The organism is Candidatus Nitrosopumilus sp. bin_32a (assembly GCF_054095935.1).
Window position 1 is genome coordinate 330,571 of record NZ_JBSWSN010000005.1, and the last position, 96,261, is coordinate 426,831.

121 protein-coding genes (1 of these 121 only partly in view) are annotated in these 96,261 nt (G+C 33.9%); 65 read left to right on the forward strand and 56 right to left on the reverse strand.

The genetic code is table 11. The features are described from left to right. The 6 genes from ACW9XH_RS06855 to aspS form a co-directional block, all read right to left on the reverse strand. Positions 1-280 carry the 5' end (the start) of a hypothetical protein gene (locus ACW9XH_RS06855; RefSeq protein ID WP_457759895.1) on the reverse strand. It extends 1,199 nt beyond the left edge of the window, so the window shows 280 of its 1,479 coding nt (coding positions 1-280); its start codon is at positions 278-280; its stop codon lies beyond the left edge, outside the window. Between the two features lie 320 nt (positions 281-600). After that, the gene (locus ACW9XH_RS06860; RefSeq protein WP_457759896.1) at positions 601-1,116 is read right to left on the reverse strand and encodes a hypothetical protein; all 516 of its coding nucleotides are present in this window, start codon (positions 1,114-1,116) and stop codon (positions 601-603) included. Positions 1,117-1,118: 2 nt separating this feature from the next. Next, positions 1,119-1,862, reverse strand: a complete 744-nt coding sequence (locus ACW9XH_RS06865; RefSeq protein WP_457759897.1) for a hypothetical protein — start codon at positions 1,860-1,862, stop codon at positions 1,119-1,121. A gap of 163 nt (positions 1,863-2,025) precedes the next feature. Then, a complete protein-coding gene (locus ACW9XH_RS06870; RefSeq protein WP_457759898.1) occupies positions 2,026-2,478 on the reverse strand; it encodes a hypothetical protein in 453 nt (150 codons plus the stop codon). A 616-nt stretch (positions 2,479-3,094) separates the two neighbouring features. Further along, positions 3,095-4,687: a hypothetical protein gene (locus ACW9XH_RS06875; protein ID WP_457759899.1), complete on the reverse strand. Its 1,593-nt coding sequence runs from the start codon at positions 4,685-4,687 to the stop codon at positions 3,095-3,097. Between the two features lie 43 nt (positions 4,688-4,730). After that, complete coding sequence (gene aspS, locus ACW9XH_RS06880; protein ID WP_457759900.1) at positions 4,731-6,041, reverse strand: aspartate--tRNA(Asn) ligase; 1,311 nt, start codon at positions 6,039-6,041, stop codon at positions 4,731-4,733. Between the two features lie 112 nt (positions 6,042-6,153). On the opposite strand from aspS, the gene ACW9XH_RS06885 reads away from it, so the two are divergent. Genes ACW9XH_RS06885 through ACW9XH_RS06895 form a run of 3 tightly spaced genes read left to right on the forward strand, consistent with a single transcriptional unit; the run spans position 6,154 to position 7,650 of the window. Then, a complete protein-coding gene (locus tag ACW9XH_RS06885; RefSeq protein WP_457759901.1) occupies positions 6,154-6,342 on the forward strand; it encodes a hypothetical protein in 189 nt (62 codons plus the stop codon). A 44-nt stretch (positions 6,343-6,386) separates the two neighbouring features. Next, the gene (locus ACW9XH_RS06890; RefSeq protein ID WP_457759902.1) at positions 6,387-6,596 is read left to right on the forward strand and encodes a hypothetical protein; all 210 of its coding nucleotides are present in this window, start codon (positions 6,387-6,389) and stop codon (positions 6,594-6,596) included. Between the two features lie 28 nt (positions 6,597-6,624). Beyond that, a complete protein-coding gene (locus tag ACW9XH_RS06895; RefSeq protein ID WP_457759903.1) occupies positions 6,625-7,650 on the forward strand; it encodes a DUF1297 domain-containing protein in 1,026 nt (341 codons plus the stop codon). A gap of 4 nt (positions 7,651-7,654) precedes the next feature. Here the strand turns inward: ACW9XH_RS06895 and phnE are convergent, their stop codons facing one another. From phnE to ACW9XH_RS06930, 7 genes are all read right to left on the reverse strand, one after another. Next, on the reverse strand, positions 7,655-8,440 hold the full coding sequence (phnE, locus tag ACW9XH_RS06900; protein ID WP_457759904.1) for a phosphonate ABC transporter, permease protein PhnE: 786 nt from the start codon (positions 8,438-8,440) through the stop codon (positions 7,655-7,657). Continuing rightward, the gene (locus ACW9XH_RS06905) at positions 8,430-9,251 is read right to left on the reverse strand and encodes a phosphonate ABC transporter ATP-binding protein (RefSeq protein ID WP_457759905.1); all 822 of its coding nucleotides are present in this window, start codon (positions 9,249-9,251) and stop codon (positions 8,430-8,432) included. Before ACW9XH_RS06905 ends, phnE begins: the two co-directional genes overlap by 11 nt. Positions 9,252-9,268: 17 nt before the next feature. Next, the gene (locus ACW9XH_RS06910) at positions 9,269-10,363 is read right to left on the reverse strand and encodes a phosphate/phosphite/phosphonate ABC transporter substrate-binding protein (protein WP_457759906.1); all 1,095 of its coding nucleotides are present in this window, start codon (positions 10,361-10,363) and stop codon (positions 9,269-9,271) included. A 117-nt stretch (positions 10,364-10,480) separates the two neighbouring features. Next, the gene (locus ACW9XH_RS06915; RefSeq protein WP_457759907.1) at positions 10,481-10,828 is read right to left on the reverse strand and encodes an ArsR family transcriptional regulator; all 348 of its coding nucleotides are present in this window, start codon (positions 10,826-10,828) and stop codon (positions 10,481-10,483) included. Positions 10,829-10,837: 9 nt separating this feature from the next. Further along, a complete protein-coding gene (locus ACW9XH_RS06920; protein ID WP_457759908.1) occupies positions 10,838-11,167 on the reverse strand; it encodes an ArsR/SmtB family transcription factor in 330 nt (109 codons plus the stop codon). Between the two features lie 71 nt (positions 11,168-11,238). Continuing rightward, positions 11,239-11,964 (reverse strand): CbtA family protein, encoded by a 726-nt coding sequence (locus ACW9XH_RS06925; RefSeq protein WP_457759909.1) that lies wholly within the window; start codon positions 11,962-11,964, stop codon positions 11,239-11,241. Between the two features lie 9 nt (positions 11,965-11,973). Next, positions 11,974-12,189 carry a CbtB domain-containing protein gene (locus tag ACW9XH_RS06930; RefSeq protein ID WP_457759910.1) on the reverse strand — a complete coding sequence of 72 codons (216 nt, stop codon included), beginning with the start codon at positions 12,187-12,189 and terminating at the stop codon, positions 11,974-11,976. Between the two features lie 79 nt (positions 12,190-12,268). Here ACW9XH_RS06930 and ACW9XH_RS06935 point away from each other — a divergent pair, with 79 nt between their 5' ends. Further along, a complete protein-coding gene (locus ACW9XH_RS06935) occupies positions 12,269-12,904 on the forward strand; it encodes a DUF4443 domain-containing protein (RefSeq protein WP_457759911.1) in 636 nt (211 codons plus the stop codon). Positions 12,905-12,909: 5 nt separating this feature from the next. Here the strand turns inward: ACW9XH_RS06935 and ACW9XH_RS06940 are convergent, their stop codons facing one another. Continuing rightward, positions 12,910-13,125 (reverse strand): CbtB domain-containing protein, encoded by a 216-nt coding sequence (locus tag ACW9XH_RS06940; protein ID WP_457759910.1) that lies wholly within the window; start codon positions 13,123-13,125, stop codon positions 12,910-12,912. 144 nt (positions 13,126-13,269) lie between these two features. On the opposite strand from ACW9XH_RS06940, the gene ACW9XH_RS06945 reads away from it, so the two are divergent. The 3 genes from ACW9XH_RS06945 to prf1 are packed head-to-tail and all read left to right on the forward strand — an operon-like array spanning position 13,270 to position 16,070. Further along, on the forward strand, positions 13,270-14,046 hold the full coding sequence (locus tag ACW9XH_RS06945; RefSeq protein ID WP_457759912.1) for a response regulator: 777 nt from the start codon (positions 13,270-13,272) through the stop codon (positions 14,044-14,046). Positions 14,047-14,092: 46 nt separating this feature from the next. Beyond that, the gene (locus ACW9XH_RS06950; protein ID WP_457759913.1) at positions 14,093-14,737 is read left to right on the forward strand and encodes a DsbA family protein; all 645 of its coding nucleotides are present in this window, start codon (positions 14,093-14,095) and stop codon (positions 14,735-14,737) included. A 52-nt stretch (positions 14,738-14,789) separates the two neighbouring features. Next, positions 14,790-16,070 carry a peptide chain release factor aRF-1 gene (gene prf1 / locus ACW9XH_RS06955; protein ID WP_457759914.1) on the forward strand — a complete coding sequence of 427 codons (1,281 nt, stop codon included), beginning with the start codon at positions 14,790-14,792 and terminating at the stop codon, positions 16,068-16,070. On the opposite strand, the gene ACW9XH_RS06960 is transcribed toward prf1, so the two are convergent. Next, positions 16,063-16,467 (reverse strand): HIT domain-containing protein, encoded by a 405-nt coding sequence (locus tag ACW9XH_RS06960; protein WP_457759915.1) that lies wholly within the window; start codon positions 16,465-16,467, stop codon positions 16,063-16,065. The two genes, prf1 and ACW9XH_RS06960, sit on opposite strands and share 8 nt — an antisense overlap. Positions 16,468-16,835: 368 nt before the next feature. Here ACW9XH_RS06960 and ACW9XH_RS06965 point away from each other — a divergent pair, with 368 nt between their 5' ends. Then, on the forward strand, positions 16,836-17,432 hold the full coding sequence (locus ACW9XH_RS06965; protein WP_457759916.1) for a protein-disulfide isomerase: 597 nt from the start codon (positions 16,836-16,838) through the stop codon (positions 17,430-17,432). Positions 17,433-17,437: 5 nt separating this feature from the next. Here the strand turns inward: ACW9XH_RS06965 and ACW9XH_RS06970 are convergent, their stop codons facing one another. Next, on the reverse strand, positions 17,438-17,638 hold the full coding sequence (locus ACW9XH_RS06970; protein WP_016940343.1) for a hypothetical protein: 201 nt from the start codon (positions 17,636-17,638) through the stop codon (positions 17,438-17,440). Positions 17,639-17,736: 98 nt separating this feature from the next. Here ACW9XH_RS06970 and ilvD point away from each other — a divergent pair, with 98 nt between their 5' ends. From ilvD to ACW9XH_RS06985, 3 genes are all read left to right on the forward strand, one after another. After that, positions 17,737-19,410 (forward strand): dihydroxy-acid dehydratase, encoded by a 1,674-nt coding sequence (gene ilvD, locus ACW9XH_RS06975; RefSeq protein ID WP_457759917.1) that lies wholly within the window; start codon positions 17,737-17,739, stop codon positions 19,408-19,410. A 641-nt stretch (positions 19,411-20,051) separates the two neighbouring features. Further along, entirely contained in the window at positions 20,052-20,264 is a 213-nt protein-coding gene (locus tag ACW9XH_RS06980; protein ID WP_457759918.1) for a hypothetical protein, read from the forward strand. An 11-nt stretch (positions 20,265-20,275) separates the two neighbouring features. Continuing rightward, positions 20,276-20,497: a hypothetical protein gene (locus ACW9XH_RS06985; protein WP_457759919.1), complete on the forward strand. Its 222-nt coding sequence runs from the start codon at positions 20,276-20,278 to the stop codon at positions 20,495-20,497. Positions 20,498-20,509: 12 nt separating this feature from the next. Here ACW9XH_RS06985 and ACW9XH_RS06990 read toward each other — a convergent pair whose 3' ends face one another. Beyond that, positions 20,510-22,192 carry a helicase C-terminal domain-containing protein gene (locus tag ACW9XH_RS06990; protein WP_457760030.1) on the reverse strand — a complete coding sequence of 561 codons (1,683 nt, stop codon included), beginning with the start codon at positions 22,190-22,192 and terminating at the stop codon, positions 20,510-20,512. A 96-nt stretch (positions 22,193-22,288) separates the two neighbouring features. Between ACW9XH_RS06990 and ACW9XH_RS06995 the strand changes: the two genes are divergently transcribed. The 3 genes from ACW9XH_RS06995 (at position 22,289) to ACW9XH_RS07005 (ending at position 23,524) form a co-directional block, all read left to right on the forward strand. Then, complete coding sequence (locus ACW9XH_RS06995; RefSeq protein ID WP_457759920.1) at positions 22,289-22,606, forward strand: GIY-YIG nuclease family protein; 318 nt, start codon at positions 22,289-22,291, stop codon at positions 22,604-22,606. A 63-nt stretch (positions 22,607-22,669) separates the two neighbouring features. Beyond that, the gene (locus tag ACW9XH_RS07000; protein ID WP_457759921.1) at positions 22,670-22,912 is read left to right on the forward strand and encodes a hypothetical protein; all 243 of its coding nucleotides are present in this window, start codon (positions 22,670-22,672) and stop codon (positions 22,910-22,912) included. Positions 22,913-23,257: 345 nt separating this feature from the next. After that, positions 23,258-23,524, forward strand: a complete 267-nt coding sequence (locus ACW9XH_RS07005; protein WP_457759922.1) for a hypothetical protein — start codon at positions 23,258-23,260, stop codon at positions 23,522-23,524. Here ACW9XH_RS07005 and ACW9XH_RS07010 read toward each other — a convergent pair. From ACW9XH_RS07010 to ACW9XH_RS07025, 4 genes are all read right to left on the reverse strand, one after another. Continuing rightward, on the reverse strand, positions 23,521-23,664 hold the full coding sequence (locus tag ACW9XH_RS07010; protein ID WP_457759923.1) for a hypothetical protein: 144 nt from the start codon (positions 23,662-23,664) through the stop codon (positions 23,521-23,523). The two genes, ACW9XH_RS07005 and ACW9XH_RS07010, sit on opposite strands and share 4 nt — an antisense overlap. Before the next feature lie 54 nt (positions 23,665-23,718). Further along, positions 23,719-24,255 (reverse strand): hypothetical protein, encoded by a 537-nt coding sequence (locus ACW9XH_RS07015; protein ID WP_457759924.1) that lies wholly within the window; start codon positions 24,253-24,255, stop codon positions 23,719-23,721. Positions 24,256-24,795: 540 nt separating this feature from the next. Next, positions 24,796-25,665: a matrixin family metalloprotease gene (locus ACW9XH_RS07020; protein ID WP_457759925.1), complete on the reverse strand. Its 870-nt coding sequence runs from the start codon at positions 25,663-25,665 to the stop codon at positions 24,796-24,798. A gap of 244 nt (positions 25,666-25,909) precedes the next feature. Then, positions 25,910-26,164, reverse strand: a complete 255-nt coding sequence (locus ACW9XH_RS07025; RefSeq protein WP_457759926.1) for a hypothetical protein — start codon at positions 26,162-26,164, stop codon at positions 25,910-25,912. A 48-nt stretch (positions 26,165-26,212) separates the two neighbouring features. On the opposite strand from ACW9XH_RS07025, the gene ACW9XH_RS07030 reads away from it, so the two are divergent. From ACW9XH_RS07030 to ACW9XH_RS07060, 7 genes are all read left to right on the forward strand, one after another. Continuing rightward, the gene (locus ACW9XH_RS07030) at positions 26,213-26,431 is read left to right on the forward strand and encodes a hypothetical protein (protein ID WP_457759927.1); all 219 of its coding nucleotides are present in this window, start codon (positions 26,213-26,215) and stop codon (positions 26,429-26,431) included. Between the two features lie 41 nt (positions 26,432-26,472). Continuing rightward, the gene (locus ACW9XH_RS07035; protein ID WP_457759928.1) at positions 26,473-27,060 is read left to right on the forward strand and encodes a hypothetical protein; all 588 of its coding nucleotides are present in this window, start codon (positions 26,473-26,475) and stop codon (positions 27,058-27,060) included. Positions 27,061-27,092: 32 nt separating this feature from the next. Next, entirely contained in the window at positions 27,093-27,446 is a 354-nt protein-coding gene (locus ACW9XH_RS07040; RefSeq protein WP_457759929.1) for a hypothetical protein, read from the forward strand. Positions 27,447-27,546: 100 nt separating this feature from the next. Next, positions 27,547-27,693: a hypothetical protein gene (locus ACW9XH_RS07045; RefSeq protein ID WP_457759930.1), complete on the forward strand. Its 147-nt coding sequence runs from the start codon at positions 27,547-27,549 to the stop codon at positions 27,691-27,693. A 183-nt stretch (positions 27,694-27,876) separates the two neighbouring features. Then, positions 27,877-28,344, forward strand: a complete 468-nt coding sequence (locus ACW9XH_RS07050; protein ID WP_457759931.1) for a hypothetical protein — start codon at positions 27,877-27,879, stop codon at positions 28,342-28,344. Positions 28,345-28,954: 610 nt separating this feature from the next. Further along, positions 28,955-30,001 (forward strand): hypothetical protein, encoded by a 1,047-nt coding sequence (locus ACW9XH_RS07055; protein ID WP_457759932.1) that lies wholly within the window; start codon positions 28,955-28,957, stop codon positions 29,999-30,001. Positions 30,002-30,043: 42 nt separating this feature from the next. Further along, positions 30,044-30,199: a hypothetical protein gene (locus ACW9XH_RS07060; RefSeq protein ID WP_457759933.1), complete on the forward strand. Its 156-nt coding sequence runs from the start codon at positions 30,044-30,046 to the stop codon at positions 30,197-30,199. A 130-nt stretch (positions 30,200-30,329) separates the two neighbouring features. Here the strand turns inward: ACW9XH_RS07060 and ACW9XH_RS07065 are convergent, their stop codons facing one another. After that, positions 30,330-30,557, reverse strand: a complete 228-nt coding sequence (locus tag ACW9XH_RS07065) for a hypothetical protein (protein WP_457759934.1) — start codon at positions 30,555-30,557, stop codon at positions 30,330-30,332. A 71-nt stretch (positions 30,558-30,628) separates the two neighbouring features. Here ACW9XH_RS07065 and ACW9XH_RS07070 point away from each other — a divergent pair, with 71 nt between their 5' ends. Beyond that, the gene (locus tag ACW9XH_RS07070) at positions 30,629-30,979 is read left to right on the forward strand and encodes a hypothetical protein (RefSeq protein WP_457759935.1); all 351 of its coding nucleotides are present in this window, start codon (positions 30,629-30,631) and stop codon (positions 30,977-30,979) included. A 4-nt stretch (positions 30,980-30,983) separates the two neighbouring features. Here the strand turns inward: ACW9XH_RS07070 and ACW9XH_RS07075 are convergent, their stop codons facing one another. The 3 genes from ACW9XH_RS07075 to ACW9XH_RS07085 all read right to left on the reverse strand — a co-directional run bounded on the left by ACW9XH_RS07075 (position 30,984) and on the right by ACW9XH_RS07085 (position 31,767). Then, entirely contained in the window at positions 30,984-31,280 is a 297-nt protein-coding gene (locus tag ACW9XH_RS07075) for a rhodanese-like domain-containing protein (protein WP_457759936.1), read from the reverse strand. Between the two features lie 39 nt (positions 31,281-31,319). Continuing rightward, positions 31,320-31,493, reverse strand: coding sequence for a hypothetical protein (locus ACW9XH_RS07080; RefSeq protein ID WP_457759937.1), 174 nt, complete (start codon positions 31,491-31,493; stop codon positions 31,320-31,322). Positions 31,494-31,578: 85 nt separating this feature from the next. Further along, positions 31,579-31,767: a hypothetical protein gene (locus ACW9XH_RS07085; RefSeq protein ID WP_457759938.1), complete on the reverse strand. Its 189-nt coding sequence runs from the start codon at positions 31,765-31,767 to the stop codon at positions 31,579-31,581. Positions 31,768-31,833: 66 nt separating this feature from the next. Here ACW9XH_RS07085 and ACW9XH_RS07090 point away from each other — a divergent pair, with 66 nt between their 5' ends. The 3 genes from ACW9XH_RS07090 to ACW9XH_RS07100 all read left to right on the forward strand — a co-directional run bounded on the left by ACW9XH_RS07090 (position 31,834) and on the right by ACW9XH_RS07100 (position 33,014). After that, on the forward strand, positions 31,834-32,091 hold the full coding sequence (locus ACW9XH_RS07090; RefSeq protein ID WP_457759939.1) for a hypothetical protein: 258 nt from the start codon (positions 31,834-31,836) through the stop codon (positions 32,089-32,091). Between the two features lie 69 nt (positions 32,092-32,160). Next, positions 32,161-32,286, forward strand: a complete 126-nt coding sequence (locus ACW9XH_RS07095; RefSeq protein ID WP_457759940.1) for a hypothetical protein — start codon at positions 32,161-32,163, stop codon at positions 32,284-32,286. A 47-nt stretch (positions 32,287-32,333) separates the two neighbouring features. Next, positions 32,334-33,014, forward strand: a complete 681-nt coding sequence (locus tag ACW9XH_RS07100; RefSeq protein ID WP_457759941.1) for a hypothetical protein — start codon at positions 32,334-32,336, stop codon at positions 33,012-33,014. 6 nt (positions 33,015-33,020) lie between these two features. Here ACW9XH_RS07100 and ACW9XH_RS07105 read toward each other — a convergent pair whose 3' ends face one another. From ACW9XH_RS07105 to ACW9XH_RS07115, 3 genes are read right to left on the reverse strand one after another with little or no spacing between them, the layout of a single operon-like run. After that, positions 33,021-33,686: a PD-(D/E)XK nuclease family protein gene (locus ACW9XH_RS07105; protein WP_457759942.1), complete on the reverse strand. Its 666-nt coding sequence runs from the start codon at positions 33,684-33,686 to the stop codon at positions 33,021-33,023. Positions 33,687-33,727: 41 nt separating this feature from the next. Beyond that, positions 33,728-34,135, reverse strand: a complete 408-nt coding sequence (locus tag ACW9XH_RS07110; RefSeq protein ID WP_457759943.1) for a hypothetical protein — start codon at positions 34,133-34,135, stop codon at positions 33,728-33,730. Between the two features lie 55 nt (positions 34,136-34,190). Further along, the gene (locus ACW9XH_RS07115) at positions 34,191-34,385 is read right to left on the reverse strand and encodes a hypothetical protein (protein ID WP_457759944.1); all 195 of its coding nucleotides are present in this window, start codon (positions 34,383-34,385) and stop codon (positions 34,191-34,193) included. A gap of 107 nt (positions 34,386-34,492) precedes the next feature. On the opposite strand from ACW9XH_RS07115, the gene ACW9XH_RS07120 reads away from it, so the two are divergent. Together ACW9XH_RS07120 and ACW9XH_RS07125 are read left to right on the forward strand one after the other, a co-directional pair. Continuing rightward, complete coding sequence (locus tag ACW9XH_RS07120) at positions 34,493-37,132, forward strand: DEAD/DEAH box helicase (protein ID WP_457759945.1); 2,640 nt, start codon at positions 34,493-34,495, stop codon at positions 37,130-37,132. Positions 37,133-37,469: 337 nt separating this feature from the next. Then, on the forward strand, positions 37,470-39,041 hold the full coding sequence (locus ACW9XH_RS07125; RefSeq protein WP_457759946.1) for a vWA domain-containing protein: 1,572 nt from the start codon (positions 37,470-37,472) through the stop codon (positions 39,039-39,041). A gap of 73 nt (positions 39,042-39,114) precedes the next feature. On the opposite strand, the gene ACW9XH_RS07130 is transcribed toward ACW9XH_RS07125, so the two are convergent. After that, a complete protein-coding gene (locus tag ACW9XH_RS07130) occupies positions 39,115-39,279 on the reverse strand; it encodes a hypothetical protein (RefSeq protein ID WP_457759947.1) in 165 nt (54 codons plus the stop codon). A 175-nt stretch (positions 39,280-39,454) separates the two neighbouring features. Between ACW9XH_RS07130 and ACW9XH_RS07135 the strand changes: the two genes are divergently transcribed. Genes ACW9XH_RS07135 through ACW9XH_RS07165 form a run of 7 tightly spaced genes read left to right on the forward strand, consistent with a single transcriptional unit; the run spans position 39,455 to position 45,337 of the window. Beyond that, positions 39,455-40,804 carry an anthranilate synthase component I family protein gene (locus ACW9XH_RS07135; RefSeq protein WP_457759948.1) on the forward strand — a complete coding sequence of 450 codons (1,350 nt, stop codon included), beginning with the start codon at positions 39,455-39,457 and terminating at the stop codon, positions 40,802-40,804. Further along, positions 40,801-41,397: an anthranilate synthase component II gene (locus ACW9XH_RS07140; protein ID WP_457759949.1), complete on the forward strand. Its 597-nt coding sequence runs from the start codon at positions 40,801-40,803 to the stop codon at positions 41,395-41,397. The genes ACW9XH_RS07135 and ACW9XH_RS07140 overlap by 4 nt, the downstream gene beginning before the upstream one ends. Then, positions 41,394-42,440 carry an anthranilate phosphoribosyltransferase gene (trpD, locus tag ACW9XH_RS07145; RefSeq protein WP_457759950.1) on the forward strand — a complete coding sequence of 349 codons (1,047 nt, stop codon included), beginning with the start codon at positions 41,394-41,396 and terminating at the stop codon, positions 42,438-42,440. Before ACW9XH_RS07140 ends, trpD begins: the two co-directional genes overlap by 4 nt. Further along, positions 42,433-43,209: an indole-3-glycerol phosphate synthase TrpC gene (locus tag ACW9XH_RS07150; protein ID WP_457759951.1), complete on the forward strand. Its 777-nt coding sequence runs from the start codon at positions 42,433-42,435 to the stop codon at positions 43,207-43,209. Before trpD ends, ACW9XH_RS07150 begins: the two co-directional genes overlap by 8 nt. Next, entirely contained in the window at positions 43,206-44,396 is a 1,191-nt protein-coding gene (gene trpB / locus ACW9XH_RS07155) for a tryptophan synthase subunit beta (protein WP_457759952.1), read from the forward strand. The genes ACW9XH_RS07150 and trpB overlap by 4 nt, the downstream gene beginning before the upstream one ends. Further along, on the forward strand, positions 44,383-45,183 hold the full coding sequence (gene trpA, locus ACW9XH_RS07160; RefSeq protein WP_457759953.1) for a tryptophan synthase subunit alpha: 801 nt from the start codon (positions 44,383-44,385) through the stop codon (positions 45,181-45,183). Before trpB ends, trpA begins: the two co-directional genes overlap by 14 nt. A gap of 28 nt (positions 45,184-45,211) precedes the next feature. Then, the gene (locus tag ACW9XH_RS07165; RefSeq protein ID WP_457759954.1) at positions 45,212-45,337 is read left to right on the forward strand and encodes a hypothetical protein; all 126 of its coding nucleotides are present in this window, start codon (positions 45,212-45,214) and stop codon (positions 45,335-45,337) included. 32 nt (positions 45,338-45,369) lie between these two features. On the opposite strand, the gene ACW9XH_RS07170 is transcribed toward ACW9XH_RS07165, so the two are convergent. Continuing rightward, positions 45,370-46,179 (reverse strand): cupredoxin domain-containing protein, encoded by an 810-nt coding sequence (locus ACW9XH_RS07170; protein ID WP_457759955.1) that lies wholly within the window; start codon positions 46,177-46,179, stop codon positions 45,370-45,372. Between the two features lie 79 nt (positions 46,180-46,258). On the opposite strand from ACW9XH_RS07170, the gene pyrG reads away from it, so the two are divergent. Continuing rightward, on the forward strand, positions 46,259-47,860 hold the full coding sequence (gene pyrG / locus ACW9XH_RS07175) for a glutamine hydrolyzing CTP synthase (protein ID WP_457759956.1): 1,602 nt from the start codon (positions 46,259-46,261) through the stop codon (positions 47,858-47,860). Between the two features lie 79 nt (positions 47,861-47,939). Continuing rightward, complete coding sequence (locus ACW9XH_RS07180) at positions 47,940-48,092, forward strand: hypothetical protein (RefSeq protein WP_457759957.1); 153 nt, start codon at positions 47,940-47,942, stop codon at positions 48,090-48,092. A gap of 4 nt (positions 48,093-48,096) precedes the next feature. Here ACW9XH_RS07180 and ACW9XH_RS07185 read toward each other — a convergent pair whose 3' ends face one another. Further along, on the reverse strand, positions 48,097-49,095 hold the full coding sequence (locus ACW9XH_RS07185) for an NAD(+)/NADH kinase (protein WP_457759958.1): 999 nt from the start codon (positions 49,093-49,095) through the stop codon (positions 48,097-48,099). Between the two features lie 40 nt (positions 49,096-49,135). Continuing rightward, positions 49,136-50,005, reverse strand: coding sequence for a PfkB family carbohydrate kinase (locus tag ACW9XH_RS07190; protein WP_457759959.1), 870 nt, complete (start codon positions 50,003-50,005; stop codon positions 49,136-49,138). Positions 50,006-50,268: 263 nt separating this feature from the next. Here ACW9XH_RS07190 and ACW9XH_RS07195 point away from each other — a divergent pair, with 263 nt between their 5' ends. Beyond that, a complete protein-coding gene (locus tag ACW9XH_RS07195) occupies positions 50,269-50,556 on the forward strand; it encodes a 30S ribosomal protein S26e (RefSeq protein ID WP_457759960.1) in 288 nt (95 codons plus the stop codon). 470 nt (positions 50,557-51,026) lie between these two features. Here the strand turns inward: ACW9XH_RS07195 and ACW9XH_RS07200 are convergent, their stop codons facing one another. From ACW9XH_RS07200 to ACW9XH_RS07215, 4 genes are all read right to left on the reverse strand, one after another. Further along, positions 51,027-51,200: a hypothetical protein gene (locus tag ACW9XH_RS07200; RefSeq protein WP_457759961.1), complete on the reverse strand. Its 174-nt coding sequence runs from the start codon at positions 51,198-51,200 to the stop codon at positions 51,027-51,029. Between the two features lie 58 nt (positions 51,201-51,258). Further along, positions 51,259-51,831 (reverse strand): CDP-alcohol phosphatidyltransferase family protein, encoded by a 573-nt coding sequence (locus ACW9XH_RS07205; RefSeq protein WP_457759962.1) that lies wholly within the window; start codon positions 51,829-51,831, stop codon positions 51,259-51,261. A gap of 241 nt (positions 51,832-52,072) precedes the next feature. Further along, positions 52,073-52,948 (reverse strand): agmatinase, encoded by an 876-nt coding sequence (gene speB, locus ACW9XH_RS07210; protein WP_457759963.1) that lies wholly within the window; start codon positions 52,946-52,948, stop codon positions 52,073-52,075. 3 nt (positions 52,949-52,951) lie between these two features. Next, positions 52,952-54,820: a threonine--tRNA ligase gene (locus ACW9XH_RS07215; protein WP_457759964.1), complete on the reverse strand. Its 1,869-nt coding sequence runs from the start codon at positions 54,818-54,820 to the stop codon at positions 52,952-52,954. Positions 54,821-54,914: 94 nt separating this feature from the next. On the opposite strand from ACW9XH_RS07215, the gene ACW9XH_RS07220 reads away from it, so the two are divergent. Further along, positions 54,915-55,100: a hypothetical protein gene (locus tag ACW9XH_RS07220; RefSeq protein ID WP_457759965.1), complete on the forward strand. Its 186-nt coding sequence runs from the start codon at positions 54,915-54,917 to the stop codon at positions 55,098-55,100. 62 nt (positions 55,101-55,162) lie between these two features. Further along, positions 55,163-55,660: a pentapeptide repeat-containing protein gene (locus tag ACW9XH_RS07225; RefSeq protein ID WP_457759966.1), complete on the forward strand. Its 498-nt coding sequence runs from the start codon at positions 55,163-55,165 to the stop codon at positions 55,658-55,660. 37 nt (positions 55,661-55,697) lie between these two features. Here the strand turns inward: ACW9XH_RS07225 and ACW9XH_RS07230 are convergent, their stop codons facing one another. Together ACW9XH_RS07230 and ACW9XH_RS07235 are read right to left on the reverse strand one after the other, a co-directional pair. After that, positions 55,698-56,321, reverse strand: a complete 624-nt coding sequence (locus tag ACW9XH_RS07230) for a hypothetical protein (RefSeq protein WP_457759967.1) — start codon at positions 56,319-56,321, stop codon at positions 55,698-55,700. A 119-nt stretch (positions 56,322-56,440) separates the two neighbouring features. Further along, positions 56,441-56,776 carry a hypothetical protein gene (locus ACW9XH_RS07235; protein WP_457759968.1) on the reverse strand — a complete coding sequence of 112 codons (336 nt, stop codon included), beginning with the start codon at positions 56,774-56,776 and terminating at the stop codon, positions 56,441-56,443. 104 nt (positions 56,777-56,880) lie between these two features. On the opposite strand from ACW9XH_RS07235, the gene ACW9XH_RS07240 reads away from it, so the two are divergent. Further along, complete coding sequence (locus ACW9XH_RS07240) at positions 56,881-57,972, forward strand: homospermidine biosynthesis protein (RefSeq protein ID WP_457759969.1); 1,092 nt, start codon at positions 56,881-56,883, stop codon at positions 57,970-57,972. Here the strand turns inward: ACW9XH_RS07240 and ACW9XH_RS07245 are convergent. Next, the gene (locus tag ACW9XH_RS07245; protein WP_457759970.1) at positions 57,969-58,181 is read right to left on the reverse strand and encodes a hypothetical protein; all 213 of its coding nucleotides are present in this window, start codon (positions 58,179-58,181) and stop codon (positions 57,969-57,971) included. The two genes, ACW9XH_RS07240 and ACW9XH_RS07245, sit on opposite strands and share 4 nt — an antisense overlap. A 122-nt stretch (positions 58,182-58,303) precedes the next feature. On the opposite strand from ACW9XH_RS07245, the gene ACW9XH_RS07250 reads away from it, so the two are divergent. Continuing rightward, entirely contained in the window at positions 58,304-58,627 is a 324-nt protein-coding gene (locus ACW9XH_RS07250; RefSeq protein WP_457759971.1) for a MarR family transcriptional regulator, read from the forward strand. Here ACW9XH_RS07250 and ACW9XH_RS07255 read toward each other — a convergent pair. Beyond that, complete coding sequence (locus ACW9XH_RS07255; RefSeq protein WP_457759972.1) at positions 58,609-58,995, reverse strand: cyclophilin-like fold protein; 387 nt, start codon at positions 58,993-58,995, stop codon at positions 58,609-58,611. The two genes, ACW9XH_RS07250 and ACW9XH_RS07255, sit on opposite strands and share 19 nt — an antisense overlap. Before the next feature lie 13 nt (positions 58,996-59,008). Here ACW9XH_RS07255 and ACW9XH_RS07260 point away from each other — a divergent pair, with 13 nt between their 5' ends. Both ACW9XH_RS07260 and ACW9XH_RS07265 read left to right on the forward strand, forming a co-directional pair. Continuing rightward, positions 59,009-59,587 (forward strand): DNA-directed RNA polymerase subunit K, encoded by a 579-nt coding sequence (locus ACW9XH_RS07260; protein ID WP_457759973.1) that lies wholly within the window; start codon positions 59,009-59,011, stop codon positions 59,585-59,587. A 51-nt stretch (positions 59,588-59,638) separates the two neighbouring features. Then, positions 59,639-59,953 carry a DNA-binding protein gene (locus ACW9XH_RS07265; protein ID WP_457759974.1) on the forward strand — a complete coding sequence of 105 codons (315 nt, stop codon included), beginning with the start codon at positions 59,639-59,641 and terminating at the stop codon, positions 59,951-59,953. On the opposite strand, the gene ACW9XH_RS07270 is transcribed toward ACW9XH_RS07265, so the two are convergent. Next, positions 59,950-60,366, reverse strand: a complete 417-nt coding sequence (locus ACW9XH_RS07270) for a transcriptional regulator (protein ID WP_457759975.1) — start codon at positions 60,364-60,366, stop codon at positions 59,950-59,952. The genes ACW9XH_RS07265 and ACW9XH_RS07270 overlap by 4 nt on opposite strands. Before the next feature lie 106 nt (positions 60,367-60,472). Here ACW9XH_RS07270 and ACW9XH_RS07275 point away from each other — a divergent pair, with 106 nt between their 5' ends. Beyond that, on the forward strand, positions 60,473-61,420 hold the full coding sequence (locus tag ACW9XH_RS07275; RefSeq protein WP_457759976.1) for an asparagine synthase C-terminal domain-containing protein: 948 nt from the start codon (positions 60,473-60,475) through the stop codon (positions 61,418-61,420). Here ACW9XH_RS07275 and ACW9XH_RS07280 read toward each other — a convergent pair. From ACW9XH_RS07280 to ACW9XH_RS07300, 5 genes are all read right to left on the reverse strand, one after another. After that, positions 61,417-61,563, reverse strand: a complete 147-nt coding sequence (locus tag ACW9XH_RS07280) for a YHS domain-containing protein (protein ID WP_457759977.1) — start codon at positions 61,561-61,563, stop codon at positions 61,417-61,419. The two genes, ACW9XH_RS07275 and ACW9XH_RS07280, sit on opposite strands and share 4 nt — an antisense overlap. A gap of 303 nt (positions 61,564-61,866) precedes the next feature. Then, positions 61,867-62,061 carry a hypothetical protein gene (locus ACW9XH_RS07285; protein WP_457759978.1) on the reverse strand — a complete coding sequence of 65 codons (195 nt, stop codon included), beginning with the start codon at positions 62,059-62,061 and terminating at the stop codon, positions 61,867-61,869. A gap of 68 nt (positions 62,062-62,129) precedes the next feature. Next, a complete protein-coding gene (locus ACW9XH_RS07290; RefSeq protein WP_457759979.1) occupies positions 62,130-62,495 on the reverse strand; it encodes a DUF6659 family protein in 366 nt (121 codons plus the stop codon). Between the two features lie 63 nt (positions 62,496-62,558). After that, complete coding sequence (locus ACW9XH_RS07295) at positions 62,559-63,659, reverse strand: aldo/keto reductase (protein ID WP_457759980.1); 1,101 nt, start codon at positions 63,657-63,659, stop codon at positions 62,559-62,561. Between the two features lie 25 nt (positions 63,660-63,684). Beyond that, positions 63,685-64,593, reverse strand: a complete 909-nt coding sequence (locus ACW9XH_RS07300; protein WP_457759981.1) for a UbiA family prenyltransferase — start codon at positions 64,591-64,593, stop codon at positions 63,685-63,687. 87 nt (positions 64,594-64,680) lie between these two features. Here ACW9XH_RS07300 and ACW9XH_RS07305 point away from each other — a divergent pair, with 87 nt between their 5' ends. After that, on the forward strand, positions 64,681-64,890 hold the full coding sequence (locus tag ACW9XH_RS07305; RefSeq protein ID WP_457759982.1) for a hypothetical protein: 210 nt from the start codon (positions 64,681-64,683) through the stop codon (positions 64,888-64,890). Here the strand turns inward: ACW9XH_RS07305 and ACW9XH_RS07310 are convergent. Together ACW9XH_RS07310 and ACW9XH_RS07315 are read right to left on the reverse strand one after the other, a co-directional pair. Then, positions 64,887-67,589 carry a hypothetical protein gene (locus ACW9XH_RS07310; RefSeq protein WP_457759983.1) on the reverse strand — a complete coding sequence of 901 codons (2,703 nt, stop codon included), beginning with the start codon at positions 67,587-67,589 and terminating at the stop codon, positions 64,887-64,889. The two genes, ACW9XH_RS07305 and ACW9XH_RS07310, sit on opposite strands and share 4 nt — an antisense overlap. A 61-nt stretch (positions 67,590-67,650) precedes the next feature. Then, entirely contained in the window at positions 67,651-68,232 is a 582-nt protein-coding gene (locus ACW9XH_RS07315) for an archaellin/type IV pilin N-terminal domain-containing protein (protein ID WP_457759984.1), read from the reverse strand. A 78-nt stretch (positions 68,233-68,310) separates the two neighbouring features. Between ACW9XH_RS07315 and ACW9XH_RS07320 the strand changes: the two genes are divergently transcribed. Then, entirely contained in the window at positions 68,311-69,708 is a 1,398-nt protein-coding gene (locus tag ACW9XH_RS07320; RefSeq protein WP_457759985.1) for a DUF7467 domain-containing protein, read from the forward strand. Positions 69,709-69,799: 91 nt separating this feature from the next. Here the strand turns inward: ACW9XH_RS07320 and ACW9XH_RS07325 are convergent, their stop codons facing one another. From ACW9XH_RS07325 to ACW9XH_RS07340, 4 genes are read right to left on the reverse strand one after another with little or no spacing between them, the layout of a single operon-like run. Beyond that, entirely contained in the window at positions 69,800-71,548 is a 1,749-nt protein-coding gene (locus tag ACW9XH_RS07325) for a hypothetical protein (RefSeq protein WP_457760031.1), read from the reverse strand. A gap of 50 nt (positions 71,549-71,598) precedes the next feature. Next, positions 71,599-72,306 (reverse strand): hypothetical protein, encoded by a 708-nt coding sequence (locus ACW9XH_RS07330; RefSeq protein WP_457759986.1) that lies wholly within the window; start codon positions 72,304-72,306, stop codon positions 71,599-71,601. A gap of 19 nt (positions 72,307-72,325) precedes the next feature. Next, complete coding sequence (locus ACW9XH_RS07335; protein ID WP_457760032.1) at positions 72,326-72,799, reverse strand: hypothetical protein; 474 nt, start codon at positions 72,797-72,799, stop codon at positions 72,326-72,328. Positions 72,800-72,852: 53 nt separating this feature from the next. After that, positions 72,853-74,007: a TackOD1 domain-containing metal-binding protein gene (locus ACW9XH_RS07340; protein WP_457759987.1), complete on the reverse strand. Its 1,155-nt coding sequence runs from the start codon at positions 74,005-74,007 to the stop codon at positions 72,853-72,855. A gap of 172 nt (positions 74,008-74,179) precedes the next feature. On the opposite strand from ACW9XH_RS07340, the gene ACW9XH_RS07345 reads away from it, so the two are divergent. The 6 genes from ACW9XH_RS07345 (at position 74,180) to ACW9XH_RS07370 (ending at position 80,240) form a co-directional block, all read left to right on the forward strand. Then, positions 74,180-75,763 (forward strand): type II/IV secretion system ATPase subunit, encoded by a 1,584-nt coding sequence (locus ACW9XH_RS07345; RefSeq protein WP_457759988.1) that lies wholly within the window; start codon positions 74,180-74,182, stop codon positions 75,761-75,763. Further along, complete coding sequence (locus ACW9XH_RS07350) at positions 75,760-76,683, forward strand: type II secretion system F family protein (RefSeq protein WP_457759989.1); 924 nt, start codon at positions 75,760-75,762, stop codon at positions 76,681-76,683. Before ACW9XH_RS07345 ends, ACW9XH_RS07350 begins: the two co-directional genes overlap by 4 nt. A gap of 5 nt (positions 76,684-76,688) precedes the next feature. Continuing rightward, positions 76,689-77,618, forward strand: a complete 930-nt coding sequence (locus ACW9XH_RS07355; protein ID WP_457759990.1) for a type II secretion system F family protein — start codon at positions 76,689-76,691, stop codon at positions 77,616-77,618. Between the two features lie 276 nt (positions 77,619-77,894). Then, entirely contained in the window at positions 77,895-78,743 is an 849-nt protein-coding gene (locus ACW9XH_RS07360; RefSeq protein WP_457759991.1) for a TrmB family transcriptional regulator, read from the forward strand. A 93-nt stretch (positions 78,744-78,836) separates the two neighbouring features. After that, the gene (locus ACW9XH_RS07365; protein ID WP_457759992.1) at positions 78,837-79,334 is read left to right on the forward strand and encodes a HEAT repeat domain-containing protein; all 498 of its coding nucleotides are present in this window, start codon (positions 78,837-78,839) and stop codon (positions 79,332-79,334) included. Between the two features lie 96 nt (positions 79,335-79,430). After that, a complete protein-coding gene (locus ACW9XH_RS07370) occupies positions 79,431-80,240 on the forward strand; it encodes a histidine kinase (RefSeq protein WP_457759993.1) in 810 nt (269 codons plus the stop codon). 34 nt (positions 80,241-80,274) lie between these two features. Here ACW9XH_RS07370 and ACW9XH_RS07375 read toward each other — a convergent pair whose 3' ends face one another. Continuing rightward, positions 80,275-80,898, reverse strand: coding sequence for a transcriptional regulator (locus tag ACW9XH_RS07375; protein WP_457759994.1), 624 nt, complete (start codon positions 80,896-80,898; stop codon positions 80,275-80,277). A 253-nt stretch (positions 80,899-81,151) separates the two neighbouring features. Here ACW9XH_RS07375 and ACW9XH_RS07380 point away from each other — a divergent pair, with 253 nt between their 5' ends. The 3 genes from ACW9XH_RS07380 to ACW9XH_RS07390 all read left to right on the forward strand — a co-directional run bounded on the left by ACW9XH_RS07380 (position 81,152) and on the right by ACW9XH_RS07390 (position 83,894). Beyond that, entirely contained in the window at positions 81,152-81,706 is a 555-nt protein-coding gene (locus tag ACW9XH_RS07380; protein ID WP_457759995.1) for a hypothetical protein, read from the forward strand. 84 nt (positions 81,707-81,790) lie between these two features. Next, positions 81,791-82,861 carry a DMT family transporter gene (locus ACW9XH_RS07385; RefSeq protein ID WP_457759996.1) on the forward strand — a complete coding sequence of 357 codons (1,071 nt, stop codon included), beginning with the start codon at positions 81,791-81,793 and terminating at the stop codon, positions 82,859-82,861. Positions 82,862-83,054: 193 nt separating this feature from the next. Further along, complete coding sequence (locus ACW9XH_RS07390) at positions 83,055-83,894, forward strand: TrmB family transcriptional regulator (RefSeq protein WP_457759997.1); 840 nt, start codon at positions 83,055-83,057, stop codon at positions 83,892-83,894. 101 nt (positions 83,895-83,995) lie between these two features. On the opposite strand, the gene ACW9XH_RS07395 is transcribed toward ACW9XH_RS07390, so the two are convergent. After that, positions 83,996-84,397: a DUF2203 family protein gene (locus tag ACW9XH_RS07395; RefSeq protein ID WP_457759998.1), complete on the reverse strand. Its 402-nt coding sequence runs from the start codon at positions 84,395-84,397 to the stop codon at positions 83,996-83,998. A 110-nt stretch (positions 84,398-84,507) separates the two neighbouring features. Here ACW9XH_RS07395 and ACW9XH_RS07400 point away from each other — a divergent pair, with 110 nt between their 5' ends. The 3 genes from ACW9XH_RS07400 to ACW9XH_RS07410 all read left to right on the forward strand — a co-directional run bounded on the left by ACW9XH_RS07400 (position 84,508) and on the right by ACW9XH_RS07410 (position 85,850). Next, entirely contained in the window at positions 84,508-84,666 is a 159-nt protein-coding gene (locus ACW9XH_RS07400; RefSeq protein ID WP_457759999.1) for a hypothetical protein, read from the forward strand. Between the two features lie 510 nt (positions 84,667-85,176). Continuing rightward, a complete protein-coding gene (locus tag ACW9XH_RS07405) occupies positions 85,177-85,455 on the forward strand; it encodes a hypothetical protein (protein WP_457760000.1) in 279 nt (92 codons plus the stop codon). Then, positions 85,452-85,850: a pyridoxamine 5'-phosphate oxidase family protein gene (locus ACW9XH_RS07410; protein ID WP_457760001.1), complete on the forward strand. Its 399-nt coding sequence runs from the start codon at positions 85,452-85,454 to the stop codon at positions 85,848-85,850. Before ACW9XH_RS07405 ends, ACW9XH_RS07410 begins: the two co-directional genes overlap by 4 nt. On the opposite strand, the gene ACW9XH_RS07415 is transcribed toward ACW9XH_RS07410, so the two are convergent. Next, entirely contained in the window at positions 85,847-86,212 is a 366-nt protein-coding gene (locus ACW9XH_RS07415) for a response regulator (RefSeq protein WP_457760002.1), read from the reverse strand. The two genes, ACW9XH_RS07410 and ACW9XH_RS07415, sit on opposite strands and share 4 nt — an antisense overlap. Before the next feature lie 437 nt (positions 86,213-86,649). Here ACW9XH_RS07415 and ACW9XH_RS07420 point away from each other — a divergent pair, with 437 nt between their 5' ends. Together ACW9XH_RS07420 and ACW9XH_RS07425 are read left to right on the forward strand one after the other, a co-directional pair. Continuing rightward, entirely contained in the window at positions 86,650-86,928 is a 279-nt protein-coding gene (locus tag ACW9XH_RS07420; RefSeq protein ID WP_457760003.1) for a peptidylprolyl isomerase, read from the forward strand. 259 nt (positions 86,929-87,187) lie between these two features. Then, positions 87,188-87,460: a hypothetical protein gene (locus tag ACW9XH_RS07425; RefSeq protein ID WP_457760004.1), complete on the forward strand. Its 273-nt coding sequence runs from the start codon at positions 87,188-87,190 to the stop codon at positions 87,458-87,460. On the opposite strand, the gene ACW9XH_RS07430 is transcribed toward ACW9XH_RS07425, so the two are convergent. After that, complete coding sequence (locus ACW9XH_RS07430; RefSeq protein ID WP_457760005.1) at positions 87,457-88,965, reverse strand: DEAD/DEAH box helicase; 1,509 nt, start codon at positions 88,963-88,965, stop codon at positions 87,457-87,459. The two genes, ACW9XH_RS07425 and ACW9XH_RS07430, sit on opposite strands and share 4 nt — an antisense overlap. 431 nt (positions 88,966-89,396) lie before the next feature. Between ACW9XH_RS07430 and ACW9XH_RS07435 the strand changes: the two genes are divergently transcribed. The 5 genes from ACW9XH_RS07435 to ppdK form a co-directional block, all read left to right on the forward strand. Beyond that, complete coding sequence (locus ACW9XH_RS07435) at positions 89,397-89,882, forward strand: deoxycytidylate deaminase (protein ID WP_457760033.1); 486 nt, start codon at positions 89,397-89,399, stop codon at positions 89,880-89,882. A 4-nt stretch (positions 89,883-89,886) separates the two neighbouring features. Then, on the forward strand, positions 89,887-92,442 hold the full coding sequence (locus tag ACW9XH_RS07440; RefSeq protein ID WP_457760006.1) for a DNA-directed DNA polymerase I: 2,556 nt from the start codon (positions 89,887-89,889) through the stop codon (positions 92,440-92,442). 8 nt (positions 92,443-92,450) lie between these two features. Next, complete coding sequence (locus tag ACW9XH_RS07445; RefSeq protein WP_457760007.1) at positions 92,451-92,741, forward strand: SemiSWEET family sugar transporter; 291 nt, start codon at positions 92,451-92,453, stop codon at positions 92,739-92,741. Positions 92,742-92,778: 37 nt separating this feature from the next. Continuing rightward, positions 92,779-93,435 (forward strand): triose-phosphate isomerase, encoded by a 657-nt coding sequence (gene tpiA, locus ACW9XH_RS07450; protein WP_457760008.1) that lies wholly within the window; start codon positions 92,779-92,781, stop codon positions 93,433-93,435. Between the two features lie 27 nt (positions 93,436-93,462). Continuing rightward, the coding region (gene ppdK, locus ACW9XH_RS07455) for a pyruvate, phosphate dikinase (protein ID WP_457760009.1) at positions 93,463-96,261 on the forward strand (2,799 nt) is incomplete at its 3' end.

Genomic DNA, 96,261 nt, shown 5'->3' on the forward strand with positions numbered 1-96,261 from the left:
TATCAGTTTTAGGATCATAAATTATACCATCAGGTTTCCCAAAATCTAACAATGTAGAAATTTTTGAAGGAATATTTTTCCATGAAGAATAATATCCGTATACGATGAAATTGATTGTTTGTTTGTTGCTTACAATTGAAAGTGTGGGAACAAACCCATGAATATATGAAATTTTTGAACCCTTGAAAATATGCTGAATTCGTTCTAGAATAAATTCTCCCTCCTTGAAACTATCAGCCCAAATTTCTAATTCCATATTATTTGAATTTGAATCTACCATCCAATTTCTAAACAGATAAGGATTTAATAGTTAATTGCTATCACAGGTATCAATTTTTTTTATTGAAACACTATCTTTTTTATCGATAAAAAAACCAAAATGGTATGAATGAAGGACATAAAAAAGCAAGATTGGTTAAAATTAAAAAAATTATGGCTGACCCGAATTGGGAAACATCCTATGAGAAACAAGCAAAACAAAGAAAAGAAGATTGCACAGACTCAAGAAATAGGATTTAACAGGCCATTTTTGATTAATGAGAACATCAATTCATACATTTTCTTCCACTAAAAGATCTTTTTCTGCTGCACGTCCACAAATTATCGCCAAAATAATCTTATCCATGATCTAAATTTGTCAGTTTTAAAAAACCAATCAGAACCTAGAAAATCATGTATGGTTTGTTCAATATTCTCATTAGAATCTAATTTTTCATATACATCTCTGTAAATCACCATATTTCCTAGTTCTTCAGCAATTTCTTCTACATCTTGAGATTTATTTTCTGGTGTATCTTTAGATAAATCAAAAAAGACTCTTATGACATGATTTGGAAGAGCAGGATGTTTTTTCTTTAGTCGTTCTAAATTTTTTCGTCTACTCCATCTATACAAAAAAGTAATAATTTTAAAATTGCGTCCTTCTCTTACAGTACTAACTTCAATTATAAATGAACATTTCTTAAAAGTAAACAAAAGATCAATTTCTCGAGCCACTTCTGCTTCTGATTTATTGAATTGTGATCGTGAAGATACAAAATCAAATCCAATTTTATCAAGGAAAACTGCAACTTTACGTTCATACTCATCTTCAATTAGTGATATTTTGGAATTCATTTTTATAAATTAGGAACTCCATTTACTTGAGAATTTAATGAAATACTTGGAAGATTCAGATTCCATTTTTTGGTTATGATTTTTTGTATATATCCATATGATTTTTCTTCATCAGGTCTTAATTCTTCTTTATCAGTTTTTGACAATATGCTTTCTAATACATATAATTCAAAATCATGATATTCTTTAATTGCTTTAGTGTCTTTGTTAACAAGATTAAGAATTGCTTCTTTTCCTTTTATAAAATGAGTAACTTGTGTTTCCTCTTTAGAACTAACACTGATATTTCCTGTACGATTGTTTATTCTCACATCATGTTTCTCTCGATTTAAAATTGTACGTGAGAATGAAAGAGGTGAAAAAACATAGGTTTCAGATAGATAATTTGGGGATTCAGACTCTAATTCATCAACAGTATGAATCAATGGAAAAAAATAGAATACTTTTGGCAATTGTGGAAAAAATACAGTGTACATAGCATAATAAAATAATTTTAAATGTTGATCATTTTCCGTATTATTGTTAATTTCAAATCTGTAAATTCCACTCCTATGAGATTTTGCTGCTTTAAATTGAATTCCTGTCATATGATTACTATTAACATTCCCAAAAGAGACATCTAATCCATGTTTTTTTTCATTTCTTATAGTAAATCCATTAGCATATGCATTAGGATTTGTTCGTCTAATTCCTTGTAAAATCTCAGCAGTGAGATTCAATTCCATAGTTTTCTCATTTGTATTCATACTTTCATAAAACTAAATTACCTATTGAACATTACTTTTAAAAATTTCAGATATAGAATATACCAAATCTATAATATTGTCAAATCATATACTAGAGATTGAAATCCTGAATGTCTTTTGTGATAGAATAACATTTGAGGAATTTACGTTATAGTGATTCTTTTTACCCTTGACTTCCATCTTCTTTTTTGTATAATTGCCCTACTTGCCATTTTAAATTCACAGGGTGGAATTGCCCCTTTTCAACAATATTTTCTTCTCTATCGACAAAAGTTTCTCCATCCCAAGTAAATTGAATTGAAAAATGAGTGAAAGATAGTCCTTTTCTAAAACTATGACCTAAATCAAGTGTAGGAGTAAATCCGCCACCTCCAAGTTGGAACTTGTCAAGATTTTTCTTTTTTTCAATAATTGTTTCCAATGCTTGAATATACCGTAAACAATCAGGTAAAACAGGGATCACATTTCTCATAAAATGTTTGAATTCGTTTACTTCATTTTCTTTAATTCCGTAGGAATGATCAGACCATTCAAATTCATATCCCTCAAAATCTAATTGTGGTTGAACATAATAATATGGATAGAACGGCAATGATGTTTTTTCTGAATTTTCCACAAATCCACACAAACAATCTAGAAAATAAAGAATACCCTACAAATCATACAGTCGTTTTTCTTTAGTTGACCGCGGGTTTTTACACATAAAGAGGGAGGATTATCAATGAACTCGTCAACATTTTAATTTCTATTTTCAAAGTCTTTTTCTTGAACCGTTAGGAGCAGTCAAATGGTTGAATTAGACCCTGGACTTGAACCGATAAGACAGTTCCGTAAATAAAATAATAAATTTCATTCATACATGAATAACAAAAATTCATAGAAACAACTTTAGATTAAAACTCAAAAATGAACTTTTTTGAAAATTTTATTCCGTGCCTATAATCGTGGGCGTAACGTGTCCGTTTCGTGTCCGTTCTGTCCGCGATTTTTCCAGATCAAAAGGAGTTAGGACAAACGGACACGGACACCATTTTCCTATATAGGTCTGGCATGTGTCCGTTTGTCCGTTTGAAAAAACTGTTTTTTGGTGACAATAATTTTTTCTATTAAATGAACCAGTTTAAACCGAACACGCATAACATGAAGACCCTGTACGGTTTTAATGAAATTTCATTATGCCTAGTCTTCACTAAAACATGTCAAAAGTATTGTTTTCTGATCCAGCATTGGAACTATGCTTTTTTGTTTTCTTGTCTTGCAATATATGCCATAATTTTTGCATTGTCTTCTTTTATTGATTTTATCTCTATTGTGTTGACTGCCTTTTCCTGGTCTAGTTTGTTTTTGAGTTCTTCCACCTCCTTTGTTAGAACATCTCGCTCTGTATCACCATTGAGATATTTTGTAAATCCACTGAAAATATTCAGAGTGCTTGATGCCTTCATGTATTCTGCTCTGATTTTATTCGGATACAGAATTGCTTCTTTTTCATACGAGTCTCGGGGCATGTGCCCTATCAAATGGTTTGATGCGTATGATGCAACACCGCAAGAGTTCAATGTTGATTTTAACAAATCACGCAGTTCATGAGATACCTTTTCATTTTTGAATCCTGACTTTATCTCAAATGTCTTTTGAATGCCGCTTCTTTCTGCCAGTTTTGTGACTATTTCTGAGACCCATCTGTTTGTGATTGGTTTTAGTTTAGAGTTGAGGAAAATTGCCTGACCTATCTTCATTGGAGAATCAGTCTTTTTGAGCCTCCAATCAAGGGCATTTTGTATTCCAATAATTGCATCCCTGTCTAGGCAGCAAATATGAGGAAATCCTACCTTGATTCTAGTGATGTTTATTGGCACTGGGCATTTCTCCACATCCCATGATTCATGATTATCAGAACCGAACCATTTTACCAATTGGGGAAATGCTTCAAAGTTGAATCTGTCTGCAAATGTAGAGTTGTCCATCCCACCTTGGAATTTACAAATGATTGTACCTTTCTCAACTATGGATGGCTTGCCAGTGGTTAGAATTTGCATCAAGTCATGCAATGTCAAAGTTGAGACACTGTCAGGGAATGTTTCTGATACATCCTCATGATCAATTGCGGTGTTGAAGGATATTTGAATTGGGGACTCGTTTCTATCAAAATATGCCTTTATTGAATAGACGATATTTTGCATGTAATGCTTTGATTTGTGTGAATGCTGTTGTGAATCCATCAAGTATTCTTTTATCATTCGTATAACTTCAACCCCCTTGTTGCTTGACTCCTGAAACGCTTTTAGTAGATCCTCTACAGTGTCCAGTTTGATTTTTACAGTTTCAATTTTTTGCAGATTCTCACCTATTGGGATTATCTTAGAAATTGTAATTGTCTTTCCATGCAGCCAGTTGTTAAAATGCCATAGTGTGGTAGAATATGATTTTCTTGTTCCACCTGCAGAATGTTTTGTTTTTGCCTCTTTGTTTTTGAATTTGGTTTCCTTTAGCTGTCGTCTCATGTAGGATACCGTATCAAGTTCACAGAAATTATCAAAGGATATTGCATGATTTACAACTTCTTTAATCATGCCAATCTCTTTGCCAATCTTCATCATGTGTTTGAAGACCTGTCTTGTAGAGACCAGATTTTTCTTCTTTGTGATTATACCATCATATTTTTCAATTAATTCTGACAGTCGGTATTGCTTGCCCTGTTCTAGTTCTGAAAGAACGGTAAAGACCTGGGGCCTGATTGATACCTTGTAATCTTTTTTTGGATCAAATTTTTTGATAATCTCAATGGTCTTGCCATGCCTGTGCAGTACCTGTAATCTATCCAACCTGTTACTAGGAATGTCCCATGGTTAAAATAACTACCTAAAACTAGGGTGTCAACCTATCCACATCTCTCGGATAAAATGTTGTATCTCTAATATTCTCAGTACCAGTCAAGACCATAACTAATCGCTCTAGACCAATCCCACACCCAGCGTGAGGTGGAACCCCATAATCAAATGCTTCAAGATGGTATTCAAAAGCATCAGTTTTCATTCCCTTGTTTTTCATCCTCTCAGCTAGTTCATCACGTTTTTCGATTCTTGTGCTGCCAGAGGATAATTCCAGATCACCGTACATCAAATCAAAAGATTCAGAAACTTTTGGGTTGGATTTGCTATCTTTTACGTAAAATGGCTTTGGTGCAAGTGGCCAATCAGTAATAAAATAAAATCCATCCAGACCAATTTTTTTAAGATTTGATGGATACAGATCATCGCCCCATTCAGTTTTTGCACCGGCCTTTTGCATTCTATCAACTAATTCATCATAAGAATATCTCGGAATCGTGTCAGGAATTGCAATTTTAGGGAATTCTGAATTGGGATTTTCTTTTGCATAATCATTAACAGTTTGGATACAAACTTTGATGATTTCTTCAATTCTATTCATTACATCATTGTAATCGACAAATGCCTCTTCCAAATCAATAGAAATCGCTTCAGCTAAATGGCGATTTGTTCGAGATGGCTCTGCTCTAAAAATTGGAGCAATCTCAAATACTTTTTCAAAACTCATCGTCAATTGTTCTTTGTACAATTGGGGACTCTGCGCTAAGAATGCTTCTTTGTTGTAATAAAATATAGGAAATAATGCAGCACCACCTTCTGTAGCTGTTGCAATCATTTTAGGAGTGTTGATTTCAACAAAGTTTTGATTAGAAAAGTAATCCCTGATTGACTTTAAGACTAAACTTCTAGCTTTGAAAACATGCTGCAATACATCACGTCTAAGATCAATAGGCCTCACCTCCAATCTAGTATCAATGTTTTTTACAGTTTTTACAGTAGGCTCAAAGGGAGGAATTTTTTCAACATCTGAGAATACTCGTAATTCAGTTGGGATTATCTCATATCCACTAGGTGCCTTTTCAGAGACTTTGACATTGCCAGTAATCGCAATAGAAGAATGCGCTTTTAATGAAGAGATTTTTTCACGAATTTCATCAGGGCAGTCGCCTTTTTTTGCTACAATTGAAAGGTCCCCATTTTTATCACGAATTGTTGCAAAACTGATATTTCCATGTCCGCGAACTGTCAACACCCAACCCATTACAGTGACATGCACTCCATCCATTGATGAGTTTATTTCATTTGAATAGTGAGATCTACGTAAAGTTCCCAATTCTGTTTCTATCATAATTTACTTTATTCCTGATATCAAGAGGTAATTAATTTTTATATAAAATAGTGGACCATTTCATTAATTTTCATAATGCTTATAGCAAGTAAAAATTCCACAAAAAAACAAGTTGAACATACTGATGATCCTAGTTATTGCAATGTTTATCATTGTCGGAGTATACGTGGGATACCATGCATCTCAGCAATCAGGGCAAGTGGAAGAACATGGCATTACTGTAGAATTGGAAATCTTGAATGAAAAGTCAGGGTCAACATGGAGTCATCAGAATCAAGAACTAAAGACAAAAACACTCTAGAATTCACTAGCCGGATTTAAATTATAATAATCATTCATAAAGTCATGACACTTTCAAACAAAGAAAAAATCATAGCAATAATCTCCAACGGAATTGCAGTATTTTCGTTACTGCAAGAAAGAGATGAATTGCCAAAAAATACAACAATGTATGATTTTGTATTAAAAGTGATTCCTGAAGATATCAAGTCAGAACTAAGTGTAGAATTGATAGACGAAGTATTTCAGTACGTCACATCCGCACATAGTTCATAAAGTACAATAAAGTAACCCAAGCATCATAATGACTTCAATCGCAACACTAGGCTCCCACTGTTCACTTCAGGTTCTAAAAGGAGCAAAAGATGAAGGTCTAAAGACAATTCTAGTTTGTGAAAAAAAACGTGAAAAATTATACAAAAGATTTCCATTTATCGATGAAATGATAATTGTAGATTCATTCAAAGAAGTGTTAGAACAAAAATGTCAAAGAATTCTTGAAGAAAACAATGCTGTTTTAATTCCTCACGGAACATTAGTTGCACAAATGAGTTCTGAAGAGATCGAATCTATCAAAACTCCTGTGTTTGGGAACAAATGGATTCTAAGATGGGAATCAGATAGAGAAATGAAAGAGAAGCTCATGAGAGAAGCAAAACTTCCAATGCCAAAACCAATAGCACTACCCAAAGACATTGAAAAACTAGTCATTGTAAAAAGACAAGGTGCGGCAGGAGGTAAAGGATACTTTATGGCAGCAAATGAAGAGGATTACAATACAAAACGAAATCAATTGGTTTCAGATGGAATTATCTCCAAAGATGAAACTCTATACATTCAAGAATATGCGGCAGGAGTTTTAGCTTATTTGACATTTTTTTATTCACCGTTAAAAGAAGAGTTGGAATTCTTCGGAGTTGATCAAAGACATGAATCAGATATCGAAGGGTTGGGAAGAATTCCTGCAGAACAGCAACTAAAATCAAACAAAGTTCCATCATTCAATGTCATTGGCAATAGTCCTCTTGTTTTACGAGAATCATTATTAGATGAAGTGTATACTATGGGGGAGAATTTCGTAGAGGCCGCAAAAAGAACAGTCACACCAGGAATGAATGGTCCATTTTGTATAGAGGGGGTCTATGATGAGAATGCAGAATTCACATCTTTTGAATTCTCTGCAAGAATAGTTGCAGGTTCCAACATCTACATGGACGGCTCTCCCTACTATTCACTACTATTCAATGAAACAATGAGCATGGGTAAAAGAATTGCAAGAGAGGTAAAGACAGCCACAGAAACTAACCAGTTAGATAAAATTACAACTTAGAAATTTATTTTGTAGCAACTTCCATTCCGTGTTGAGACTTTACAATATACTTGTCTCTGATTTTAACACTGGCCCAATCAATGAACAGCACAGTGACCAATACGACCAACATGAATATTGCTGCCTTTCCATACTCAAAGAATTTTATGTAATTAATTATATAGAATCCAATCCCTCCTGCACCCACCAATCCCAGAATACTAGTCTGGCGAACGTTGTAATCAAACATGTAAAGTATCTGACCCAACAAATGAGATGCAGATTCTGGAATTACAACATATCTAATTAATTGCCATTTTGAAACACCGATAGAACTTACTGCATCCATTGGATCTGAATCAATTGTTTCAATAGCCTCATATTGCAATTTTGCAATAAATCCAACCGTATACATTACAATTGCCAAAACACCTGCAAATGTTCCCAAACCCACCATTATTACAAATAAAATTGCCCACAAAATGGATGGAAATGTTCGAATTGCTGCAAGTAATGCCCTAACTGGAGCATAAACATACTTGCTGTTTAGATTTCGTGCAGCAAGCATACTAAGAGGCAGTGCAATTACAGTCCCCACCACGGTTCCAATAAATGCCATTTGAATTGTTTCAAACATTGCCCAGAGTGCAGTTGGAACATACTTTGGTTCTACCTGAAACATCTCTTTGGCAACAATTGCAAGATTAGGCAATCCTTCAGCAAAGTCCAAAGGGTTCGCATCTACATTGTAGGATGCAACTACGACAAGGGCAATAATAATTCCAATTATGATATTATTTTTAGGAGTCATCATACATATCCATAATTTCTTCAGTAGTCATATCCCCTGTTTGAAAATCAACTATGGTGTCACCCTCAACGCCAATTTCTAAAATTTTCTGACCCTCCTTGATAACTGCAACTCTATTGGCATATTCTAATGCCAATTGCATGTCATGATGCACCATAATGGCAGTCAAGTTCATCCTTTTTTGTGCATCAGCAACTAAATTCATTATTTCTCTTGCAGTTACAGAGTCTAATTCTGAAACAATTTCATCAGCTAGTAAAATGGTAGGTTTTTGCATTAGTGCCCTAGCAATGGCAACCCTGCGTTTTTCACCCCCACTTAACATGTAGGCTTTTCTTTCTTCCTTTCCAGACAATCCAACCAAAGCCATTATTCTTTTTGCTTCATTGATTTCATGCTCAGGGAATTTCTTAAAGAATGATTGAATTTTATTTAGTCGAGGCAAGGCTCCGATTAAAATATTTTCAATTACTGAGATATTTTTTACCAACCCAAGACTTTGAGGAATGTAACCTATGGTATGCATCATTTTTTTAAATTTTTTATCATTCATGTTTGGGGTAACATAATCAATTTTGATTGTACCCTTGCTTGGAATCATCATTCCGTTTAATAATTTCAACAAGGTTGATTTTCCAGATCCGGATTGACCAACAATTGCATAGTTAGTTCCCCTGTCAATGGATAGGTTGATTCCCTCTAGTGCAAAACTTTTTGAATCATATGATGTCCAAACATCATTCATCTGGATGATTTTATTTGTAGAAATTGATGAAAAAGAAGAGTTTTGGGTCATCTGAATTTGTTTCATTTCCAGAACCCCGGGTTTTATTTGCTCTTGTCATAGTTTGATTTATCAAGAATTAATTGATCAAGACCAGTCAAAGCATCGATAAAGTCTCCAAATTCACCAATATGCATACTGGTAGTTGTTGGAACTAGTGCTTCAGCACCATACAAATCAGTCAAAATACTATTATTTTCATCATAATTGAGTTTGACCAATGCATCAACAAGTGCATTTTTGGTAGATTCTGACATGTCAGGACTCACCATGAATACATGTGATGGTACTGGTCCAATTGTTGTAACTGGACGTAATTTTACTTGATCTTCCAATTCAAGATATTTTTGTGGAGCAATATCCGAACCAAATGCAACATCTACATTACCATTAAGAAGTAATTGCAGTGCAGCTTTGTAACCTCCTGCAAAAGTATAACTTTCAAAGTTATTTGCCAATGCAGATTCCAAAGCAACTATATCATCACCTTCAATAGTCACATATCCATCAGTAACTAAAGTTCCCATAGGTCTAACAAAACCAGAAGAACCAGTGATGCTAGTAAAAGCTACTCTTTTGCCAACTGTATCTTCCAATGAATTTATAGAATCATTGTCAGCTAGAGCCCAAACTGTTGCCTGATAGTTAACTTTGCCTGCAACAAGTTCTGCCATTACAGCTTCTGCACCAGTTCTTTGATGAGTAATCCATGCAGGACCGGTGTCCATAAAGGCAGCATCAATGTGACCAAACCTCATTCCTTCAATGATAGTCTCATAGTTTGTCGGAACAACAATTTCAACATCTACACCAAGTTCATTCTCAAGAAATGTTTCTAATGCTTGAGCTTTTGGAGTTAATTCATCAGCTTTTTCAACTGGAATAAACCCAATGGTAATCACATCAACATCCATAGTTTTTGATTCAGATGAAACGTTGATGATGCCATTTTCTATTAGGAATGTAATTCCATTTAGAAAAGTTTCATCATCTAGTGTACCATCAGCCCACCATCCAGCGTTTGCTTTAATCCAATCAGGGACTAAACTCTGTGCTTGAACAGTTTGAGTTAATGATGCAGACATTACACTAATTGCTGCGATTGCAACAATTAATGTCAAGATATTTTGTCGTTTCATGGTTTACAAAAAGTTAGGATAAGCTAAATTATTTAAATCAGAGTTTCATTCCAAATTATCATTCCAAGTCTATAGAATGAGAATATTATGCATAAATAATTACAGAATTTCTAAAAATCAACCAGATTTAGGATTTGCAGTATTCGAGTACAAATTCAAACTAGGTTCCAGATCATCCAGAGTGATTTCAACCTTGCCAATTCGACTACGATATAATTTTATTTTTTTACCTTCACTTGAAATAACATATTTGTCAACCTCAGCAAGTGCAAGGTTCTCCAATGTGGACAATGTTTTGTATACGGTTGAAAGTGAAATTTTTAATTCATCTGCAATCTGTGTTGCATCCTTGGATTGGTTTTTGACTGAAAATAAAACAGATCTAGTGCACACATTACTAAGGGATTCAATTATTTTTTGAGTGATATCAAACTCAGATAATTGGATAATAGTAGGCTTTTGCAATAAAATCACTCAGTTGGGTATCAATGTAAGGGTAGGTTCAGGCTTTCTAATAGAGATATCAGCCTTGCTGATTCTACTTCGATAAACTTTGTATTTTCGTCCTTTGTCAGATAGCATCCATTTTTCAACTTCAATGAGGGTCAACTCTTCAAGGTCATTTAATTTCTTATAGACCGAACTAAGAGGTATTTTTAATTTGTCTGATAGTTCAGCCGCAGTATTGCCTTTTTTGATTATTGAAAATAAAATCGCCCTAGATTCTGAATCAGCTAATGCCTCTATCACTTTTTGAGTAGTATCATATTTTTTTAATTGAGGCAAGGTCAATTTTCTTGACATGTAAATATCAGAAATATTGTTCACGTATTTAAACGAGATGGGGTTGTTCTCATTCTATAGAGTAAGAATAATTATGAACGTATAGTTTTTTCATCAGTTTCAAATTTATTCCAAAACAATCCTAAAATTATTCCAACTGAAATCCAAAAGGATGAAACTCCCAATACCGACATCAATCTGAATTCATTTACCAAATTCATAGGGGCAGTAACTTCATCAGGGTTTTCAGGCATTATGAAAAAGACCAAACTTATGAAAATGCCATATCCGATTAAAGATACAGATTTTTTATTGTTTTTGAATTTTTGAGACAATTTGTAAAACGCAAGTGCGCCCATTCCAGAAATCGCAATAAAGGAAAGATATAGAATTGCTCTAAGAACTACCGTTTCTCCATCACCCACAGTTGGAGGATTTGCAGGATATTTGAGAAAAGGTATGAAATACAAAGTAAACCACATAATTCCAGCCAACAAAAGAGATCTTGTGACATCGTGATTTCCAGGAAGTGAATTTCTGGACAATGCAAACACAATTCCAAAAAGGGATCCCACAGACGTACCTAAAATCACACCTGCTAGAATCTGACCACTTTTTTGCCATATTCTATATCCTTCATATTCTACCCAAAACTCAGGAGTGTCATCTTCTTCACCTGATTCAAATAAATTACGATTTTCAATTCCTATTGCTTCATCCAGATATGGCTCTACAATTGCAAAATTCACAGTGCCATGAATTAATCCAGCAAATGCACCAGATATTAAAACAATAATTATGAAAAGAAATGTTTTCAAATCAATCACCTAGTGACAAGGAAAGCCTGCCGCATGTCTCATATCATGAGTGAGTTCATGAAGATAAAGATCAGTAAATGCTTCCTCGCCATAAACTAGACTAAAAATGTGACCTTGATCAAATCCAACAACAAACAATCCTGCTGCAAATATTATCGCCAATGCGAGAATTGCTACTTTTGAAACACCAGATTTTGAAACACTGATTTGTTGCGATTCAGACAATATGCAAAATATTTTCACATATTATTTAAATTGTTGGATGGTTTATCCAATTTAAATACCATTAAATGGACATGTGTTTGTGGAACAAGAAATCAAAACGTTACAAAATATCATCACACGTAAGGGATCAAGTAGAGCATTAACATTCAGTACGCCACATGTGCTAAAATCAATTTTTTGTTTTAATAATCAAAAGTATGTTAGTCGTGCAACATTTGGTAAAGAAATTCATTTAGGAGAAGGTGCTGTGAAAACACTGATTTCGCATTTAAAGGAATATGGGATAGTATCATCAATAAAATCAGGAACTTTTCTTACAAAAAAAGGAATAAAATTTGCCACGGAATTTCACAAAGCATTACCTTCACAGAATTTTATAAAAAAATGTAACATGACTAGAGGAAAATACAACTATGCAATTCGATTGAAGAAAGGATATGCAACAAAATTAGGAAACGGAATGCAACAACGAGATTATGCCATCCTGTATGGGGCAAGTGATTCATTAACCCTCATCTACAAAAAAAATGAGTTTGTTTTTTCAGGAGATAGCATGGTTTGTTTTTCAGATGAACCTCAAACCAAAGATGAGATAATTAAGACATTAGACCCAAAAAACGGAGATATAGTAATAATTACATCATCAGATGATAAATTTGTTGCAGAAATATCAGCAATCAATACAGCATTGTGGACCCTGAAAAATGAAAAATAGCAATTCTAGTGACAAGGAAAGCCTGCTGCATGTCTCATATCATGAGTGAGTTCATGAAGATAAAGATCAGTAAATGCTTCCTCGCCATAAACTAGACTAAAAATGTGACCTTGATCAAATCCAACAACAAACAATCCTGCTGCAAATATTATCGCCAATGCGAGAATTGCTACTTTTGAAACACCAGATTTTGAAACACTGATTTGTTGCGATTCAGACATGAAAATCATGGTTTTCTGAATATATTTAAGCTCTTGGATGATTGCTTTGTATATAAGGAGGTCAGATTTTTTCACATAATCTGTCAGTATGAGATCTAACATACCGGTCTTTTTGATACAATAAATCCTGATGAAGTTATGAATATGAGCACTTCAGATAGTGGTTCATCAAATAAAGGATATGAAAAACAACTATCTGAGATTATTCAGGGAGAGTTAATTGATCTGTATGGAGGTAGTGGATACAAGTCAATAATGCAAACAATGGTGAAAATTTGCGGTAGAAAAGAAGAAGAGATCATAACCAATTATGAATTATTTTCAGAGCTAGCAGAAGGAGTTTTTGGAAGATTGGCAGAATCAAAAATTTTAGGTCCCGTTAAATCTGAAATGGAAAAGATAGGGGATAAAAATATCCAGCAAATACAATCGTCAGAAAAAAAATCACTAAAAGTACTAATTGCAGATGATGACCTAGACATTCTATCACTTTACAAGACATTTTTAGAAGCAAAAGGAAAAGAGATCACCACTGCAACCGATGGGCGAAAATGTGTAGAAATTTACAAACGAGAAACCGCTATTCATAAATCAAATGATTATTTTGATGTCGTAATACTAGATCAAAAAATGCCCTTCATGACAGGTTTACAAGCAGCAGTGGAAATTCTAAATATCAATCCGCGTCAAAAAATCATATTTGCGTCAGGATATCTTGAAAAAACATTACTTGAGGTATTAACAAAACTGAATAGAGCAATAGCAGTGATTGAAAAACCGTTCTCACTAGACGTATTAGAGCACATGATAAACAACACAGAAGTTTTTGATAAATTAGAAAAAATTACAATAAATCAGGAAGAAAAAGATATGAGTAGAAAGTTATCAGAAATAATGGCAGTTTTAGAAAACCACATTTAGAATACAATTAGAGAAGATATTTACTTGAAATAAAATTTGTTCTCACATGGTAAAATTTTACTTGTTGGCAATACCTGTAGTAATTGGAATAATTACTGGAATGTTTTTGACATTCTATTCAGAGACAGAAAATGAATCAAGCTTGCTAACTATATCGAATTTGATCGATGGCGGTTCTCCAATCAGGGGGAATCCAAATGCGCCGATTACAATCTTGGAGTGGGGAGATTACCAATGTACGTTTTGTTACAAATTTCACCAAAACACACTAGATACAATACAAGAGAATTTTATCGATACAGGCAAAGTCAAACTGGTTTTCAAAGATTTTCCATTAAATGGTCCTGATTCACTTCTTGCTGCAGAGGCAGCATATTGTGCAGAAGATCAAGAAAAGTATTGGCAATATCATGATGAACTGTACAAAAATTGGGGAGGAGAAAGAACAGGATGGATTACAAGAGGATCACTAGATAATTTTGCAAACACAGTAAATTTGGATTTAGAAAAATTTAACAAATGTCTTAATGAGCACAAATATCAAAATAAAGTCAACGCAATCCATGAATTTGGAAAAGAAATAGGAATTGATGCAACACCATTGTTTTTGGTGTTTAATGGAGAAAAAATAATTAAAATTCGAGGAAATCAACCTTTAGAAGTATTTCTCAAAACATTTGGCGAATTATAATTTTGAAAAAACTAATCAAAAAGATATATTCGCAATTCAAGGACACAATATAATGCCCAAGATCGACATTGAAAAACAAGATTCTGTTAAAATATACAAAATTAGAAAAACTTTGGAAGAATTATCTAAAAAATCTGGCAGGGGCACTGAATTAATTACAGTATACATTCCAAAAGGAAAACAACTACATGAAATCATCAATGCACTACAACAAGAGCAAGGAACTGCAGATAACATAAAATCAGATTTAACAAGATCTCATGTAGTTGATTCTTTGGGCAAGGTTGTTCAAAGATTAAAGATGTACAAAAAAACTCCAGAAAAAGGACTGGTGATGTTTTGTGGAGCACTCCCACCAGAAGAAGGTGGCCCTCTTGGAAGTGAGGTGGTTACAATTTGGGAGATAGATCCTCCAAAAGATTTGAACCAATATCTGTACAGATGTGATGATCATTTTCACGTAGATATTCTAAAGGACATGTTAAAGGATGACAATCTGATAGGATTTCTTGCAATCGATGCAAAAGATGCAGGATGGGGATTATTACACGGAGATAAAATTGAAGTATTATCCCAGACAGGTTCAGGAGTTGCAGGAAAACACAGGCAAGGAGGACAATCTGCAAAAAGATTTCAAAAGTTAAGAGAAATGGAATTGAGTTATTTTTACAACAGAGTTGCACAAGTAACCAGAGAATACTTTATCGACATTTATCCTGTAAAAGGATTAATCATTTCTGGACCAGGTCCTACAAAAGAGGATTTTATCAATGGGAATTATTTAGAATACAGATTACAAAATAACATCATCAATACAATTGATTCGTCATATGCAGGAGCTGAAGGCATCAGAGAAGCTTTTGCAAAATCTGCAGATATTTTAGGTAATTTCAGACTAGTCGAAGAGAAAAAAATGGTGGAAGACTTGTTTAGAGAGATTAACACAAACACAGGAAAAGGGTCTTACGGATTGCAAGAAGTAATTGAATTTCTAAAAAACAATGTGGTTAAAACTTTGTTAATTACAGATAATACAAACCTGCACAGAGTTGAGGGGAAATGTAAACGTTGCAAACATCTTCAAGAAGAGATTGTTGAAAGGCCACAAGTCATTCCAAAAAAGACAGAATTTTCTTCAAACCCATGTCCAGGATGTAATTCCATGGAAGTGGAGGTCAACGAGCAAGATATTGTGGATTATTTAGAAATTTTATCATCAAAAGTTGGTTCACAATTGGAAGTTATTTCTGGAAGTGCAGAGCATGGAAATATGCTATCAAGCTTAGGGAAAGTTGGAGCTATTTTGAGATATAATCCAGGTCATTCTAAATAATACTGCGGATTTTTTTAGCCAATTCTAAAAGTTCATCATCGCTAGAAATTTGACGTTTGGTCCAAACAGTGCCTTTACTATTATACCTTGGAATAATGTGAATGTGAACATGTGGAATAATTTGTTTTGCTGCCCTGCCATTATTTTGTCCAAGACTAAATGCGTCAGCTCCCGTAGCATCCAAAATGGCCTTTGCAATTTTAGGAACAATAGCAAATACATTTCCAACATCCTTTGAATCCATATCAGTAATTCGCTCATGATGTTTTCTTGGAATGACCAAGCTGTGCCCCACATCGATTGGGTATTTGTCTAAAAATGCAACGTGAAATTCGTCCTCGTACAAGAAATGCCCGTCTCTTTTCCCATCCAAAATATCACAGAAAATACAGCCCATAAAATACTGCAATTTGTGATTTTATTTATTGATTTATTTAATTCAAAACAAAATATCGTGGAAAACAGGCGTGTACGGATTAACTGTAAAAAATAAACCTCAAACTTTTAGATTTCTTCTTTTCCACAATGCATACATCTTTTTGAGGATAGAATCTCAAACCACACATAATCATGAATAAATCCCTCTTTGCAATTCACATGAACTTTAGTGTCAATACCATTACAAAGAGTCTAGTCAAAAACAGTGTCGATCACCATTAACTCTTTTCAAGAATTTCAAAATAATTACAATGGTACGACATTCTTAATTGAGTGGATTTAATGACGAATGGTTAATTAGGGCAAATTTCAGAGTTGAATTATCTCATGGGCCGTAAAGAAAGAAAAGAGCGTGAAGTAAAACGTGATAATTATGCTACAAAACATTCTGCAGAAAAGAAAAAGCACACCATTATTGCAATAGGAGTGATATCCTTGATTGCAGTAATCGTAGGATATGCAGGATATATCTTCATCAACATGACTGAAACAGCACCTGGCGGTCCAGAAAATGCAGGAGCGTTAGGAAGTGAGCACTCACATGCAGCATTATTAGTAAAAATATTTGGAGACACATTTGAATTTTCTAGCCCAGCATTTCAAATTAAATCAAGTTGGATTCATTTTGAAGGAAGAGACGGAACTACAATTCACAAACATGCAACGGGAGTCAATTTAGGGTATCTATTTGACACGCTGGCAATAGGTCTTGATGATCAATGCTATGTATTCCCAGATGGAAAACAATTCTGTACTAATGAAGATTATAAATTGAAATTCTTCATCAACAGAGAACAAGTACCAGACATCAGAGATTATGAAATCATGGAAGACGACAGAGTGTTAATTTTGTACGGTGCTGAAACTCCTGAAGAGATTGAAGCATATTTGCTACAACTGGATAATCAAGAATTAATAAAATAGAATCTCTAGGATTCATCCTTGGTAGTAAATGATGAAGCACTTTTGTCAAACATCATGTAATATCCACACATTGAACATCGTAGAACAGTCAACTCGGTTGTAAGAAATTCTTTATCTTCAAATCGTCCACTTAGTTTTACATTATCACCGGCAATCTCAGCTTTGTTGCTCTTACAAACAGGACATTCTAGTGCTTTTTGTTCCATGGAAATGTTCAAAATAATTACAATTTAAACTCAATGAAAGTTTTCAATTAGAAAATATCAACAAAGTCTAAATTATAGCAATTCAAATTTGACATGTTATGGAGATATCAAGCAAAAATGTAGTAGATGGAACAGCACGTTCGCCTCACAGAGCAATGTACAAAGCTATGGGACTAGACGATAACGATCTCAGTAAACAATTCATCGGAGTTTGCCATACAGGAAACGAGGCAACTCCTTGTAACATATTATTGCCATCATTAGCTGAAGAAGCAAAAAGAGGAGTTGCAGAAAACGGTGCAACCCCAAGAATATTCTCAACTATTGCAGTAAGTGATGGAATTGCAATGGGTCACGAAGGAATGAAATCATCACTCATATCTCGCGAAGTAATAGCAGACTCTATTGAATTAATGGTCAGAGCCCATCAGTATGATGGGCTTGTAGGAATAGCTGGTTGTGATAAGAGTTTACCAGGAACAATGATGGCGATGGCCAGATTAAACTTACCATCAGTCTTTGTGTATGGCGGAACAATTATGCCTGGAATTTTAGACGGTAAAGAACTAACAGTTGTGGATGTTTACGAAGCAGTTGGAGCATATGATTCAGGACAGATTTCTTTAGAGATGTTAAAAAATATTGAAAATACAGCTTGTCCAAGTTCAGGATCATGTGGAGGAATGTTTACTGCAAATACAATGGCATCAATTTCAGAAGCAATTGGATTAGCATTGCCTGGAAGTGCAAGCCCTCCAGCAGAAGATGAACGAAGAAAGAAAATGGTATATGACACAGGTGCTGCATGTGCCAAACTGTTGGAATTAAACATTAAACCAAGAGACATTATGACGTATGAAGCATTTGAGAATTCTATCGTAATGCTTAATGCAATTGGCGGATCTACAAACGGAATTTTGCATTTGTTATCAATGGCAAATGAAGCTAGAGTCAAATTAACATATGATGATTTTGAAAGAATTAGAAAAAAGACACCCCATATTGCAGATATGAAACCTGGTGGCAGTTATGTAATGAACAGTCTTGATAAAATTGGGGGAATTCCATTTGTACTTAAAAAATTGGCTGCCAAAGGATTACTAAATGGAGATTGTATTACAGTAACTGGAAAAACAATACAAGAGAATCTCGATGCAATGAACATTCCAGAACCAGAACAGTCAATCATTCGTCCAATTGAGAATCCACTTCACTCAGTAGGAACTGCAGTTGTACTCAGAGGAAGCCTTGCTCCAGACGGTGCAGTGATTAAAACTGCAGGAGTAGAAATGACAAAGTTTACCGGTAAAGCCAAAGTGTATGATAGAGAAGAATATGCCTTTGACGCAGTTGCCAAAGGAGATATTGATGAAGGAGATGTCGTAGTGATTAGATATGAAGGCCCCAAAGGAGGACCAGGAATGAGAGAAATGCTTGCAACAACTGCAGCGCTGGTAGGACAAGGGTTGGGCAAAAAAGTAGCAATGGTAACAGATGGGAGATTTTCAGGAGGAACCCGAGGATTCATGGTAGGGCATGTTGCACCAGAAGCATATGTCGGAGGTCCAATTGCACTAGTCAAAGACGGAGATGAAATTACAATAGATACAGAAACCACAATTATTGATCTTCATGTTTCAGAAGAAGAATTGGCAAAAAGAAAAGAATCATGGAGAAAACCTAAACCAAACTATACCTCCGGAGCATTGGCAAAATATGCAACACTTGTAGGTTCTGCCGCACAAGGTGCAATAACCACTGCAAATCCCTAAAAAGAACAACTTATCCACAAGATTTATAGATCGCAATTTGTGATAGTTGTCAGAGATAACAGGAAAAAGAAATCAATTATGCTTATCGAATTACTGTTGTCTACTAAAGACTGATTAAATCAAGATTGTCGCCAGACATTTTCTCGGATAAATTTTAGATTCTAAAATCTTTCAGGCTCAATTTAATAGTAAAAGTTTAAAGATCGCTCATTCTAAGGGATTTAGAAGGTTAGAGATACCAGTATCTAGATTGCTGCACGTCTTGACTTTCACTTTTTAAATTCTAAAACAGGGCATTCAGACACAACACATTTACAAAAATCACACTGCTATCTGCTGTGGATTTTCTAAAAAGTGTAAAAATGAAGTGGTTGTAATTTTTACATCTCAAAAATTAACTAAAATAGGCATAAGATCAAAATTCAAAAAGAATATCATCTAACTTTGTTGGTAAATTTACAATGACTGCAAAGATCATGCTCGGTTGTAGAATATGATAAACCACAATTTGAACAAACAATAACATCTGACACGCATACTGTAGTAAAGCACATCATAAAAACCCCCTACAATCACCAATTAAACGAATAATCAAGATTGAAAATCATTAGACTTAAGTTCAAAATGAATGGATAGAAATCATGGACATTTATTCTAGCAAATTTGCGATAATTGTCATAATTGCACTTGTAAGCATTCTTTCATTGCAAGTAATGACTAACAGTAGTAATCCACGTCAAACAATTGATTCAGAAACTTGTGAATTATACATTATGGATGCTAACATTAATGCAAAAAAGTATCTTAATGAGTTTGATCAAAAATGTCTTGATTTTAAAAATTTAAACCCATAGAAAATTAATTAATGAAGCCAATACAACAGCGAATCATGGAAGGCCCGTCTGAAATAAATTCAGTGTTTTGGAATGAGGATAAAAAATCATGGGATTATAAAATAATCAAAGTTGATGAATATTTTGGATTTTCAGAATGCCAACAATGCAGGAAACCAATGTCACATAACATAAAATCGGGAGGAGAATTCAAAATGGTTTATGTCAAATGTGCATGTGCAGAAAGAAAATAATTAATTTAGAAATTAGACATCATCCATTCCTAAAACATCATAGTATGCCTTTGGAATCATTTGCTGACCCTTGAAAAATACATTATTCACAGCAGTGTCCAAAACATATGTTTTTGCCCAATCATCATCACTTCTAATTGAACGGCCAAATCCCTGTAAAATTTTGGTCAAAGTTTGGGATGTATACCAGGAAGGGAATTTATTCATTTTAGCTTTTGTTCTCTTTTCAGTGTAATTTGGATATGGAACTTTGGCAATAATTTGAAATCTAGACAAATCATCTTTCAAATCAACACCTTCCCAAAGAGAAGAAGAAAGCAAAACGCCGGTAGGATCAGATGCGTGCTCAGAAATCACCTCATCCTGTGTTTTGTCATCTTTATTTCTACTATGACAGAGTCTAATTCTTTGAGTATTTTTTGGAGAAAGATATCTGAGAATTTTTTGACAACGTGGAATTGACGATGTGAGAATCAATCCACGTTCGTTTGAATGCTCATCCATGATCCTATCAATTGTTTTGATAACTTCAAGCTCGTCCTCATCAGTAGAACCATAGCTGAGTCGCTTAATATTGAGAAGATCAATGCTTCGATGTTCAATTGGAAATGGAGATTTCGGAGTATCAACAAAAGCGACGTCGTCTTTTTCCAACCCCATGTTTTCACAGAAACTAATTTTATCAATAGTTGCAGACATGAACAACTGGTATTCAGTTTCAAAAAATGCATTTGCAAACTTTGAAACATCGATTGGTTTTACAGAAATAGTCCTAAAATTTCCATTCAAATCTTTAACAGGATCATTTACAACAAAATTATCCTTATCAGTCATGATATCTATTTTTGCTTGTGCAGATCTGTCATGTCTTCGCTCCAATCCTGTAATTAATTCATAGTCAGGATTATTTTGAAATGCAGGGCTTTCTTTGATGTCTTTAATTTTTTTAGCATATGAATATGCCATGTCATCAGTTAACTGAATCATTGAATCCAAGTCTGTAAAATCATATTTTTCTGAATTAAGATTACATTCATCAACTTGTCCTGCAAAAATATCAAATCCCACAAACTGAATTATCTGATCCTCAATTTTATGAGCCTCATCAAAGACAGTCACTTTCCTATCCAGATAATCTTCAAAGAGTTTTTTGTTAAATTTCATAATGGTAAAAAATGCATGATAATTCCACAGAGAGTGCTTGGAGACCAGGGCATCGTATTTTTGCATGTAATAGTGGCATGACTGTGTATCAGTAGTGTTTTCCTCAACTTGTTTTATCGTAGGCTTGAATTTGCAAACCTCAAAAACTTCTTTACCATTTTTTGAGACTCTTTCTTGACATTCTCCTTTATCACATGTTAGACCCCACCTCATAGCCCTTCGGTCATTATCAACTTTTTCAGATTCCATGAGTTTGAGACATGGAAAATTTTGCTTACCTTTTACAGGTTTTAGAAATGGAATATCTTTGATGTATTGATCCTGAAGATGTTTTGATGCAGTTACAGTAAAGGAACTATCAAAGTAATTTGAGATAGTTGCCCCAACAAGAGATTTTCCAACTCCAGTAGGTGCACATAAAATGATTTTTTTAAATCCTGATTTTAATTTCTCTTCTATTTGTGAAATGATCTCTTTTTGTATTTCTCTAGGAGTAAAATGATCTGGAAATTTTTCTAATAAAGACAGGATTACATCTTTTTTTCCTCAGTATTAAAAGCATAAGGGTTATTGGAGTATCAATAAGATAGCAATCTAGTTTAATATCTAGTACCATTATCTTAGATCATGGAATTATTAGATGACAAGATGAGGGTTTGGACAGACAGTTCCCAATATGTGAAAAAAAATCCAGGAGTGTATGTTTTGTATAATAGAAATAAAGATCCAATATACATTGGAGAAACAGATAATCTAGAAGAAAGATTTGCAAAATATGTAGAGACTGAATTTGAGGGAGATGAATGTAAACAAAAAACATCATTTTATCAAAGAGTATTTGCAGAGAATCCCAAAGAGATGCAATTGCAATTAATTGATGACTTCAAAAATCAAACTGGCGACATCCCTGTGTGTAATTCTGAGATCAAGTTAGAAACACACTAGATGAGTTCACTGCATTGCAATGTATACTTACTTGATTAATAGAAAAATACATCATTTTGTTTCATGTCAAACGCAATGATTTATGTTGGAATTGCCGTGGGTGTTTTAGCAATGGCTGGCGCCATCATTTACGGTACTGAAAACCAAAAAAATTATGTTCCTGAAGATGCAGTGCTATCACAAGCAGCAGAACAAGGATTGTTACCTAAAACCGGTGTTCTTGGTGCCGATTTGAATAAGGAAAAGTGGCATGAAGATCCTTTCGGTGACCTTGCACAAAAAGTAAAAGAGCAAAACGGTAGATAATCTATCCGATTATCACCACACATTATTTTCAATATTTTTAATATTCAATATCATTACACACCATAGGAACAAATTTTACGTATTTTTCAAGAAACCAATTTAACTTAGATAGCGGTAATGATGTAATGCACCAGTGCTATTATTGCGAACAGTTGTTTGAATCAAAAGAAGAGCTATACGAGCATGTCGAAGTTCATTCAGACATTGAAAGAAATAAAGAAATCATGGAAAGAAAAAAACAGGCAGTAAAAAAATAAGAATTCAAGCCTAGACTAAAAAAAATAGAGCAAAGGTCAGAATTTTTCAAATTCTGGAGTGAATATAAGAATTATTTTCATGATCAATATGGATTGGGTTGAAACATTATTGCAAAAATCATGTGATAGAACTCTCACAAAAGGAGAAGTGTTGCATAGTCTTTTTCACATGATTGAGGTAAACGAAAATACATTAAATCACATTGAAACAAACAAAACAGATTTCGGTCCAGAGCTTGAGGAGTTAAAACAAACAGAAATCAGAGATTTAAATTTTCATTTAAAATATTATAGGAGCCTGGTAAATTACATTAATTCAAGTCCCGAAAATAAAATTATACAGAACAGAACTTAATCATCCCAAGATACAGTGTAAGATACAAAAGTTTTAGGCGCAGATTTTTTCTTTTCTAAACCCCATTCATTTGCAGTATGACCAGAATTACGTTCGGATAATTCATCCCAATTAAATTTAGGCAACTTTGCAGTTTTCATAAATCAAAATTATTCCGTCAGCATTTAACAAAGCAGTCCGCACTGCAAGACAGATTATGATCGCAATCGCTTAAAAATTAAATTATATTTTGATTGCTCTTCAATATTTTTACCATAATTTGTCCCATTTTGATACTGTGTAGACTTTTCATCAAAAAGAGATTGAAGTTTTTCCACTTCCTCATTAATCATTTTGCCAGAATCTTCTTTTGCAAACTGTTTTAGTTGTTCATCATTTTGGCCACGAGTTGAGAAATATTTTTTGTAAAATTTTGTTTCTAAACTTGTAATATTTTCACGTCGTACAAGTTCAGCCAGATCAAAATGTCCTTGTTCGTGAGATAGCAAGGATTCATTTGCTTCAGATGAACGTACCCAGGACAGTAAGGGATGGAATTCTGCAAAGAGAGAAAGATCATCAATCAAGAAAACAATTTTTCCATCAACATTTTCCGAATTTACAATCCAGGTGAATCTGTATTTTATCACACTATGACTGTCTTCAAATACAGCAGGATTTGATTCTGCTTGAAAATCAGACCATGAAAGCATAAAATTTGGAGACCACTCCAATGTTGTTTTTTCACCCATTACCTAGATGTATTTTTATCAGAATAAAATTATTCTTTATTTTTTAGGATTCAGATGATTTTGGAAAAAAAGTGTTTGACGGCAAATAAATTCTAGGCATGGTCGACTAAGGCAAATGTACGAAGGCCGTCAAACAGATGAATTATTTTAGATTATACCCATTAGACTAAAAGAAAACGTGTGTGCATTATGAACAAAATTATTCATGCGGAGGATTTTCAAATCTTAGCCTCAATCTTACAACATCGTAGAATGGATCGCTTTTTCAACCCTTTTTGATCAAAATTCAAGACATGGTTAATTTTAAGAATTTTTGAAAATAACAATCATTAGAAATATTGAAAGCAAGATGATTGTGGATTTGATATCTACTGTAACCCCCAAAGGGCCGATGAAAATGGTATCAAATTTACTTGCTTTCTCAATTCTAAACTATTAATCTAGGCGAGCTTCAAGATTACCATGTTGAAAAAATTTTATATTTGGATGGGAATTTCAGTATCAGCATTAATCGCAGGATTAGTTTTGTTATTTGGATAATCAGGAGATAATTTCAAAATTAGGATTGCAACCAAGTTGATTTAAAATATCGTTAATTTCTAGGATTAACTTGTTTTGTTGATCAATCAAAGCATTAACTTTCTCTGCCTGTGAATTTATTTTATCAAAAGATCGTTGGGCTTTCTCAAATTCTTTTGGAGCAAGTGTCTTCCCTTCATAGAACTCGTATTGTTTGTAATATTCATCATATTGTGATTGCTCACGTGCAATCTTGACATCCAACAATTCAATTTGAGATTTAACTTCTTTTTCTTGAGATAGCAATAGTTTTTGTCCCACGTAAAGTTCTTCAAATCTTTCAGGAATAGAATATCCCTTAGTGTCGTATTCAATTTCAGGAGATTCAGTAGAATACATCAAATGACTTTTCTCACTAGTATGACCCAACCCCATTGCATGGCCCATCTCGTGCATCAGAATATTTACAACCATATTTTCATCATTTTGTACAAAAGTAGAATTACAATCCTCTGCGCCAACAGATATATCTAAAACACAGTGACTTAGTATTCCAAACAAAACTGAGTTACATGTGGCTAAACCAGTATGAGTAACTGAAGCATATTTTTGCCATTTTATTTCAATGTTAGAGTTTTCAGATTCTATAAATTCCAAGTTCGGGTTATACTGCTCCCAAGTTTGAATTGCTTTTTTCAATGCATCAATTGGAATTTGTTTATCAGGAATATCGGGAACATCCTCAAAAGAATAGTAAATGATTTGATGGTCCTCAGAGGTGACGGCATTAGAGATTTGCTGAAAGTTTTCAATTGAAGGCGAGAATCTTTTACTAGTCTCAGTGTCGAAAGGTAACAAATCAGCATACCACGCATACCCAAAGCCAGCCAATAGTATGATTATGACAATTGCCAATTTCAATATTAAATTAAATGAATCGAAGTACCTAAAACTTTCCATTAAAATATCAGAAATAGGCTCAATTGAATTTTTTGATAAATTAAATCAACTTTTTCATACTTTTTTTTATTTTAAAATAACAATCAAAGTAGAATTATTGCCATAGAATATCTTGATATCGGTAACCGCCTACGTACTCTACATCTATTACCAATTTTATCTAGGGCTTGGATTTTTAATTTGGATGAGAGTTTTTCAAATAATCTGATTTTTGCTTATCAGAAAACAATTGATCATTTGAGGGGAACAGTTTTAGGGCATTTTGAAACGCAGGGCATAGGCAATCAATTGAAAAAAGTTCTTCGCATTTAGGACATTGAATTACAGTGTGATTTCCCCAGTCACATTCAATGTCATCAATGATTTCAAAAAGAACATCCTCATTGCAAATACAATGTAATTTATTTTGAAATTTTTCATTTTGAGACATATGCTACGCTTTAAAAAATCAAATATAATTTAATAACAACAAAGTTTTATGAATTGTATTAATTTGACAGAATGTCCAACATGTAAACTTGCAATGGAATCCCATTCTACTGAAGAGCTGATGGAATGTTGCATGAAACAAGTAGGAGGTGAATTTTCTCAAGAAGATTCAGGCACATGTCCCAATTGTAAACACGATATCAAAAGACACGCAAGCAAAGAGTTGGCAGAATGTACAATAGAATTTCTCAAATCAGGAATTAATTAGTCCAAGATAAGATTAAACAGAAGAAAAAATCATAAAAAACATTGGATCAAGTAACAAGAAAATTAATTCAGGAATATTCACCAATGTGGACTAATAAGCAGATTTGGGAATTTGAACAAATTAATGAAGAATTAACTTTTGACACAGTATATGCAGAAAGAGATAGTTTTGAATCCTGGAAAACTAAATTGGCAAATCCCGATTCAATCATTCGAGATGTTGTAGTTAGGACGTTTGAGAATTTCTTTGAAGGGTATGAATTATGGATTTCAAACAAAGATCAAGGAAAATTAGATTCAAAATATGTAGCATATCTCATGTCAGTCATGGCAGATATCATGATAGAGGAGGAAGTGTGTCTCAATTTCAGAATGGAGAATGGTTGTCTTGCGGTAAGAATTGATGAAAAAGCAGATGTAATTGACTGTAAAGAATTTTTTGAAGAATTTTATCATCTAGCAACTGGATTTAATTTTGATACAGATACAGGAATTCCAGATGATGAAACAGAAGCTGAAATGTATCTTACGCGATTACAGGAAGAATTTGATGAAAAAATGAAAAATATGTTAGGAGATAAATATTTGCCAGGCAACAATGATCCAGATACACTGCATGCAAAGGATTGAGCTAAAATACAAGATGAGAGTAAAGAAAGAGAATGTCAGAGAGAAAACAATATAGAAATTTCAAAAAAAGTGAACCTGTCCTATCAACAGAACAGAAGGTAGAGAGTTTTGTAAAGAGAAATTCGCAAAGTGGTTATTTCACCAAAGTATCAACCATATCATACAAGTTTGATGTATCAGAAGACATGACATGGAGTATTGTTGGAGAATTATTATCTGGAGATGCCTTTGAATCAATTCATGATAATCATACAGGAGAGATGAAACTATGTGAAGCTGGAAAAACATATTCCATATTAGATTTAGAACAAAAAAGAAAGAGAGAAAAATATCAAGCAAACAAAAATACTAAAGGCAAGCCCAAACCAAATAAAGCAAACTCTTAATGTTAAATTAATTTGATAAAAATTATGGATGAAGAAAATTTACCAGCCCAGTGTCATCCCATTATAAAATTAAAAAAGAAAAAAACCAAGGAGATAAAAAATGATACAGTGTAAATTGTGTGGTACTCCATTGGGAAAAGAGCCAACTACTGAAGAACTTGAAACTCATTGGAAGAAACATCATAATTGGCATTGGGAATCAAACAAAGATAAAACTCCTGAAGAGGCGTTATTGAAAAAAAGATAATCAAACGACTTGAAATAGTGGTCATTCATGGCATTCTAGATCACTAAACAAAGGCGTAAATGAATAGATAAGCACAAGGTCAGATGCAATTGTTCAATGGGGATTAGTCCATCATTGCAGAAATCATGATATTCAATGTACAAATTAGAAAGCATTAATTTGATTACATGGAGTCTAAGAATCATGTCTTTAGATATTACATGGAAGAACAACTTTTACGGAATATCTTGGGCATATGAGAAAGATAGACTAGTAGTATCCACAGTTTTTGAAGACAAAAATGAGGCCATGGCCATTGCCAAAGAGATTGAAGATTGGAGTGATAAATTTACCAGATTGACTATCATTGAAAAAGAAAACGACGAATTTGCAATTTGTTGTTATCAAGATCCTCAGATTTCAAAAAATAACAGCCACCTAGGATTGTTTCGAACTGGAATGAGACAAAGTGGAGGCTATGAGCAAGCAAAGCCAATGATTGTTGAGAAATCTCCGCTGTTACAAATTGCATATGCTGCAGATGTCAGAGACATGAATACTTATGAGCAGGTTTCACGACTAGTTCCAATGCGAAAATGCAGAATCATATCAGAGAAAGAGTTGAAGAAACAAGAGTACTATTACGAAAAAACTGCAAACTCTCAGAATTAAAGAAAGGTGAGATTCAAAAATTCTAGGATTGAATCATCACCAGGTATGGTCGGGTAAGAATAATTATTCAATTTTGATATAAAGTATCACTACTCTTTCGTACTGAGAAATCATACTGATAAATCGTTCATCGTCGTTAAATATAAAATTCTCACATGGTAGGATATGCAAGATAACAATAATCAACAAAATTGGGAAGAAGTGATTGGCCTTTCCTGGCTAATATCAGACGAATAAAATGTCTGGCAATGTTTGCAGTCCCAAATGTTGGGATAAACTGCAAAAATCCGTCTAATCAGATTTATTTTTTTTAAACTCTTGACGTCTTTTCTGGCTATTGCCGCCACCGATATTATGTCCATGAGGTAATTTCTTAGTCATACCATTATTTCCCTATCGTTCATGTATACCTTTGTAGTTTCAATTCTAACAATCACATCTACGTCTGCTGCAGTGATTACCGTGGTCGTAGTTTTGACTCAGTAAGGATGTAGCCGCAATTAGCAACAGGATTCTAATCCTGTTCTAAAGTTCTGATTCTCTCAATACGCCATTGCACCAAGTCGCCTTAATTCAAAATATTCATAAAGTAATATTTTGAGTGTATTGTGTGAAATTGACACCAAAAATCGTTCTGATTGCTTTAATTGTTTCACTATTTGGCAGTGTTTTGGAAATTTGGGGAGGGAGTTGGGACATTACCAGCCATGCAATAGGCGCACCCGAATCATTTTTCACACCGCCTCATGCAGTATTATACTCAGGGGTAGGAATATCATTAATTGCAGCAATTGTATCATTGTGGATCTTTGGGAGAGACAAAGAAATTCGCAGTGATTCATTTTCTTTGGGTCTAAAATTAATCATATTTGGAAGTGTGATTCAGATTGTAGCAGGCCCTTCAGATTATCTATGGCACGAACTTTTCGGAACAGACGGATTACTTAGTCCAACACACTTGACATTAATCACAGGGATTTTGATTCAGTCAGTGGGAATAATCGTAGGATTAACAAGAATGAGTTCATATAATTTCAAAGCACTAAAGCCCGCCATGACCGTGGGGTTTTCATCTTTGTGGTTTATTGTAATTGCATTTATCTTCCAATTCTCATTACCAATTTCTAAAGGCGAAACCATTAACTGGAATCCAGATCCGTATGTCGCAGGAATTATCCTTGCAATCACCATGCCGTTTTTCTGTACGTTGATTTTCTGGGGAGCAGCAAAATCCATGAAAAAATTTGGATGGGCAAGTGCATCATCTGCAGGACTGATAATCCTCAACGTGACTGCAAATGTGATTCCAAATGAAAATTTATGGGTGTTTCTACCATGGTTTGCAATTCCAATGATCACAGCATTAGTTGCCGATGGAATTATCAACAATAAAATTAAAGTTGGGAAATTCAGAGACGAAATGGCAGGAGCGCTAGTAGGGGCAGTATTCTTAGTGTACAGTATGCCTTTGGTTGGAATGGCATACATTCAATTTTACATATTTAGTGGAGTTTCAGGCTATTCTTTACTTCCAGAGTTTACTGAAACTTTGGCAATATTTCTAGGAATGATGAGTATTCCAGGAGCAGTAATGGGAATCATAGCAGTCAAAGTTGCAAAAAAGAAAATCACCATTCCCGTGGAATCGACTGTTTAGATTCAAGAAATAGATAAATTCAGATTTGCATAAACACAATCAATGCATTGTGATGACAAGCGAACTTTGTTCGTATTAAAAGAAAACATTGAAAAAAATTGGGAACGTCTAAGAGAGTCTAATTTTGATGAAGAGAAATTAAAAGAATTTAGCGATTTGTTAACAGATTATTTGGAATTAAAACAATCATCAGAATAGAGGAATTATAAAATTGTCAATGATCGAACACACCAAAGAATGCAAATACAGAATGGACAACGATATGCCACATGCCAACTGCTACTGTCAATGCCATAAAATTATCATGGCAGAATCATCCAAATTAGATTCAAGGACTTTTTGATTCGGGCTCAAAACTATCTATGATATCAGTTATACTAGCAAGCAATGCCTTTTTGATTTCATCTTGACTCATGCCAGATTTGTGCATTAATTTCATTTGATCCATTATGGAAAAATGAACCCGACCCTGAAGATAATCAACAATTCCAAATCCTTTTTTTGGAAATTCTGTCACAAATACATCATGCTCTGAAGAGCCATCAGCATCACTCATGATACCAATTTCATAAAAACCAGTTATAAAATTACCAGAATGTTCTTTAAAGCAAACAAAAAGCAATACTCATGACAGAATTTGTCCACAAACCATATGACAGAATTTACGTCAGAGACATGATAAAGCTAGACCTAGATGATCTAATCGGCATGATGTCATCGCTAGAGGCGGCAAACGCATACTGGGCGGACGGAGTATTATTTGCAAGCTTTGCAATGACAGAGTCTGAAGAATTAGCAAAAAAAGAGATGCAAAATGAAATGTTTCTCGACAAGATAATTTTTGCAGTTTATGAAAAATATACAAAAACAGTAAAGTCATCTACCAACTTGGAAATAGGAGTGTTAAATATGCAAAAAAGCAAGCTTTACAAAGATTTGATTACCTGGCTTAAAACCCAAGCAATATGGAATGAATAAAAAATCAAGATTGATTCCATGAAGGATAGCCACCCTCCAAAGTAATTGCATTGAATCCCTCTTTTACCAGTTCATCAGCTGCAATGTTTCCTCTGTAGCCGGTTCCACAATAGGTACAAATTTTCTTGTCCCTGAGGTCTTCAATTTGTTTTTTCTTTGCATTTCTAATGCTCAATCCCAAAGGCATGTGAATAGAGTCTTCAATTTTTCCACCCTCTAGTTCATCAGATTCTCGGACATCGATGATTACAAAATCATTTTTTTGTGACATTAGTTCTTTTGCAGTAATTGTATCTGCCATGAATAATTTTAGTTACACTATAATTTATTTCTGTGTTATCTAGTTGGCAATAGAAGTTTTATCAATTCTACTCATTACACATTCAGAGTGAATTTGTTCTTCAGTAACATAGCCACACTCATGACAATAAAATTGGTTTTCCTCGTTACAAACATCACATTTTTTGTTAACTTCCAATTCATTACCACATCGTCTGCATGAATCTTGTTTCATAGTTTAGCACACATATTGATTAATTTAAAGAGTATGAAAATTAGAGACTCCTAATTAGTCCCAACTAATTCCAGTCTCAAAAAAATTAATTTTTAAGAACCAAATTTTCTAAAGATAGTCCATAGTATGAATTATCTGCAGAATTTATTTTCCCAAGTAATTCATTTTTCAATATTTGAATTTCTTTTTCAGTCATCATAGAATTAGATGGCCATTCTATGTGATAATCATCTCTTTTCAAATAACGCAAACCAATAGCTAACAATATACTCATTTTCCAAATTCCAGTTATGGAAAATAATCAAAATAGTCTTAAGTTCAGAAAATAGAAAATTAATCAATGGACGAACCGCTAGTAGACATATCAAAACAATTGATAGCAGCAAATTATGAGATCGATGAGATTACAAAGCAATGGACAATTCTAAAACACGAATATCGACGTACCAAAGATCCCACACTTAGAGTAGAGATTAAAGAAAAATGGGACAGTTTACAAGAAAAGATGAAAACCCTGGAAATGAATCGCCGAAAAATAATAGAAAAGAAAGAAGAGATAGAATTCAAAGGTAGATGGAAAGGATGGAAACAAAATTAGAGCAAAATCAAAACGCCAAACAGGGTAATTAGGACAGCCCCAATATGCAATCAAGTAAAAATTCACCACATGTCTGATAATTCTAAAAGAGAATTAAAAAATCAAGAACATGAAGAAACACACAAAAAATCACATCAGTTAGAACTTCAAGAAGCATGCATTCAAGACGAAAAATATGATGAACCAGAAATATAAAATCAAAACTCCAATACGCTTAAGTTCACAGAAAATTCAAAAAATTATTGAGTTTTGAACCCAATTACAAAGCAACACTAGTAATCTTAAACGATATTGAGATGCAGGGATTAGTCAAGTTCAACAAAGAATATTTGGATGAAGAATTTTTCAAAAATTTTATGAAATTTAGAAAAGCATTTTCTCATTCAATGAGTGAACTAATTAGTAAATTAGATACATTTAGCACAAAAAATGAGGAAATGACAAGTTTTTTAATTTACTCAGAATTATCAAACGTTAATTTTCATCTAGATGCAGTAAAGAAATTTTTAAAAATTATAATCAATCCGATCAAACTAGAAGAAGGGTTTGGTAAAAATACGACGTTGGAACAAATGATAGAAAGAATTTGTAAAAAAATGAACTATAATGAAAAATTACAAAAATCAATCAGAGGTTTATTTTTACTAGATTTCAGGGAAGCGACAACACAGCAGCAATTCATAATTGAAAAAACAGGTCGCTTGATAATTTATCACAAAGATGAAAAAAGAAAACAGCATTTAGACATCAAAGATTTGGCAGATTGTACATCACAAGCAATGGAGATATTATCTGCCATGTTTGATTGGTCAAATGGTAAAACACGAGAACATGAGAAAAAACAAGATGATTTTGATGATATAGTCAGTGATTTGACAAAGCAGGTTCAAGAATTAGATAGCAAACTAGACAAACTAGCATAATGAAATCTATTGCAAATTATCCAGATAGTACTTTTCAACTCGTTCTATCATGGGCCCCACATAGTCATCACATGTTTTGATAAATTCTTGGCGTGTATTTTTCTCACTACTGACAAGAATTACAATCTGATTAATTTTCTGGCCAGTCACTTCTTCAAACATTTGAGCATAACAGGTAGTTTGCAGATAATACTCATACATGTATTCATCAACCTGAGGCTTGCGTTTTGTCTTGTAATCGATGATAGATAACTCCCCATTATATTCTGCAATCAAGTCACTGGTTCCTGCAACTTGTAGTTTATCTGAATACATCCTCTGTTCAATGCACGTGACATCTGAAATATTCTCAAGAAAGGGTTTCAAATTATTAAAATGTGCAACAGGTAACAAATCAAACTCCTCCAATGCCAGACGATTGCTCAGATAGTCCTCGATGATCTTATGGGATTGTGTACCAATGTCTTGGGCTTGTTTTGTTATGTATTCATGAGCTGGTTCATTTTCCTTCCACATTTGTAATCCGTTTTTCTTGTGTTCAGGAGATGTTGCAGAAAGAATGGTACTAATTGAAGGATAAATTTTGTCAAATTTAGTCTGATACCAATGTCCATCATCCCTATCCAAAAGGATGGGTTCCCGAGCGTTTAGCATCTGTGTAAAATTTGCCACTAAAAATTTTTGATAACAGTGGTTATTGAATGATTTGGATTTTACAGCATTTTTTTAAATTTCTCAAACTCGGATCTGGTTTTCACAAATTGATCCGTTATAATTTTTCTCAATGAAAAAAGATTATCCATAGAATCATTAACGATATGAATTGACTCGTTAAGGATCACAGCATCAACAAACTCCTCATCAGGATATACGGTATACTCAAAGTATTCAGCATCAGTTTGAATCTTTAATTTTAATCCCATTAGTAGCCCCAAATCATCATGTTTATTCAAAAATCCAATCAGACTAGCCTTCAATGATGGATCGTCAGACAGCGACGCATATCTGGAATTATTTTGATTATCAATGATACATGCAGCAGGATTTCCCTTGGCATGTAACACCTTAGAATCGTGAGTTAGGACAAACTCATCAGGATCAGGCATCTTATCCAAAGGCATAATCAGAATGTAGATAATTTCATTAAATAAGTTGGCTAGAGTTTACAGTTAAAATTTAGTCTTTAGATTCATCATATTTTTCATCAGATTCATAATTTTCTTTAAGATCAAGCTCATGTTGTTCCTCTCTCATCGCTTCTTGTTCAGATGCTATATTTTCAGAATCTTTTGCATTACTTTCAGGCTCATTTGCCTTGTCTCTGACTTTTTTCATGACACAGAATTTACTTAGCGTTTTTCTCCATCCCATAATGAATTTATGAGAAACTCGGTTTTAAGTATGTTTGAAATATGGAAACATGGTAATCATAGAATATCATATGTTCATTAATAGTGATTCAGTCTAAAAATTCATTCATGAAATTTTGTCATAACTGTGATTCAAGGCTCGTACAAAGCTATGAAGATGTTGGTGGGCCATGGGTTTGTCCAAAGTGCAATCCGGAGAAAATCATAGTCAAAACGCCAACTTATGGTGTAAACTATTCTGGAAAAACTAAACAGTGCTCCAAAGGTTGCGGTGCTGAGATTTACTGGGATGAGGGATTCAAATCAGACAGTGGAAAATTCATTCCAATTGATGCAAGGACAGATGAGCCACATAGATGTGACGGGCCAACTGAATCAGAAATAAGATACTATCCAGATGAAATAAAAAAATATGCAAAACCAAAGCCAATGGAACTTGAAAACAAAATCCCATTACCGACAAGTATCATGTATGATCTTTCTAAAATTCCAAAATCACTAACGGATAACGACCCGATAATCAGAGAAATTATTCAAGGACACAAGGAAGAATCCCTTGCATTAATTCACTATGAAAGACTAATCGCACCAGAAGGTGAAAAAATTCCAATTGAATCTCTAAAAGATGTTTTGTCAGAGAGCATCATCAAGGGGTTACAAAAATATGGATTCACAGGTTTGCTACCATTTCAAGAAGAATCAGTAAGAGCAATCCTAAGAGGGGAAAACTCAATTATTTCAGCACCTACAGGGTCTGGAAAGACAGAGGCATTTGCAATCCCAGTTTTACAAAAAATTTCAGAAAACCCCACTCCAGGAGTGTTCACACTATTTGTGTATCCTCTTAATGCTCTAATTGATGACCAAGTATCAAAGATTTCAGATTTAATTCAAAAATGCAAACTCGCTGACAAAATGGCAGTATACTCCATTCATGGAGGGCAGAGTACAGAATACAAAGACATGATCATCTCGGATGCTAGTCAGAAATCGCTCATCATTGCAACAAATTTTGATTTTATTAATTACCATTTAATTTTGCAAGATAAGAAATGGAATGAATTATTCAAAAATGCAAAAATAATAGTAATGGATGAGGCACATTCCTACACCAGTTTTCATGGCTCTAATGTGTATCATGTTCTAAAAAGGATGAAGAGATACATGGGCAAAGTTCAGTATGTTGGAGCATCAGCCACATTAGATAATTCGAAAGAATTTTTCTCAAACATGTTTGATTTACCTGAAGACTCATTCACATATATCAAAAGTCAATTTAGACGAAAACAAAACATGCACATGTTTTTTGTAATGCCTAGAAAATTCAAACAAAGAACTACAATGGAGATGTTATCATCAATTTGTTACAAAAATAATACAACACAGTTAGTATTTAGCAACTCACACAATGATGCAGAGTTTCTTGCATCAAATGTCGAAGAGGCAAATAGTGGAATTAGAATCCAAATTCACAGGGGGGGCCTGGACCAAAGAGATAGGAAACTGTATGAATCCCAAATGAAGGCAGGAGAACTTGATGTTCTATCATGTACTCCAACATTGGAATTGGGTATAGATATTGGGCATGTAGACGTAGTAATTTCTGCATTCAAAAATGAGTTTGATTCTTTCATTCAAAGAATAGGCAGGGCGGGAAGACTGGGACAAAAATCATATGCCATCTGTGTCTTTGATCCAGATGATGCGGCATGTCACTATTTTGCACGTCATATTGACGAATATCTCTCACAAGACCACGTAATTCCAATTAACAAAAAAAACCCGATTATATCAGAAAAACATGAGGAATCAGCAGAGATCGAAGACCAATCTGCAGATGAATCAGACAAATCACAGTTTTTTGACTTTGCAAACAGCATCAACTTGCGAGGAGCGTCAGGGGAAATTGCTATCTATTACAATTCAAGAAAAATTGGAACCAGGGGCGTACCTGTAGGATATTACCAACTTCATCAAAAGGCAATTTATCATTTCAACAAGCAAAACTATGAAGTAAATTCTCTGATAAAATCTCAAAACGGTGCAAGGGCATATCTTGTAAAATCATATGAAAAACAAAAGAGAACCATCCCCATAGTTAGAACATCAATCATTCAGACATCAGAAGGTAAAGCAACTCATCGAGAAATTATCACTAATGGAAAAAAAATATGTCTGCGTTATGGAATTATTTCGCTAGATCGAACCATTACAGGATACATGAAGGGGAACTATAATGAGACGACAGACAAATATGAAATGCATAATGGAGGCAATACTTCAGGATGGAGAAACTTCCATTGGAAATCAAAACATTCAGCAGTCAGCATAATACTCCCTCCAGAATTCATCTCAAAACAGATTTCTGATTCAAAAAGTCCCATAGTTAATGACTCCAACGTTCACACTATTTCACATGTTCTAGTAAATGCAAGCAAGATTTTAACAAAAGCTGAATCAAGCGATATTGACGTATATTATGAAAAAGGAACAATTTACATTTATGACAATTCATCAGACGGCTTTAACGGATGCAGTAAAATCATCTACGATGAGTTTGAAAAAGTACTCAGCACCGGATATTCACTGGTGAATGACTGTGATTGTCCAACTGACAAAAGTCAAGAAGAAACGAATTGGGGAGGTTGTCCAAAATGCACATTTAGTACCAACTATTGTCAGACTAAAAATAAAGAACTATCTAAAAAAGGAGCAAAGGAATTCTTCTCTGCATTTCAGTTATTGTAAATTTGAAATTAGTTTTTCAGGCAAATGGAATGCCCTTACATGACGATTTAGGAATCCATGGCTGATCAGCTGTATTTCACAGTGAGGGCATTGCACCATTGAATATACAGTATAGAAAACACAGTTAATGATAACGGCATTTAAAATAAAAATCGCGTTCCGGAATGGAAAATAACACCGCAGAATCACCAAAAATCATCATTATCTGACTAGAATCATACGCACAGGGTGTTTGTGCAAAATTTACAAACACGCCATTAAGTATCAAAAAAACATAGTTTTAGATCCATGGTTGTGTCGATCTTTACAGGGTTTTATGGGTTTTTTGTGAATTGAGATGAAAAAGACCCTATTTGAGATTTCTAAAGAAATTTTTGACAAAGTAGTCGGAATATCATATGAGGATGTAGATTTCATCATAACAAACCAAATAGAATATGCAAAAATTGAATATGAAAAAAAGATCACAGTCACCATACCAAGCCCACTAAGCCTTCGTGATCAATATTTTCTTGAAGGAAATGTTTATTCAGATTATCAAAAATATGTTAACTCAATTTGGAGTTTGTATTTATCTACACTTTATCATGCAGGAGCACATGCACGTCTTTCCAATTATGCAGCATATGACCAATGGTTGAAAAATAAATCATTTGAAAAAGGCTGGAATGTAATTAATTTTATCGAGGATGTTAAAGTTGAAGGGTTTCTCAAAAAAAATCATCCAGAAATTTGGCAAAACATGACAATGATAAAAATGATTTATGATACCCATTACGATAATCAAATTCATAAAAGTTCAGAATTTTCACGAGAAGTTTTCTCTAAATTTTCAGGAATTGAAAATACAAAAAAGACATGGAGGGAAAAAGTTACAGAAACATTATCAAGAATGCATGATTATAAAATTGAACAACTTGTTCCATTTTTAGATTTGCTTTACAAGAATCAATATCTTTTACCAAAAAACAATTATCCTTATTGTGATCGTCCTTTTTATAAAAAATACCAGAAAGGGATTCCCGACATGATGATTCCTTCAAATAAAGAATTTGAAAATAACATAGAGGAATTAAATGAAAGTTGGTTAAAAGAAGCATTTTTGGAAGCTCAGCAATTAGAACGTTATCAAAAATACGGAAAAAATTCAAATTTTGACGAAATACAAATCAATCCTGAAAATTTTGGAGAATTTATGAGAATTACTAATGCAAATGCCTCAGATTTAAAACGATTACGAAATACGCTCAGAACGCTCTCATTTTATGTGGATTCTCCAGCATTTGAAGAGATAGGACTGATTGAAATGCCTTCTGCAATACAACGAGTTGGAAGTCAATGTGAAGAAATTGAATGTTTTGAACAAGACATTCCACGAAAAGAGAGTGAAAATTGGGTAGTTGTTTTTGACAATAGTTCCAGTATGAAATTAAAATTTGAAGAAATGAAAAAATTTATCATCTGTTTAGGTGAAACTGCAGAAGAGATAAATCGAGATGGGGGTAAATGGGGATTGTATAGTTTTAACAATAAATTTTTAATTGTAAAAGATCATCGAGAGAGTTACAATCAAAAAGTTAAGGCAAGAATTGGAGGATTAAAAAGTTCAGGGCTGTCATTTATTTCTGATGCAGTTGACATGGGCTTAAAAATTCTGCAACACGATACCAAGTCAGTTAACAAATATTTAATCATAGTATCGGATGGAAGAATATTGGGCTCTGAGCAGGCCGACAATGAATTTTTAAGATCACTGCAACGTGCAAAAAAACAAAGAATAAACTTGATAGGGATCGGAACCCCAGAAAATATGAGACAGCATTTTGCATTTACAGTGGATTATACTGATACAAAAAGATCAGTAAAAAAATTCATCGACTCTTATTCAATTCTTGTTCAATCACAATAAACCACATCAAGTTCAAAGAAGAATAGGTTTTCAAAAATAATTTTAGATTTATCAAGCATTTCGTTTCATTAATCTATTGTAAAGAATAATGAACGTCGCAAAATAGAACTATGCCAGTAGGCAATGTTTTTGCTGTAATGCTGTGACCATCTTCTAATCCCTTCCCACAAATGTAACACTCTACTTTACTTACGGAAGATGAGATAGTTTGTGATTTGAGAACATGCATTTTCTGCATGATTGTTTGATTTACCCCCTGCATGGTAATTAGACTACAATCAACTAGACTATAAAGGTACCGTACCATACGGTAATTATGTCATGCCTAAATAATCAGCAATTTCAACTAAAAAAAGACAGATCAGAAGCATCTCATCAATTTAAATAATAAACCAACAAAATTTTGTTTATGGGTGGACACCTTTGGAAAGACACAAGCAAAAGTAGTACCTCTAGATTTATCTGAAAACCAATTCCAAATTTATAATAAAATTTCAAGAAACTATTCACATTCATTTCTCTTTGAATCATTAACAGGTCCAGAAGTCTTATCTGAGACATCAGTAATGGGGTTTGATCCAAAAATAATCCTAAAAGGATATTCAAATAAAGTAGAGATTACTCAAAATGAGAAAACTAGAACCATCCAGACCACAAATCCATTTGAAGAATTGAAAAAATTACTAGGCAAATCAGATGATCAAAGTTATCGATATTTAGGAGGAGCAGTAGGAGTGGTGAACTATGACGCAATCAGACTAGTGGAAAACATCGAGGATTCACATAATTCACCTCAACCGCTAATTGAATTTGGGATTTATGATGATGGAATTCTTTATGATAAAATACATGAGAAATTATTTTATTTTTATCATGATGAAAACAGATTTGACAAATTTGTAATGAGTGAGGATACATTTGGGAAATTTCATGCAAGTGAGGTTACACCAAACATGGATGAATCAAAATATTCTGAAATTGTAAACAAGGCAAAAAAATACATTCATGATGGAGATATTTTCCAAGTAGTATTATCTAGAAAATTTACTTTTGATACAAACGGTGATAATTTAACACTGTACAAAACACTAAGAAAGTTAAATCCATCACCATACATGTATCATCTAAAACAAGGAAAGAAGACAATAATTGGAGCATCGCCTGAGATGTTAGTTAGAATTACAGATGATAAAGTAGAGACATTTCCCATTGCAGGAACAAGAAAAATTACAGACAATGAGGAAAAAAACAAGGCATTATCTGAAGAATTAATTCATGATGAAAAAGAATTGGCAGAGCACACAATGCTTGTAGATTTAGGTAGAAATGACATTGGCAGGGTTTGCAAGTACGGTTCAGTTCATCCAGAATCATTAATGGAGATAAAACGATTCAGTCATGTTCAACACATAGTCAGTCATGTTGTAGGCAATTTAGCACCTGAAAACGATATGTTTGATGCGTTTCAGGCAGTATTTCCAGCAGGAACTGTATCAGGAGCACCAAAGGTTAGAGCAATGGAGATCATTGATGAATTAGAAACTGAAGCAAGAGGGCCATATGCAGGGGCAGTGGGATATTTTTCATATAATGGGTGTTGTGACTTTGCAATAGCAATTAGAAGTATTTTCATAAAAGATAACAAGGGTTTTGTACAATCAGGGGCAGGAATCGTATCAGACTCTGTTGCTGAAAACGAATTCAAAGAAACTGAACACAAAGCAGGTGCAATGCTTCAAGCATTAAAAGAGGCAACGAATTGAAATTTCTAATTATTGACAATTATGATTCATTTGTGTATAACATTGCACAGTACTTGGGAGAGTTAGGAGTAGAGTGTGATGTAATCAGAAATGATAAAATTACACTACAGCAAATAAAAGAAAAAAAATATGACGCAATAATAATTTCTCCAGGTCCTGGAACACCTGAAGACAAAAAATATTTTGGAGTTTGCTCTGAAGTAATTAAAGATATGGGGCCACACACGCCAATTCTAGGAGTGTGTCTAGGACATCAAGGAATAATCGATGCATTTGGAGGCAAGGTAACTAATGCAGGGTGTGTAAGACATGGAAAGACAAGTCCCGTCAACCACTTAGAATCAAAACTATTTGAAAATGTAAAGAATCCGTTTAGAGCAACAAGATACCACAGTTTAGTTGGAGACAAAACAATAATTCCAAATGTGCTCAAAGTTACAGCTACTGCAGTTGATGATGGAGAAATTATGGCAATTGAACACAAAGAATATCTGATTCAAGGAGTGCAATTTCATCCAGAATCAATAATGACTGAAGATGGGAAAAAGATTCTAGGTAATTTCATCAATCAAGTCAAGGAGAAAATAAAATGATTTCAGAGATAATTTCTAAACTACAAGAAAAGACAGACCTCACATATGAGGAGATGAACAAGGTAATGACAGACGTTCTGTCTGGCAAAACTAATGATACAGAAAATTCAGATTTCCTATCATATCTGGCAGACAAGGGGGAAACAGATGATGAATTATTAGGAATGCTAGATAAAATGCAGGAATTTTCACTCAAAGTTGAGGCTAAAAATCAAGGAACGCTCATTGACATGTGTGGGACTGGTGGCGATAAACTCCAGACATTCAACATATCGACCACAGCGTCATTTGTCGTAGCAGCTGCTGGGGGAATGGTTGCAAAACATGGAAACCGCTCAAGTTCAGGAGTTTCAGGCAGTGCAGATATTTTTGAATATTTTGGATATGATTTGAATTCAGAGCCTGCAAGAATTGCAGATATTTTAGAAAAGCACAGCATTTGTTTTATGTTTGCACAAAAATTCCATCCGGCAATGAGACATGTTGCAGCAGCAAGAAAGCAACTGGGGAAAAGGACAGCATTCAATCTCCTAGGACCACTATCAAATCCAGCAGGTGTAAAAAATCAGCTAGTAGGAGTATTCTCAATTGAATATTTGGACAGATTGCCATTATTGTTAAAAAGAAAAGGAGTTGAAAATATTATGACAGTTCGTTCAGATAACGGAATGGATGAATTTTCTACTAGTGCGGTTAATCGTGTATGTATTTTAAAAAATAATAAAGTCTTAATGAATGCAATTGATCCTGAAGTATTAGGATTACATAAATCAGCATTGCAAGAGATTCAAATCAAGACAAGGAATGATGCAATAAAATCATTTGTTAGAGTGCTAAATAATACAGCAAACCAAGCAATGATTGAGACCACAGCTCTAAATGCAGCTGGAGGACTAATAGTTGCAAATATTTCCAAAAACTTTGAAGAAGCAGTTGAACTTGCACTAGATACAATAAAGAGCGGTAAAGCATTTTCATTATTAGAAAAGTTTGTACAAGAAACGGGAGACATTTCAAAACTAAAGGAGATAGACATTGGCTGAAAATATTCTACGAAAACTAGTAAACAACTCCCAGATGGCAATTGATGATGGAGTCTATGATATTGATGCAAATTTACAAAAATCAACCAAAGATTTTCTCCACACAATTAAGACCAATCCACACGCCACATTACTTACTGAGATAAAATTTGCATCTCCATCACTAGGTAAAATCAGAACGTTGACAGACCCAGTCAGCATTGCAAATCAAATGATTGCCGGAGGCTCAAAGGCACTTTCAGTACTAACACAGCCACATCTATTTCATGGCTCACCAGAATATTTCATGAAAGTAAGACAGGCAGTAGACGTTCCAATGCTAATGAAAGACATCATGATTGATAAAATCCAAATTGACGCTGCAAAAAAGATTGGTGCAGATTACATGTTAGTAATTCAGTCACTATATGACCAAAAATTTCTCTCAGATATAGATGGATTCATCGAGTATGGACACAGTCAAGGATTGCAAATTTTACTTGAAGTGCATACAAAACAAGAACTGAAAAATGCATTAAATACAAAAGCTGATCTAATTGGAATTAATAATAGAAATCTCGACACATTAGAAATTGATCTTAGAACTACAGATACCATTCTTTCAGGAATTGAAAAGTCAAGACCCATTCTATCAGAGAGCGGAATCAACACACCTGAAGACATACAATACCTAAAAAAGTGTGGAGCAGATGCATTTTTGATAGGATCAAGCATAATGAAAAGTGACAACATTGAAGAACAGGTAAAAAAACTGGTGAATGCATATTGAAATATCCTAAAAACGGCAAATTTGGGGAATTCGGTGGAAAATACATTCCAGAAACTCTAGTTCCAGCAATTGAAGAACTAGAAGAGAATTATCTTAAATTTAAAAACGATAAAAAATTCAAAAAAGAACTAGATTATTATCTCAAAGTCTATGCGGGAAGACCTACACCATTATACTATGCAAAGAATTTATCTGAAAAAATTGGAGGAGGTAAAATCTATCTTAAACGAGAAGATTTGCTACATGGAGGCGCACACAAAATCAACAATACCTTGGGTCAAGCTCTACTTGCAAAAAAGATGAACAAGAAAAGAATCATTGCAGAGACAGGTGCAGGTCAACATGGAGTTGCAACTGCAATGGCATGTGCAGCATTGGGAATGAAAGCCGAAGTATACATGGGATATAGAGACACAATAAGACAAAAACAAAATGTGCTTCGAATGAATATGCTAGGATGTAAAGTTCATCCAGTAAAATCAGGCTCTAAAACACTCAAAGATGCAATTAATGAGGCAATTCGTGACTGGATTACAAATGTGGAGAACACATACTATTTGTTAGGATCAGCAGTTGGACCTCACCCATATCCTGTAATGGTAAGAGATTTTCAAAGTGTCATCGGAAATGAAATAAAATCACAGATGAAAAAAATCAGCAATAAAGCACCAGATACAGTAATTGCATGCGTTGGTGGCGGGTCTAATGCAATTGGAACATTTTATCCACTAGTTGATTTGAGTTCAGAAATTATAGGTGTTGAAGCTGCAGGACATGGATTAAAATCCAAAATGCATTCTGCAACATTGTCTGCAGGAAGTAAAGGAGTATTGCATGGAATGATGACATATCTGCTTCAAGATAAAGAAGGTCAAGTGACAGAAACTCACAGTATTTCAGCAGGGTTAGATTATCCAGGAGTAGGTCCCGAACATTCATACTATAAAGACACTAAACGAATAAAATACCACTCAGCTACAGATGCCGAAGTAATTGATGCATTTCTATTGTTAACTAGAACAGAAGGAATAATTCCAGCTTTGGAATCATCTCACGCAATTGCAGAAGCAGTCAAAGTTGCAAGGAAAAGTAAAAAATCAGAATCAATTGTAGTTACTCTTTCAGGAAGAGGAGACAAAGACATCGAAGAAGTTCAGAATTATTTGAGTAAACATGTCAAGAATTAAAGAAAAGTTTGCAGAGTTGGAGGCAAAAAACCAAAAGGCCCTAATTGCATACATTATGGCAGGATTTCCAAACGAGAAAGCCACCATCTCTACAGTACGAGGATTGGTTAAAGGAGGAGTAGACATTATCGAGTTAGGATTTCCATTTTCAGACCCGCTAGCTGATGGTCCAGTAATTCAAAACGCCAGTACAGTGTCTCTTCAAAACGGAACAAAAATTGCAAAGTTTTTCAGCATTGTAAAAAAGATCAGAAAGGAAACAGACATTCCGTTAATCCTAATGACATACACCAACATCCTATATCACAAAGGATATGTAAAATTCATGATAGATGCTAAAAAAGCAGGAATTGATGGATTTATTCTTCCAGACATGTCAATTGAAGAATCTAAAGAGTATCTACAGGCAGCCAAAGATAAGGCAGACACAATATTTCTAATTTCACCAAACACCAGCAACACAAGAATTCAAAAAATATCTAAGGCATCATCAGGATTTTTGTATCTTGTTGCAATATTTGGAACAACAGGAGTGAAAACTGGAATTAAAAAATATACTCTAGATGCAATAAAACAAGTTAAGAAACAAACCAAAGGAAAAATTCCAGTAGGGATCGGATTTGGCGTATCTACACCAGAGGATGTAAAAACATACATCAAAGCAGGCGCAGATGCAGTAATTGTCGGAAGTGCATATCTGAAACTAATTGAGAAAACACCTCAAAATCAATTGGAGTTAAAGATTGCATCATTTACAAAGAGTCTCAAAAAACAAACAATTCTCTAAAAAATATCGTCTAAGTTGGCGGTCAATTATGCAAACTTTCACAGAGATGAACTCAATTTCAGATATGGCCGCCAAACTAGAGGTTCTCATAAGATATCATACTAAGAAAAATAAAACAAAGACGGCATCAAAATCTAAAATTCATTTGAAATGATTACGAATTTTTCACAATTGTAAAGATCGTAATTATCTAAACATTGAGAGTTTAGAGCGTGTCAAAAACAAGGTTGAGATTATGCCAATACTCAAAATACTGATTGCCAAAAATCCAAACTCTGGAATTACTTTGGTCCCCATAATTTTAATTTCTTGAGCATTTGTAGTAATTGGAATGACTAATTTAGTTCCAGAAGAAGTAATCTCAGTCTCAAATTCAACCATCAATCCATCAACTAAAACAGCATTTGGATTTTCAATTAATTTTTCAGGAAGTAGAAAAGTGATTTGCTCATTTTCAGAAGGTTCTGAAATTCTAAACGTCAAGCTCTTATCATCAGGGATCACATGAACTGTATTTTGTAAATTTGTATCAAGAATATAGTTGACTCTAAAACCCAAACCATCAGGACTATACCCAGAACCTACATTGTTAATAGATTTGACATTGCCAGGATTTTTGACTACGTGAACTACACCATTCATCCATTCATGAAGGACACAAAAATAGTAAAAATCACCAAGTTCATCAAACTGTCTAGTGTATGATTTTCCTACAGTAAAGACACCACTGTCAAAAACGCCATCAACTACCCCTGATTGAGATACAGACGTTATAGTGTGAAGGGCACTATCAGCATTCCTCCAAGTGACAGAATCTCCAGGAAACACAGTTATTTCACCAGTTGTCACTCCAGTTGATTTTTCTGACCAAAAGAAAGGAGCATTAGGATCTGATGCGCCTGAGGGGATTTTTATCTCATAATTTTCAGCAAAGGCCAAACTACTAAAGCTTGCAATTAGTACTAACAAAGATAAAACAAAAAGAGATGCGCGCATGTTACAGTAATGCAATACAACTATTTCAACTAATCGTGATCGACAAAACATACAAAAACCAGATACTCGTTTGTTTAATGTGCAGACGAAGTTTATTTTTGTCACAGGTGGTGTGATGTCTGGCCTTGGAAAAGGAGTAACAACGTCCTCAATTGCAAAATTATTACAATTAGCGAATCAAAAAGTATCGTGTATCAAAATAGATCCATATCTCAATTATGATGCTGGAACAATGAATCCAGTTGCCCATGGAGAGGTCTTCGTCACAGAAGATGGCGGCGAATGCGACATGGATATTGGAAACTATGAAAGATTTCTAAATCAAAACATCCCCAAAAGTCACAACATTACAACAGCCCAAGTATATTCCTCAGTAATTGAAGCTGAAAGAAAGGGAGAGTATCTCGGAGCATGCGTTCAAATCATCCCTCACGTCACCGATGAGATTAAAAATAGAATCATGAAAATTGCAGAAAACGAAAAACTAGACTTTTTGATCGTAGAGTGTGGTGGGACAGTAGGAGACATCGAATCACTTCCATTCCTTGAAGCATTAAGACAAATGAGAGCGGAGGAAGGCCCAGAGAATGTGATTTTTGTTCACGTAACATTGGCCCCATCCTTAGATGTGGTAGGAGAACAAAAGACAAAACCAACGCAACATAGCGTTCAAGAATTAAGAAGAATTGGTATTCAGCCAGACTTTTTGGCAGTCAGATGTTCCTTACCATTAGAAGAGAAAACAAAAAAGAAGATTGCAATGTTTACAAATGTAACAACCAAGGATGTCTTATCATGTCATGATGCAAAATCAATCTTTGAAGTACCGCAAATGCTGTACGACCAAGGAATAATGGATTCAATATTTACAAAGTTTGGCAAAGTTGGAATGGTCAATGCATCATCTAACTGGGACAAATGGAATGAAATTGCTCAAAACATGATCAACCATGAAAATGACAAAGTAAAGATTGCAATGGTTGGAAAATATGTCACTTTAGCAGATAGTTATGTGAGCGTAAATCATGCATTGAAGCATGCAGGTGCAAAAATCGGCAAATCAATAGACATTGATTGGATAGATTCTGAATCAATTACAGATTATACCATACTATCAAAATATGATGGAATTTTAGTTCCAGGAGGATTTGGCACCAGAGGATCAGAGGGGATAATTCAAACTGCAAATTATGCGCGAGAGAAAAACATACCATATCTAGGAATATGTTTTGGATTCCAATTAGCTGCAATAGCATTTGGGCGAAATGTGTTAAATTTGGAAGACGCAAACTCTACAGAGATTAAAGCAGATACAAAGAATCCAATTGTAGATTTACTTCCAGAACAAAGAGAGGTTTCAGATATGGGGGGCTCACTCAGATTAGGAGCTAATGACGTCATGATAAAAGAAAACACAAATGCTAAAAAAATCTACAACGCTTCAAAAATCAGTAAACGTCACAGACATAGATATGAAATTAATCAAGAATATATTCCTCAATTTGAAAAAAATGGATTGATATTTTCGGCTGACAGCGACGGTGGAAAAAGAATGGAAATGCTTGAAATTCCATCACATAAATTCTATTTAGGCGTACAATTCCATCCAGAATTTAACAGCAGACCAGGATTCCCCGAAGAATCATTTTCGGCATTTATCAAGGCAGCATCTGAGAAATAATATTCAAAATTAAAAGTTTCCAAAAATGGGAATTTATGGATCATGTAAATAATATGCATTATGAAATTGTTCAACAATAATGATGCAGTGTAAGGAATGTGGCAGAGAATACGAGGCAGGAGTCAGAGAGTTTTGTTCTGAAGAATGTTTCAAAATAAATGTCCAAAAACGAATCAATGACGCAACTGCAAAAGAATCACCACACATCAACAAACTTTCAAAAGAAGAATAACGAATTATTCAATTTTTGAAATTTCATAAATTTTCTGCCTTGCATCTCGGATTGAAACTTTCTTTTTAACATAACCTTTCTTGAGCAAATGACTAAGTGCCAATCTAACGGTCCTATCAGGAAGTAATGTTTTGTTTGCAAGATCTTTCTGAGTTAAACTACCTTCATACTCCAAAGTTTTCAAGAGAAGTTTGGAGCTTGGAGGCATGCTAAGAAGTTCTTCAGCAAGATGAACTTTTTTCGCTAATGCAGAGATTGCAGTTCTATCTTTTTTTAATCTAATAATTTTAGCAGGAGGAAAAAATTGAGAACATTCCACAGTTTTAGTTACTTTATACCTATCAAGACCATCAAGGATCGCCTCACAGTGGACTCTGGCAGATATATCATCAATCTCAATTGAGCTGCTATTTGAAACAATTATTGGTCTACGAGTTACATCCAGGGAATTTACAGAAATTATTTCAAACACTGCAGAATCTTGGAACAATACAGGACCCCCTGCAGACATTGAATATGCAGAAGAACCAATAGGAGTAGACACGATAATCCCATCACTGTTATCATGCCATACTTCATCACCATTAACTCGCAAGGAATGCTCCATCAACATGGCACTCTTTGATGAGAAAACGGCCACATCGTTTAACACAGGATAAACATTTTTCCCGTCAATTTTTACACCAAGTCGAGGAACTTCCTCAACAGTGTAGTTTTGTTTTTTCAAGACATTAACATATGTTGAAAACTCTCGAAGTTCAATTTGAGCTAAAAACCCACTAGCCTCACCTTCACTAATGCCCAATACAGGTAAAGTTGAATCAAAAGTTCGATGAAAATAATTTCTTACACCTTTATCACCACCAAGAACAATAATACAGTCAGCTTGCTTGCTTTTTGATTTTGTAATCGTAAATGAATTAATTCCAGATTCATCCAGAATTTTTTTAATCAATTTTGCAGCAGAATCCGTACTGCCAGAGCCGTAAATGCCTATTTGCATAGAAGAATCAGTCAATTCTCTTCAATAAAAGAATAATGTATCACAAATCTCGAAATTTTACCAAATTATAAAAATATGAGGCATTAGTTTGCACTGTTCCTTTTTTAGGAATTTTTTGCAATCCCACATTCTTGGATTCCAATGCAGCTTGTGCAGCACCCCCAGCAAAACAAAGTGCCCACAAAAAGTCCTTCTCTTTGAGCATCGTACAAGTAAATGCAGAACAGAAAATATCACCAATGCCAGTAGTGTCATAAATTTGCTGGTTAGGCAACATTATAGAATAAATTTTATCTTTTACCAACAACGAAACATTTGCCTTGTCAGTTAATATCACATATTCAATTCCTTTTTTCTGCAATGCCAACATCATTTCATCATGAGTTCCACTAACAATATGCTGAGATTCTTCAGGATTTACTTTAATTGCATTAACATCAAACAAGTCCAAATTGGTTTTTTCTAAAAAAACATTATTTTGAGAATCTTTTCGTCTCAAAAATCCCTGAGGATCAACAAAAAGAAAATTAGAATCACGTTTAATTTTTTTAAACGTATCATCAGATATCTCATGATAAATAGGATTTACAAGATGAGCATCTGCACTACTGTGAGAGTAATAAATTTCTTCACATTCATTTTCGAGTTTCAAAGTTCTATCCGAACCAGTGATAGAAATAGCAAACTTTGTGGTATTTTTTTGAGATTCTGAATTTACAAGATTAATTTTATGTTCATCCAAGTATTGTTTTGGAAAATCAGGACCAAATTTTGTAAACAAATCTACATCAAATTTCAACTGTCTTGCAGTAATACCAGAATAGCAAGCAGCCCCACCAATTTGCTCATAGTTGTTTCCATCAAGAGTTATTGTATCTAATGCACAATGAGAGAAAACAGATAATTTCATTTCATTTAGATTTAATCAATTCAGATTTAGTTTTTTGCATTTTTTTCATTTATGCAATCCTGGCAAATTATATCACCGTGAATTATTACCACTTCAACTCCAGATCTAAAACAAGTATGACATAAACCACGCATGATATATCAATAGAATTTATTCGATCTAGGATTAAAACATACAGGGTTTTTGTCCATAATACAGGCACAGAACATCTAAATTTTGAGAAAATTCTACAAGAATATAAGTAGGCAAATTTGCTCATGTTCATGCCACTTAAGCGTGCAAGTAGAGGACGTACAAAAGGAGGAAAAGGATCCTCAGGTACTGTACAATGTACAAACTGTGGACAAACTGTTCCAAAAGACAAGGCAAAAAAAGTCACATCAAAATTAAATCTAGTAGAGCATACATTGGCAAAAGAATTACGTGCACAAGGCGCATATATTGCATCTCCAACAGTTTTGAAACATTATTGTATTTCATGTGCAATTCACTTCAAAATTTTAAAAATTAGATCTGCAGATAGCAGAAGAAAACGAGGAAAACTCCGTTAGTATTATTCTTTAAACTCAAACTTTTGACACCATAGTAATTCAATTAATTTTAGCCTATCATCACATCAATTTCTCATTCCTCATCTTTCTTCTATTTCTATAAATAATCAGAGGATACAAAATAATATTCTTGAGTTTATCCTCAACAGATAATTCTTCTTCAATACAGAGAGATAGAAAATCAAGATAGTCCTTATCGCTGAGTCCTAACTCTATCTTTCTCAATTCATAACTTGAATCCGAATATGACAGTCATCTCTTGAAATTTGTTTAGCATGATTAGTACAAAATCTCATGATCTCCTTACAAAATGGTTTTCTAAAGCATTCTTCAAAATGATAAAACATCACCTGAGTAAAGGCTTCAGTATTGCATCCAAGCATATTACAAATCATAAGATCAGGAACTAGGAATTTTGAGCCTAAAAGACGAAGGTTATAGTGAAAAATAGAGTTTAGAATCTAATTAAATCAACTTTCATAGCCAACAGTTCTCATGCCCACACAAGGCTTTTTTCCTTTGCTCCAACATTTACAAGAACAAGAGACAGCTTTTCCACTTTCCAAGTCTTTAATGACTTTATGAAAAACACCCTCTCTAATTTTTGATTCAATCGATATTGTTTCATATCCATCATCTGTCATGAATTTACTACAAGAATTATGAACTTAAGCGTATTGCCAATACTCAAAAGAGGCCAGATCATTCTTTGATGTTTTTTGCAGTGTAAATCATTCTTTGTATCAATGTAATTCCAGCAATTATCACTACAATGATCACAGCATAATCCATAAAACCAATAATTCCAATAATTGCAATTGCCAAAAGCCTTTCAGCCCTCTCGCCAATTCCAATTCCCTGAAGTTTTATGTTTATGATATCAGATTTTGATCTTGCATAACTTACCAATAATGATAATGTGATTGCAAGTAATACCAGATAAGGTTCTACATAGCCTCCAATTAAAATTCCCAAAAATATTGCAACTTCAGATATCTTGTCAAACATTGAATCAAGATATTCGCCTTTTTTAGAAGTATTTCCAGTAACTCTTGCCACCTGTCCATCAACCATATCAAAAAATCCAGAAACAAGTAACAAAATACCACCAAAAATTAGTCCAAATTCAATTCCCATTCCATATACAATTGCAGATAATAACGCAAATGCCAATCCTACAAACGTCCAAAAATTAGCAGATAGACCAGTGGATGCAAATCCCTTGCCTATTTTTTCTAAAGTAGGCTTTAGAATATCTCTCAGATTATTTAACACGAGATACACCCAAAATACCATCTAATAAAGTGAGTAGGAGTAAAATCTAGGCAAAATAGGCTTAAAATTCATCAAATCATGAAAATTTATCAGATTAAAGCAATGATAATATTTTACGTAAGTATGATAGTATTATTAAATAGTATCACGAGATATTTGATTAAATTTACAATCAGAAGAATTTGATATTTTACAATTTTATTCAATCTGTATAAAATTAAATTTCCAGATAGGAAGTAAATCAGTTCTTTTGAGATAAATTGATTGCAATAAGAGTAGAGATTATCTTTGCAGCCAAAGAAGCAGTGGCACCATTATCATGGTAAGGATTTAATTCTACAATATCCACTCCAGTAACCTTAGTTTCCTGTAAAGTATGAATCATGTCAAAGAGTTCTCTTGAGGTAACTCCCACAGCTTCTGGATTACCGACACCAGGAGCATATGCAGGATCTAAAACATCAAGATCAAAACTAGAATAAACGGTATCAAATGTAGAAATATGATCTTTTAGAAGGCCAGGACCTTTGCCTTCTCGGATTTGTTTGTCAGTAATTGTTTTAATTTTATTTTCAGTAAGGAATTCAAGTTCTTCTTTAACAAATGCTCTTGCACCAACATGTAAAATATTTTCAGCGCCCCTCTCCTCAACAATTCTTCTCAAGTAAGATGCATGGCTTAGATTAATGTCGGCAAACTCATCACGCAAATCATAATGAGCATCAAATACAACATATCCAGTTTCTTTTGGAAAACTAGTGTATGTACCATATGTGATAGAATGCTCACCGCCCAAAATGAACAATTGTCTTTGTTTTGCAACAAGTTCAGTGGTGATTTTTTTCACCATGTCAATCATTTCAGATGCAACTACAGTGTGACGAGTATTTCCAAGATCTTCAATGTTGACGGTTTCCAAGTCAACACCGAGTTCAGGATGAAATATCTCAATATTGTTAAAAGAGTCACGAATAGCGTCAGGTCCAAACCTGCAGCCAGGCTTGTATGAGTGTGTGGCATCAAAAGGAATTCCGAATATCGTAGCTACTGGTTCTGAATCATCATCAGAGGAAGTAATTAGCGGATTGTTGTTCATGTATAGATCAAGATAACTCATTTTTTACACCATCAGATTAGGTCTCTTTGAGAGATACTTTGGAAGATTCAAACCGGTTGTAGGTTTTCCTTTGGTTTGTTCTTTAATTTCATTAATAAAATCATCAAAGGATAATTCTCGCACATCACCAGTTTGCCTATCACGAATGCTAAGATTTTGAGAGTTTGCTTCCTTATCGCCTATTACCAAGATATATCGAATCCATTCTTTTTCAGCTTCACGAATTCTTTTTCCTATACTTTCATTTCTATCATCAATATCTACACGTATGTCGTTGGCTGAAATTTTATCAGTTAGAGCATCAGTGAATGTATTAAATTCTTCTTTAAGTGGGATGATTCTAACTTGTGTAGGGGCTAGCCAAAGTGGAAATTGTGGTTTTCTTCCCTCATAGGAATCTTTTGCAGCTTTTTCCAACAAAGCATAAATGATTCTCTCAATTGCGCCACTGGGTGAATTATGTAATATTATTGGATTTTGTTTTGTATTGTTTTCATCAACAAAATCAATTCCATATCTATTTCCATTTTCAACATCAATCTGGTCAGTCGATAAAGCAGATGCTTTTCCAAGACCGTCAATAAAGTTAAACTCCCATTTCAATACAAAGTAAAAGAATTTCTCTTTCCACATTTCAACAAGAACAGGCCTACCATGTTTTTTGACTAATTCCTCTATTGATGATTTATTCTCATTGTAAAAGTCCTCAGTAAATCTAATTGCCATTTCATAATCAGTTTCATCTATTCCAAGTTCTCGAAGAACGCTTTGAGAAAGATCAAATCTGATCTTGATTTCGTCAACTGCCTGGGACATATCTTTGCAAAATGCATGACAATCAGGCATGGTAAACGCCCTTAATCGCCTTAAACCAACTAGTTCTCCTGATTGCTCGCGTCTAAAACTATAACGAGTTAATTCATAGAGTTTGTATGGCAAATTCTTGTAAGATAGCTGGTATTGGTTGGCCATTAAGAATTGTCCAAAGCATGCAGCAAATCTCAAAAAGAGTTTTTTGCCTTCAGAGTCAATATTATACTGTCTTGCAGGAAATCGGTTAAAGTAACTAACCATACTTGGATGTTCTGAATCATACATGATTGGAGTTTCAACTTCATATCCACCATATTCTTTGACCCTATCAGTGACATATCTCTCAATTAATGATTTGATCAAACGGCCATTAGGATAAAATCTCATATTTCCAGAATCAGATGCAGGCTCATAATCTGCAATGCCCATTTTCTTCATCAATGCAACATGTGGTGGGGGTTGATCCACTTTACGAATTTTCGCAGATTCGTATTTCGCTAAAATTTCTAATTTTGGATATTTTGAGAAATTAAAATCACCAATGTTAGTCATTGTTCCATCAGGGGAAAGGATTTTCCAAAATGAGCGAATTTTAGATTCACCTTTAAGAGCATCAGAAGTTAATTCTTCATCAGGTTTTGCAGTTGCAGAATCTTTTGTGACAACTTTGGAGCTTTCTGCAAGAGGATGGCCCTTTACTTGAATTTTGTAAGATTTTGTCCAACCAAACGGAGAATGTGATACTTCAAGTTCGGATGCGCCTTCTTCCATTTCGCCAAGCAATGCAATTGCAGTTGAAGGTTTTGCAAGATTTGAGCTAAGATGAGCATAAGGATATAACAATAATTTTTTGCATCCAATTTTTTCCATGGAGGATTTAATCTGAGATATTGCATTTTGCGCCACTGAAGAATCATCGCCATTTTCAATTGCAACAAATGCCACTACAAGTTCTTCCAATCTTTGAGTCTGAGGATTTTCAACATCTTCAGCTGACTGAATTTCCTTTTTTGTAGGAGTGTATTCAATATGATCACAATGAAGTTGCAATATACGCATGTTTAGACATATTAAAACGGGCATAAATATACGATTCTCAAAAATCTCAACAGCATGAGGAAACTCCAGAAGATCGATTAGTCCAGAGTTACTATTGAAATTTATTCAGAATCAATACAAACAACTCATGCAAGGTAGAAAAGATGAACATAGACATCAGGAACTACTCAAAGAAAAGAAAGAGTTAGAAAAAAACAGGCCGCACGGGATTGATGAAATGCGAAGATGGAAGCACACAATGGGTAAAATTTTACAAGAATTAGAATTATACAACAAGTAGGCCTCTCAAACCACATTTTAGATCTAAATTCAAATGTACTATATCGATAAAAAAATTAGATAATGAACCCATCAGACGTTTTTAGAAAAAGGAATCTTTCAAAAATTAATTTCGAATACGAAGAATTGATTGGAAGAGATTTTTCAGATTCCAATATGAGTGGGGTAAATCTGAAAAACAGAGACATACACAATGCCGATTTGAGTTGCACTGATCTTAGTGAGGCCGATTTAAGTGGTGCAATATTGTTTTATGTAAAAATGCGAGGAGCCAATTTGCAACAAACAAATTTGTCCAGTGCAAAACTATGGGATGCGGATTTGTATGGAGCAGATATGCGAGGGGCAGACATTAGAGGAGCAGACTTGTTTTATGCAGATTTACGAAATGCTGATTTGAGTAATGCAAATCTTAGCGGTGTTAATCTAAGACATACGAATTTGGATGGAGCAGTACTAGAATCCATAAATTTTGAAGGAGCCAATTATGATTCAGATACATTGGATACTATTTCAGAAAATGCAAAAAACCAATTGAAAAAACAAGGCAAGATATGGTAAAATATTTAATTAAAAAATAAATAAAAAAATAAAGGAATTATTCCTCTACGTTCGAATCAGATACTAAATCGTCTACTGTTGAAATCACTGGTTTGACATCAATTATTCCATGTTGGAATAAAGGAATTCTCAAACCTGAATCCATGTTTTGGACTTTAGCAGTGGAAAAGTCAAGAACGAACTCACTTGGAGAATCATTTACAGGAGCATAATGACCTCTAAGAATAATTCTAAAAGTATCATCACCATTCAATGAACCGGTTCCATGTAGTCGGAGTTTTCCATGTACTGCTTGTCCTTTCAACTCCAATGGAATGTTTTCTCTATCACCTACAGTAATTTTTGCAGATGATGTTACTTTCCAAACTCCATTATTTTGATGAACTGCATTTCCATCAAGAACAATTTTTGATGGGAATGCTTGACCGGCAATAATTGCCCACCCGTTAGTCTCACCATCAAATTTCAGTTCGGTTTGTCTATCTGGAAATGCCATAGATACATCAGAAAATGCATCAGTAGTTTCTGATGAAACAGTGGCAGGGATAAAACCATTGTATGTATCTGCAAATACACTAGTAGTTCCTATTGAACCAAAAACAAGAACTGCCAGCACAGGTAGCGCAAATAGCAATGAATGTTTTTTGTTGCTTTGTTTCATGAAAACAAAAAATGAAAAATTCTACTTAAGGAACAAGCAGAAATCATCAGTAGAAATTCTCTGTGTCATCAAATTAAATGGCAAATAAATTCGAATTCGAGGCTAGAGAGAATCAAAAATTAATTTGATTTTTCTCTCAATGAAATTATTGACCGGAGAATTAATCCAGAGATGCCTAAATTTGATGTAAGGAATTTACTTGCCCTCAAAAGAGGATTTTCACCACGAAACCCTTCATCATAAATCATTTCTATAGATCCTTTATCAGTCTCAACAAAAGAGGTGATTAAAGAAAAAGCACCTAATTTTTCATCAGTTTGTTCTGAATAAAGTCGTAATTCTACTTTTGAAATTTTGAAATCATCTTGGATGAAATTTCCAGAGGAGAATAAAATTTCAACGGCATCAGGAGTTCTGTCTACACGTTTAGGATCATGTAAATCCACAATATTCATTCTGCATTATTTGAAATTATTCCTAAATAAGTAATGATATCAACACATGTTTCCATCAAAATGAATTCGATAGCATTATTTACTGAAAAATTAATTTTTTAGACATGGATCCTCACAAGTTTCATGGCAAAGATATTCCTCACATCAAACTAGATCCAAAAATGACAATCGAGGACTTGGTAGATGTTTTTGCAAGTTCAGGGTATAATGGACGACAATTAGGAGATGCGGCCAAACTCTACGCAAAAATGATCAAAGAAGATGCTACAATTTGCCTGACAGTTTCAGGTGCAATGACACCGGTAGGATTTGGGGGAATAATCAAAACTTTGATTGAAAGAGGATTCGTAGATTGGATTGTTACAACAGGGGCTAATGTATATCATGAAGATCATTTTGCTTGGGGTTTACCTGTAAAACAAGGAAGTTTTGATGTAGATGATATGAAGTTGTATGAGAATGAGATTGTGAGAATCAGAGACGTGTATATCAAATTTCATGAAACACTAGAAGCTCAAGATGAACTAGTTCAAAAAATGTTTGGAGATGATTTCCCAGACAAACCATTTACTACTGCAGAATTTTGTAATTTAATGGGAAAATTAAGCAAAGAAAAAGCAAAACATCCCGAAAAAAGTTTCATTACAGCAGCATATGATTACGACGTTCCAGTGTACATTTCAACAATGAAGGATTCTTCATTGGCATTAAATTTAGCAGTTCATAGATTAGCAGGGAAAAGATACAATTTGGATTTTGTGAGGGAGATAATTGAACAGGCAGCCATTTTGTATGATTCTAAAAAATCAGGAATTTTGGAATTGGGTGGAGGAGTACCAAAAAATACAGCTCAGCAAACAGGTCCGCTTTTAGATCAAATTCTAAAAAGAGATGACGGCGGACAAGACTATATTATTCAAATCACAGATGCACGTCCAGACACAGGAGGGTTGTCAGGAGCAACATTACAAGAAGGAAAGAGTTGGGGCAAAGTCCAAGACGCACACAACGGAATGGTCACAGTTTATGCTGATGCCACCATAGCATTTCCAATTCTTGCATTATATGCCCTGAGTAATCAAAAGAGTAGAAAACCAAAAAGACTGTACAAAAAACTAGACAAATTATACAAAAAGCTAAGTGACGATTATTTCAAAAATCCTGAACATAAAATTAAAAAATCCAAGAAAAACTAAAACTTGTCAAATCGAGCACGTTCAAGATCACGATCATCTTTTGATTCTTTCTTGTATTCTTTATAGTGTTCTTTACACAGAACTGTTTTTTTTCCAGATGAATTTACACGTAATCCAGCTGCTTCAACTTTACTAGTGTTAAGAGAACGAGCACCATCCTGATCACAGCCTTCAAAATTACATTTTGCTCCTTTTGATACTATTCCCATATAGAATAGTAATCAAGATGTTATTTATACTTGAAATTAATTTTTAGGTTTGGTATTATTAATAATGACGTTTCTATGAAATCGGTTCATCGTTTATAAGAGGAATATTTTTTTCTAAGATCATGGCTGGAGCAAAGAAAGGTGGAAGTAAAGACAAATCATCAGATACTAAAACTAAAGCTTCAGGTATCAAGGATACAAAGAAAAAGAAAGACAAAGGGGAAGGCGGACCAAAGAAAGCTGAAATTGTAGTTATCGTAAATGAACAACAAGCATTAAAGATTATTCAAAATTCCAAAGTTATTACAGTTCAAGATCTTGCAAGACAAACAGGAGTTAAAATTTCAGCAGCAAATGCATTTCTAAAAGAGTCAACAAGTAAAGGAATCGTAAAAAGAATTGGCGGCTATTCAGGTCATCATTTGTATCAAGCAGTTTCTTCATAGATACAAAAAACATCCCCAGATTTAACATCCTTTAAGGCATCAATATTTTCAGCGAGTTTTCCTATAGGAGTCATAGTTTTTGAAAATACTGTATCATTTAGAAAAAAGCACAAGCTTCCAGTAGAGGGTAAAAATGCAACATCGCCTTTTTTAAATTCAGTTCTAGATCTTTCAATTCCAGAATCAATATTAGATTCAAAATACAAAATACTTTTTCCAAGTAAATGTGCATGACCTTCTAATGGCAAAGATCTCATGATAGTTCCAACAGTTCTTGGTGACAAGTGTCGTTTTAGATCACATGGTATTTTTGCTTTCCCACGAATTTCTAAAATAAGCTGTTTTCTGGAGACTGAGGATGTACTCAATTCGTACTTTAAAATGATTAGATTATATAACGTTTTAAGGAAATTTTCTTACTTGTCTAATGTTAATGAATCTGAATCAATTGTATCTGATCCAGTTGAATCTGATCCAGTTGAATCCGAATCAATAGAAGCTCCACAACCTGATGAAGATGTTCTGGATTTAGTTGAAGAGAATGCAGGATTAAACAAAGCATTAGATACCTATAGAAAATTAATAGATAGAAAAGATCTTGTAGAACCATTAACTGAAAAAGAACAAGGGGCTCTTGAAAAAAGAATTAAAGAAATTGAAGAAAGAGAGATTATTGAGAAAATTGAAGAGCATGAACCAGTAGAAATTCCTTGTGAAAAAAATAAAATTACAATTGGTCCACCGACATTAACAAGATTTGAAAAAGCAAGAATTATGGGAGCAAGAGCATTACAATTATCATTGGGAGCACCACCATTTATCCCAATTCCAAAAAATGCTAGAATTTCATTAGATATTTCAATGGAAGAACTAGAACAAAGAGTAATCCCAATTACAATTAGAAGAGTACTACCTAATGGGGATTATCAAAACATACCAATTGATTACTTTGAAAAATGAATCAATGGTCGATAAAACTTAAAAGAACATAAAATTTCTAAATATTGAATAATGCTCATGGAAGAGACAACTAAACTGAGTGGTCAAGAGCAGACAGCAAGGTCTGAACAAGCCATCATACAAATTGGAAATTATCCAGTTATGGAATCAGCCATAGAAGTATTAGAGATATTAGGAAAGAAAAAGAAAATAATTTTAAAATCAACTGGCAATAACATACCAAACGCAGTTGCAGTGGCAAACATCATTACAGAAAAAATGCTCAAAGGCAATTCACATGTTCAAAAAATTAATTTAGATACTGTATCTGCTGCAGGAATTGGAGATATGACATCAACTATTGAAATTATATTAATTAAAAACTAGTAAACGCTTCCAGGACCTTTAAGAAGCATATTTTCACATTCTTTGCAAACTTGTTCGTCAATGTTTGATTCTAAATTATGATGTATCTCACAAATTAGTAAACTAGATTTGATATAGTTGCACAGTCCAATGAATTTAGAAAGACTTGACGGAGTATATGCCATGTCTGAAGAAAGGCCATCACATAGTTCATCAATCATTATTGCAACTTGTTTTTCTGCCAAAAGTTTTGCAATTAAAGAAGGATCACCTCTTGTGCCTCTAATGTAATTGCTTATTGCAGCTTGTGTGACTCCCAGCATTTTAGAAATTTCATCTTCTCGAATGTCATGATCTTCTGCAAGTTTTTTAGCAAGAATTGCCCGTAATGCAGGAATTAACGTTTTAGATTCAATTTCAGCAGGAAGTAGCACTATCCCTCAAGAATGCAATTAAGGATTTAAAGTTTGCAATAGAAAAAGAATGCCTCCATTCAACATCATTAGGCATAGCTATTTTAATTTCAAAATAACATCGAGTATGTTGGAAGAATTTTCTCAAAATCTTTACAGTGTTATAGAAGAATCATGTAATGAGTGCAAATCAAATTTGATATCATTGTCAGGAGGATTAGATAGCTCTATTGTCGCATATTTTTTAAAACCAAGAAAACCAAAAACAGTGGCAATAATTACAGAAGATTTTGTTTCGTCTGATTTGACATATTGCCAAATGATTTCAAAGGAAATGGAACTGCCATTAACAATTTACAATGTTAGAACAGAACAAATTCTAGAAGCAATAGAAGAAACAATTAAAATTTTAAAAAATTTTAACGACATTGAAATTCGCAATAATGTTGTAATGTATTTAGCAATTAAATGGGCAAAGGAGAATGGAGAAAAATCAATAGTTACAGGAGATGGTGCAGATGAGTTATTTGCAGGATATAGTTTCCTCATAAATAAATCTGAAGAAGAATTAGAAAAAGAGATTAAAAGGATATGTTCAGTAATGCATTTTCCAACAGAAAAAATAGGCAGAGCATTAGGAATAACGATAGAATCGCCATTTCTAAATGATAAAGTGATTCAATTGGCTGAAAAAATCCCAGTTAATCTCAAAGTCAAAGAAGAAAATGGAAAAAGACACGGAAAGTGGATTTTACGAAAAACCTTTGAAAAAAAGATCCCATCACAAATTGCATGGAGAGACAAATCTCCAATGCAAGAGGGTGCCGGAACTGTAGGGCTGACAAATCTGTTTGATTCCATAGTAGGTGAAGAACAATTTGTTGAAAAAAAACTGACTGTGGAAAAAACAGACGGAGTGGTAATTAGAAGTAGAGAATCAATGCATTATTATGAAATTTTTAAAAAATTGTACGGTATCCCACATGATCCTAAATCAGATGAAACATGCCCATATTGCAAACATCATGCAGGAAAATCTAAATTTTGCAGAATGTGCGGAGCGTTTCCAATCTAAATATTATTTTTATATTTTCGAGGTTTTTTGAGAAAAATTCGTCTACATCCTGAACAGCAAAAATATACTTTTTTTCCATTATGATCATGAAGTAATGCTAACTCCTCATCTAGTTCTATTCCACATACAGGATCTACTGGCACAAATTTTCCTCTCTTAAATTCAATTTATAGTTTCATTTAGGATTAATTCAGTTTAATTGGCTATGAGATGATTTATGAGTTTTTTTGTAACTGTACCGGTCATTATAGACAGATGCTCAATGTGTAATCGAATTTCCATATAATTTCTTAATGAAGTAATCGATTTTATTTCTTGAACTGCACCAACAAATTCCAGATTCCCAAAACATCTCTCACAAACTAACCATTCACAGACAGAGCCACCAAAAGTAAGAGGCGTTTATTTTATTTTGCAAACAAGTTCATGTCAGTCATGGCAGTAATTCATATTGTAATTTCATGCATTTGTGATTTTATTCTACAAATGACATCAGATGTAATTTTAAGAATGTGTTCTATATCAGAAGATGACAAATGGTCATGCCCCTGATCAAATGTATCTTGTACAATAGAGCCAATTTCATTAATTAAATCAGACATTGCCAAATAATCAAAATCAAGTTTTTCATCAAAAGTCACGTTAAAAAATTAATTTTTATTGTTAATTAAGAAGATCATAAAATTCCAAAATTGGAAATTCGATCAAATTAAGAATTAATTATTTTAAGGATTTTCTTTGGAAGTGTACCATAATCAGTATCAGGTTCAGACACTACATACAAAATATCATCATTAATTATTACACTTATTGCAAGAGCACGCTCACGAGAAGCCATTGCAAAATTAACTGGTCCTAGTTGTTTATCAAACTCTTTTCTCATCTTGACACGCAATGCAAGTTCCATGAAAATCATTTCGTCATCTTTTTCACTTTCTAATGGTTCGACATTTTCCTTCATACCGCCAGCAACCAATCGGCCACGTTCATTAATTACGCCAACAAATCTAATTTTAGGATCAATTGTAAATACAGAATTACAGATTTTTGTATAATCATAAATTTTAGCAGACAAATTACGATGACCCTAAATTACACTCATTTATTATCTTTATACAGAATTTTAAGGCGGATTAACTCACGAAGTTAATTTTTTTACCAATGTAAGAAATTCATCTTCAGACAACAAAGGAATATTCATAATTTCAAGATTCTCTGAAACATGATCTTCAGATTTCTGGCCAACCAGGGGAGCTAAAACGCCAGGAGTAGAGCGAATAAATTGCAAAGCACGTAAAGAGGGTTTTAGTTCATTGAATTCAGGCATCGTTCCAGGAGTCAGCAATCTGCCTTGCATGAATGGAACACTGGTAAATACGCCAATACCCAATCTCACTGCCGATTCTAAAATGGATACATGTTCACCCCCAAGCAATTGATTTTTTGCAAGCAATGCTTGATCATAATTCATGTTGTACGGCAATTGAATAAATCTAAAGCCGTGATTTTCACCTCCGACTTGTTTTGCTAAATTAACAGTATCTTCTAGTGATAGATATTGCAAATTGTCAGATGGAACTCTAAAACATTCCCATGTAGCCATGCCATAAAATCTGATTTTTCCTTCCTTTCGTTTTTGCTCATATAGTTCAAAGACAGATTTTAAATTCTCCAAAAATTTTTCTTTAGACACATCTTTGATTTGGCCCTCTACAGCATTATGAAGATAAAGTAAATCAAGGCATTCAAGATTCAAATTTTTCAAACTTCGTTCTAATTGATCAGATAGATATTGTACAGTCATGCAATGGTATCCAGATGTAACATCACCCTCTTTTATTACGCCTTTTTGAGAGTATTCCTCTTTTACATATTCCCAAAAACCTAGATTGACATCTGCGTCATTTGTGACATAGCCGTTTTTTGAGCTAATGAATAACTCATCGCGCGTAATTTTACCATCTTGAATTAGTTCAGATATTGCTTTTCCTACAGAACGTTCTGCTTTTTGAGATCTATAGTTTATGGCAGTATCAATTACGTTAATTCCAGATAAGATTGATTGCTTGACAGCGTTCGTTACGAGTTGATCTGTTTTTGCATCAGCATCTCCCAGATATGTCCCAATACCGACATTTGAGAGAGAGAGATTTTCAAATTGTTTAAAATTAGATTCATTCACGCCTGAATTTTTAGCAAATTTTCGAGTCCCTTCAGAACTGGCAGAACCTAAAATCATATGATTATTCAATAGTTTACTAAATTTATGTCAAGGGGTATAATTCAACTGAAAATTCAATTAAAAAACCAACAACAAACAATGCACCAGTGATTCTGCCAAACATCAAAGTTGAAGACATGTATGGGACAAGATCCTCAACTGAATCATAGTTTTTTTGCAAGCCAAGTCCAGATTTAAACATTAAAGGTACACTAAGAAAACTAATCAAAGAAAACACAGGGAAAAGGTGTGCTGAAACACCGACAATTATTGCCAAATAAGATACAATTGGAAAAATCCAAAATAATTTTGCACCTTGTTTTTTACCTACTGTGATTACCAAAGTTTTTCGTCCTTTAGATTTGTCAGCATCATGATCTGGAAATGATGCGATGAAAAGCACCAATGAAGATAAAGAACCTACAACAATTCCTGCAAGTATTGATTCAGTTGTAATTTGTCCGGATTGAATAAAAGAGGTTCCAATAACAATCATGGAGCCCTTTACTGCGACAAAAAATTCGCCTAGTCCAGAATCAACAATTTTAGTAGAATAGAAATAGATAGACAAAATTGCAAACCCCAAAATAATTGCAATTGTAATACCATCTGTAATTACAAAGTATCCACCAATGACAGTTCCAAGTATCAGAAATGCAATTCCCGCTCTATATACTGAAGAGGGTTTGAGTAAACCCTCAGGTAAAACTCCAGTTCCACCGCTCATTTTAGTTCGAACAGTTGCAGTATCAATCCCTCGCTTAAAATCCCAAAAATCGTTTAACAAATCCACACTTGCATGAAGTGACATCACACCTGCAAAAGTCAATCCGGCAGTCAAAATATCCAATGAGGAACTTTGCCACCAATTCAATGCCAATCCAACAGAAACAGCAATTACTGATGCTAGAAGAAATTTTACTCTAATTACACGAAACCATACAGATAACATTGAAAATAATGTTAATTTTTCAATATAATATTCATGAGTTTTACCAATATCATATTGTTTATATCAAAATTGAAGGTACAGATCCTCGTGATCATAGGGAAAATATCAAAAAATGAAAAAATTATAAAATTTAATGCAAATATCCGTTGCACTGATTGTGGTAAACAGGTCCCAGGAGGGTTAAAGACAGGAGAAACATACTATCAAACTAAAGAATTTAAAATTGAATTAGAAAATTTTATGAAAAAATATCTTTGTGGAATTTGCAGAGATAAGAAAAGACTCAAAGAAAATTAAAGTTCTTCCTCTTCTTCCCATTCTTCTTCCAAATTGGTTTTAGATTTTTTTAAGAACATAAAGACAACTACTCCCACCATCAAAATTCCGCCTATTACAATGTAAATTATCCACTCTGGCAATTCCAAATCTATCGAATCAAACATCTTTTCTGGAGCATCAACATTTACTATGAAAGAATCTTTTCCTTCTGCATATCCCTCAGCTGTTGCAATAATATCAAATGATATGTCAGGGCCTTTCAATGCAGTCAAACTGACAATTGCACTGCCATCAGAGCCTGTTCTAACCACATTTGGAGTAATCAAAGCATCTTCAGAATTAGAAGATATTTTTATCGAGGCCCCAGATACAGATTCAGCATTTTCATCATCCACAAACAATCTAAATTCAACTGGGTCATCTACAGAAATTTCATTGTCCAACCCGCCTGTGGAAATTTTTAATTGTAATTGAGATGAAGCCGTATTAATTGCGAGTGAAGTTCCATTAACACCCTTTGCACTTGCAGTGATTAGTGCATCACCTATAGAGCCAGTTGTTTTAATTGGAAATATAGCATATGATGAACCAGTTTGAATGACGGCATCATCTATTATCTGAACTATGGAATCCTTAGAGGAAGTAATTTTAGATTTCACATCAAACTTTGGAATTACAGGGTTTCCTTGCAGATCAACTAGTTGAATTATTCCAAAATTTTGTTTATGTTCTGCATTAATTTTCTCTAATGGAAGAGAAACTTGCATTTGTGAAGTTGGATGAGAAAAGAAAGAGGTTTCACCTTCTAAATTTAAATTAGCATTTTCACCAATAGGTTCTACAGTTAAGATAATTTTTTTCTCAGATTCAGAGATATCAAAGGAATCGCTTCTTAACTGAGTAAAAGTGAAGGTGGAATCTTTATCAATCTTAACTAATCCATTAGTAGGAGTAACCAAGTATTTTCCAGTTTCCTTCATTATTTTTGGTCGCTCTTTTGCATCAAGTGCCACTAGAAATATATCAAAAAACCCATCACGATCAAATATGATGTTATCCTTTCCAGTAGGAGAGAACAGCCTCACTTCTTTCTGTTCTAATGTATTGACAATTTCAGTAGTAAACGAACCAGTTCCAACACCATTCACAGAAGCAGAGATCGTCACAGAACCTGTATTATCACCTGTAGAGATTTTTGCAATTCCAGTAGAATATGAACTAAGAATTTTTCCACCATTTTCAATTACAGCTAATTTTTCATCACTAGAAATCACATTAATTTTTTGTACAAATCCATCAGTGTATTGATTTTCATTTGATTGTAATGGATATAATTCACCATCATCCAGACAATCAATAGAATACAAAATAATGTCTTCAGGGGCTAAATCAACATTATTAGTAATTTCTTCATCATCAGATTGGTCTTCATCAGATTCTTGAAAACATTCAGGATGAATATCAATTTCAGTTCCGTCAGGCCTAAATCCATCATCATCATCATCATCCTCAATCATAGATAATTGATATGTAAAAAATGCTGTAGCATTACTGGGAATTTTATCCAAACCCATCACATTTACTGTAGAATCGTAATCTTTATCATCGAAATTATAATCAGTTGTACGTTGCCTTTGATCAAGTTCAATAGACTCACCTACTGTGCGAAACGTATCAGTCGCAGTTCCATATCCTTCTGAACTAACTCCGATTAAGATGTCATTTTCAAGTAAATTCTGTAAACTATACTTTTGTTGAAGTAAATATCCAAACTGATCTTTTTTAATCATAGGTGGATCTACAGATTTACTAATTTTATCTAAATTTTCACCAATTGGATATTGCTCACTTGAGAAAAAATCCAATAAAATATCATTAGGTGTTTTTGTAGGATTCCCATCAGAATCAACGACACTCACAAAAATATTCAAAGATCTATCAATTTCTGCGGGAATTAATTTTGGAAATATCGATAATTTTAACGATGTAGGGAGAGTAGATGAAATTTGAATGCTCTGCGCAACATCCAGACCAGATTCTTCATGAATTGCACGTAAGAAAGTACTTCCCACCTTGTCATGAGCATGTAATATTCCCCATGCATAGTAACTGCCTTTAGATATTGTCAAAGTTCCAGAATCTGATGACGCTAATAGTCCATCAGATTCCAAGGTTATTTTAATGTCAGTGGGTGCTCTAACAATCACCCCGTCAGTAGTTTTGAAAAAAACTGAAAATGGCATTTCAGAGTTCACATGCATTTTATTTGTAGGGAGATTCAATTCAAGAACTAAATCATCTGGAAGATAAGTTTCATCTGTACCCACATTAATTTTTTGGAATGTGATTTTTCCATTAAGATTTGCAGTTATTGTAGTTGTTCCAGATTTTTCAGTTGTAGTTATTGGAAATGAAACAAATTCCTTATTTGCTTTAAGGATTATTTTGTTAGGGACAGATGCAATTGATGAATCATCCGAACTGAGACTGACAGGTACATCATATGAGGATGTAATTGGAACCCCGTGTTTACTAAGAACAAAAAGATATCCTGCCTGATGTTCTGCAATTCCACTTTCCAAATGAGATGGTGAGATTGCAAGTTTAATTGAATAATCAGATAACGCTTCTAAATTTTGTGCTGATGCAGAATGGGAATTCCCTCCAAATAAGAGAGATAAAGCAAGTAAGAAGATAAGGGGTTTTTTTGTTTTCATTTTTTTCTCCATTTTCATTTTTTACTCCATTTTTTTTCATAAAAAGGAAAAAAGGGTGGAGTTATCCACTTTGTTGACCAGCAATAACAGTTCCAACAAAGACAGCACCGTTTGCAGTTGTTAACTTGAACTGTGTGTCTCTTCCAGACTTGATGTTTTCATCAAGTGTGGCGATGACTGTTACTTGTTGACCAGGTTGAACTTCTGCAGATGTTGATCCCAATATGGTGCCAGGACCTCTGGTAAGAACATTGAATTCGCCCTGTGGAGCAGGATTAGTTGCAGTATAGTTGTATACAGTACCACCAATTCTTACTTCACTTAGAGTAAGTTTACCTACACTGTTACTTTGTACATAAACTGCTACTTTTTCACCTACTACAAGACCATTACCTGCAGTGTTTGCTGCAGCAAATGTAGTACCATCATGGTTTTCTAGAGTAATACCATCTGAGGCATCATAGCCAGTGAATTTTAGAGATTCAATGTTTGGTGAACCGCTGATTTGAGCAGAACTGAAAAATCCTTGTGAGAACACAAAGACGATACTTCCACCGACAACTGCGATTGCTACCAAAAGAAGTGTTGCGATAACTGGAGCAACTGCTCTTCTTGAAGTCATTTTTGACTGTAGTTTTGTCATTATGAATTTCTTAGAATTAAAAAAGATGTTAAAGAGATCTTTGTTCAAATAATACACCAGTTTGAAATGTTGTTTTTTTTGCACAACATTGAGGGTAAAAGTAATGGTTTGGGCTCATTTGTAATGACAAAATTAATGACGACTTTGACAGTTTCAGTAATTGCATCAATATTGATTATTGGTGGTTTTGTTACATCTACTCCAAATGCTTTCTCAACATATGGTGGCAATCATGATGATGACGATGATCATGATGATTGTGATAATGGGCATTATGGAAATAATCACGATGATGATTGTGATAATGAACCAAAAGATCCTTGTGATTGTGAGAAACCAGATACACTAAAGTTCATCCTTTCTACTCCAAGTGCAGAAATCAATAATGATTTTAGAATCGAAATTTTCAAAAAATTAGACGACATCAACAATCCAGACAAAATGCTATATGAGATTGCAGGTGTGCTAAATGGTGAAGAACGCCACATTCAAGCATCTAATTTTGGAAAAGATAAACTAAATTCAAACACAGTTTTTGCAATTTATCGAGTAGTAAATAACGAATTAGTTGCTTCAATGGAAATACACACATCATGTTCACAGTCATTGTACATAGGCCAAATAGTCATGGATAATGGATACGCCTTAGAGATAACAGATGGTTTGAAAAATGGTAAAACATCAATTTCAGCATCAGATCCTCTAACTTGTGGAGATGAACCAGAACCAGAACAAACAGGAACCATTGTGATTAGAAATACATTGACAAAGGATAATGGCGGAGAAGCAACATTGGAAGACTTTTCATACAAAGTTACAGATGAATTAGGAATAGAAACCAACTTAGATCGAGATTTACTTGATCCGTCAATTCATGTTGCAGAAATTCCAAAAGGAACTTACACATTAAGTCAAACAATTGCATCAGCAGTCACAGGAACATATACTGAAGTTCTAATCACAGGTGATGAACAATGCCCAGATACAACCAATGAATCATTTAAGATTAAAAAAGACAAAACAGTCTCATGTACAATCTACAATGATGATAATGGTGACGGCTCAGGAGGAATTGTATTTAGAAATTTCTCAATGAAAGTACAGCTTGATGCACCTATGGACAATGATAGTTGTGACCAATTCGCTGATGCAGCTGACAAAGATCCATGTATACAAATAGTCAATTTTGAAAATGGGGATATTGCAATTGTTGATTCTTCTCTAGTTTCAACAACTACAATTATCTTATTCAGTGTAGCACAAGAATCATTAGACATAATGGATGGCGCACTGGAACCAGATTGTTCTCAGGATAGAATAATTAGACACAACAGTACATCAGATAGTCTAGAGGATCATAATGGTGACCCCATAATGAACCCATCAGATAATCTCGTAGTCTTATTACAATGTCCAGGAATGGCTACTGATCAAGTCTACAATGTCAACTATGTTATGATTAACCCATTATTGTAACATACCCAACATTTTTTATTTTTTTAGTTTTAAAAAATCTAAGTTTTTAGTTAAAGTATTTTTAAAATAAATTAAAAAAATATATAAAATTTTATGGTGGTGAAAGTACTTTTAACACTACTTCTGCAAGCGATCCAACAGCAGCTTCTTCTACCCCTCCAGTAGTACTAACACCATCAGCTAAAATGTACATCACATAAAGCTGTGTTGAAGTTACATCAGGAGCAGTAATTTGAAATTGTATTGTTTGTGCATCTGATGCACCAGTAATATCCGAATTAAGAGTGCCAACAATTTGTGAAGACCCATCTCCAAAAGATGCAATAGGATCCATAGTAAATCCAGGTGCAGAGATAATAGAAGGATTTGTCCAACCTTTAGGAATATTGATTATTAATCTTGAATCAGTTCCTTTGATGTATTGACTAATGTCAGCATCAAAATCAGCTAATGTGGCATTAAGTTTAAGCACGCCACCACTTGACACTGTAGCATTTGAAAAAATATTTGCATTGGCAATAGACCCTGGAACATCTGTTAAATACACATTAGGTATTGCCGCATCACCATCATGAAATGATGTACCATATCCAGATTTGCCAAATTGCCCTAAAGTAGTATACACAGTTACAGATACAGGAACAGTTTCAAGGAAAGTTCCACTGCTACCTATGAAACCAGGCTCAACTCGAGCTAAAAATGGTACAGTGGACAGTCCAGGAACAGTAATAGGATTATCCAAATCTTTCCACATCAATTGATTGGCGATAGGACAGCTCCATGTGCCCCCCATTGTAGGGTCAACATGTTGAGCAGAACATGCATTACCGTTGTTATCTGTAAAAATTTCATCTCCACCTGTATATCTGGTGGATGTAGCAGTAATCACAATTTTACTTACTTCAAGATCTTTTTCAATTGGATTTACAACATTGACACCCCATAAAGCTTGTTGATTGGATTCGCCAAATGGAACAGGCAATATTACAAAGATTTCAGGTCTTGCCAAAAGATCTTGGGTCAAAACAATTAATTCAGTAGTAGTTTCACCACCATCAGTAGGCAATCTCAAAATACTTGTATCAGAAACAACATTAGTCCAGACATCATCAGGATCTACAAAATCACCTCTTGCAATAGCAGAGAAATTCAGATCATCTCCACTATCTCCTGTCACTCGATAATCCCAGGAAAACATAACTGATTCACCCCTGTCCAAGTCAACTGATACGGGTCTATGAGAAGTAAAAGCAATGACTGAACCAGTTCCACTAACAGATAGAGGATCAGGTTCAACATTTTGAATTACACCATCGCCTGTATTAGTTACAATCATCGCAATAGTTACATTTTGACCAATAATCACGTCTGGGGGATCAGTAATTAGTTCAGCTCGCAATCCATTAGTTGATGGACTTCCACCCACAACAAAATTATCTGTTTGAATAGAACCTAATGTTGAAATAACTTTAATCCCATATGCGTCAGGAATCATTTCAAGTGTTTGTGTTGAAAGTATGTTTGATGTGAAACCAGATGGAATAAACGCATCATCATAATTGACAGTATATCTGCTTACAGGTTGATCAGGTAATGTTTTGTTCATAATCCAAATACTTGAAATTTCTACAGGGTTCTGACCTTGATTATCTACATTTATGCTTAGAAAATTATTTTCATCAGTAGAAACTAAAATTCCAAAGTGTTCCTGTTGTTTTTTAATATCTATATCAGAGACAGCCCTCTGTGTTGTAACGATGTCAGTCTGTGCATCCAGAGCTAAACTCAAAACAGAGAAACCTGCAATCATCAAAACTGTAAAGAATAATGCCCCAACCACAGAGGACAAACCACGCCTATTTTTAGGCATAAAAGATGTTTTTTTACGGTTTATCGCGCGTCACCACTATCAATTAAGAACTCTACAAGATGGAGTTGGCCAATATTAAACGAAACATGGATTCCTTTGTTTAGATTAATGTCAGAATCATCAGACCCAAGTTTAACTAGGATGTTTACTGATTGACCATTTTCGATTTGAATACTTTTATTTTGAATAACAGGTGATGCACCAACAGGCATTATGGAAAACATTCCATCTGCAGGATATTTTCCACTAAGGGGGGAATTTACAGATGCATCTAATTGGATGCCAGCTGTTGAAGAATCCCAAAAATGAATCACATTGTTTATGCCAACTTTTTCAAGAAATACAGAATTAAGACCGTTATTTTGAATTTGCAACACAATGAATTCAGTTCCACCATTTTCAGGAATTGAATTAGGAGTAACGCTGCATGTAGAACCACATAGAAATGGATTTACAGTATGTTCATTATCGACATCGTATAATTTCAAGAGTGATGATGAATCCCGTGTGTCATATGCCAAAAGTAAAAGATTCAAAGATGACGAATCCAACGTAGATACAGTTCCCAGATTCCCAGTTACAAAAGCATCATTCACAAAATATGTTAACGTGCTAGCACCAGTTACAGTTACTGCCATTAGCATCATGGTACTGATGATATCTGCAACACCGCGTCTATTCTTTAGTCTAGAATTTTTTTTGTTTTGAAAAATTTTCAGGGATTCCATTTTTGAGTTCATTCCTATTCTATGTGTTAAATGGGCTCGCCACAGTAGTGATGAAATTTCCTCGAGCAGTAGTCAAAGAGATTTTGTATTCAGAATCAACATAATACGGGTCATTCCATATTTGAGTTCCTGTAGAAAGAATAATTTCAGAGTCATCAAGAAGATCCAGAGTAATTTTGTGGTTGTCTTTAACCTGGATAGATTCGTCAACGTCAACCCAATTTGCAATGATTTCCTGAGTGTCGATTTTTAGTATGGTTACATTAGTGATTACAGATTCAACCGTTCCAATATTTGCCAAATCTATTGTCATATTGTCTGTATTAGGCTCAAATCTCACATGTTCAAATATAATATCCTCACGATGAATTTGGTTTTTTGATTTTTCATGAAAGGACAGATCATAAGTGAATGCACTGATACTGTTCATCCCATTAAATAGAATCACAGAACCGACTGAACTGACAATTCCTAAAATCACAATACTGCCCATTATTTGGCTTACAGCACGTCTGTTTTTCACAGGTAATTTTGAGAAACCACATCTCACTTTTTACCACCGTTCTTCGAATACCATTCAGAAACAAAATCCTCTACACGGGAGAGAATTTGTGAAAAATCAGGCTCAGAAATGAGGTGAATCCCGTAGTGCTGGGCAAGACTTTCCATCCCATCATTGACTCCAGATACGGTAACAAGCAATGTATTGGTTGGATCAATGTCTAATTTTGGAACAAGTATAGAGTTCATATCAGATTGATCAACACCAGTGGGTTGATTTCTAATAAAAATTAAAATTGATTCCCCAGTAATTTTGCTTTTTGCATATATTGGAATTTCATGAACGTTTCCACTTTTTCCCTTAATGGAAATATTGAGTTTGCCATCAAAATTAAACCCCTCCAATAATTTCAACAATTCATCTTTGATTTGATTCGTATCAGAATTAATTGAAATTTCTGAATTTTTTAATTTGTAACTAAATGTAGTGATGAATTGCCCAGAATTAGTATCAAAATCATGTTCATGTTTTCTGCAATGTAGTTTGATTACAGCATTATCAAATTTCTCTTCACAATCATCACATTGATACCACATTGCAGGTACGCGTACTTCTTTTTCAAAATTTTTGATAGGTTTTTTACAAGAAGGGCAATTTGTATTATCTTGATCTGAAAAATCAAAATTAGTGCTTTCAGTGATATAGCCGCATTTCTTATGTTCAAACAGATTTAACTTTTCAACACTCATAGAATGGCATTTCGGACAGTATAGACGCATACTAGATGAGAAAGTTTCAGGGTGTACAGGACAAACAATTAATTTTTCATATACTTTTTTCTCCAAAATTCCATCAGAAACAAGATCATCAAGACACGAAACATTATCTTGCATTTCTCCTATTTTTGATAAAATTGGGTAAAACAGTAAACCTTCGTTATAGTCTACAAAAGGTTTGATTGTCCTATCATTCAGTTTTTGTACCTCTTGAATTAATTTCACAGCCTTACTAGTAGAAGGCACGATAACATCAGCATTTTCCGATAAGGTGGGCCCCTCAACAATTAGAGATTCAGATTCTACGATTTGTTCGCCTGAATTTCCCTTAAAAATTGAGGATATGCTGTTAAAACCAGATAATTTGTGCTCAGATTTTACATCTAATGATACATCGATTGGGGGTGATTTTCGTCTAAACATCAGACTATCGCCTCATATGATGTGAACATATCATGAATCATCGTGATATTCTATACCTCGTTTAGAGTAAAAAGAAAATGTTGTTCAAATGAACGAACATGCGTTAAAACACACAGGTTACGCATAGATACTGAAATTGAAATTTAATATTTTTAAAGATAGTTTATCAGCATTGCAAAAATTTCAACCTGTAACCAAACTAGATTTTAAACCAAAAAAGACCGCCGTTAAAACAGTCGAAGACGAATTAGACGATGACTTTAAAATTCCAAAATACATGACATTGTCAAAACTGGATTGGGACAACAATGAAATCCATGCGGGGATAATTAAAGATCCTACAGCTAAGGGAGGATTAAGATACCAGGTCATAGAACCAGTCCTTTCAGAGAGAGATCAAAAGGCATTTGAAATAATTAAAAAACTTTTGATGACCGAACTTACAGTTTCACTACATGACATTAAATCAAAAAAAGACGCAGAAAGAAGACTAAAAAAGAAAATATCCTCAATGATTAAAAAATACAGATTAAAAATTCCTCCAAGAAACATTGCAAAAATAAATTATTTTGCAGTAAGAGATTTTGTATATCTTGGAAAAATAGAGCCTTTGATGCGGGACCACATGATAGAGGAGATCAGTTGTGATGGAACAAATATCCCCATATACATTTGGCACAGAGAACATGAATCAATGCCGACCAACATCATATACGAGACAGACGTGGAATTAAATAATTTTTCAAGAAAGATGGCATATGTTTGTGGAAAACATGTCTCAATGGCAGACCCAATTATTGACGCATCATTGCCAAACGGAAGTAGAATCAATCTAACATTGGGCCATGAAATCACAAAGAGGGGAAGCACGTTTACAATCAGAAGGTTTAGAGCAGATCCGATTACAGTTATCGACTTGATAAAATTTGGAACAATGTCAATAGACATTGCGGCATACATGTGGTATTTGGCAGAAAAAAAGTCAACCATGCTTGTTGCAGGAGGAACTGCCAGTGGCAAAACTACCGCACTCAACGCACTAGCCACATTCATCAGACCAGGGGAGAAGGTAGTCAGCATAGAGGATACCCAGGAGCTTAACCTACCTCATGAAAACTGGATTCCTGCAGTATCCAGGCAAAATTTCACGGATACACAGGTAGGAGAAATCAACCAATTTGATCTTCTCAGAGCAGCCCTAAGACAAAGACCGGACATCATCATTGTTGGAGAAACCAGAGGAAGAGAGGCATACACATTGTTTCAGGCAATGGCTACAGGTCACGGAGGATTTTCATCAATTCACGCAGATTCTGTGGATGCAACATTGACAAGATTGACATCATCCCCAATGGATGTGCCAAAGGCACTAATTTCAAACAGCCTGGATTTGATCACACTTCAGTTAAAAATCAGAGTGGGTGATAAATCACTAAGAAGGATCATTCAAGTTTCAGAAATTGACGGGATTGATGAAGCGACAGGAAATATCAAAACTCATGAGATTTTCAAATGGAACCCCAAAACAGATGTTCATGAATACATGGGGAATAGTGTGATTTTTAGAAAACTCAAAGAACGGGATGGGGACAGTGAAGAAAAAATAAACTATGAACTAACAAAAAGAAGATTGGCATTAGAATGGATGGTAAAAAACGACATTCGAGATCATAAAGAAGTGTCTGCAAATGTCATGGACTATTATGCAGATCCTGAACGATACTATGAAAGAAAAAGATTAGAGGTGCAAATTTGAAACTGGTTGGAAGTAAACAAAAAAAGAAGATTCAAGAAGAATCCGTAGGTCAATTGCACGTGTATAGCTATAAACTTCTAAATGATCATGTAAAATTCCTACATCCAAAATTAACATCATTGGATAAATCAATCAAGCAAGCAATGATGCCAATTCCATTTGAGGTCTATGTTTCAAGCATGGTGTTCTTTAGCATGATTGCAGGGGTAGCAGGTATTGTCATGGGAGTCATTGCATCTCAGTTCATCAATATTCAGCCAGCAAGCATGGGAATGATTCTTCCGCTCCTAAGTGGTTTGTTGCTCTTTGGAATGACATTTGGAATACTGCAAATGATCCCAGCAATCAGAGTAAAGAACAGATCAGCAAAACTTGTTGAAGAGATACCTCATTTTATTGGATACATGTCAACTCTGGCAACAAGCGGTCTAACATTAGAAGGAATTTTCAAAGCAATAGCAAAAGAAGACACGGATGAAGACATTGTAAAAGATGCAAGATTTATCGTAAGAAATATCGATATTTTAGGAATGGATTTGATCACCGCAATCAAAGATTTGGTTCATAGGACACCATCTGGGCCATATTCAGAATTGTTAGAAGGGGCAATTGTTACAGTTTCATCAGGAGGAGACCTCAAAGAATACTTTAACGCAACAGCTAAAGTCCAGCTAGAGGAGAAGAAAATGCTAATGCAAAAAACAACCGAATCACTAGGCAGCGTTGCAGAAATTTATACAATTTTACTAATTGTATTTCCATTACTTGCAGTAATCATGTTATCAATCATGGGAATCATGAGTCCAAGTCTCGCAGGATTTGATTTGTTAACGTTGATGAATATTCTAACATTTGCAGTAATCCCACTTAGTGGAGTGCTGATGCTTGTAATGATGGATACAATGGTGCCAAAGAGGTAAAAGATATGGAAGTAGTGAAACGAAAAGAGAATGCAAAACAAACTAGAAAAAAGTTCAGGGCACTAGAGCCAACAAAATCAATATTAAGCAACAACATACTAAGGACAATTACATATTCATTAATCGCATCAATTAGTGTTCTTTCAATGAGTTTCTTTTTTTCAGAATATTCAGATTCCACTACAATTAGAGATGTTGGATTAATCTTTGGAATCATGGTGGGAATCATTCCATTGACCATACACCAGTTAAAAGAAGTTCAAAGAAGGGACAACATTGATAGAAATCTTCCAGTATTCCTACTTGCATTGTTAAGCTCAGTGCAGAGCGGTGCAAATCTGATCAAGGCCATAGAACAAGCAGGTGAGAGAAATTTGGGTGCATTGACTCCAGAATTAAAAAATCTCAGAGCGAACATTAGTTGGGGAACTCCAATTGAGGATGCATTTGAGAATTTTGCAGAAAGAACGGGAACTAGAGTAGCAAGAAGAGTCACAGTACTGTTGGAAATGGCAATGAAGATTGGTGGCGATGTTTCAGAAAATCTAGAGATGATTCAAAAACACGTATCTGAAATGCAAAATATCGAGAAAAGTAGAAAATCAGCATTGGCCCCGTACACATACACAATTTACATTTCATTTTTTGTGTTTTTAGCAGTCGCAGTATTACTGACAACCAGTTTTTTTACTGAAATTGAAAAAGTTCAGGACGGATTACTCGCATCTGGAAGTGGGACAGAGGGGTTGTTTGGTTCACTTGCAAGTATGGAGATTGACAAATTGGAATCAGCATTGTTTAACATGGCAATTATTGAGGCACTGTTTGGAGGGCTTGCAGCAGGAAAGATTGGAGCCGGATCATATGTAGCAGGCACAAAACACGTTGTCGCCATGATTGTGGTTGCAGTTATTGCATTTAACCTCCCGATGTAGATCATAATTAAGACATTTTTTAAATTAATTGTACAATATGCAAATAAAATAAATCATAACATGATAAAATAATAACATGATAAACTGTATCAATTGAAAAATACAGGTTTTTGCTTGTTTGTAATATGCCATACAAGCACACCCTTTAGTGATCATCAATCTTTAAGAAAGTACCAAAAATGGAAATAACAAATTTTGAAGGACATAGGAATTGTACGAAAGTACTAAATGCAATCACTCAAAATGAGCCTAGGGCAAAGAGGTTGAGAAAATAAAATGATGTCTTATCAAGAACATATAACAGGCATAGCATCAGAACTAGAAGAGATTTTAGATCTCGATGATTTAGAAGCTAAAGTTTATCTCAATTTGCTTAGAGCAGGACCAATTACTGCCAGTGCACTTGCAAAAGAATTGGATATTGACAGAGCAAGAATGTATAGAACAGTAGACAAACTAGTAAGCAGGAACATCATTTCAACAACACTGTCAAGTCCTAAATTATGCATAGCAGCAGATCCTCATGATGCATTAAAAATTGCATTAGGAAAGAAGGAAGACGAAGTAAACAAAATTAAAAAATCAGGTGAAGCAATAATCGATAAAATCAACAGTGAAATCACATCTAGCCAGATAAGCACAGTCCCAACATTTAGAGTGGTTCAAGGGCGTCAAAACATCTATGCAGATATCGCTCATTTAATTGAAAATTCAACTGGAATTACATACATTGCAACAACACTAGATGATGTATCAAGAATGTATCACAGTACAATTCCAGAAAAAATCAGCATTTGTGAAAAGAATGGAGGCATAGTAAGATTACTGGTAGACATGACTGATCCAAAATTAGCCCCATTTGTTAAAAGATTCAATGCCACTGAAACACGAATAGGGAAACTGCCATCTAAGGGAAGAATGGTAGTTCAGACAAACAAGAAAATGATAATGTCAGATTCTGCAGCATCATCTCAGAATTCAAATGCAGATTCAGATTTTTCACTTTGTACAAATTCTTCCGAAATGGTGGATAATATTTTCACATTATGCTCATTTTTGTGGGATGTGTCAAAACCACTCAAAACAATTGATGTCAAAAATTTTGTTAGAAAAACAAAATCTTAGACATTCATAATATTGTGTAAAAATAAGAGTTTCATAAAAAGCGAGCCTGAATAATTCGAAATCGTTAAAAGGTATTGATTCCCAGATTTGGAAATGGCAATAGAAGTATTTGATGAAGGCAAAATGAGAGAACTATCAGAGGAAGATAGATTCAAAGCTTGTGAACAAATATTGAAAAATGAAGATGATGAATCAAAACGTTGGGATGCAGTGTGGCTAATAGGAGAATTAGCAGAAAACAAAACTGAAGAAGACCCAATGTTCAACAAAGTAGCAGACGTCATCGAATGGGTTATGAAACATGATAATAATGGAGTAGTAAAACATGAAGCATCATTTCAAATCGCAGCAAGAAATATGCGTTCAAAAATTCCAGTACTTATTGATGCAGCACTACACAGTGAAAGTGTTCTAACTAAACACGAGTCTATCGAATCATTAGGATTAATGAGAGCATTCGAGGTAGAAGATATGATTAAAGAAGCACTAAAAGATCCAAGTGTAGATGTAAGAGAAACTGCAGAATTCGTACTCAAAAGATTCGCAAGAATGAAAAATCAGGGCGAATACAAACCATACAATATTTTATAATATTGTATATCTGCACTTTTTGTTTAAAAAAACATCATCATGGCGGCATAATTTGAACCCAGAAAGAATTTTATCATAACAAACAAATCTCAATTTATGAAAGATGTAGAAATTGATCCAAATGAAATTCCAGAAGTAGTACCTGAAAAGATCAATAGTCGATATAATTTTAAAATATTTATCATTATTGCAGCAATTGTAATTTCATTTCACGTTTTGATCAATTTTGGAACATCTGAAGAAAATTCGGATTCAATTGCATCAGTGTTTTCATTTCTCAATCCACTCATAGTTTCAACCATAGGATTTACAATCGCCATCAGATATAGAAAATCATTAATTTTTGGTAGATCATATATTGCACTTGCAATAGGATATTTAGGAATATTTCTAGGTGAAATTACGTATACGATATACGATATAATTTTCGATATTGAGCCATTCCCATCAATTGCAGACGTCTTCTTTTTCATACAATATCCACTATTACTTACACATCTGATTCTAAACATCAAATTCTTCACACCCAAAATCAACAACAAAGTAAAGTTATGGGTAATTATTATGCCAATTGTAGTTCTAGCAGGATATTCAACAGTATCAATTACTCAAGCTGAAGTAGGTGTTTTTGAATTTGATTTTTACTACGGTGCAATTTTTGTATATTTTTCATCATTGACATTAAGTTTTGCAGTAGTAGGAGCCATTATTTTCAAAGAAGGCGTTATTGGAAGAGCATGGTTCTTACTGGTAATTGGAATTTTGTTTAACACCATTGGAGACACATGGTATTATAACTTAGAATTGTTTGGCGAATATGATCTTTTACATCCAGTTAACATGTTTTGGTATGCAGGCTATTGGTTAGTAATGTATGCCCTAGTAAAACACAAGAAAACAATTTAGCAAATAATAGCAAATAAAAACAATTTTTAAAACATTAATTAAAAATTTGAACAGTTTGTAAAATTGAACTTTCAGATAACAAACTCTTTTTGAGTTGCACTCTAACTGAGATGTTGTTTTTTACAATATCAACTTTAACATTGTCAAATATGGTTTCATATTTTTTAACCTTCTTTCCATCATGAGCTAACTCATATCCATTTGAGACAAGCAATCCACCATTGATCAAGAAATTGATTTTTCGGTATCCAGACGTTTGAGGCACATTACAAGTTTCCAATATTTTAGCAATGATTAAAGATTCATCCATCACAGAATCTAGTATTAATTTTTTATCCGGGTCAGCAAATGATTCTAAGAAAACTTTAGATAATTCAGGGTCTTTAATTGAAATCCAATTAGATGTAGATTGTTTTGAAGATTCAATATCAACAATCTTTTGTAAGAATTTTTGTTCCAAACCATCAGCACCTGCACCAAAAAATTCTCTTAATACACTATCGAATTTATTGAAATTTTTAATTGCCTGGACTAAACCAAGACCGTGTCGTTCCATCAATCTTTCTTCAATTTTGTTTAATGTTTCCTTACCCAAATTTTCTTCTATAGATTTTCTCAAAGATGGGACAAGTAAGTTATCTAAACCGTTTTCCAACATCAATTTGAACAATCATTATATTATAAACAGTGTGCCAAAACTTTTGTGACAAACATTTCTTTTTATATCAAAATTTCTTTACTTCGATCAATTGTTTGACAAGCATGTTTGATCGATCACAAATGAATACATTGTAATGATTCGTACAATCCTGTATGTATCCAAAATAACATACTAATCCATATCACCAGATTTGGAAATAAGAAAGTGGTAAAATGGCAATCATTCAAATGACGGTATCGGAGAGCGTCAATTGACCGTACAAGAAAAACAAATTCTAAAAAAAACAGATAATGTATCAATCAGAATTGATTCAGATCTCAGCAGTAAGCTTCATGAGAAATGTTTAGAACAAAAAATTAGTCTAAATACGCTAATCAATCATCTTTTAGAAAAACAAGTAAATTGGCATGAATTAACTACACAGATGGGATGGATTCCAATGTTCAGATCAACATTCAGGGAATTATCAGATTCTATTACTAAAGACAAAATTGAAAAAATTGCAGAAACGACTGGAACATCAGATTTGAAAAATTCATTAAATTATCTATACGGGTATGTTGATTTAGATTCAATCCTAGATTTATTCAAAAAAAGATGTCTAAGCATGAATGTTCAATACAGAGAGATTGAAGTGAATGGGAGAAACAAAATCATCATCCAACATGATTTAGGTAAAAATTGGCCATTTTTCATCATAGGTCAAATGAATTCAATATTAAATGAAATAGGTCATAGAGTGGTGAATGAAGAATATAACAAGCAGGGATTTTCCTTTGAAATTGTCAAAATAAACGAGATGTAACGAGATCTAAAATTACGCATAATATTCCCAGAAAATTTAGGATCTACCTATAAGGGATAATCTCATTTCCAAAAATGGGAATAAATGTTATCGAGGAATGTCTCATTAAAAAAATTCAAGAGCGGGTATTATTTCATAATAATAGCTGCCGCATTATCCGCACTTATCCATGTAATCTCAAAACCCATGCTTGAAAATTCACCACATTCGATTGAGATCAACCCAATTGTAATGGCATTCTTGATTTATTTTATCTGCGGCATATTTTTTACCCCGCTGACAAAAAAATCACATTCAATTTCCAAATTTGGAAAAAAAGATTGGATGTTTATGGGACTCATAGGAGTTTCAGAAGTATCAGCATTAATTACATACTTTTACGGATTATCAACATCAACTGCAGTAAATGCATCAATCTTTAGCAATAGTGAAATAATTTTTGCATTAGTCATTGCAATGCTAGTGTTTAAAGAGAAATTACGCATCAAAGAATGTATTCCATTTTCAATGATCGTTATAGGAATGATGGTAATACCAATAGGAAATGACTTACTGCAAAATAATTTCAGTTTAGGGAATGTAGTTACCGGCGATTTATTAATAATATTTTCAGGGTTTTTGTACGCAGTAGACATCACATTGTGCAAATATGTAGGAGACAGATTTGATGTCAAAAGAGTCACACAAATTGTATCATTTGTTTGTGCAACGATTGCAATTTCAATTATAGTATTATTTCAAATTCCAATGAACATAGACATTGTCCAATTACCAGGAATCTTAGTAATGTCGATATTAGGGACAGGGATGTCAACTTTGTTTTTCTTAGTAGGGCTAAAGATGATAGGAGCTGTAAGAACAGTACTGTTGTATTCTACAACTTCGGTGTTTGGGGTGTTATTTTCAGGAATTATACTTTCAGAGGCAATTACTGTAATAGACATTGTTTCATTAACACTAGTTTTAGCAGGAATATTTTTGTTAAGAAATAGATTGGCCGAAGGAGAACATGGTTCAAGTACAGATGAAGAGCTCACAGTAAGCAGATCAAGAGATTCAAAATCAATCAAACGTGGAAAATATGTACTTAAAAAATCAATTCCAAAGAAGATCAAAGAGAGAGTTATTTTCCAAGGATGGATTGGGGCAGGATAGTGATAAACGTTCATTTCCACTATTGAAAGTATGAAATAAAGTGAAAGATATTTTCTTTTTGAAGTAAAAAATTATGAAAAAACGTATGGGTTTGAGCATAAAAAACGTGTTTTTTTTCAATTGTAGTTATTTGTAACTAATTGTATACGATTGAACGATCAGGCTTTTATGATAACATCGATCATTTCCATTAATGGTAATCATAGCAAACACAATTCAACTAGGGACATTTCCGGTGGATAAAACAAACTATGAAGAAATCAGAGACGCTTTAGTAGCATTTGGACTAACTCCAAATCAAAGCAAAGTATTTTTCTATTTAGGAAAAATTGGTGCAAAAACTGCATCAGATATTGCAAAAGCTGTGAATGTTCCACGAAGTGAAACATATCATCTGCTAACAGCACTGCAAAACAAAGGAATAGTAGAAGCATCATTTCAGCATCCAATTCAATTTTCAGCACTATCAATTAAAAAAACAGTTAATCTTCTAATCAATACAGAAACAGAGCGTCTAAACAAACTCAAAAAAGCAGGCCCAAAACTAGAAGAAATTTGGGAAAAGATTCCAGGAGTAGTTTCAACAAAAGAAGAAGAAGAAGAAGAAAAATTCAAAGTATTGCAAGGAGGTAATCAAGTAAATAGTAAAATTTTTGATATGATATTAAATGCCAAAAATGAATGCAGGATTTTAGGTTCAGAAAAAGATTTCATGAAATTTTATCATGCAAATTTTCTAGATGCGCTAGAAGAACGTGAAATTGATTATAAATTATTAACATCAATTTCAAAGAAAACAAAATATATTTTTGAAGATATTAACAAATCAAAAATTAAACGACTTTGTTCATCCGTAAAAGAAAATTTGTGCTTTTTAATTAAAGATGATGACGAAGTGTTGTTCTTTATTAAAAACGAGGGAAACAATAAAGAGATGAGGGCAATATGGACGAATTCTGAAACAATCATTTACTCTAAAGCATTGTTGTTTGACAGTATTTGGTCAAAAACAGATGAGGGGGATATTCAATGACCAGATGTAGTTGTGGATATAGCACCAAATGCACAGACGAATTTTGTGCCCATCTTGCAAACACTTGGGATGATCTTAGAACTCTACATGATTTAAAATAATTAAATTAAAGAATCATCACTTACTTCTATTGGCTTTCTGCCCATAAAACCAGAATCTTTTTCATGCCAAAATTTTATTTCAGTCTCACCATATTTCCAACACAGCCATACTTCTTCATCAAATCGTTTGGAAGGAAAATCAAGCAAACCTTGTTCAATGCTTTTTACCACGACCCCTGTATTTTCCAGTATTTCTACAGATTCATAAAATTGGGTAATTGCAGAATTTAATTTTTGTTTTAAATTAACATAAGATTCAAAGGAGTTTGTAGTAGAGATACAAATTTGTAATTCTTGTTCTATTTTTTTTACTTCGGTATTTTTTGCTAGCGAATATTCAAATTTCTTGATCACATCAGGTAATGCAGTATTTGCCTCATTTGTTGTAAAAAATGTAAACATGTGTGCTCTCACAAAGCAGGGATTAAAAATCTTAGGTGTAAATGTAGACTTTTGTCTTCAAATCACAAAGTTCAGATATAGTTATTATCAAGATTAGAAAAAATTCAAACATGGGATTCAAAAGAGGCATTAACAAATGTGTAGAATGCGAAAAGAAAATGAAAGAAGACCCTAATGAAACAGGCATGTGTAGTAAATGCGGTAAAGAGCAAAATCGTATCGAGTCAACAATATACAAAGAATTAATCGATGAAGGAAGATTTCCATAGTATTGATTTCAGAGAAGAACATCCCAACAAATCCATAATCTGAGTGTATTGTATATGTTCAAAAGAGTTTAGAATCTATGGGTTTACTGTATTCAATATTAAAAGAACACAAAGAACAATTCCTGCCACAATAATAGATCCTTTGAATAGTGTTTTCAATAATTTTTAGCAAATGATACGAACTTAAGCGTATTGTATATAGTCACTAGCAATCACACTCATCAACACATTCAGAATCATCACTTTCTGGAATAATTCCCAAATATCTCAAGATTACTTTATTTGACATTTTACTAGTAATTGTTATGAAATTATGAATATGAACTAGAGTATGTAAAATGATTACACATAAGATATACAAATTTTTAATATTTTATATAATTATAAACTTAAGCGCATTGATAATTATAGAATAGCGTTCTTACTCAATGCAATTACAGATTGACCAAACAGAAATCATTCAATCAATATGAGATGCAGATTTATTAAGAAATAATATTGAGAATGTTTATGAGTGAAGATCAATTAGAGGCATTAATTATTCAAGTAATCAACGGAGCAATTACTACAATTCCATCATATCTAAATGAAATTAAAGAAAACGAAGAGATCTTAAAAGTTGAAAATCCTCAAGAGTTCACATACGGGATTGTGATGGGAATGGCACTTGGGATGGGAGGGGCAATCCTCAGTGCTCAAAAAGAAGTGCCAACAGAAGAAGATCAAATAAGAATCAGAGACATCGTATACAAATACATTCCAGAAATAAGAGAACGAATTTTTAGTTGATTGAATTTAACAGTAAAGAAATAGAGTTTCTAAAAGAACTAGAAGAAGCAAGAATAGCAACATCTCACAATGACATCCCACACGTAAAACCAGTATCGTTTGTATTTGTAAATAATTCAATTGTGGTAGCAACAGACTACAACACACGTACTTTTAACAACCTCAAACTAAATTCTAAGGTAGGAATTGTAATTGACATTTACAAATCTAGAGAACATAGAGCGATATGCATTCAGGGAGATGTAAAAATAATTGAAAAAGGGTCAGATTTTAAAATGCTCTATGACATTTTCTATGAAAAATTTGCTTGGGTAAAAAAAGACCCATGGAAAGAAAATGAATCTCCTTTTTTAAAAATTATGCCAAAAAACAAGATTAGTTGGGGATTAACTTAGAATGTTATTTCTTGTTCAATTTGAGATAGCAACCCTTGAACAGATATAGGCTTTCTTAAAACAGAGCGGATTCCCAAATTCAGTAGTTCCTGTTCTTGTGTGGGATTCATTTCAAGAGCACTAACAATGACCACTTTAGATAGTTCTGAAGATCTCCTGTGTTTAAGATCTAAAAGAAAATCAACCCCACTATATTGTGGCATGCACATGTCAAGTAAAATTAAATCATAATCTTTGTAAACTGCCAATTCCAAACCAGCTCGTCCATCGGATACACTGTCAAAATCATAATTCTTTGTCGACAAAATATCTGCAAAAATTTGACTTATTTCAGAAACATCTTCGATATGAAGTATTTTCATATAATATCACATGTGTTAAAATTGATAAAAACAAGTTTGCTCATTTGAACAAACTATGACATTTATCAAAACAATTCATAGATTTTATTTCATTGTAGAATTTTTTAAAAAATATAGTTCTATGAAACAGATTTACACACGCATTTGCTTTGTTTTTCAAATCTTGGAAATTTTAGCTTATTGCATATTTCGCAATACAGTTGAGAAGACATACATCTGTAGATTCACCGTAGTATATCCATCTTTTATCAAATTTTCATAACATGGTTTTTCATTTATGGCAATCACAATAACAGCTATTAGGGATACATCTATGAGTTAAACAGTCTTTACAGCCCTTGCTCCGCCCACTTTTTACTCGCAGTCTTTCTTTATCCAATTTCTAATTGTGTAAGAAATACTAACAAATAAAGACATGGAATAATTCAAAGATTGAAATGAGTAACAAGATAAAATGCTCCCACATTTTAGTTGCAAAACAAAGTGAGGCATTAACTATTCTAGAAAAGATCAAAAACGGAGAAAAATTTGCAAATTTAGCAAAAGAATTCTCAACAGACACAGGTAGTGGAAAAAAGGAAGGAAATCTAGGCTACTTTACAAAAGGAATGATGGTAAAACCATTTGAAGACGCAGCATTCAAACTTCAAGTTGGAGAAATGTCTGAACCAATCAAATCAGAATTCGGATACCACATCATCAAAAGGCTAGGCTAATCTAGGGTAAGGATTTTGATTGTTTGACCTTTTCAAAATCATCATTTATTTTCTGACTAATCTTCTTAAAATCTTCACGTATTTCCTTATGAAGATCTTTCTCTTTTTGAACTAAATCTTTCATCTCTTTAGATTTGTCTGCACCTGTCAATAGACTAGAATGTGGCAGAAGAGTTTAGAAGATAATTATCAATTCAAACAGCACAAAAACCAAAATAAAATACACAACATTTTTTTTAGTTGCAAAATATATCAAATTATGTTACTAGATGAAAAAACCATGGATGTGATTTTAGAATATCTAGAAAAATCAATTATTAACATATCTAAAGACGCATTTGAGAATCTTGAATTGGAAGGAGGCATTCAAGAAGTTCAAAATTTTCTTGAAAGTCAATATGACATCAGGTTAGAGAATTTACTAATTGCAAAAAATAGCAGCATTCATCATTTAGAATCAAGTATGAAAAACAAAATAATTCAAAAAAAACAATCTCTTTTTGATAACATACTCAAGCAATACACAAACTAGATAAAAGCATCTAAACCGGATTTTTTGGATTCAATCTCGTGGTTTTTTTCTAAAACTTTAGTCATTTTATCACCCATTGATTTTGCAGCAGTCATTTTTCTTTTGCCAATCCAATAATATGTCTCATCAATAGTATCTTTTGCTATCAAAACTACAAGCTTTCCAACATCTTTTCTACCAGTTCTCCCCCTACGCTGAATGAATCTCACAGAACTTGGAACATTGTCATAAAAAATTACCTGGTTTACTTCTGCAATATCTAGACCTTCTTCCCCAACACGTGTTGCAACAAGTACACGAAATAACCCATCTCGGAAATTCTGTACAGTTTCAATTTGTTTTTTCTGTTTTAATCCAGCCTCGCCTGCCTTTCCAATCAGAATGCCTGCGGATATTCCTAATTCAAGGAGTTTATTGTAAATTAGATCAACTGAATCCCTATAACTTGTAAAAATTAATGCTTTGCCTGGAACAGATTCTATAATTTCTTTAAGCTTAGGAATCTTTGAATGTTCAATACCACGAGATTGAGCTTCGTTTGCAAGATGAATTGCCCTTGTAAAGTTTGGATCAATCTCAAATAATTCTTTAACACCTACACCTTTTTTTGCTTTAGCTCGTTCACAGAATTTTAGAAAAGGAGTAACTCCATGAGCCTCAAGAATGTTTAGAGCATAATGGATTCGAATAGCTGTGAAAAGAGGTTTTGCAGAGCGTCTGTTCTGATTCAATACAAATTGTCTAATTCTAAGTAGAGCAGAAAGAGATTGTTGTTCAGCCAAACGAATGCCATTTTTTCTCAAAACATCATATCGTTCATCTAATGCTAATTTCAATAATTTTTGTATTGATTTTAACTCAGGAGGCAATTCTACGTGAATCCATTCAGTATTAGTTTCTTGAGTGTAAGGTTTTACATCAGGACTATCTTCAGTACGTTCTGCAACACTAGAAATTCGAAGTTTTGTTAAAATCTCAGTGGCCTTTTCTTTTTCACTAGGCAAAGTAGCAGTCATCCCAATAAGTCTAGCAGATGAATTTTCAAAGCGTTGAGCAATTCCAGAATAAGCATAGTCACCAACAGTTCTATGGACTTCATCAAAGATCACAAGAGTGAATTGGTCGGAAGTTACAATTCCTCGAACAAAGTCATTCCGGGCAATTTCAGGAGTTGCGCATACAACACTATTACTCCAAAGTTTAGTTCTTTTGGGAATTGGATCCTCCCCAGTGATTAGAGAAATATCATCAAGAGTGAGATTATTTTTTAAAAAATCATAATGTTGATTGACTAAAACTCGGGTAGGCGCCAAAAATAAAATTCCTCCAGTGCCTTTTGATAAATATTCAGAAATTACATGTAACGCAACTGCAGTTTTTCCAAGACCTGTAGGTAAAACCACAATACAATTTTCAGCAATAGCTTGATTTGCAAGACTTATTTGATAATCTCGTTTTTCTATAGAGTTCTTTTTCACATATTTTTTATCTACAAAATCAGTCATCAGATATTGAAAGATCAAAATTTATTGATTTTATGCTTTCGTATTGAATTGTTTAGCTAATACTAGACTCTAAATACATTCTATCTTGTATAGATAACAATATCATGAATACAGAAAAAAATATGAAGCATTTTATAAAATGCACATTTTGTGGCAAGTCTGACAGGGTTGAATATTTAGGAGGACTAGATTGGTTTTGCAACAAAAGATGCCATTACAATTACAGACACAGGAATGACGACGTATGATTAAATTTGTTATTTCTTCCAGATACAATATCAGGGTCAAATATCATTTAATTTTGAAGACCGTTCACTCCATGAAAGATTGATCGCATGTGTAATTTTGACTAGCGTGATCCATATATTGAACAGACAGACAGGATTCATGTGAGTAGTTCTTTTGAGAGACCCGGATGGGATGAATATTTCATGCTTCAAGCAGAACTTGCCAAACTTCGTTCTAACTGCATGACCAGGCAAGTTGGCGCAGTAATTGTCAGAAACCACAGACAGCTAGCAACAGGATATAATGGAACACCGCCTGGAATCAAAAATTGTTTTGAGGGAGGATGTAAAAGATGTCAACTTCGAATGGAGGGGAAAATCGAATCAGGGGCATCGTTAGATAGATGTCTTTGCAACCATGCAGAAGCTAACGCCATCATGCACTGTGCAATTTTGGGAATTGAGGCAGGAATCGAAGGTGCAATCCTATACACAACATTTGTCCCATGTCTAGAGTGTACTAAAATGGCAATAACCATAGGCATCAGGAAATTTGTTTGTCTCGATGCATATCCTGAAACAGATTATGATTTGTTAAAAGAAGCAGGAGTAGAAGTGATACATCTAGATAAAAATAAAATTACGAGATGGGCAAAAGAACTAGTAGGACAATACGAGAATTCTGTGTGAGAAAATGCAAGTAAACACAGGAGAAAGTAAAAGAATTGAATCAATGGCGCCATCAATGCTGGTGTCAGCTACATACGACAATATTTTAAAATCAGTCGTGTTAAAATTTTATGAACCAAAATCCAAAGAATTGATTTTATGGCATGATGAAACAGGACATAAGCCATATTGTTATTCAAGACTGTCACCAGATGAATTAGATTTTCTTCAAGAAAGAGCAGACGTACTTGAAATTAAACAAGTCAAAAAATATGATTTACTAAAGGACGAAGAGATTGAATTATCACAAATAATTGTAGATAACCCACTGTCAATAGGAGGAAATTTTGGGGAGAGTATCAAAAATCAAATCGAAACGTGGGAATCAGATCTCAAGTATTATGAAAATTATCTCTACGATAGAGGATTAATAGTTGGAAGATATTACGAAGTGAAAAATGGGAAAATAGAACCATATGATTTAGAAATTTCTGACGAAGTTAAACTTGCACTAAAAAGTTTGTTGTGGGATAAAGTCGACAGCGAAAGCATGGTAGATGCTGAAGAATTTAAAATATTTATTTCAGAATGGGCGGATTTACTAAATCAGCCAATTCCAAGAATAAAAAGACTCAGTGTAGATATTGAAGTTGAAGCAGTGATTGGGAGAATACCAGATCCAAAACTAGCAGAAAAAAAAGTTACAGCCGTAGGACTGAAAGGATCTGATGGATTTGATCAAATTTTTGTGCTTAAAACAGAAGGAACAGATGAAGGAACAAATGAATTAGAGCCAAACATCAACATAAAATTTTACGATTTAGCAGATGAGAAAAAAATGATAGAGGACGCATTTCAAATAATCAAAACATTTCCATTTGTTCTGACATACAATGGGGATGAATTTGATTTACCATATCTTTACAACAGAGCAGAAAGACTAGGAATAAAAAATTCAGAAAACCCATTTTACATGATGAGGGATTCTGCAACACTCAAAGAAGGAGTTCATTTAGACTTGTACAAAGTTCTTTCAAATAGATCATTTCAAATTTATGCTTTCAGTCAAAAATATACAGATTTTTCTCTGAATAGTGTTTCAAAAGCACTACTAGGAAAAGAAAAAATAGACTATGGGTTAGAATTTCATGAATTATCATTATACCAAACTGCAAATTATTGTTACAATGATGCACTACTAACATACGAACTTACCAGTTTCAACAAAGATTTGTTAATGGATTTGCTGGTAATCATTGCAAGGATTGGAAGACTTCCAATCGACGATGTTGCAAGATTAGGAGTATCACAGTGGATTAGAAGTTTGTTATATTATGAGCATAGACGAAGAAATTGCCTGATTCCAAAACGTGAAGAGTTGCAAAGAAGATCAGAGGGAGTCATGTCAGATGCGGTGATTAAAGATAAAAAATACAGAGGAGGTCTAGTCGTAGAACCAAAAGAAGGAATTCATTTTGATGTAGTTGTAATGGACTTTGCAAGTCTGTATCCGAGTATCATTAAAGTTAGAAATCTATCATACGAAACAGTAAGATGCACTCATGAAGAATGTAAAAAAAATACAATACCCGGAACCAATCATTGGGCATGTACAAAGAAAAACGGCCTAACATCGCTAATTATCGGATCATTGCGAGATTTGAGAGTAAATTACTACAAAAGCCTATCAAAAAAAGAAACACTAACTGACGATCAAAGACAGCAATACACAGTAGTCAGTCAAGCACTTAAAGTGATTCTAAATGCCAGTTATGGGGTAATGGGAGCTGAAATATTCCCATTGTATTTCCTACCAGTCGCAGAAGCAACAACAGCAATAGGGAGATTTACTATTTTAGAGACAATTAAAAAATGTGAAGAAACTGGAATTGAAGTCCTGTATGGAGATACAGATTCATTATTTTTGAAAAAACCAACTCAAGAGCAAATTAAGATTGTAATAGAGCAAGCAAAAAAAGACCACGGGGTAGATTTAGAAATTGATAAGACATACAGGTATTGTGTACTTTCCAATAGAAAGAAAAACTATCTAGGGGTAACAAAGTCAGGCAAAGTAGACGTTAAAGGATTAACAGGTAAAAAATCACATACACCGGCATTTATCAAAAATTTATTTTATGAATTAGTAGACATATTATCCAAAGTTCAAACAATGGAAGACTTTGTTAAAGCAAAAATAGACATTGCAGAAAAAATTTCAATGTGTGGAAAAAAAGTAGAAGCCAAAGAAATTCCATTAGAGGATTTGACATTCAATGTAATGCTTAGCAAAGCACCTTCAGAATATGTAAAAACAATCCCCCAACACATCAGGGCAGCAAAACAACTAGAATCAATCAGAGAAGTAAAGAAAGGAGATAAAATTTCATTTATAAAAATTCTAAACAAACCAGGAGTAAAACCATTAGAGTTGGCAAAAAAAGAAGAGATTGATTCTAAAAAATACATGGAATTTATGGAGGCAACATTGGAACAAATCACATCTTCAATGGATTTAGATTTTGATACAATGTTAGGAAAACCAAAACAAACAGGATTAGATGAATTCTTTTGGAGTTGATGTAAATCATGGAAGTTGACGGAACACTTTTGGCAATATTAGGTATTTCAGCCGGAGTTTTGATTCTCACCGGATGGGTAGAGCAGATTTACAAAGGATATAAAACAAAGAGGCTAAATGACGTTTCAAAATTTTTAATGATCTTCATAGCTGCAGGATCAATCCTGTGGTTGATTTATGGAATCATCGTATCAGATGTATTCATTATAGGCACAAATTTGGCAGGGTTAACTTTAATGATAATTGTATCTACAATGAAAAAACGATATGACAATTTATCAAAAATAAAAGAATCTTAATCAAGGATTAAATACAATATAAAAAGTTCAAAGAAAGATGTTTGTAATTAATTGTAAAAACTATGAAGAAATTGCAGGAGAGAACATCATCAAATTTGTAAAAATAGCAGAAAAGGTTTCTAAAAAATATAAAATAAAAATAGCAATCTCACCACCGCAGCACCTCATAGGAGTAGTGGCAAATAGTACAATTCCAATTTTAGCTCAACATATCGATAATTCTAAAGTTGGGAGTACAACAGGGTTTGTAATTCCAGAATTACTAAAAAAATCAAAAGTGAAAGGATCATTGATCAATCACAGTGAACATAGAATCTCAAGTAAAGAAATTGAAAAATTGGTTTTAAAATTAAAAGAACTAAAAATGATATCCATTTTATGTGTAAAAGATATCGCAGAAGTAAAAAAATATGTAAAATTAAATCCAGATTATATTGCAATTGAGCCACCAGAATTAATTGGATCAGGTAAAGCAGTATCTAAAGAAAAGCCAGAATTAATTGCAAAAGCTGCAAGTATTGTAAATAATTCAAAAAATAAAACAAAATTACTTTGTGGTGCAGGAATTGTATCAGGTGAAGATGTAGCAAAAGCAATAGAGTTAGGATCAAAAGGCATCTTAGTTGCTAGTGGAATTATTAAGGCAAAAGATTGGAATAAAATAATTTCTGAATTTGCCAAGGGATTAGTTTAAAAAGCCAAAAAATTTACAAATTTTTGCATGGTAAAAACTAAATCAGTTTATGCATTTGAAGAAGCAGATAGTAAGAACAGGATGCTTCTAGGCGGTAAAGGTGCAGGGTTAAGTGAAATGACTCGGTTAAAACTGCCAGTACCTCCAGGATTTATCATCACAACTGAAGTTTGTAACAAGTATTATGAAAACAATAGAAAACTTCCAAAAGATGTGATGCCAGCAGTTATGAAAAACATAGCAATAATGGAAAAAAAGACAGGTAAAAAATGGAATTCAGTGAATAACCCGTTACTAGTTTCAGTTCGTTCCGGTGCAGCCATTTCAATGCCAGGAATGATGGACACTATTTTGAATTTGGGATTAAATGAGAAAACAGTGGAAGGATTTGCAGAACAGACAAAAAATCCACGATTTTCATGGGATTCGTATAGAAGATTTATTCAATTATTTGGAAAAGTTGTATTTGGAGTTAATGATGAAAAATTTGAGCACGTATTAGACTCTGCAAAAGCCAAACAAGGTGTTACAGATGATAGTAAATTAAACGTAGAATCATTAAAGATAATTGTATCAGAATATAAAAAAATATGTGAAGAACACACAAAAAGAAAATTCCCAGATACACCAGATGAGCAATTAGTGTTATCCATAGAGGCCGTTTTTAAAAGCTGGATGGGAGAAAGAGCAATTGTTTATCGTGAAAAAAACAACATTACAAAAGATATTGCAAATGGAACTGCAGTTAATGTAGTTACAATGGTATTTGGAAATATGGGAGATGACAGTGCAACAGGGGTCGTATTTACAAGAAATGGTCATGATGGTAAAAAAGAGATGGAAGGAGAATATCTAATCAATGCACAAGGAGAAGATGTTGTAGCAGGAGTCAGAACTGGAATGAGTATCGAACTATTAGAAAACGACATGCCAAAATCACATAAAGAATTAAGTAATGCATGTGAAAAATTAGAAAGACATTTCAGAGAACCACAAGATATTGAATTCACTATTGAGCAAGGGAAATTCTACTTGTTGCAAACAAGAACTGCAAAGATGAGTGCAAGTGCACTTGTAAAAACATCAGTAGACATGGTAAAAGAAAGATTAATTGATAAAAATAGAGCACTTACAAGAATCCCAGCTCAACAATTAGAAGCACTACTCCATAGAACAATGGATGAATCAGAAATTAAAAATTATAAACAATTAGCAAAGGGAATTGCAGCATCGCCAGGAGCTGCAAGTGGAATTGTAGTCTTTGATGTTAAAAAAGCAATAGAGTTAGGAGAAACAGGAAATAAAGTAATTTTAGTTAGAAAAGAAACAAAACCAGAAGACGTTCCTGCATTCTTTTCATCAGAGGGGATTTTGACTAGTTTGGGAGGAAAATCATCTCATGCAGCAATAGTATCAAGAGGAATGGGAAAACCATGCATAGTAGGATGTTCAGAATTAAAAATAGATTATGATAACAACACATGTACTGCAAACGGAATTACCGTCAGAGGAGGAGAAACAATAACCATTGATGGAAGTGTTGGAACTGTCTTTATCGGAGACATTCCAACTGTAGAGCCAAAAGTGACAAAAGACTTTGAACAAATCTTAGAATGGGCACAGAAAACAAAAACGCTCGGAATTAGAGCAAACGCAGATACACCCGAAGGAGCAATTCTTGCAAGGAAGTTTGGAGGCCAAGGAATTGGATTATGCAGAACAGAAAGAATGTTCAACGGAAGTGATAGAATCAATTTGTTTGTTGAAATGATTATGGCTGAAAATATTGAAGAACGAAGTAAAATTTTAAACAAATTAGGGGAATTACAAAAAAGTGACTTTATTGAAATACTAAAAGCAATGGAAGGGTATGAAGTTACAATTAGACTATTAGATCCTCCACTACATGAATTTCTACCCAATCCGGAAGAACTGGTAGAAAAAATTCAAAAAATGGAAGCAAGTGGAGATACAAATGAAATTAATAAAATGAAAATTATTTTGAAAAGAGCTAGAGAATTAGCAGAAATTAATCCAATGATGGGGCATAGAGGAGTCAGAGTAGGAATCACATATCCAGAAATTTATGAAATGCAAATCAGAGCTGTATTTGAGGCACTAGTGGAACTAACAAAAAATAATGTCAAGGCCCACCCTCAAATCATGATCCCACAAATTAGCAGCATAGCAGAATTAAATCACATCAAGAAAATTTATGATAGAATCAAAAAAGAAACAGAAGCCCAACACAAAATGAAATTGAATATTAATTTTGGAACAATGATAGAAGTAGTAAGAGCAGCACTAACTGCAAATGAACTTGCAACTACAGCAGAATTCTTTAGTTTTGGCACTAATGACTTGACTCAAGGAACATTTAGTTTTAGTCGAGAAGATGTGGAAGGAAAATTCCTTCCAGAATATATGGAAAAAGAACTCTTAGAGAGGAATCCATTCCAATCAATTGACGTAAACGGAGTAGGCAGTTTGATAAAAATTGGTCTTGCTGCAGGACGGGCATTACGACCAAACATGGAAGTCGGAATATGTGGAGAGCATGGAGGAGATCCAAGTTCTATCAAATTCTGTCACGATGCAGGATTAAGTTATGTGAGTGCATCACCACATAGAATCCCTATCGCAATAATTGCAGCAGCACAAGCAGCAATTGAACAATCATTGAAATTAAAGTCAAAACCAAAGTCAAAACCAAAGTCAAAACCAAAGTCAAAACCAAAGTCAAAACCAAAGTCAAAACCAAAGTCAAAACCAAAGTCAAAACCAAAGTCAAAACCAAAGTCAAAACCAAAGTCAAAACCAAAGTCA

Coding starts and splice junctions, on each gene's coding strand:
- ACW9XH_RS06860 (WP_457759896.1), bottom strand. CDS start 1,116: ATGAATTCCAAAATATCACTAATTGAAGATGAGTATGAACGTAAAGTT.
- ACW9XH_RS06865 (WP_457759897.1), bottom strand. CDS start 1,862: ATGAATACAAATGAGAAAACTATGGAATTGAATCTCACTGCTGAGATT.
- aspS (WP_457759900.1), bottom strand. CDS start 6,041: ATGATAGAAACAGAATTGGGAACTTTACGTAGATCTCACTATTCAAAT.
- ACW9XH_RS06890 (WP_457759902.1), top strand. CDS start 6,387: ATGACACTTTCAAACAAAGAAAAAATCATAGCAATAATCTCCAACGGA.
- ACW9XH_RS06895 (WP_457759903.1), top strand. CDS start 6,625: ATGACTTCAATCGCAACACTAGGCTCCCACTGTTCACTTCAGGTTCTA.
- phnE (WP_457759904.1), bottom strand. CDS start 8,440: ATGACTCCTAAAAATAATATCATAATTGGAATTATTATTGCCCTTGTC.
- ACW9XH_RS06905 (WP_457759905.1), bottom strand. CDS start 9,251: ATGAAACAAATTCAGATGACCCAAAACTCTTCTTTTTCATCAATTTCT.
- ACW9XH_RS06910 (WP_457759906.1), bottom strand. CDS start 10,363: ATGAAACGACAAAATATCTTGACATTAATTGTTGCAATCGCAGCAATT.
- ACW9XH_RS06920 (WP_457759908.1), bottom strand. CDS start 11,167: ATGTCAAGAAAATTGACCTTGCCTCAATTAAAAAAATATGATACTACT.
- ACW9XH_RS06940 (WP_457759910.1), bottom strand. CDS start 13,125: ATGTCTGAATCGCAACAAATCAGTGTTTCAAAATCTGGTGTTTCAAAA.
- ACW9XH_RS06945 (WP_457759912.1), top strand. CDS start 13,270: ATGAGCACTTCAGATAGTGGTTCATCAAATAAAGGATATGAAAAACAA.
- ACW9XH_RS06950 (WP_457759913.1), top strand. CDS start 14,093: ATGGTAAAATTTTACTTGTTGGCAATACCTGTAGTAATTGGAATAATT.
- prf1 (WP_457759914.1), top strand. CDS start 14,790: ATGCCCAAGATCGACATTGAAAAACAAGATTCTGTTAAAATATACAAA.
- ACW9XH_RS06960 (WP_457759915.1), bottom strand. CDS start 16,467: ATGGGCTGTATTTTCTGTGATATTTTGGATGGGAAAAGAGACGGGCAT.
- ACW9XH_RS06965 (WP_457759916.1), top strand. CDS start 16,836: ATGGGCCGTAAAGAAAGAAAAGAGCGTGAAGTAAAACGTGATAATTAT.
- ACW9XH_RS06970 (WP_016940343.1), bottom strand. CDS start 17,638: ATGGAACAAAAAGCACTAGAATGTCCTGTTTGTAAGAGCAACAAAGCT.
- ilvD (WP_457759917.1), top strand. CDS start 17,737: ATGGAGATATCAAGCAAAAATGTAGTAGATGGAACAGCACGTTCGCCT.
- ACW9XH_RS06980 (WP_457759918.1), top strand. CDS start 20,052: ATGGACATTTATTCTAGCAAATTTGCGATAATTGTCATAATTGCACTT.
- ACW9XH_RS06985 (WP_457759919.1), top strand. CDS start 20,276: ATGAAGCCAATACAACAGCGAATCATGGAAGGCCCGTCTGAAATAAAT.
- ACW9XH_RS06995 (WP_457759920.1), top strand. CDS start 22,289: ATGGAATTATTAGATGACAAGATGAGGGTTTGGACAGACAGTTCCCAA.
- ACW9XH_RS07000 (WP_457759921.1), top strand. CDS start 22,670: ATGTCAAACGCAATGATTTATGTTGGAATTGCCGTGGGTGTTTTAGCA.
- ACW9XH_RS07005 (WP_457759922.1), top strand. CDS start 23,258: ATGGATTGGGTTGAAACATTATTGCAAAAATCATGTGATAGAACTCTC.
- ACW9XH_RS07010 (WP_457759923.1), bottom strand. CDS start 23,664: ATGAAAACTGCAAAGTTGCCTAAATTTAATTGGGATGAATTATCCGAA.
- ACW9XH_RS07015 (WP_457759924.1), bottom strand. CDS start 24,255: ATGGGTGAAAAAACAACATTGGAGTGGTCTCCAAATTTTATGCTTTCA.
- ACW9XH_RS07025 (WP_457759926.1), bottom strand. CDS start 26,164: ATGTCTCAAAATGAAAAATTTCAAAATAAATTACATTGTATTTGCAAT.
- ACW9XH_RS07030 (WP_457759927.1), top strand. CDS start 26,213: ATGAATTGTATTAATTTGACAGAATGTCCAACATGTAAACTTGCAATG.
- ACW9XH_RS07040 (WP_457759929.1), top strand. CDS start 27,093: ATGTCAGAGAGAAAACAATATAGAAATTTCAAAAAAAGTGAACCTGTC.
- ACW9XH_RS07045 (WP_457759930.1), top strand. CDS start 27,547: ATGATACAGTGTAAATTGTGTGGTACTCCATTGGGAAAAGAGCCAACT.
- ACW9XH_RS07050 (WP_457759931.1), top strand. CDS start 27,877: ATGTCTTTAGATATTACATGGAAGAACAACTTTTACGGAATATCTTGG.
- ACW9XH_RS07060 (WP_457759933.1), top strand. CDS start 30,044: ATGCATTGTGATGACAAGCGAACTTTGTTCGTATTAAAAGAAAACATT.
- ACW9XH_RS07065 (WP_457759934.1), bottom strand. CDS start 30,557: ATGAGTGATGCTGATGGCTCTTCAGAGCATGATGTATTTGTGACAGAA.
- ACW9XH_RS07070 (WP_457759935.1), top strand. CDS start 30,629: ATGACAGAATTTGTCCACAAACCATATGACAGAATTTACGTCAGAGAC.
- ACW9XH_RS07075 (WP_457759936.1), bottom strand. CDS start 31,280: ATGGCAGATACAATTACTGCAAAAGAACTAATGTCACAAAAAAATGAT.
- ACW9XH_RS07080 (WP_457759937.1), bottom strand. CDS start 31,493: ATGAAACAAGATTCATGCAGACGATGTGGTAATGAATTGGAAGTTAAC.
- ACW9XH_RS07085 (WP_457759938.1), bottom strand. CDS start 31,767: ATGAGTATATTGTTAGCTATTGGTTTGCGTTATTTGAAAAGAGATGAT.
- ACW9XH_RS07090 (WP_457759939.1), top strand. CDS start 31,834: ATGGACGAACCGCTAGTAGACATATCAAAACAATTGATAGCAGCAAAT.
- ACW9XH_RS07095 (WP_457759940.1), top strand. CDS start 32,161: ATGTCTGATAATTCTAAAAGAGAATTAAAAAATCAAGAACATGAAGAA.
- ACW9XH_RS07110 (WP_457759943.1), bottom strand. CDS start 34,135: ATGCCTTTGGATAAGATGCCTGATCCTGATGAGTTTGTCCTAACTCAC.
- ACW9XH_RS07115 (WP_457759944.1), bottom strand. CDS start 34,385: ATGGGATGGAGAAAAACGCTAAGTAAATTCTGTGTCATGAAAAAAGTC.
- ACW9XH_RS07120 (WP_457759945.1), top strand. CDS start 34,493: ATGAAATTTTGTCATAACTGTGATTCAAGGCTCGTACAAAGCTATGAA.
- ACW9XH_RS07125 (WP_457759946.1), top strand. CDS start 37,470: ATGAAAAAGACCCTATTTGAGATTTCTAAAGAAATTTTTGACAAAGTA.
- ACW9XH_RS07130 (WP_457759947.1), bottom strand. CDS start 39,279: ATGCAGAAAATGCATGTTCTCAAATCACAAACTATCTCATCTTCCGTA.
- trpD (WP_457759950.1), top strand. CDS start 41,394: ATGATTTCAGAGATAATTTCTAAACTACAAGAAAAGACAGACCTCACA.
- trpA (WP_457759953.1), top strand. CDS start 44,383: ATGTCAAGAATTAAAGAAAAGTTTGCAGAGTTGGAGGCAAAAAACCAA.
- ACW9XH_RS07165 (WP_457759954.1), top strand. CDS start 45,212: ATGCAAACTTTCACAGAGATGAACTCAATTTCAGATATGGCCGCCAAA.
- ACW9XH_RS07170 (WP_457759955.1), bottom strand. CDS start 46,179: ATGCGCGCATCTCTTTTTGTTTTATCTTTGTTAGTACTAATTGCAAGC.
- ACW9XH_RS07180 (WP_457759957.1), top strand. CDS start 47,940: ATGATGCAGTGTAAGGAATGTGGCAGAGAATACGAGGCAGGAGTCAGA.
- ACW9XH_RS07185 (WP_457759958.1), bottom strand. CDS start 49,095: ATGCAAATAGGCATTTACGGCTCTGGCAGTACGGATTCTGCTGCAAAA.
- ACW9XH_RS07190 (WP_457759959.1), bottom strand. CDS start 50,005: ATGAAATTATCTGTTTTCTCTCATTGTGCATTAGATACAATAACTCTT.
- ACW9XH_RS07195 (WP_457759960.1), top strand. CDS start 50,269: ATGCCACTTAAGCGTGCAAGTAGAGGACGTACAAAAGGAGGAAAAGGA.
- ACW9XH_RS07200 (WP_457759961.1), bottom strand. CDS start 51,200: ATGACAGATGATGGATATGAAACAATATCGATTGAATCAAAAATTAGA.
- speB (WP_457759963.1), bottom strand. CDS start 52,948: ATGAGTTATCTTGATCTATACATGAACAACAATCCGCTAATTACTTCC.
- ACW9XH_RS07215 (WP_457759964.1), bottom strand. CDS start 54,820: ATGCGTATATTGCAACTTCATTGTGATCATATTGAATACACTCCTACA.
- ACW9XH_RS07225 (WP_457759966.1), top strand. CDS start 55,163: ATGAACCCATCAGACGTTTTTAGAAAAAGGAATCTTTCAAAAATTAAT.
- ACW9XH_RS07230 (WP_457759967.1), bottom strand. CDS start 56,321: ATGAAACAAAGCAACAAAAAACATTCATTGCTATTTGCGCTACCTGTG.
- ACW9XH_RS07235 (WP_457759968.1), bottom strand. CDS start 56,776: ATGAATATTGTGGATTTACATGATCCTAAACGTGTAGACAGAACTCCT.
- ACW9XH_RS07240 (WP_457759969.1), top strand. CDS start 56,881: ATGGATCCTCACAAGTTTCATGGCAAAGATATTCCTCACATCAAACTA.
- ACW9XH_RS07245 (WP_457759970.1), bottom strand. CDS start 58,181: ATGGGAATAGTATCAAAAGGAGCAAAATGTAATTTTGAAGGCTGTGAT.
- ACW9XH_RS07250 (WP_457759971.1), top strand. CDS start 58,304: ATGGCTGGAGCAAAGAAAGGTGGAAGTAAAGACAAATCATCAGATACT.
- ACW9XH_RS07260 (WP_457759973.1), top strand. CDS start 59,009: ATGATTAGATTATATAACGTTTTAAGGAAATTTTCTTACTTGTCTAAT.
- ACW9XH_RS07265 (WP_457759974.1), top strand. CDS start 59,639: ATGCTCATGGAAGAGACAACTAAACTGAGTGGTCAAGAGCAGACAGCA.
- ACW9XH_RS07275 (WP_457759976.1), top strand. CDS start 60,473: ATGTTGGAAGAATTTTCTCAAAATCTTTACAGTGTTATAGAAGAATCA.
- ACW9XH_RS07295 (WP_457759980.1), bottom strand. CDS start 63,659: ATGATTTTAGGTTCTGCCAGTTCTGAAGGGACTCGAAAATTTGCTAAA.
- ACW9XH_RS07300 (WP_457759981.1), bottom strand. CDS start 64,593: ATGTTATCTGTATGGTTTCGTGTAATTAGAGTAAAATTTCTTCTAGCA.
- ACW9XH_RS07310 (WP_457759983.1), bottom strand. CDS start 67,589: ATGAAAACAAAAAAACCCCTTATCTTCTTACTTGCTTTATCTCTCTTA.
- ACW9XH_RS07315 (WP_457759984.1), bottom strand. CDS start 68,232: ATGACAAAACTACAGTCAAAAATGACTTCAAGAAGAGCAGTTGCTCCA.
- ACW9XH_RS07330 (WP_457759986.1), bottom strand. CDS start 72,306: ATGGAATCCCTGAAAATTTTTCAAAACAAAAAAAATTCTAGACTAAAG.
- ACW9XH_RS07335 (WP_457760032.1), bottom strand. CDS start 72,799: ATGGGCAGTATTGTGATTTTAGGAATTGTCAGTTCAGTCGGTTCTGTG.
- ACW9XH_RS07340 (WP_457759987.1), bottom strand. CDS start 74,007: ATGTTTAGACGAAAATCACCCCCAATCGATGTATCATTAGATGTAAAA.
- ACW9XH_RS07355 (WP_457759990.1), top strand. CDS start 76,689: ATGGAAGTAGTGAAACGAAAAGAGAATGCAAAACAAACTAGAAAAAAG.
- ACW9XH_RS07360 (WP_457759991.1), top strand. CDS start 77,895: ATGATGTCTTATCAAGAACATATAACAGGCATAGCATCAGAACTAGAA.
- ACW9XH_RS07365 (WP_457759992.1), top strand. CDS start 78,837: ATGGCAATAGAAGTATTTGATGAAGGCAAAATGAGAGAACTATCAGAG.
- ACW9XH_RS07370 (WP_457759993.1), top strand. CDS start 79,431: ATGAAAGATGTAGAAATTGATCCAAATGAAATTCCAGAAGTAGTACCT.
- ACW9XH_RS07375 (WP_457759994.1), bottom strand. CDS start 80,898: ATGTTGGAAAACGGTTTAGATAACTTACTTGTCCCATCTTTGAGAAAA.
- ACW9XH_RS07385 (WP_457759996.1), top strand. CDS start 81,791: ATGTTATCGAGGAATGTCTCATTAAAAAAATTCAAGAGCGGGTATTAT.
- ACW9XH_RS07390 (WP_457759997.1), top strand. CDS start 83,055: ATGGTAATCATAGCAAACACAATTCAACTAGGGACATTTCCGGTGGAT.
- ACW9XH_RS07395 (WP_457759998.1), bottom strand. CDS start 84,397: ATGTTTACATTTTTTACAACAAATGAGGCAAATACTGCATTACCTGAT.
- ACW9XH_RS07400 (WP_457759999.1), top strand. CDS start 84,508: ATGGGATTCAAAAGAGGCATTAACAAATGTGTAGAATGCGAAAAGAAA.
- ACW9XH_RS07405 (WP_457760000.1), top strand. CDS start 85,177: ATGAGTGAAGATCAATTAGAGGCATTAATTATTCAAGTAATCAACGGA.
- ACW9XH_RS07415 (WP_457760002.1), bottom strand. CDS start 86,212: ATGAAAATACTTCATATCGAAGATGTTTCTGAAATAAGTCAAATTTTT.
- ACW9XH_RS07420 (WP_457760003.1), top strand. CDS start 86,650: ATGAGTAACAAGATAAAATGCTCCCACATTTTAGTTGCAAAACAAAGT.
- ACW9XH_RS07425 (WP_457760004.1), top strand. CDS start 87,188: ATGTTACTAGATGAAAAAACCATGGATGTGATTTTAGAATATCTAGAA.
- ACW9XH_RS07430 (WP_457760005.1), bottom strand. CDS start 88,965: ATGACTGATTTTGTAGATAAAAAATATGTGAAAAAGAACTCTATAGAA.
- ACW9XH_RS07435 (WP_457760033.1), top strand. CDS start 89,397: ATGCTTCAAGCAGAACTTGCCAAACTTCGTTCTAACTGCATGACCAGG.
- ACW9XH_RS07440 (WP_457760006.1), top strand. CDS start 89,887: ATGCAAGTAAACACAGGAGAAAGTAAAAGAATTGAATCAATGGCGCCA.
- ACW9XH_RS07445 (WP_457760007.1), top strand. CDS start 92,451: ATGGAAGTTGACGGAACACTTTTGGCAATATTAGGTATTTCAGCCGGA.
- tpiA (WP_457760008.1), top strand. CDS start 92,779: ATGTTTGTAATTAATTGTAAAAACTATGAAGAAATTGCAGGAGAGAAC.